This is a genomic window from Sphingomonas melonis (assembly GCF_013409985.1).
Taxonomy (GTDB): domain Bacteria; phylum Pseudomonadota; class Alphaproteobacteria; order Sphingomonadales; family Sphingomonadaceae; genus Sphingomonas; species Sphingomonas melonis_A.
In genome coordinates this window covers 57,672-156,192 of sequence record NZ_JACCBY010000008.1, presented here as the reverse complement: position 1 = coordinate 156,192, position 98,521 = coordinate 57,672, and the positions used below count along the sequence as shown (strand labels likewise).

General features: G+C 66.5%; 88 protein-coding genes and 2 pseudogenes (1 of these 90 running past the window's edge). 37 read left to right on the top strand and 53 right to left on the bottom strand.

The window, feature by feature from the left end:
- Positions 1-84, top strand: a pseudogene (locus tag HD841_RS19015) (IS5-like element IS711 family transposase); the annotation flags it as partial.
- Positions 85-118: 34 nt separating this feature from the next.
- On the opposite strand, the gene rfbA reads toward HD841_RS19015, so the two are convergent.
- The 20 genes from rfbA to HD841_RS18915 all read right to left on the bottom strand — a co-directional run bounded on the left by rfbA (position 119) and on the right by HD841_RS18915 (position 22,335).
- Positions 119-988: a glucose-1-phosphate thymidylyltransferase RfbA gene (gene rfbA / locus HD841_RS19010; RefSeq protein WP_179510473.1), complete on the bottom strand. Its 870-nt coding sequence runs from the start codon at positions 986-988 to the stop codon at positions 119-121.
- Entirely contained in the window at positions 985-1,887 is a 903-nt protein-coding gene (gene rfbD, locus HD841_RS19005) for a dTDP-4-dehydrorhamnose reductase (RefSeq protein ID WP_179510472.1), read from the bottom strand. The genes rfbA and rfbD overlap by 4 nt, the downstream gene beginning before the upstream one ends.
- Before the next feature lie 39 nt (positions 1,888-1,926).
- A complete protein-coding gene (rfbB, locus tag HD841_RS19000; RefSeq protein WP_179510471.1) occupies positions 1,927-2,979 on the bottom strand; it encodes a dTDP-glucose 4,6-dehydratase in 1,053 nt (350 codons plus the stop codon).
- A gap of 11 nt (positions 2,980-2,990) precedes the next feature.
- Positions 2,991-3,554, bottom strand: coding sequence for a dTDP-4-dehydrorhamnose 3,5-epimerase (gene rfbC, locus HD841_RS18995; protein ID WP_179510470.1), 564 nt, complete (start codon positions 3,552-3,554; stop codon positions 2,991-2,993).
- A gap of 697 nt (positions 3,555-4,251) precedes the next feature.
- A complete protein-coding gene (locus HD841_RS18990; protein WP_179510469.1) occupies positions 4,252-5,094 on the bottom strand; it encodes a glycosyltransferase in 843 nt (280 codons plus the stop codon).
- 5 nt (positions 5,095-5,099) lie between these two features.
- Complete coding sequence (locus HD841_RS18985) at positions 5,100-6,026, bottom strand: beta-1,6-N-acetylglucosaminyltransferase (RefSeq protein ID WP_179510468.1); 927 nt, start codon at positions 6,024-6,026, stop codon at positions 5,100-5,102.
- Positions 6,027-6,060: 34 nt separating this feature from the next.
- The gene (locus HD841_RS18980; protein WP_179510467.1) at positions 6,061-7,095 is read right to left on the bottom strand and encodes a glycosyltransferase family 2 protein; all 1,035 of its coding nucleotides are present in this window, start codon (positions 7,093-7,095) and stop codon (positions 6,061-6,063) included.
- 62 nt (positions 7,096-7,157) lie between these two features.
- Positions 7,158-8,504: an O-unit flippase-like protein gene (wzx, locus tag HD841_RS18975; protein WP_179510466.1), complete on the bottom strand. Its 1,347-nt coding sequence runs from the start codon at positions 8,502-8,504 to the stop codon at positions 7,158-7,160.
- A 63-nt stretch (positions 8,505-8,567) separates the two neighbouring features.
- Complete coding sequence (locus tag HD841_RS18970; RefSeq protein WP_179510465.1) at positions 8,568-9,851, bottom strand: protoporphyrinogen/coproporphyrinogen oxidase; 1,284 nt, start codon at positions 9,849-9,851, stop codon at positions 8,568-8,570.
- Positions 9,848-10,726: an SDR family oxidoreductase gene (locus HD841_RS18965; RefSeq protein ID WP_179510464.1), complete on the bottom strand. Its 879-nt coding sequence runs from the start codon at positions 10,724-10,726 to the stop codon at positions 9,848-9,850. The genes HD841_RS18970 and HD841_RS18965 overlap by 4 nt, the downstream gene beginning before the upstream one ends.
- A gap of 8 nt (positions 10,727-10,734) precedes the next feature.
- Complete coding sequence (rfbG, locus tag HD841_RS18960) at positions 10,735-11,823, bottom strand: CDP-glucose 4,6-dehydratase (RefSeq protein ID WP_179510463.1); 1,089 nt, start codon at positions 11,821-11,823, stop codon at positions 10,735-10,737.
- A complete protein-coding gene (rfbF, locus tag HD841_RS18955) occupies positions 11,823-12,593 on the bottom strand; it encodes a glucose-1-phosphate cytidylyltransferase (protein ID WP_179510462.1) in 771 nt (256 codons plus the stop codon). The genes rfbG and rfbF overlap by 1 nt, the downstream gene beginning before the upstream one ends.
- A 42-nt stretch (positions 12,594-12,635) precedes the next feature.
- Positions 12,636-13,574 (bottom strand): GDP-L-fucose synthase, encoded by a 939-nt coding sequence (gene fcl, locus HD841_RS18950; RefSeq protein WP_179510461.1) that lies wholly within the window; start codon positions 13,572-13,574, stop codon positions 12,636-12,638.
- 1 nt (position 13,575) lies between these two features.
- Positions 13,576-14,640, bottom strand: a complete 1,065-nt coding sequence (gmd, locus tag HD841_RS18945; RefSeq protein WP_179510460.1) for a GDP-mannose 4,6-dehydratase — start codon at positions 14,638-14,640, stop codon at positions 13,576-13,578.
- Positions 14,641-14,732: 92 nt separating this feature from the next.
- The gene (locus HD841_RS18940) at positions 14,733-15,914 is read right to left on the bottom strand and encodes a glycosyltransferase (protein WP_179510459.1); all 1,182 of its coding nucleotides are present in this window, start codon (positions 15,912-15,914) and stop codon (positions 14,733-14,735) included.
- Positions 15,911-16,699, bottom strand: a complete 789-nt coding sequence (locus tag HD841_RS18935; protein WP_179510458.1) for a WecB/TagA/CpsF family glycosyltransferase — start codon at positions 16,697-16,699, stop codon at positions 15,911-15,913. The genes HD841_RS18940 and HD841_RS18935 overlap by 4 nt, the downstream gene beginning before the upstream one ends.
- Positions 16,700-16,758: 59 nt before the next feature.
- Complete coding sequence (locus HD841_RS18930; protein ID WP_179510457.1) at positions 16,759-17,985, bottom strand: hypothetical protein; 1,227 nt, start codon at positions 17,983-17,985, stop codon at positions 16,759-16,761.
- Positions 17,986-18,006: 21 nt separating this feature from the next.
- Positions 18,007-20,208, bottom strand: a complete 2,202-nt coding sequence (locus tag HD841_RS18925) for a GumC family protein (protein WP_179510456.1) — start codon at positions 20,206-20,208, stop codon at positions 18,007-18,009.
- A gap of 9 nt (positions 20,209-20,217) precedes the next feature.
- Positions 20,218-20,925, bottom strand: coding sequence for a polysaccharide biosynthesis/export family protein (locus tag HD841_RS18920; RefSeq protein ID WP_179510455.1), 708 nt, complete (start codon positions 20,923-20,925; stop codon positions 20,218-20,220).
- A 36-nt stretch (positions 20,926-20,961) separates the two neighbouring features.
- Positions 20,962-22,335, bottom strand: coding sequence for an O-antigen ligase family protein (locus HD841_RS18915; RefSeq protein ID WP_179510454.1), 1,374 nt, complete (start codon positions 22,333-22,335; stop codon positions 20,962-20,964).
- Positions 22,336-22,698: 363 nt separating this feature from the next.
- Between HD841_RS18915 and HD841_RS18910 the strand changes: the two genes are divergently transcribed.
- Together HD841_RS18910 and HD841_RS20890 are read left to right on the top strand one after the other, a co-directional pair.
- Positions 22,699-23,985 (top strand): O-antigen ligase family protein, encoded by a 1,287-nt coding sequence (locus HD841_RS18910; protein WP_179510453.1) that lies wholly within the window; start codon positions 22,699-22,701, stop codon positions 23,983-23,985.
- Complete coding sequence (locus tag HD841_RS20890) at positions 23,982-25,487, top strand: right-handed parallel beta-helix repeat-containing protein (protein WP_179510452.1); 1,506 nt, start codon at positions 23,982-23,984, stop codon at positions 25,485-25,487. The genes HD841_RS18910 and HD841_RS20890 overlap by 4 nt, the downstream gene beginning before the upstream one ends.
- An 83-nt stretch (positions 25,488-25,570) precedes the next feature.
- Here the strand turns inward: HD841_RS20890 and HD841_RS18900 are convergent, their stop codons facing one another.
- Complete coding sequence (locus HD841_RS18900; RefSeq protein ID WP_179510451.1) at positions 25,571-26,989, bottom strand: sulfatase-like hydrolase/transferase; 1,419 nt, start codon at positions 26,987-26,989, stop codon at positions 25,571-25,573.
- Between the two features lie 1,092 nt (positions 26,990-28,081).
- On the opposite strand from HD841_RS18900, the gene HD841_RS18895 reads away from it, so the two are divergent.
- Positions 28,082-29,104 carry a site-specific integrase gene (locus tag HD841_RS18895; RefSeq protein WP_179510450.1) on the top strand — a complete coding sequence of 341 codons (1,023 nt, stop codon included), beginning with the start codon at positions 28,082-28,084 and terminating at the stop codon, positions 29,102-29,104.
- Positions 29,105-29,276: 172 nt separating this feature from the next.
- Positions 29,277-32,426, top strand: coding sequence for a TonB-dependent receptor domain-containing protein (locus HD841_RS18890; RefSeq protein WP_179510449.1), 3,150 nt, complete (start codon positions 29,277-29,279; stop codon positions 32,424-32,426).
- 69 nt (positions 32,427-32,495) lie between these two features.
- Here the strand turns inward: HD841_RS18890 and HD841_RS18885 are convergent, their stop codons facing one another.
- The 4 genes from HD841_RS18885 to HD841_RS18870 all read right to left on the bottom strand — a co-directional run bounded on the left by HD841_RS18885 (position 32,496) and on the right by HD841_RS18870 (position 36,906).
- Entirely contained in the window at positions 32,496-33,026 is a 531-nt protein-coding gene (locus HD841_RS18885; protein ID WP_257015785.1) for a hypothetical protein, read from the bottom strand.
- Between the two features lie 95 nt (positions 33,027-33,121).
- The gene (locus HD841_RS18880) at positions 33,122-33,487 is read right to left on the bottom strand and encodes a bactofilin family protein (RefSeq protein ID WP_179510448.1); all 366 of its coding nucleotides are present in this window, start codon (positions 33,485-33,487) and stop codon (positions 33,122-33,124) included.
- 4 nt (positions 33,488-33,491) lie between these two features.
- Complete coding sequence (locus HD841_RS18875) at positions 33,492-34,718, bottom strand: M23 family metallopeptidase (protein WP_257015784.1); 1,227 nt, start codon at positions 34,716-34,718, stop codon at positions 33,492-33,494.
- Positions 34,719-35,235: 517 nt separating this feature from the next.
- The gene (locus tag HD841_RS18870) at positions 35,236-36,906 is read right to left on the bottom strand and encodes a methyl-accepting chemotaxis protein (protein ID WP_179510447.1); all 1,671 of its coding nucleotides are present in this window, start codon (positions 36,904-36,906) and stop codon (positions 35,236-35,238) included.
- Between the two features lie 123 nt (positions 36,907-37,029).
- On the opposite strand from HD841_RS18870, the gene HD841_RS18865 reads away from it, so the two are divergent.
- The 6 genes from HD841_RS18865 (at position 37,030) to HD841_RS18840 (ending at position 44,249) form a co-directional block, all read left to right on the top strand.
- Positions 37,030-39,075: an HAD family hydrolase gene (locus HD841_RS18865; RefSeq protein WP_179510446.1), complete on the top strand. Its 2,046-nt coding sequence runs from the start codon at positions 37,030-37,032 to the stop codon at positions 39,073-39,075.
- Entirely contained in the window at positions 39,072-40,211 is a 1,140-nt protein-coding gene (locus tag HD841_RS18860) for a glycosyltransferase (RefSeq protein WP_179510445.1), read from the top strand. The genes HD841_RS18865 and HD841_RS18860 overlap by 4 nt, the downstream gene beginning before the upstream one ends.
- A 183-nt stretch (positions 40,212-40,394) precedes the next feature.
- On the top strand, positions 40,395-41,345 hold the full coding sequence (locus tag HD841_RS18855; RefSeq protein ID WP_179510444.1) for a galactosyltransferase-related protein: 951 nt from the start codon (positions 40,395-40,397) through the stop codon (positions 41,343-41,345).
- 8 nt (positions 41,346-41,353) lie between these two features.
- Entirely contained in the window at positions 41,354-42,415 is a 1,062-nt protein-coding gene (locus HD841_RS18850) for a glycosyltransferase (RefSeq protein ID WP_373563074.1), read from the top strand.
- Positions 42,412-43,329 carry a polysaccharide pyruvyl transferase family protein gene (locus tag HD841_RS18845; RefSeq protein ID WP_179510442.1) on the top strand — a complete coding sequence of 306 codons (918 nt, stop codon included), beginning with the start codon at positions 42,412-42,414 and terminating at the stop codon, positions 43,327-43,329. The genes HD841_RS18850 and HD841_RS18845 overlap by 4 nt, the downstream gene beginning before the upstream one ends.
- Positions 43,326-44,249, top strand: a complete 924-nt coding sequence (locus HD841_RS18840) for a glycosyltransferase family 2 protein (RefSeq protein ID WP_179510441.1) — start codon at positions 43,326-43,328, stop codon at positions 44,247-44,249. The genes HD841_RS18845 and HD841_RS18840 overlap by 4 nt, the downstream gene beginning before the upstream one ends.
- 51 nt (positions 44,250-44,300) lie before the next feature.
- On the opposite strand, the gene HD841_RS18835 is transcribed toward HD841_RS18840, so the two are convergent.
- Together HD841_RS18835 and HD841_RS18830 are read right to left on the bottom strand one after the other, a co-directional pair.
- Complete coding sequence (locus HD841_RS18835) at positions 44,301-44,789, bottom strand: RES family NAD+ phosphorylase (RefSeq protein ID WP_179510440.1); 489 nt, start codon at positions 44,787-44,789, stop codon at positions 44,301-44,303.
- 41 nt (positions 44,790-44,830) lie between these two features.
- On the bottom strand, positions 44,831-45,181 hold the full coding sequence (locus HD841_RS18830) for a hypothetical protein (protein WP_179510439.1): 351 nt from the start codon (positions 45,179-45,181) through the stop codon (positions 44,831-44,833).
- A 104-nt stretch (positions 45,182-45,285) separates the two neighbouring features.
- On the opposite strand from HD841_RS18830, the gene HD841_RS18825 reads away from it, so the two are divergent.
- Complete coding sequence (locus HD841_RS18825) at positions 45,286-45,714, top strand: hypothetical protein (protein WP_179510438.1); 429 nt, start codon at positions 45,286-45,288, stop codon at positions 45,712-45,714.
- Positions 45,715-45,784: 70 nt separating this feature from the next.
- Positions 45,785-46,876: a DUF5694 domain-containing protein gene (locus HD841_RS18820; RefSeq protein ID WP_306455803.1), complete on the top strand. Its 1,092-nt coding sequence runs from the start codon at positions 45,785-45,787 to the stop codon at positions 46,874-46,876.
- A 46-nt stretch (positions 46,877-46,922) separates the two neighbouring features.
- Here the strand turns inward: HD841_RS18820 and HD841_RS18815 are convergent, their stop codons facing one another.
- Both HD841_RS18815 and HD841_RS18810 read right to left on the bottom strand, forming a co-directional pair.
- Entirely contained in the window at positions 46,923-47,186 is a 264-nt protein-coding gene (locus HD841_RS18815; protein ID WP_179510436.1) for a hypothetical protein, read from the bottom strand.
- A gap of 38 nt (positions 47,187-47,224) precedes the next feature.
- The gene (locus HD841_RS18810) at positions 47,225-47,482 is read right to left on the bottom strand and encodes a hypothetical protein (protein WP_179510435.1); all 258 of its coding nucleotides are present in this window, start codon (positions 47,480-47,482) and stop codon (positions 47,225-47,227) included.
- Between HD841_RS18810 and HD841_RS18805 the strand changes: the two genes are divergently transcribed.
- Entirely contained in the window at positions 47,475-47,903 is a 429-nt protein-coding gene (locus HD841_RS18805; RefSeq protein WP_179510434.1) for a hypothetical protein, read from the top strand. The two genes, HD841_RS18810 and HD841_RS18805, sit on opposite strands and share 8 nt — an antisense overlap.
- Positions 47,904-48,094: 191 nt before the next feature.
- Here the strand turns inward: HD841_RS18805 and HD841_RS18800 are convergent, their stop codons facing one another.
- A complete protein-coding gene (locus HD841_RS18800; protein ID WP_257015783.1) occupies positions 48,095-49,294 on the bottom strand; it encodes a PQQ-dependent sugar dehydrogenase in 1,200 nt (399 codons plus the stop codon).
- A 272-nt stretch (positions 49,295-49,566) separates the two neighbouring features.
- Between HD841_RS18800 and HD841_RS18795 the strand changes: the two genes are divergently transcribed.
- Positions 49,567-50,508, top strand: coding sequence for a GGDEF domain-containing protein (locus tag HD841_RS18795; RefSeq protein ID WP_179510433.1), 942 nt, complete (start codon positions 49,567-49,569; stop codon positions 50,506-50,508).
- Positions 50,509-50,647: 139 nt separating this feature from the next.
- The gene (locus tag HD841_RS18790) at positions 50,648-51,427 is read left to right on the top strand and encodes a hypothetical protein (protein WP_179510432.1); all 780 of its coding nucleotides are present in this window, start codon (positions 50,648-50,650) and stop codon (positions 51,425-51,427) included.
- Between the two features lie 22 nt (positions 51,428-51,449).
- On the opposite strand, the gene HD841_RS18785 is transcribed toward HD841_RS18790, so the two are convergent.
- From HD841_RS18785 to HD841_RS18775, 3 genes are all read right to left on the bottom strand, one after another.
- On the bottom strand, positions 51,450-51,821 hold the full coding sequence (locus HD841_RS18785; RefSeq protein WP_179510431.1) for a hypothetical protein: 372 nt from the start codon (positions 51,819-51,821) through the stop codon (positions 51,450-51,452).
- Positions 51,822-52,034: 213 nt separating this feature from the next.
- Positions 52,035-52,811 (bottom strand): type I methionyl aminopeptidase, encoded by a 777-nt coding sequence (gene map / locus HD841_RS18780; protein WP_179510430.1) that lies wholly within the window; start codon positions 52,809-52,811, stop codon positions 52,035-52,037.
- Between the two features lies 1 nt (position 52,812).
- Positions 52,813-53,004: a ParD-like family protein gene (locus HD841_RS18775; RefSeq protein WP_179510429.1), complete on the bottom strand. Its 192-nt coding sequence runs from the start codon at positions 53,002-53,004 to the stop codon at positions 52,813-52,815.
- Positions 53,005-53,120: 116 nt separating this feature from the next.
- Between HD841_RS18775 and HD841_RS18770 the strand changes: the two genes are divergently transcribed.
- Both HD841_RS18770 and HD841_RS18765 read left to right on the top strand, forming a co-directional pair.
- The gene (locus HD841_RS18770; protein WP_179510428.1) at positions 53,121-53,300 is read left to right on the top strand and encodes a hypothetical protein; all 180 of its coding nucleotides are present in this window, start codon (positions 53,121-53,123) and stop codon (positions 53,298-53,300) included.
- Between the two features lie 213 nt (positions 53,301-53,513).
- Positions 53,514-53,669 carry a hypothetical protein gene (locus HD841_RS18765; protein ID WP_179510427.1) on the top strand — a complete coding sequence of 52 codons (156 nt, stop codon included), beginning with the start codon at positions 53,514-53,516 and terminating at the stop codon, positions 53,667-53,669.
- A 93-nt stretch (positions 53,670-53,762) separates the two neighbouring features.
- Here the strand turns inward: HD841_RS18765 and HD841_RS18760 are convergent, their stop codons facing one another.
- From HD841_RS18760 to HD841_RS18750, 3 genes are all read right to left on the bottom strand, one after another.
- Complete coding sequence (locus tag HD841_RS18760) at positions 53,763-54,269, bottom strand: hemerythrin domain-containing protein (protein ID WP_179510426.1); 507 nt, start codon at positions 54,267-54,269, stop codon at positions 53,763-53,765.
- Position 54,270: 1 nt separating this feature from the next.
- Positions 54,271-54,465 carry a hypothetical protein gene (locus tag HD841_RS18755; protein ID WP_179510425.1) on the bottom strand — a complete coding sequence of 65 codons (195 nt, stop codon included), beginning with the start codon at positions 54,463-54,465 and terminating at the stop codon, positions 54,271-54,273.
- A gap of 139 nt (positions 54,466-54,604) precedes the next feature.
- Complete coding sequence (locus HD841_RS18750) at positions 54,605-55,324, bottom strand: Crp/Fnr family transcriptional regulator (RefSeq protein ID WP_179510424.1); 720 nt, start codon at positions 55,322-55,324, stop codon at positions 54,605-54,607.
- Positions 55,325-55,515: 191 nt separating this feature from the next.
- Here HD841_RS18750 and HD841_RS18745 point away from each other — a divergent pair, with 191 nt between their 5' ends.
- On the top strand, positions 55,516-55,791 hold the full coding sequence (locus HD841_RS18745; RefSeq protein ID WP_179510423.1) for a hypothetical protein: 276 nt from the start codon (positions 55,516-55,518) through the stop codon (positions 55,789-55,791).
- 34 nt (positions 55,792-55,825) lie between these two features.
- On the opposite strand, the gene HD841_RS18740 is transcribed toward HD841_RS18745, so the two are convergent.
- From HD841_RS18740 to HD841_RS18730, 3 genes are all read right to left on the bottom strand, one after another.
- Positions 55,826-56,806, bottom strand: coding sequence for a GGDEF domain-containing protein (locus HD841_RS18740; RefSeq protein ID WP_179510422.1), 981 nt, complete (start codon positions 56,804-56,806; stop codon positions 55,826-55,828).
- Positions 56,799-57,032 (bottom strand): hypothetical protein, encoded by a 234-nt coding sequence (locus tag HD841_RS18735; protein WP_179510421.1) that lies wholly within the window; start codon positions 57,030-57,032, stop codon positions 56,799-56,801. Before HD841_RS18735 ends, HD841_RS18740 begins: the two co-directional genes overlap by 8 nt.
- 219 nt (positions 57,033-57,251) lie before the next feature.
- Positions 57,252-58,577 carry a chloride channel protein gene (locus HD841_RS18730; protein ID WP_179510420.1) on the bottom strand — a complete coding sequence of 442 codons (1,326 nt, stop codon included), beginning with the start codon at positions 58,575-58,577 and terminating at the stop codon, positions 57,252-57,254.
- A 494-nt stretch (positions 58,578-59,071) separates the two neighbouring features.
- Between HD841_RS18730 and HD841_RS18725 the strand changes: the two genes are divergently transcribed.
- Together HD841_RS18725 and HD841_RS18720 are read left to right on the top strand one after the other, a co-directional pair.
- Entirely contained in the window at positions 59,072-61,009 is a 1,938-nt protein-coding gene (locus tag HD841_RS18725; RefSeq protein ID WP_445013696.1) for a methyl-accepting chemotaxis protein, read from the top strand.
- 49 nt (positions 61,010-61,058) lie between these two features.
- Entirely contained in the window at positions 61,059-62,756 is a 1,698-nt protein-coding gene (locus tag HD841_RS18720) for a methyl-accepting chemotaxis protein (protein WP_179510418.1), read from the top strand.
- 59 nt (positions 62,757-62,815) lie between these two features.
- Here HD841_RS18720 and HD841_RS18715 read toward each other — a convergent pair whose 3' ends face one another.
- Complete coding sequence (locus HD841_RS18715; RefSeq protein ID WP_179510417.1) at positions 62,816-63,250, bottom strand: pyridoxamine 5'-phosphate oxidase family protein; 435 nt, start codon at positions 63,248-63,250, stop codon at positions 62,816-62,818.
- A gap of 177 nt (positions 63,251-63,427) precedes the next feature.
- Here HD841_RS18715 and HD841_RS18710 point away from each other — a divergent pair, with 177 nt between their 5' ends.
- Positions 63,428-64,075 carry a PAS domain-containing protein gene (locus HD841_RS18710; RefSeq protein WP_179510416.1) on the top strand — a complete coding sequence of 216 codons (648 nt, stop codon included), beginning with the start codon at positions 63,428-63,430 and terminating at the stop codon, positions 64,073-64,075.
- Positions 64,076-64,331: 256 nt separating this feature from the next.
- Positions 64,332-67,403, top strand: a complete 3,072-nt coding sequence (locus HD841_RS18705; RefSeq protein ID WP_373563073.1) for a TonB-dependent receptor domain-containing protein — start codon at positions 64,332-64,334, stop codon at positions 67,401-67,403.
- Between the two features lie 56 nt (positions 67,404-67,459).
- On the opposite strand, the gene HD841_RS18700 is transcribed toward HD841_RS18705, so the two are convergent.
- Positions 67,460-69,634, bottom strand: a complete 2,175-nt coding sequence (locus HD841_RS18700; protein WP_179510415.1) for a TonB-dependent receptor — start codon at positions 69,632-69,634, stop codon at positions 67,460-67,462.
- Between the two features lie 347 nt (positions 69,635-69,981).
- Between HD841_RS18700 and HD841_RS18695 the strand changes: the two genes are divergently transcribed.
- From HD841_RS18695 to HD841_RS18650, 10 genes and pseudogenes are all read left to right on the top strand, one after another.
- Entirely contained in the window at positions 69,982-70,584 is a 603-nt protein-coding gene (locus HD841_RS18695) for an ANTAR domain-containing response regulator (RefSeq protein WP_179510414.1), read from the top strand.
- A complete protein-coding gene (locus HD841_RS18690; RefSeq protein ID WP_179510413.1) occupies positions 70,581-71,780 on the top strand; it encodes a CmpA/NrtA family ABC transporter substrate-binding protein in 1,200 nt (399 codons plus the stop codon). Before HD841_RS18695 ends, HD841_RS18690 begins: the two co-directional genes overlap by 4 nt.
- Positions 71,781-71,911: 131 nt before the next feature.
- Positions 71,912-73,546, top strand: coding sequence for a DUF5597 domain-containing protein (locus tag HD841_RS18685; protein ID WP_179510412.1), 1,635 nt, complete (start codon positions 71,912-71,914; stop codon positions 73,544-73,546).
- Positions 73,547-74,019: 473 nt separating this feature from the next.
- Positions 74,020-74,413, top strand: a pseudogene (locus HD841_RS18680) (IS5 family transposase); the annotation flags it as partial.
- A 453-nt stretch (positions 74,414-74,866) separates the two neighbouring features.
- The gene (locus HD841_RS18675) at positions 74,867-76,111 is read left to right on the top strand and encodes a nitrate/nitrite transporter (RefSeq protein ID WP_179510411.1); all 1,245 of its coding nucleotides are present in this window, start codon (positions 74,867-74,869) and stop codon (positions 76,109-76,111) included.
- Positions 76,112-76,119: 8 nt separating this feature from the next.
- Positions 76,120-78,597 (top strand): nitrite reductase large subunit NirB, encoded by a 2,478-nt coding sequence (gene nirB / locus HD841_RS18670; RefSeq protein ID WP_179510410.1) that lies wholly within the window; start codon positions 76,120-76,122, stop codon positions 78,595-78,597.
- Positions 78,594-78,932, top strand: coding sequence for a nitrite reductase small subunit NirD (gene nirD, locus HD841_RS18665; protein ID WP_179510409.1), 339 nt, complete (start codon positions 78,594-78,596; stop codon positions 78,930-78,932). Before nirB ends, nirD begins: the two co-directional genes overlap by 4 nt.
- 244 nt (positions 78,933-79,176) lie before the next feature.
- A complete protein-coding gene (locus HD841_RS18660; protein ID WP_179510408.1) occupies positions 79,177-81,780 on the top strand; it encodes a nitrate reductase in 2,604 nt (867 codons plus the stop codon).
- On the top strand, positions 81,770-82,591 hold the full coding sequence (cobA, locus tag HD841_RS18655; RefSeq protein ID WP_179510407.1) for a uroporphyrinogen-III C-methyltransferase: 822 nt from the start codon (positions 81,770-81,772) through the stop codon (positions 82,589-82,591). Before HD841_RS18660 ends, cobA begins: the two co-directional genes overlap by 11 nt.
- Before the next feature lie 104 nt (positions 82,592-82,695).
- Positions 82,696-83,928, top strand: a complete 1,233-nt coding sequence (locus tag HD841_RS18650) for a glycosyltransferase (protein WP_179510406.1) — start codon at positions 82,696-82,698, stop codon at positions 83,926-83,928.
- Here HD841_RS18650 and HD841_RS18645 read toward each other — a convergent pair.
- The 8 genes from HD841_RS18645 to HD841_RS18610 form a co-directional block, all read right to left on the bottom strand.
- Positions 83,835-84,815, bottom strand: a complete 981-nt coding sequence (locus tag HD841_RS18645; protein WP_179510405.1) for a phosphatase PAP2 family protein — start codon at positions 84,813-84,815, stop codon at positions 83,835-83,837. The genes HD841_RS18650 and HD841_RS18645 overlap by 94 nt on opposite strands.
- 77 nt (positions 84,816-84,892) lie before the next feature.
- Positions 84,893-85,243: a hypothetical protein gene (locus tag HD841_RS18640; RefSeq protein ID WP_179510404.1), complete on the bottom strand. Its 351-nt coding sequence runs from the start codon at positions 85,241-85,243 to the stop codon at positions 84,893-84,895.
- Positions 85,244-85,263: 20 nt separating this feature from the next.
- Complete coding sequence (locus tag HD841_RS18635) at positions 85,264-85,995, bottom strand: hypothetical protein (RefSeq protein WP_179510403.1); 732 nt, start codon at positions 85,993-85,995, stop codon at positions 85,264-85,266.
- Between the two features lie 4 nt (positions 85,996-85,999).
- On the bottom strand, positions 86,000-86,167 hold the full coding sequence (locus HD841_RS18630) for a hypothetical protein (protein ID WP_179510402.1): 168 nt from the start codon (positions 86,165-86,167) through the stop codon (positions 86,000-86,002).
- An 82-nt stretch (positions 86,168-86,249) separates the two neighbouring features.
- On the bottom strand, positions 86,250-88,328 hold the full coding sequence (locus HD841_RS18625) for a TonB-dependent receptor (RefSeq protein WP_179510401.1): 2,079 nt from the start codon (positions 88,326-88,328) through the stop codon (positions 86,250-86,252).
- 486 nt (positions 88,329-88,814) lie between these two features.
- Positions 88,815-89,177, bottom strand: coding sequence for a Rap1a/Tai family immunity protein (locus HD841_RS18620; protein ID WP_179510400.1), 363 nt, complete (start codon positions 89,175-89,177; stop codon positions 88,815-88,817).
- A gap of 27 nt (positions 89,178-89,204) precedes the next feature.
- Complete coding sequence (locus tag HD841_RS18615; protein WP_373563072.1) at positions 89,205-89,993, bottom strand: hypothetical protein; 789 nt, start codon at positions 89,991-89,993, stop codon at positions 89,205-89,207.
- Positions 89,994-90,032: 39 nt separating this feature from the next.
- Complete coding sequence (locus HD841_RS18610; RefSeq protein WP_179510399.1) at positions 90,033-90,344, bottom strand: hypothetical protein; 312 nt, start codon at positions 90,342-90,344, stop codon at positions 90,033-90,035.
- 334 nt (positions 90,345-90,678) lie between these two features.
- Between HD841_RS18610 and HD841_RS18605 the strand changes: the two genes are divergently transcribed.
- From HD841_RS18605 to HD841_RS18595, 3 genes are all read left to right on the top strand, one after another.
- Positions 90,679-92,763, top strand: a complete 2,085-nt coding sequence (locus HD841_RS18605; RefSeq protein WP_218845657.1) for an ATP-binding protein — start codon at positions 90,679-90,681, stop codon at positions 92,761-92,763.
- A gap of 197 nt (positions 92,764-92,960) precedes the next feature.
- On the top strand, positions 92,961-94,745 hold the full coding sequence (locus tag HD841_RS18600) for a putative bifunctional diguanylate cyclase/phosphodiesterase (protein WP_179510398.1): 1,785 nt from the start codon (positions 92,961-92,963) through the stop codon (positions 94,743-94,745).
- A gap of 307 nt (positions 94,746-95,052) precedes the next feature.
- Entirely contained in the window at positions 95,053-95,427 is a 375-nt protein-coding gene (locus HD841_RS18595; RefSeq protein ID WP_179510397.1) for a response regulator, read from the top strand.
- A 30-nt stretch (positions 95,428-95,457) separates the two neighbouring features.
- On the opposite strand, the gene HD841_RS18590 is transcribed toward HD841_RS18595, so the two are convergent.
- From HD841_RS18590 to HD841_RS18575, 4 genes are all read right to left on the bottom strand, one after another.
- Complete coding sequence (locus tag HD841_RS18590) at positions 95,458-96,207, bottom strand: TorF family putative porin (protein WP_179510396.1); 750 nt, start codon at positions 96,205-96,207, stop codon at positions 95,458-95,460.
- Positions 96,204-96,653, bottom strand: coding sequence for a hypothetical protein (locus tag HD841_RS18585; RefSeq protein WP_179510395.1), 450 nt, complete (start codon positions 96,651-96,653; stop codon positions 96,204-96,206). Before HD841_RS18585 ends, HD841_RS18590 begins: the two co-directional genes overlap by 4 nt.
- A 160-nt stretch (positions 96,654-96,813) precedes the next feature.
- Positions 96,814-97,116: a MafI family immunity protein gene (locus tag HD841_RS18580; protein ID WP_179510394.1), complete on the bottom strand. Its 303-nt coding sequence runs from the start codon at positions 97,114-97,116 to the stop codon at positions 96,814-96,816.
- A gap of 40 nt (positions 97,117-97,156) precedes the next feature.
- Positions 97,157-97,336 (bottom strand): hypothetical protein, encoded by a 180-nt coding sequence (locus tag HD841_RS18575; RefSeq protein ID WP_179510393.1) that lies wholly within the window; start codon positions 97,334-97,336, stop codon positions 97,157-97,159.
- 918 nt (positions 97,337-98,254) lie between these two features.
- Here HD841_RS18575 and HD841_RS18570 point away from each other — a divergent pair.
- Positions 98,255-98,521, top strand: partial view of a hypothetical protein gene (locus tag HD841_RS18570; protein ID WP_179510392.1) — the 5' end (the start) only. Its footprint extends 543 nt past the window's final position; only the first 267 of its 810 coding nucleotides appear in the window; it begins with the start codon at positions 98,255-98,257; its stop codon lies off the right edge, out of view.

Sequence of the window (98,521 nt, the reverse complement as noted above, 5' to 3'; positions counted from 1 at the left end):
CGTATCGCCCTGCGATGCGAGAAGACCATTTCCGCCTTCATGGGCTTCGTCCATCTCGCATGTGCCATGATCTGGCTAGCATGAATGCAGACAGCGCCTAAGGCGTCCTTTACCGGGATCAGGCGCGATCCACCGCTTTCAAGATCGCCCGCCCATAAGCCGTTTTCTTGAACATCTCGCCACGCGCATGCGCTTCCTCTGCCGAGATAAAGCCCTGTTCATATGCAATTTCCTCAAGACAGGCGATCTGTATACCCTGGCGTTGCTGGAGGGTGCGCACGAACTCGCCCGCTTCGAGCAGGCTGTCGTGCGTGCCGGTGTCGAGCCAGGCATAGCCACGCCCCATCTGCTCGACATAGAGGTCGCCCGCTTCCATGTAGAGGCGGTTGATGTCGGTGATCTCAAGTTCGCCACGCTCGCTCGGCTTGAGGTCGCGGGCATATTGGACGACGCGATTGTCGTAGAAATACAGGCCGGTCACCGCATGGTTCGACTTGGGCTGCGCGGGCTTTTCCTCGATGCTGATCACACGGCCGCCCTCGCCGAACTCGATCACGCCGTAGCGCATGGGATCCTCGACGTGATAGGAGAAGATCGTCGCGCCGACAGGACGGGCGGCTGCGCGGGCGAGAAGCGCCGTGAAATGCGCACCGAAGAAGATATTGTCGCCCAGCACCAGCGCGACGGGATCGCCGCCGATGAAGTCCGCGCCGATCGTGAACGCCTGCGCCAGCCCCTCGGGCCGCAGCTGCTCGGCATAGTCAATGCGCAGTCCGAACGGCGAGCCGTCGCCGAACAGGCGGCGATAATTGTCGATATATTCCGGACTCGAGATGATCAGCACGTCGCGGATGCCGGCGAGCATCAGCACCGACAGCGGGTAATAGATCATCGGCTTGTCGTAGACCGGCAGCAGCTGCTTGTTGACCGCCAGCGTCGCCGGGTGGAGGCGGGTGCCCGAACCCCCTGCGAGGATGATGCCCTTCATTGCGGTGCTCCGATCAGTTCGTCGAGGATGTCGGCAAGGGCGGCGTCCCAGGAACGCGGCACGATGCCGTAGGCGGTATGGATGGCGTCGTGGCTGAGCAGCGAATTGGCCGGGCGCCGCGCCGGGGTGGGATAATCGCTGGTCGCGATCCCCTCGACCGCAGCCGAGGGGCCGCCGCGCTGCCCGCTCTGCCGGAAGATCTCGCGCGCGAAATCGGCCCAGGTCGTCTCGCCGGCGTTGCTGAAATGGAAGGTGCCGGTCGGCGCGGCGGGATCGTCGGCGAGCCGCACCGCAATCGTCGCCAGCGCCGCGGCAAGGTCGGCCGCGCTCGTCGGGCTGCCGTGCTGGTCGGCGACGACGCGCAGCTGGTCGCGGTCGGCCGCAAGGCGCAGCATCGTCTTGACGAAATTCGCGCCCTGCGCCGAAACGACCCAGGCGGTGCGGACGATTGCCGCGCGCGCGCCCGAGGTGCGGACGGCGAGCTCGCCGCCCAGCTTCGACGCGCCATAGACGCCGAGCGGACCGACGGGATCGTCGACCTGCCACGCGCCCTGCCTGTCGCCGGCGAAGACATAGTCGGTCGAGACTTGGACGAGCGGGATGGCCGCCACGGCGCAGGCCGCGCCGAGCGCGGCGGGCGCCAGCGCGTTGACCGTCCAGGCGGCAACGACGTCGCTCTCCGCCTTGTCGACCGCGGTATAGGCCGCGGCGTTGATCACCGCCGCCCATGGCTGCCCGTCATAGCCACCGGCGATCGTCGCGGCGATGGCGGCGGGATCGCCGAGGTCGAGCCTGTCGCGACCGAGCGCGACGGCGCGCCAGCCCTGCGGCCAGGCGGTACGGGCGAGTTCGCGGCCGAGCTGGCCGTTACCGCCGGTGACGAGCACATCGCGGGTCATCGACACGTCCACGTGTCTACAGGTCGAGCGATCGACATATCAGGCGGCGATGCCGCGGCGTTCGGCCGCCTTGGCGGCGACCAGCGGCCGCCACCAGGCTTCGTTGTCGAGATACCAGCGGATCGTCTTTTCGATGCCGGTCTCGAACGTCTCCTGCGGCCGCCAGCCGAGCTCGTCGTTGATCCGGCTTGCGTCGATCGCATAGCGTTTGTCGTGGCCGGGCCGGTCGGCGACCGAGGTGATCTGCTCGGCGTAGGAGCGGCCGTCGTCGCGCCGGCGGAGCCGGTCGAGGATCGCGCAGAGCGTGTGCACCACCTCGATGTTCTGCTTCTCGTTATGACCGCCGACATTGTAGGTGCGGCCGACTGCGCCGCGCTCGAACACCGCCTGCAGTGCACGGACGTGGTCCTCGACATAGAGCCAGTCGCGGACCTGGTCGCCCTTGCCGTAGACCGGCAACGGCTCGCCGGCGAGCGCCTTGGCGATCATCAGCGGGATCAGCTTCTCGGGGAAGTGATAGGGGCCGTAGTTGTTCGAGCAATTGGTGATCAGCACCGGCAGGCCATAGGTATGGCCCCAGGCCTGGACGAGATGATCGGACCCCGCCTTGGACGCGGAATAGGGCGAGCGCGGATCATAGGGCGTGTCTTCGGTGAACAGGCCGGTATCGCCGAGGCTGCCGTAGACCTCGTCGGTCGAGATATGGTGGAAGCGGAATGCCGCGCGGGCCTCGTCGTCGAGCGCCGCCCAATAGGCGCGCGCCTCGGCGAGCATCGTATAGGTGCCCACAACATTGGTCTGGACGAAGGCGCCGGGGCCGTCGATCGAACGGTCGACATGGCTTTCCGCGGCGAGATGGGTAACGATCTCGGGATTGAACTCGGCGATCGCGGCGCGGACGGCGTCAGCATCGCAGATGTCGCCCTGGACGAAGCGGTAGCGGTTCGAGTTCGCGATCCGCTCGACCGTCGACAGCGTGCCGGCATAGGTCAGCTTGTCGAAATTGAGCACCTCGTGCGTGGTGTTCTCGATCAGGTGGCGGACGAGTGCCGAGCCGATGAAGCCGGCCCCACCGGTGACGAAGATGCGCATGGGGGCGTCCTTTAGGCGAGGGGGGCGAGCGGCCGGCCATCATAAGAGAAGGGGCTGTCGAACTCGGCGAGCGTCGGCTGGACCTTGTCCTTGTCACTTAATTCCGGCGTGACGCCGGTGGGCAGCGGCCAGTCGATACCGACGCTGTCCCAGCGGATACCGCCCTCCGCTTGCGGTGCATAGGTGTCGGAGCATTTGTAGATGACTTCGCAGTTTGGTTCGAGCGTGATGAAGCCGTGTGCGAAGCCGATCGGAATGAAAAGCTGATGGCCGTTTTCAGCGGAAAGTTCGGTGCCGATCCACTGCCCGTAAGTTGGTGAGCCACGGCGCACGTCTACGACGACATCGAAGATCCGCCCGCGGATGCAACTCACCAGCTTGTCCTGCCCCCGTGGCGGCGTCTGGAAGTGGAGGCCGCGCAGCGTGTAGGCGGGGACTGACAGCGAGTGGTTATCCTGCACGAACGTGCAGGCGATCCCGAGTGCCGCGAGGGTGGGTCTCGAATAGACCTCGGTGAGCCAACCGCGAGTGTCACCGAAACGTCGTGGTCGAATTAGTTTAACTAGGCTTCTCATAAAGAGAAATTGTATAGGGGTCTCCTATTGAAAGCAACGAGTGCTAAGGTTAACCTACCATACCGGATTTATTAATCTCTACCCGCAGCCGCGAGCTATGTGCAACCTTCGAGGTAGGGTGTTCAATTCCGGCATATAGTGGATAGGGCTGGTGATGAAACTGCGTGGCTCTGACGTCCAAGATCGGCGATATACTCGTAGGGTATGAGTCCGCTCTGCGTTTTAGCCGGCGGGCGAAGCTTGCGATTGCTGTATTGCTGCTTGGACAGCGGGCGCGGTCGTGGTGCTCCCATGACGAGCCTATACCATGCGGCTTCCTTCCATCCGAACGACACTATCGAACTGTGGGATCAAAGACCTAAAGACATTTTACAGCATTCTCGCGATCAACGTGCGTTGCCGCAGGCAAGATGTTTACCGTGGTGGCATAGACGGAGGTTTCCGGGTCATTGGCAACGACCTGGAACAGGGGGTGATCCGTCGTTCTGGTTGAGGCCTCAATGCAGGATTTGACGGCGTCGCTCGATCGCGAGGTCCACATACCGTCAACAGCACCCTTTACCAGCGAAGTCGGTAGCTTGGCGTCCTGCGCCGCACAGCCGCCGAGGACGGACAGGAACAGCAGGGGCAGATATGTACGTTGAGGTCGCGGCATTGTGTGCACCTTGTTTGTGATCATATGATCCGATGACGTCGATTAACGTGAAGGCGCGGCCATGCGCCCGATTTTGCTGATTAGCGACAAACGGTCGGTACCGCCGAAAAGCGTCAGGAGACGAAAAATTCTGCGGATGTGAAGAGCGGTGCCGCGTAGCGATGGCGCGCCAAAAAACCGATAGCACCGCATGACTTCGGCATGCTTACGTAGTTGGGTCTGCCGGCGATCTGAGGTAATGCTTCCGCTAGACCGGACGCGATACTTTAGAACCGTGTGGTCGGTGTTGCCGATCCTACCGCGCTCCGCCAAGCGGCACCACAGGTCATAATCCTCCGCCGGGAATGTGGCTGCGTCATATCCTCCAACTGCCTCAACGTCCGCCTTGCGATACATTACCGCGGGATGGACGAAAGGCGGATAGAAATTGAGAGCAAAGCGACAGTCCTGATCGGAGCAGGGCATGGCCAATGTGCCGAACGGGGTGCCATGATCATCAATCTTCTGGGCCTGTCCCCCCAGTAGGACCAGATCGGCATCGGCAAAGAATGCCACCTGATGGCTCAAGCGGTCCGGTAGCATGACGTCGTCCGCGTCGTGGCGGGCGATTAAGGTGCCGGTAGCTGCGGCGACGCCGCGATTAAGTGACGCGGCGAGCCCGAGATTACAATCGTTACGCAGGATTCTGTAAGGAAAATCTGCATGGGCTTTTATGATCTCGGCGGACCCGTCCGTCGATGCATCGTCGATAAATATGACGTCAAAATTTCGAAACGTCTGCTCATTCAGGGATTTAATGGCATCCAAAATCACCGCCGCTTCGTTGAAGAACGCGCAGACGACCGATATGTTTGGTGGTGGCGGAGTGACAGCTGGCAACGTCATAAGGCTTACAGACTATCGAGATGGGCATCGACGCGATCAAGCAGCGGCTTAGAGTGGACGCTGTCGACCTTGCGCATGAACAAAGGTTCAGCCGCAATTACTTCTTCATAATTTTCCACGCCGAGGTGGCGGGGTAAGGTCGGGTTCGGGTTGCGCCAGTCGGCATAATGCGGACCATTGACGCCTTGTTCGTAATCAAGCTCGCCGATGCCCTTAAGCTGATTGTACTTGATGAAGGGCGCGCGCTCCGAATGCATCAGAAGCGTATGCAGCATCATTTCATCCGGTAGCTGGGCATAGCGGAACCACTCTGTACGAGCGGTGCCCCACAGCGGCAAGACATGATCAATTGCCGCGCGAGTGAGCGACCACCACGATGCGCCATGGTACAACTGTAGAGGATAGGCCGCGCGGACCGGCCCGTATTTGTTGATGGCCAGACCAATTTTTTTCAAAATCCAAGGTGCGGTGCGGACGTTGAACGCTTGCCGATCACCAAGATAATAACGTCGCGCGAGATTGTTATGGAAGCCCGCACCGGACCGGTCGAGCATTCGGGACACTGTCATAATCTCCTGATCCTTGCGGATTTCGGAAAGGATCACGGGGAGCGGCTTGATTGGGTAGTCGGCGCCGGACATTAAAACAAAACGTTGAGTATTAGGGGAGACGCGAAGCGCGTGGCGGATTGCGGCAAATACGCCTTCTGTGAAGCTAAAGCCGGCCCAGTTGACGGCAATGCGGTCGGCGTCGGGTACGAAGTGAACATTAGGCAGGTCCGCGAAGGCGGCTAGAAATGGGGTTATGTCGGACCTGATATTGATGTGAACAACATAGGTGGACGCTGGATCGTACATCCTGCGGATCAGCCGTTCCAGCATAGCAGGATCAGCATGCGCCATAATCAGAAAAGAGATGGGTACGTCGCCCATAAGCGGTGTCCTTCTGTAGATGAAATACTTGCGGTTAGAAGCCGCCGAGGAGCGTGAGGACAGCGTTATAGAGACGCTTGTTGGCACGAGGTAACTTGGCGCCGATCGACTTTTCGATATCGCCGCGGTTGATGTTCACGCCCCAGAAACGGTTCCAACCCTCGATCTCGCACGCGGTGGCAAGCGGAATGAGATAGCGCCACCATGCGGGTACCACCGACCCGACATATTCTTCTTGAAGGCGGTGCGTGCTCAGGATCAGTCGACGAATGACCGGCTCGCTCAGTGTCTCGTTGACGGAGATCCGGTAACTCGCTTCGACCCGCCGGTGCTGGATTAGGCGAAACAGTCGGGAGAAACGAGCATAGAAAAAGTGATCGCCGGACGGGTAGTCATCTTCGTTATAGCCACCGGCCGTAATGGCATCGACCTTCCGGCAGACGAAGCCGATCGGGTTGCCAAGCGGGTTCGCCCAAAATAGGTTTCGCGGCGTTATCGATCGGTAATCGGCAAGGCCAAATCTGCGAAGATCAATCAGCCTCTGTCGCCAGCGTGCTAGCGGAGAATGGGTTGACCGCGGCGAGGGCGTTGTAGCTGAAGGCGGATTGAGCCGCTGGTCTAAATTGCGTTTCCGGCAGGCGATAGCGTCGATGGCAGAATGTGCTTCGAGTACATCGAGCATGGTATCAACGAAAGTTGGATCAAGCAGATCGTCATCATGGAGCATGGTGTGCCAATGGCCCCGCCCAAGTTCGATACAACGATTCCAATTACCGAACATGCCGATATTGTCACTATTGCGGTAATAGCGAAAACAGGAGTCCTTAATCTGTGGAACTTCGAGAAGAAGGCGGTCGCAAGTGGTTGATTCTGGGTCATTATCGACGACCACAACCTCAATGACGCGAGAGGATTGCTGGGCCAACGCGCTCTCGACTGCTTCGCGCAGCATGGCAAAGCGGCGGAAGGTCGGGATGGTGATCGAGATCGCCGGGTTCCGGTCATCGCTACCTTGCGCCATCAGGACCGAAGGCGCTGCCTGTCCAGTCAGCGGCTGAGTGGTTGACATGACTAATTAAATCTCCGGCAGGGCGACGACCCCGGATAAAACCGGTACCAAGGGATGCGGCCTTACGCGGCCACAATGTGGGTGTCTTGTAGGACCATGAGCGGCCAGCGCCAATTGTTATAGCTGAGTTGTACCAGCCCCTGCACGGCGATGATGCCTTCGATACCCCAGCCGCACCAGCCGGCAAACAGGGTACCTGCGACCACCGCGACCGCTGATAAAACCGCCGCACGGGTGAATGGAACCTTGTTTCCGGTCATCAAGACGAAGGCGTTGACGCTGTGCAAACCCTCTAACAGCATCACCATGCCGAGGAAGAAGAGTAAGGGCGCGGGAAGCAATATGACATTGCGGCCGATCATCTTAAACAGGGGCGGGGCAACGAAGGTAAGCGCTAGCACGCCAAGCAGGAATAGTGCGACAAATATAGCCGAGAGCTGAATTGCCTCGCGGCGAACCGCGCGTTTGGCGCCTTGAGACTGGAAGCTGACCAAACGTGGCATGGCAAATTGTGTGGGGAGCTGAGACACTTGAAGAATTGCGCTGATAAGCTGCAGGGAGATCGCATAGGCGCCGCCCTCCGTGAGGCCGACAAAGCTGGTCACTGCAAAGACGCTGGAGCGGGTGATCAAGAAGCCGGATAACGACGCCAGTCCAAACCGGCTCGCGTTCGGCGCAATCGTCCTAAGCAGCCGGATGCTACGGGCGTTGTCCCGGGTCGACGGCGGGATTTGCCGGCGGATCGGCCGCATGAATAGGGCTGCTATGATCCGCGCGCTGCCAAAAGCGGCTAGTTGGGCGATCGCAAGTGCTAATAAGCCGCCACCAGCAAGAAGGACGCCAATACCGAGCAGGGCTGCACCGCCTTTGCCAATAATTTGGCTGATCAAATCGTGCTCGACCCGGTTGGCGCCAATCAGCACGGGATTGACCCAAGAGAAGTACATAGACTGGGCGGTCGCGAGCGCCATGATAGTCCAAGTCACAACGATCTCGCGCGGATCGAGGTGCGAGGTAGCGGTGACGCTCATCACGTAAGCCAGCCCGCCTGTAATCATCACAAAAAACACGATCGTCGCCAACATTGCATACCATAGCCGAGCCGCGTGGATCAGGTCGCCGATCAGACGATAATTGGCGTTACCGGCGGTCCGGCCGTTGAAACCTTCCGTCTGAATGGTGTCCGCCCCGGCGAGCGCGGTGGCGATGCCGCGCGCGAATGCACCACCGAAGCCAAAATCAGCGATGGCAGCCAGCCCTTGTATCGTGATCAGCAAATACCAGACGCTGATCTCAGCTGTCGTCAGCGTCTTTACTAGAAATGGTAGCAGCAGAAGCGACGCGCCATATTGCATTACTTGCGCAAGGAAGCCGACGAAGAAGCGTCGCTGCGCGAGCAGCGACGCCATTCGCGTGGACCGATCGTGCCGTGCGACCGGAGAAATTCGCGTCATGGGAGTGAATGGCTGCCGTCAGACGGTAGCCGCGCGACCGGCTGCCAGGCCGCTCATCAAGGATTGGTTGCTCCATAGATAGCCCCATTCCCCAAACCGGCCAGCGGACAGGATGCCGACGTCGCGAATATACGCGAGTACTTCGTCGCGCCGCTCCTCCATGCCGACGTCGTAGACGACGTTGCCGTAATCGAGCTTGCGATGATCTAGGACGATAATGTCGTCACGTGTCGCCAGTCCCATCTTTTCAAGCCCGGCAAGGGTATTTTCCTTCATCTCCTCAGCGGTGTGCTGCTGTGGATGACGAGGCGACGAGTAAATTTCAAATTGCAGCGAGCTGCACCCTTGGGGAACGTTGTTGGGCGACTTGAGGCTCGGCGCGTACGCGCGGGCGGCCCAGATGTCGCGGTCGTAGATGTAGAACCACAGCGCTGGCGGCACGGCGGGTTTATTGAAGCCAACCGATATAAGATCGACTGCCGTCGCAAAGAGGCTGCGAGCCTTGTCGCGGATCGGCGCAGGCGCAGAAGGCAGCATCTCGACAACTTCGGGGATCGGAAGTGTGGAGATGAGTTTCGAATAATGAACTTGGCCGCCATCCTCGAACGTCACGATCTGGGCGACGGGGTCGATCGCAACGGCGTGTTTGTTACAACGGATGTCAGCATCGACCATCAACGGTTCGATAAACGCCCGGTAACCACCTTGTTCGGGATAGCGCATCTCCTTTGCGTAGAAGTGATTGGGCTTCTCGGTTGTGAACGCGCCCTGTAGAACCTCCCGAATGTCCGCGCGACGGACGCGCTGACCGATCCAATCGGTGCCGAGTTCGTTGGCCGGCACCGTCCAATATTTTTCCGTATAGGGCATCGGCCAGCGTTCGGCGATCGGTCGGCCATATTGCTGGACGAGCCAATCCTCGTAGTTGTTGAGTTCGCCCTGCGGCGCCTCAGTTAGACCGGCGATCAACGCGATCTTCTCTTCAGCGGGCAACGGATGCATGTTGTTCTGGGTGGGGTGGCGCAGCCAGTTGCCGGCATCCCAACACAACGCCTCCGGCGCATGCGTAATGTAGGGCGTCCGATCAAAGATCTCGCGTACCTCAGGCTCGGTTGCGAACGAGAGATGTACTGCGCGATCGAAGCGGAAACCATCGATGACGAAATTGTCTAGCAGACCGCCGGCTGTCGCTCTTTTTTCGAATATGGTCGGGTTTTTACCCTGCTGGCGCAATTCGTGGCCAGCACCAAGGCCTGTAATGCCGGCCCCGAGGATTACGTAATCGATATGTTCCACCGTCACGTGGCGTTTCCTTCCAAATTTGCGAGCAGTCCGTCGGAGCGGAGTTTCGCTACATAATTGTCGATCGCGGTAGCCCAATGCGGCATGATGTCGAGCCCAAGCTCTTGGAGGCGCGCGTTTATTGCTGTTTCGTTGTGGCTCACAGGAGCTGCGCGAACGAAGGCGGGGGCGGGCTTCACCTCGCAGGGCATCTGCGCGGCCTCTATGATGCGCCTGACATACTCATATCGGCTGGCCGAGCCCTGGGTAACGATGTTGATCGTGCCCCGTACGCCGGCGTCAATCGCGACGAAGAGCTGCCGCGCCACGTCAGCGACGTTCGAGGGGCAGCCGTGCTGCTCGTCATCCGACGAAAGCTGGGACGAGGTGCTTGCCTCCACTAGCCGCCGCCAGACGAAGTTCCTCGGATTGCTTGCATCGCCACCGTAGAGCCACCCGACCCTGGCGATGAGGTGATCGGACGCGGCCGCCGCTACCGCACGCTCCCCGATCAATTTGGTTCGATGATGAGCGGTAGTCGGTTGGGCGGGATCGTCCTCGGTGAAGGGCGTGTCCTTCCATGCGCCATAGCAGCCGGTGCTTGACACCTGGACCATCAGAGCGCCGGCGGCCTGACAAGCCTCTGCGACGAAGCCGGGCAATACGCCATTCGCTGCCATTGCCTTGCTGATGTCGCGTTCGGCGCCATCCGCATCTACGTCTGCCGCACAATTGATCACCAGAGAGGGAGCAACGCGCGCAACCAGCGCAATGATGGCTTGCGCGTCATTGCCCTCGAGCTCGGCCCGACCGGCCGTTACCACGGGTGACGGGCATGCGGCAGCTACGGCACGGCCTAGCATGCCGCCGGCACCAAGGATCAGTGTGGTAGGCACCACGTGCATCATGCCGCTTGGCGCGCCGTCGCTGGCGAGAGCAGCGCGGCATAATCGGCAATCTCCCGGAGAGAAACCGCCTGCATGTCGTCACCTGCGAGGAAGGATTTCTGCCATCGCACGATCCGGCTCAGCACGTCCTCCAGATGCCAGCGGGGTTGCCACCCGAGCATTTGCCGTGCCTTGGAGATGTCGAGCTTCAAATAACGAGCTTCGTGGGGGTGGAAGGCCTCGTCGCGTTCCCAGCGCGCGGTACCCTGCCACAGGGCCATCATCCGATCGACGATCCATTCGACCGGCTGGGCATCTTCATCTCGCGGACCAAAGTTCCACCCCTGCGCCACGTCCTGACCATCATGCCACAAAGCCTCGGCGAGGCGCAGATAGCCGGACAACGGTTCGAGAACATGTTGCCATGGCCGTGTCGACAGCGGATTACGGATGCGTACGGGCTCATCAGACTCAAACGCGTGCATGATGTCTGGTATCAGTCGGTCAGGCGACCAGTCGCCTCCGCCGATAACATTGCCTGCGCGTCCCGATGCCAGCGCCGCGCCGCCAGGGGCGGCGAAAAAGGATCGACGGTAGGCGGAACATACCAGTTCGGCGCAGCCTTTACTGCTGCTGTATGGATCATACCCTCCCATAGGCTCGTCTTCACGATAGCCCCAGGGCCATTCCTTATTCTCGTAACACTTGTCGGTCGTGACTACCACAATCGCCCGTACCGACGCTGTCTTGCGTGCGGCTTCTAGGCAGTTGACCGAGCCCATGACATTGGTGGCGTAAGTTCCGACTGGGTCGTCATACGACAGACGCACCAACGGCTGCGCTGCCATATGAATGAGTATCTCGGGCGCGAAATCGGCAACCGACTGGTGCAGCAACGCCGCATCTCGGATATCGCCGATCTCCGACACCATATTGTCGCCGACCCGCGCTACTTCAAAAAAGCTTGGTTTGGTACTCGGCTCCAGAGCGAAGCCTTTCACGTGCGCGCCCATGGCTTGGAGCCACAGCGACAGCCAACCGCCTTTGAACCCCGTATGGCCGGTGAGATAGACACGCTTGCCCGACCAGAAGGTTGGATCCACCATTACCAAATCCTCCACGGGGCGTGACCGCTTTCCCACAGTTGTTCGAGGTGCGTCTTGTCCCGCAACGTATCCATCGGCTGCCAGAAGCCGGTATGCCGGAACGCCATGAGCTGACCGGTTTCAGCGAGGCCGCGCAGCGGCTCTTGTTCCCATACCGTTGCATCACCGGCAATCGTGTCGAGCACGGCGGGTGACAGGACGAAGAAGCCGGCGTTAATGACCCCGCCATCGCCCTCGGGCTTTTCGAGGAAATGCATGACCTGATCGCCGTCCATCTCGACGGCGCCAAACCGGCCCGGGGGCGCGGCGACCGTAAGAGTCGCATCCTTGCCGTGCTGCTTATGGAAGGCGATCGCGCTGCTAATGTCGACGTCGCCAACGCCGTCGCCATAGGTCATGCAAAAGGCTTCTTCGTGACGAAGATGTTCTGCAACGCGCTTCAGCCGACCCCCGGTCATGCTAGTCTCACCCGTATCAACGAGGGTCACGTTCCACGGTTCTGCCCGGCGGTGGTGCACTTCCATCTGATTTTCCGCCATGCGGAACGTCACGTCGGACATATGCAGGAAGTAGTTAGCAAAATACTCCTTGATTACATACCCCTTGTATCCGCAACAAATAACAAAGTCATTAACGCCGTGTGCGGCATAGATTTTCATAATGTGCCACAGGATCGGGCGTCCGCCGATCTCGATCATCGGCTTGGGCCGCGATGACGTTTCCTCGCTAAAGCGAGTGCCCAAGCCACCAGCAAGAATAACAGCTTTCATAGCTTAACCTCTATATAGCTAATTGGTGCAACCGTGTAGCAGCTAGTGCTTACGATAATCACCGTCTTTGAACGCTTTATAACTCAGCGATATGCCGTCTGCCAACTTGGTAGCCGGCCGCCAGCCGAGAGCCGCGATCTTGCTGCTGTCCATCAACTTGCGCGGCGTGCCATCTGGTTTGGAAGTATCATGGGTGACCGGGCCATCATAACCGACCACCTGCATGATCATCTTTATCAAATGGTTAATAGATATGTCTTCACCGTATCCGATGTTAATATGGTCATTACCGGAATAAGTCTTGATCAAATGTACACAGGCATCCGCACAATCATCGACATACAGGAATTCGCGCAAGGCCGTGCCGGTGCCCCAGACGACGATATCGCTGCCGTCCGCTTTCGCTTGGTCAACCTTGCGGATCAAGGCTGGCATCACGTGGCTAGATGCAAGATCAAAATTGTCGCCGGGACCGTAAAGATTGGTAGGCATGGCGGAGATGAAGTCGCAGCCGTGTTGGCGACGGAACGCCTGAACTAATTTGATGCCGGCGATCTTGGCGATCGCATACCATTCGTTGGTTGGTTCCAAAGGCCCGGTTAGGAGAGCCTCCTCGGTGATGGGTTGCGACGCAAATTTGGGATAGATGCAGCTCGATCCGAGGAACAGGAGCTTTTCGACGCCGTATCGCTGGGCTGCGCTGATGACCGCAGTTTCGATCAGCAGGTTGTCCAAGAGAAAGTCGGCCGGATAGGTGTCATTGGCAACAATGCCGCCGACCTTTGCCGCTGCCAAGAATACCGCGTGCGGGCGGTTGACTTCCATCCAGGCGGCAACGCCGGCCTGATCACGCAAATCGAGCTCGTCACGATCGACCGTCAGCACCTGGCACTTTTCAGTTGCCAGACGGCGGATGATCGCTGATCCGACCATGCCGCGATGACCGCACACCCAGACCTTCTTGCCTTCAAGCGCGTACATATCAGGCCCCTTTGCCAATCGGCGCGGTCTGCATGACCTGAAGATCCGCCTGTACCATCTCGCGGGCGAGGTCGCGAGGCGAGGTGTCATGCTGCCAGCCCAGCTTGTCACGCGCCTTGGTGGGATCGCCGATCAACAGCTCGACTTCCGTCGGGCGGAAGTAGCGGGGATCGACCGCGACCAGGAGGCGTCCGGTCTCGGCGCAATACCCCTTTTCGTCGGCATCCTTGCCGTCCCAGCGCAAGGTAATCCCGGCGTCCTCGAACGCCCATTCGACAAAGGTGCGCACCGTCGTGGTCTTGCCGGTCGCGAGAACATAATCGTCCGGTTCATCGGCTTGCAGCATCAGCCACATGCCTCGCACGTACTCGCGGGCATGGCCCCAGTCCCGCTGCGCGTTAAGATTGCCGAGGTAGAGCATTTCTTGTCGCCCAAGAGCGATCGCGGCGGCCGCGCGGGTGATCTTGCGCGTCACGAATGTCTCGCCTCGAAGAGGGCTTTCGTGATTGAACAGGATACCGTTAGAAGCATGCATGCCATAGGCTTCGCGATAATTGACGACGATCCAATAGGCATAGAGCTTGGCCGCGGCATACGGCGAACGGGGATAGAAGGGCGTCGTCTCCCTTTGCGGTACCTCCTGGACGAGGCCGTACAGTTCAGAGGTTGAAGCCTGGTAGAACCGACACGTTTTTTCCAACCCTAGAATCCGAATGGCCTCAAGCAGGCGAAGGGTGCCGATGCCGTCAGCATTCGCGGTATATTCGGGCGTCTCAAAGCTGACCTGGACATGGCTCTGCGCTGCGAGATTGTAGATCTCGTCCGGCCGGGTCTCTTGAACTAGGCGGATCAGGTTGGTGGAGTCGGTCATGTCTCCGTAATGTAGCGACAGGCGGGGATCGGCGACGTGCGGATCTTCATAGATGCCCTCGATCCGACCGGTATTGAAGGAGGACGACCGCCGCTTCAGCCCGTGGACGCGATACCCTTTGTCCAACAGCAACTGGGCCAGATAGGCGCCATCCTGGCCGGTAATACCGGTAATGAGGGCTGTTTTTTCACGCATAATGGCTGGTCCTGTACCGGTCGTCGTATCGATAAGGCAAAGCTAATAGAGGCGTAATAGCGCGAGAAAAGGCCAATACCGCGATTTCCCGGTCAGATTTGGCGCTGCTCTGCCGTCATTTCGCGATAAATGTCGCTCAATATCGCGAGGTTGCGTTTTGGTGACAGTTGCGCGAGATAACGCGCGCGCGCGCGCTGCCCCATCGCGGGTAGCGACCCAGAGTTGGCCATCAGTTCACCGACGACCCGGCGTAGGTCGGTAGCGTCGCCTGCTTGGAAGTGGCGTCCCTCCACACCGTCGCTGAGCAGCTCGCGCAACCCGCCAATCGCGGCAGCGACGATCGGAGTGCCGAGCGCCATCGCTTCGACGACGGTCATTGGAAAACCTTCATACCATATCGACGGCACGATCAAGAACGAGGCGGCGGCCATTTCGCGACGTACGATCTCCGGATCAACCTGTCCTAGGAAACTGACGCGGTCCGTCGCTCGGGTAGTGAGTTGGTCTCGCTGCGGTCCATCGCCGACGATCCGTAACGGCATATTGATGCCCTGCCAGGCCTCGAGCAGCACATCGACCCCCTTCTCGTGGCTTAATCGCCCGACAAATAGCGCATAGGGGGGGGCATTACCGCGCGCTACGGCGGGCGGGCCGGGATCGGCCACGAAGTTGGGTTTGATCCGCATCCGCTCAGCGGGCAGCCCGGCTGCGACCATGCGATCGCGGGCGAACTCAGTAAGCGCGATGTAGCGCGAAACCTTGTGCTGCCAAGTTCCAGTTTGACGATGATATTCGATCATCGCGGCCACCGCAGCCGAGCCAATGCGCGAATGACGATAGCAGCCATGGCGTACCGCATACGCCGCAGACCCGGCGATGCATAGTTCGCACGGCTTGTTATCGCGAAACAGCATTCCGTTGGCGCACGTGAGGCGATAATTATGCAGCGTCATGACAACTGGAACCGCCTCGTCGCGACAGGCATCAAAGATGCTGGGGCTGAGGCGGGGAAAGAAGTTGTGGACGTGAACGATGTCTGGGCGATCGACGCGCAGGCGCTGGCGCATCAGGCGGCGCGAAATCGGATTATAGGGGGCAAATAGAGCCGCCTGCATCTGCATGGCGGCATTGTTTATCGCGTGGTTGGTGACGAACAGCGTGTCCACCGGATAGCCGGCATCGGCCAACAGGCGATGCTCTGCGGCGACGACCGTGTCCTCGCCACCCTGCTGCTGATACCGATTATGGACGATCAGGATTCGCGGCAGGCTCATCGGGTCTCTGACGATTTCTCGCGCAGCACGTGCCAAACGAATTTTGGGGCCATGATCAGGTATCGTCGCCAGAGCCGGCGCGGCTCGCTGCCCAGCCGGTGCAACCATTCCAGCGACAGCCGACGCATAATCACCGGCGCCCGCTTGATGATCCCGGCATGGAAATCGAACGCGGCGCCCACGCCGAGCAACGTCACGCCTGGCAGCTGGCTGACATGGTCCCGCATCCAATATTCCTGCTTAGGAGTACTGATCCCCACCCAAACGATGTCCGCGCCCGACGCACGGATCATAGCGGTCGCGGCTTTGTCTTCGGCTGTCGTTAGTGACCGAAACGGCGGACAGTAATGGCCGGCGACCTGAAGACCAGGATACCGCGCCCTCAGGCGTTCGATTAGCAGTTCCGCAACGCCTTCTTTGCCGCCATAAAAGAAATGCTTAAAGCCCGGAGCCTGTGATGCAGCGCAGACTGCTTCCATCAGGTCCGCTCCACAGACCCGCTCGATATCATTATAGCCACGGCGGCGAGCAACGATGACCAATGGCATGCCATCAGGTGTTACAATCGCGGCGCGGCGCTGGATCTCCATCATCTCAGGATGCTCAACGGCATGCATTATGCCATGGACGTCCCGGACGCAGACATATTGCGACTTACCCGACCGAATAGCCGAAAATATCGCGGCCACCGCAGCAGGGATTGTCGTTCGGCTGACTGGAACCCCAAGAATATCGACCGTTGGAAATACAGGGTAGTCGATTACGCTACCGTCGGCGGAGGTCATGGAAACGCTAACCTTGATTGCGGAGCTGAGAGGAGAGGAAGACAGCCACTTTCCAGCATTCATCGTGCGCCTGCGGGCACGATCTGGATGTTGTCGATCCACGGCATCGCTCCTGCCCCCGCCCCATCAAGCGAGGCATGCATGACAATCTGGATGAGCTGGCTCGTGCATCCCGCCGGGACGGTCGCGCTACCGGCTAAGGGCGCACCACGTTCGCCGCTGGTCGAAAAAGCTTGGTCAAGCAACACGCTTTTCTGGGGGGACAAGCAGGATATTACTATGCGCGGCCGATCGGTTCGCTCCTGCGGCACGTTGCCGGTCGTTGCCATCAGGCGATAGGTCGCCGCGGGCAGCAGCAGCACCTGCCGCGCCACCTCGCCTTGTCCCCCGCCTTCCGCCGATAGGAACAAGGCCGATCCCGATCCTATCCCGCCTGGTTGAATCACTCCGCTGACGTTAGCGCCATCCGTTAAACTCCAGTCGAACGGTGGCAGATCACCGACCTTTTCGAAGTCGCCTGCGCGAAGCAGCGAAAACGTCGTGAATCCGGGGTGGGCGGCGCGATACAGCGAAAACGCTGCCCGCGCCGCACCCGCATCTGCCAGCCGCTTCATTGCAGATATCAAATAGGCTCGTTCTTCCGGGACGTTAGGGCGTAGGCGCAGCGCGGCGACGGCGGGGGGTAGGACGTGGACCGGGTCCGGGCTCGCGATAAACTGTTCAATGGCGGCAGGCCACCACAACGGCCGTTGGGACAATAGTCGCGCCAGCGGGCGTGCAACAGTCGGTGAGGCGGCGGCTGTCGCTAGGACCGGAAGAAGTAGTGCCCGAGTGTTGACCGAGACGCTCATCGCCCGATCATAATGGGCGAGGGCCGGCTCGATCTTGCCCTGTTGCACGGCATTTTCGATCAGCCAGAGTTGCGTCGGTATATTCCGTCGCGACAACTGCTCGGCATAGGCGAACATACGTTCCGCGCCGAACGTATTATTGTTCAGTGCCGTGATGGTGCCAAGCGCGGCCACGGCATCGACATTGATCGCCTCGCGGCGCAGGGCGGCGCGGGCATGCGCCGCGACGGCCGCGCCATTGGCCTGCGGATCAGCCGCCAGTCCGGCCAAGGCTACGGCAGCTTCGGCCGCTGCCGTATGATAGCCAAGCGCGAAGGACTCCGCAGGTGCCTTGCGGGCCAGCACTATGCCTAGCGTACTGGCACAGCTTAGCCAGATAAACAGAGCCGCCAGCACACCCCATACAAAAAGGGGCACTTTCCGGGTGTCAGTCATCTCGGCGCGCCGACGCATCGATCATTTCGGACTTTCGCCTGCTTTGTCGCCATACCCGTAGCCATAGGCATAGTTGTAGTCGTAGCCATAATGGGCGCGCTTGGCATCGAATTTCGTCAGGACGACACCGACCAGCGCGGTCTTGGTTGCGCGTAGACGGCTCAGCGCGACCCGGACCATGCCCTTTTGCGTGCTATGGGATTCGACGACATAGATCATCCCCTCAACCTTGGTGCCGATCAGTGGCGCGTCGGCGAGACCCATGACGGGGGGTGCGTCGATGACGATATTATCGTAGTGATCGAGCAATCCTCCCAGCAATTCCTCGAGCCGCCGCCCCGTCAGGAGGTCTGGTGCGCTCGGCGGGATTGGGCCCGAGGTCATAACGCTGAGATCGGTAAACGGCGTCTCGTGAACCAACGACCGCCAATCGCCGCCGCCAGCCAGGAAATTGCTCAACCCCTCCCGATTCTGGATGTCGAGAAGATGATGAACTGAGGGCGATCGCATATCACCATCGATCAGCAGCACGCGGCGGGACAGCCGTGCCATCGATAGCGCCAGCGCGAAAGCGGTCGTCGACTTGCCTTCGGCCGGTCGCGAGCTGGTGATGGCCAGCGTCTTGGGCAGCCCGTGCTCGGTTGTGAACGACAAGTTGGTCTGAATGGATACGTAAGCCTCACTGATCATCGACTTGCGATCTTCAAGCAACGACAGCGGATCTCCACTCAAAATCTTGGGGATGGTGCCAAGCAGCGGCAGCTGAAGCTCGCCCGGGACCTCGTCAGGATCGGCGATACCCTGGTCGATCTGCTCGAGGATCCAAGCTGCGCCGGCCCCGATCGCCAATCCCGCGACAAGCGCGATCAGCAGGTTCAGGAACAGCTTCGGGCTGGAAGGTGCACCCGGGACCTCTGGCGCATCAACTACCGATATGTTGTTGGTTCCGACACCGCCCGCGATGCCAATTTCCTTGTACCGCTGAAGCAAGGCGTCATAAAGTTGGCGATTAGTATCGGCATCGCGCTGATAGATATTGTACTGGATGCTGCGCCTGCGTAGATCGAGCACATTTGATTTCATCTGGCCAACGCGATCGGTTAGCGCCTTCTCACGCTCTACGCTGGCGTTATACGCTTCGCGCAGCGAGCCACCGACCCGGCCTTCTTCACGCCTGATTGCCTGATCAAGTTGCGAAATTTGATTCTGTAAAGCCTTTGCCGGGGGGTAATCTGGCGAAAACTGAGCCATCATCTTTGCATAATTGCCGGCTAAATCGGCACGTTGCTGCCGCAAGGCTCCGAGTGCGGAATTCTGTAACGCCTCCGGCGTCTGGCCGGCTGCCACGCCAAGGCGACTTTCGGCCTGAATCCGATCGGCGCGCGCGCGCGCGAGCTCTTGATTGAGGGTGGCGAGATCGTCGCTCGCAAGCGACCGTTCGGGAATACTACCTGTTGTCGCGTCGGCCGGTGCGCTGGGCAGATTGATGATACCTTCCCGCGCGGCATAGCCGACTAGGCGCCGTTCCGACGCGTCGATACGTCGGCGCAACTCGTTAAGCCGGGTTTCTAGGAACTGCCGCGCATAAGCGGTGGTGCCGAAGCGGCGTTCAAGCGTCATCTGAATGAAGCTGGCGGCCCAGGAGTCGATTACCCGTTTTGACAGCACGGCGCTCGGGCTGGTGAAGCCTATCTTGACTAGACGCGACTGGCGCTCGTGATCCACCGTGAAGCGGTTGAGCAGGATCTGACCGGCGATGCGCACCCGATCGGCTCGACTTGGCGCACCGGGTTGAACCCGGCCGTTGTCGAACCAGTCCTTGCCCGCACCGAATGCTGCGAAGAACGCGGCATCGTCCTGAAGGCGCAGGTTGGTTGCCACGCGTTCCGCCAGGCTCTTGGCCTTGAGCAAACCATATTGCGTCTCGTAGAATTCCTGATCGATTGCGGCCGAGCGCGCATCTTCGCGGACGTTGACAAGTCCCCCGTTCTCACGCTGAATCTCCAACGTGCTTTCGGCATGATACATTGGCGTCATCAGGAGCGTGACAATCACGCCGATGACGAGGGCAGCTGCCACAATCGAGAGCAGGACCCATTTTCGGCGTCGGGCGATCGACATCAGCTGCGTGAACAGCGGTCGGATCATCGGTTCAGCAGCCGAGCTTTCGACATATTGGGCTGGGTGCGCCGTGACACCGGTGATAGCGTTGTTGATGTTCACCTGATGGCCTTACCGATTGATCACGGCTACGAGGGGCGCGGTCAGCAGCGCTGCCGTCTGGAACGCGAGCTGGAATACGCGACGGGCTCTGGACTCGCCGACTGATACTGTGTCGTTTGCGTAGATTTCAGGGTCCGGATAGATGCCCTGACGGATAGCCCGTAGATCATATAGGGCAGCCATGTCCTGCTGGCCGATACGACGGAATACGACGACATAGTTCGTATTCGCGGCTTCGGTGAGACCTTGCGCGCGGGCAACGGCGCCCAGCAACGTCATGCGCGTGGTGACCGGAAAGCTGCCAGGCAGGCGCACTTCGCCTTCAACGACGACGCTTTGATTGATGGTATCAGGATTGACCTCGACCTGAGGGTCGCGAACGTAACGCCGTAGCCGGCTCGCCACGAGGGCGGACAACTCGGCGGGCGTCTTGCCGGCAGCCTCGATGGTACCGACAAGCGGAAGGGAAATTTGACCGTTCGGATCGGTGACGACAGTCCGACTAAGCTCGCTTGCTCCGAACACGACAACGCTGATTTTGTCACTTGGCGCAATGACATACGGACGGATGCCATAATTGGCGCTGCTTTGGGTGGGGGCCGGAAACTCTGTGCCAGGGACGACTTGCAGGTCAGGCCGGCCAACCAGCCGATCGCTGCTCGCACAGCCTGGCAGGGCAAGGGCCATAAGCGGCCCAAACCGTAACAAGATTTTCATGTCCGCATAAACCTTACGCTGCGTTTAAAAAGCGCACTAGGCCGAGAGGTGGGCGTTGGCAACGTTGCCCTTGCTGCTATCTTCTTGGTCAGGGCTTCGGCTGAGCCAGCCGACTGCCAAAGCAAGCAGTGCCGATAGCAATGGAGTGCGTAACGGATAATCCGTTAAACTAGCGGCACCAAGTACCAGCACGATAAGGCCACCGGCTCGTCCTAGGATTGTCATCGGCGAGGATCTTTGCCGAAAGCGCATGATCGTGTTGCGTATCACCCAGACACAAAACACGGCTAGCACGACAAGCGCCGGTATTCCGCCCGTGATAGCCAGTTCAAGCCAGTCATTATGCGCGTGATTGAAGAAGGTTGCGTGGAGAAGGCTATCCGGTTCCATGATTCTGAACACAGGATCAAACGATCCGAAGCCGGTGCCGGTAAGGGTGAACTGTTCGAGCATTTTAAGGAGCGTGGGTAGCGCCTTCAGCCTTTGTTCGGACGCCGCATCGAAACCGGCAAGTCTATCGAAGGACGTGGCCCGACCAAGCAACACCATGCCAATAAGCAGAGCGATACCGCCAAGCGCGGCCGCTGCTGTTACGACGCGGCGATGCTTCGGGTTGGGGAAGACATAGCTGATGCTGGTGAAGAGCGTGTAGATCAGCAGCACTGCGGCGATGAGGGATCCCGTCCGCGATCCGGTGGCGACAACCGCGATCACCGCCATCAGGGCAAAGCCCAAATATCCCCAGGCAAGCGGCAGCGCATGGCGGCCGCTAAGGCGGGGGTGGGCGGTGACCGCGAGTAGCGGTAGCACGCAGGCTAGGAACGCGGCCTGATGGTTACGGTTGGCGAACAGACCGCTGGGGGTGCCGACATTGCTGACCGCATAAAGGTAGAAGGGGCTGTCCGGGCCGCCCGCGACCTGCGCGACCTCGACGAAGATGCTGGCCGCCGCCGCGGCGATGACGATGACCGTTAGCCAGATCTGCTGGCGCGCTGACAGGCTGGAACTCCCGATCAGCAGCGCGGCAGGGACAACCAGCGCGATCAGGCTGTTGAGCGTAAGGTCCGGCGTCAGCGAAACGGGGCGCCAGCCCGCTTCCACGCCGATGGCCTGCAGGCCGTGCAAGATCGTGGCGCGGAACGGCAGCGCGGACCAGACGGCGGGCGGCAGCGGGATCAACTGGACGGCCATCCATCCCGCCAGCACCGTCAGAAGCGTGAGCGGCACGCGTACCGACCGGAGGTCGGCGCGACGGGACAGGAACAGGAGGACAACGAGCGCGGCGACCGCCATAGGCCTCAGATAAAGCAGCGACAGGCTGTCGATGCGTGACGATCCTCCACCAAGCGCACACACCACAAACAGCGCCGCCACAATCGGAAATGGGCCGAACCGCAAATCGACGCGCAACGCGGGCTTGGCGCGACGTGTGCGGGAGTGTCTCCTGGATCCGGAGGGTGTAGCATGTCCACTGGGCATAAAATGACGCTAGTCAATTAGGCCGACGTGGTCCATGCGCTATCGCATCGTCTTGGTGCCAAAGCGGCCTTGGCTGCGCGGCGCAAACCGAAACAGAAAGACTAGGGTCAGCGACCAGAACAGGCCGGCTTGCAGATAATCAATCACCGCAAGGTCCTTAATATACGATACGTCACGATAGGCCTGCCGTGCCGACGAAGCAAGACCATCCCGGCGATGGGTGAGCACCGCGGCTGGTATTCTGTGCCGACCGTCGACCTATGAATGCAACCTGCCCGTGCGTGGAATGGACGAATGATGCGCTTTCAAGATAATCTTCCGGGCCGCTGGAGCAAGCAGGGCGGCGTCATTGCCGCGAATACCGAGGTTCGGCGCCGGGAAGAAGTCAATCAGGCGCTGTGGCTTCTGCTGCCATTCATTTATATATGCTTGTTCGGCTATGTCCGTAACTTAGGTACCGGGCCGCTGCTGATCGCCCTTGGAATGTTGACTGCATACGGTATCAGCTATGGTCGTCGCTATATTCAGACACCATTGATACTCCTGTCATGCCTAGCCGTGGTGTACATTGGCCTTTCCTATATGGGCGTGCTCGACCGCGGTATCACGCTAATGTATTCTCGCGAGGCAATTCCCCAGCAGTCGGCTTATGCCGTCATGCTGCCATTCGTCATTGCGGGGTTCGCCGCATATCATGAGCGAGTTGACGCCGGCAATGCCACGTTTACGCGGCTTGAAACTGCCATTTTTTTGATTGCTTGTGCTGCAAAACTATATGATTTTGCCTACCCGTCTTCCTATTTTGGTGCCGAGGCGGAGCGGCAATTCGCTGGTATAGCTCAGCTCGTCAATAATATGATGATCATGGCGTTCATTTTCGTTCGCCGAATTCTACACGCGGATCACGTGCCTTGGATGACCAAGTTGATCGCGGCTTTTATTCTTCTCATCACGTCGTCATCTGCGCAAGCTGGTATTGTGCTAATGATGCTGTTGGTGTTGATGGTCTTACCCAGAGAACGGCTGAAATTGACGTTGATGTTCCTCTGTCTGTTCGTCGTGGTACCGTTCGTTGCAGCTGCCTTCGCACAAACGATATGGAAGCTTGACCCCAACACAGGTATCCGCTTGTTCTTCTGGCGTGACGCGCTCGACCGGGTGTGGGAGAGTGGCGGCACCGGCGTCGGCTTCGGAACCGAGACGATCCGTCCGGTCTACGGGCTTAATGCCGCCGACGTGACAATCCTCACCGAGGACGATCCGGGCTTCATCTATGTAGGATCCCACAACGCCTTCGTCGACGCGCTCTATCGAATGGGGGTGCTTGGCTTCCTGCTGCTGGGCGGCTTCGTGCTGCGCTTGTTCATCCGGGTCGTGCGCGGATTTCCTGGCAACTCGATCTTTGACTGCTGGGTGACCTGTGCGCTCGTTACCAATCTGATGGTGAACGTCGGATTGGCAAGCATCAACCTGTTCTTCGGGTCGGCTTTTTTAATTGGCTGGCTAGTGTACCGCATTACGACGGCAGATGCATCCGCGCCGGGCGTGGCGGGGCTAACGGCCAACGGACTGGCGGCGTGAGCCGGCGCCAGCTGCATGACCTGACGCGGCGCAACGTCGTGGCTGGAGCGATTGCCGCCTTCGGCCTGTCGAGTAGCTGCCAGGCGCGGGCGCCGATGACGATCGGTTTGTTTCCACGCGGAGCGGCGATTGATATCCCGGCGCATGTCGATCAGATTACCACGACTGGTTTCGCCGAGGCGGGGGTGGGATCCGCTACCTATCGTTATGATCCGGCGATCGGCGGGGCGGAGCATTCGGAACGTCCGTTAAGCACCTTTCGGACAAAGGACGGTCGCATCTTTCGTCTGGAGCCGCAGGAGGCGCTCGATCTCACGACGGTGGGGATGCGGGTGGGATTGGCCGACGGCCGCGCCGCGAGCAACGCCGCGGCGTTGCGTGAGGCGCTCGCGCTGTCGCAGACCGTGGTTTTGCCGGCCGGGACGATCGATCTCCGCTTGCCGGGTGGTTTCGCTCTGCCGGAGCGAGACGGTCTCACGATCAGAGGACAAGACTGGACGACCCAAGTCGTCGGTGGTGGCGCGATCTTCAGCCTCCCGTCCGTGGCCAATTTCCACTTGGCAGATCTTTGGCTGCTGCAAACCACGAACGATGGCCCCGCCATTCAGTCATACCATTGCAACTTGCGCAATATCTGCTTCACTCGGGTCAAGATCAGCGTGCGGGACAAGGCCGTTTCGCAGCACAACTGCATCTCGATCGTGGTGGACAAAAGTCCTGTCGCGGCTGACGGCATCGCCGGTCTGGCCGGCTTAGCGATCAAGGATTGCTGGTTCGAGCCCGGGCGGATGGGCGTCGAAATTCAGAACCACGGAGATGGAGCGCGCGTCTACCGGTATCGCAATATTGTCGTCGAGGGGACGACGGTCACGAAGACGGCGCCGGTCAACGGCATGGGCATTTCGCTATCTGGGTGGGGCGACACTTGCCGGATCCGCAACAACAGATTTGTGGATTGTACCGGGCCGGGCGTCGAGATCGTTGGTGCCGACGATGCGACAATCGAGGGCAACCAGTTCGTCGGCAGCCTCGGCACGCCGATCGCCATCTCTAATACTAGGGTAGTGAAGGGGTGCAGGATCGTCGACAACAAAGTGACGGGCGCACCGCTCGTTGGGCTCTTCATTGAGGCTGCCGACGGCGTGACGATCATCGGGAATGATCTGTCGACCTCAGGCGCGTTTGTGATCAAAGCCAGGCATGTCGATATCGTCAGAAATCGTCTGACCGCAATGGGAACGGCGCAGTTGTTTCAGATCGATCATGCCCGGGATGTGAAAATAGAGCACAATGTGATGCGCTCAGAAGGGGGCAAGGACGGACTTCCAATGATCGTGATATTCAATGGCAGCCGCGATTGTATTGTTAAAGAGAATCGGATGGAGCGTCGCGGCTATGATGTTGCAAACGATTCACTCTGGGTCCGGCAAAGTTCGGATGCCGCCGGGATCATCGTGCAGAACAATCAGCGGATCGGCGGCCCCACAGGGCGCGCATTGTAGATCGAATCCTCGGCGAACGGGGCGGCGCACTCTTTGATGTCACCTAAGCTCCACGATTAAACAGTAATGCACGCGCGTGGGCACTAGCGTCCGCGACCTTCATCCTTCCGGTTAAGCATTACGAACGGCACTCGCTTTCCGTCAAAGAACTGCCTTGTCGATGCGGAAAAGAAAGGCGGCGCATGGTCGCCATAAATGAATATCAAATCGGGCTTTTCCTTGGAGCGGAGGATCACATTCGATAAATCGTGAAGCGACCGCATGATTGCCTTGCTGTACCCGCACAGACTCTCGTTGTCCCCGAAGCTCCGTGTACACTCGGACGGGGTGGTTGGATAAACAGGAAGATGGGTGTCGAGTGTCATGATATGCACGAACCGTCGAGAGCCGTTGAATAGGCTCAGGGCGCGTACATACATGTCATGATCGCAAACCCCCCGAAAGGGAGTCTTTTCGCAAGGGTGAATGTTTTGTAACGATGCCATGTCATTATAAAAGACGGCATGCCGGAATCCAATGAGAGGGTAGACATTCTTCCTATTGTATATTTCTCCGCCGTTTCCGTGGAATGCCCAAGTCGAATATCCTTTGCTCGACAAGAATCTCGGCAGGCAATCCGAAAAGTATCTTGCGATTTTAGGATTAGATGGGTTTCCGTTGACGTTCAAGGAGCATAGTTCGCGCATTTCACCTTGCAATGTTGATCCATAAAAGTTGTTGTTATCAACAGTTATGCTGTATGATTTGGTTAGTTCTTCAAGCGGTTGCTGGACGAGTTCAGCTAAGCCAGTCTTCGAAATCGGGAGTCCCAGCGACTCAAGCGAAACCGATAGTATTTGTGGCGGTGCCGTTACCCTGACGATGTGATCCATGGTTGGCTCGGTCAGGCTCCTTACGGAATGACCTGCGACAACCGCTCTCATGTAATTTGAAAAGGCGAATTTTGTCGGAGACGTGAGGACATTTTTCTCGCTATCTAGGTCTTTGCGCGTCGACCGTTCAATATAGATGTCGCACATCCCAATCACAATACAGATCAGGGTCGCGGATAGGACATCGGCCTTTTCAAAACGCATACCTAAAAGTGGTACGCAAAATAGAGAAAAAACCGCAACGCCCATAAACAATAAAGGAGCAATTACGAACCACGGAAGGTCGTTCAAACCCATCAAGTAGCTATCGTAAAAATCTGGCCCCCACCGGTACAGGCGTCCAAAAAAACCAACCGCATCAAAGGACACGGCAATGAGAAAAAGAGTGATAGATACAGCAGTCGTGTACCGTCTATCAGTGCCCCTTCTAACCATAAAATAAGGAATTACTAGAATGAGAGCATAATCTATATTAAATAGGGTCGGATCCCCAGAAATATGCATTAGAATAGCGCGGAGTACGTTGACAGGCACAAAGAACAGTAATGGACTTCTTACTGCTAGGGGAAATTTCGATGCCCAGCTTATAATGCGCACCTTGCTGGCATAGAACGAAGAATTGCTCATCATCGATGCCTGGTTTCCTCGAAGAACTGGCGGCTACTCGTCTGTCGCCGCTCTGATGCAGGTTCCCCGGTGTAATGCTTGAGGACTGCGGGGATGGCAACGGGGTGTGGCGTACCCCGGACACGGTAGTCGCCGTTGCGGACGGAGTGGCGCTAGGTGGAGCGTGTGGTCCGGTGCCGTCGGTCGGCTGCGCGTTTTGCTCGGACTACCCGGGAATGATCAACTGCAATTGTGTCGTGTTCCTCTTAGGCATCAGGATAAGATGCCGTGGCGGTGTCTCATTTGAAAGTCAGACGGCTGATCAGTCCGGCTGTCCGAGGAGGTGTTTTAACCGCAAGACCGAGTTTCCCTCATGTGAGATGACAAAAGGGCAATTAGAAAGGGCAGTGACAGGAAATCAGCGGGTTGATCCGGTGAAGTGCGCCAAGCGGGCAGCCTTTAATGTCGCTGACCACCGAACTATGTACACATGTAGGCATAGCTCATGTGTCCGGCCGCTTGTACAACGGCGAGCATAACGTCGACGTTACCAAAGTTCCCCCGAATACAGGTGAAGAGGCGGAGGAGCAACGTGAAGTCGCCGAGGCGTAGCGCTCACAGCACCACGTTGAGTGCCTAGTCGGCCACCCCCGCCGCTTTAGCCATTATTAGATTCAGTTCAGGGAGAGATGTTGGTGAAGGTCTCTTTGTAACCGTAACCTATCGAACTGTAATCCTGTTCGGTAATTATATCCGGCAGGATCAAAATATAATACGCGCAGACGTATTGGATAGATTCGCTAAACCGAATATACATCCACTGATGGTCATATATTGACAAACACCAGGCCGATCGCGACGTATTTATATCTGATTAATATGGAAATCCCCACGCCTATTTATATGAACGAAGTCGAGATGAGGCATCTGGCGTAGTTTTTGGTGGGCGGATGGTTTTGCACATCGTCGATAGCCTAGCAAACTGCGGTGCTGGCATGCACACAGGGGATGCCGTTGTTCCAGCAGGCCGTTGACGGAACAGATCTCTGTGTCCGATAACCATGATTCTCGGACATAGCCCTAGCGCACCGCCATCCGCCATGGCACAGCCCCACCATGGCTGCTCCCCGACGCCCCGCCGCCCCCTCGGTCGATCCAGCCGCGTCGGTGCCCGTTGCGCTCGCGGCCGAGCAGCCGGCGCTTCCCGCTATCCTCAACGAAAAGATCGAGCAGGCGGCCGCTTATGCGCGCGCCGCGCGCGCCGGGGCGACGCGGCGGGCGTATGAATCGGACTGGGCGATCTTCACCGCCTGGTGCGCGGCGCATGCGCTCGTCGCGCTGCCGGCGACGCCGGAGGTCGTGGCGGTGTTCGCCAGCGATCAGGCGGTCGGCGGGCTCAATCCGGCGACGATCGGCCGGCGGATCGCGGCGATCGGCCATTATCATCGCGCCGGCGGCCATCCCGCACCGACCGCCCTGCCCACCGCCGGGCGGCTCGCCGAGGTGCTCGCCGGAATCCGCGCCGAACATGGCGGGGCCAAGCGCCGCAAACAGCCCGCCGATGCCGCCGCACTGCGCAATATGCTCGCCACGATCGAAGGCGACGGGCTGCGCGCGCTGCGCGATCGCGCGATCCTTGCGGTCGGCATGGCCGCGGCGCTGCGCCGGTCGGAGATCGTCGCGCTCACCGTCGATCATGTCGCGCTGGTGCCGGAAGGGCTGCGGCTGACGATCGCGCGCTCGAAGACCGATCGCGCCGGCGCCGGCGCGGTGATCGCCATTCCGGAGGGCTCGCGCATCCGGCCCAAGGCGCTGCTGCTCGCCTGGATGGCCGCGGCGGGGCATGACTCCGGGCCGCTGTTCCGCCGGCTGTCGCGCAGCGACGCGCTGACCGCGGACGCCATGTCGGATCGGGCGATCGCCCGGCTCGTCCAGCATCATGCCGCCGCGGCGGGCTACGACCCGACGCAATTCGCCGGCCATTCGCTGCGCGCCGGCTTCCTGACCGAGGGCGCGGCGCAGGGCGCGACGATCTTCAAGCTGCAAGAGGTCAGCCGCCACAAATCGGTGCAGGTGCTGTCCGATTACGTCCGCAACGCCGAGCTGTTCCGCGACCATGCCGGCCAGCGCTTCCTGTAGCGCCGCGGCACGCCAACAGGCTTAGGGCAGCATTGTTGCTATTTCGTCACAGGCCGGGCAAAATCCCATCGCCGCGGGCGGTGACAGTTTCGTAAAGCAGTCCAAGGGGTTACCGGCGACGCACTTGGCAGCACCGCTGCCCCATGTGCCCCATTCCCTACAGGACCACAGAATGATCCGGACCTATCGTCGGCAGTTGCTTTCCTCGTCGTTGATCCTTCTCTCCGCCCTCGCGGTTCCCGCCTACGCCCAGACGACCAACGCCGCGGGCACGGCGAGCGACAACACGCCGACCGGTGCGGCCGCCAGCGCGGCGGTCGATCAGGCGACGCCGGGCGCCTCGCCGGCGGATGCGAACGTCGCCCCCGCCGAACAGGGCACGGGCGCCGATGGCGGCGACATCGTCGTCACCGGATCGCGTATTGCGCGCCCGACGCTGGACTCGCCGGCGCCGGTGACCACGCTCGGCGTCGCCGATCTGACCCGCACCGGCGCGATCGCGGTGGGCGACGTCCTCAACGACCTGCCGTCGCTGCGTTCGACCTACAGCCAGGCGAGCTCGACCCAGTTCATCGGCACGTCGGGCCTCAACCTCCTCGATCTGCGCGGCCTCGGCGTCACGCGCACGCTGGTGCTGGTCAACGGGCGCCGCCACATCACCTCGTCCGAGGGTGATTTCCTGGTCGATACCAACACGATCCCGACCGATCTGCTCGACCGCGTCGACATCGTCACCGGCGGCCAGTCCGCCGTCTACGGGTCGGACGCGATGGCGGGCGTCGTCAATTTCGTGCTGAAGCGCGACTTCGACGGTCTGACGCTCAATGGTCAGTCGGGGATCAGCAGCAAGGGCGACCGCGGCACCTATCGCCTCGCCGGCACCTACGGCAAGAATTTCGCCGACGGCCGCGGCAACATCGCCGCCAGCCTCGAGTACAACAAGTCGGACCTGGTCACCTATGCCGACCGGCCCAATCTGACCGGCGCGACCACCGGCCGCCGGCAGTTCCAGCTGGTCGATCGCCCCGCGCTCGACAATACGATCCCGAACCGTACCTATCTCGATCGGGTGCGGAGCTTCGGCTACGACAATGGCGGCAATTTCATCGCCTACAACGGCAGCAGCCTCTCCGCCTGCGGTACCGGCGCAGCTGGGGCCTGCCTGCCCAACGGCGCGCCGCGCGTGTTCGGCTTCCGGCCGGACGGTGCGCTGTACGAATATAATTACGGCACCGACTTCCGCCCGGCGGGCTCCAACAACAACAATGGCGGCGACGGCGCCATCCTGAACGACCGCGGCACGCTCCAGCCCTCGCTGAAGCGCTACGTGGCCAACGTGCTCGGCCATTACGACGTGTCCGACGCGTTCAAGCCGTTCTTCGAGGCCAAGTTCGTCCGCGTCGAGAGCTTCAACCAGGGCACCCCGACCTTCGCCCAGGGCGGCGAGCAGGGGACCATTGCGCTCGATGCCGGCGGTCGGCGCGCGGCCGTCGGCGGCTTCCAGAGCCAGACGATCGGCATCCCGATCTCGCTCGACAATCCGTATCTGCAGCCCGGCGCAGCCGCGACGATCCGTTCGCTGCTGCCGGCCGGTGCGGAGTTCTTCCGCCTCAACCGCAACAACAACGATTTCGGCACGCGCGACGAATATGACCGTCGCGACACCTACCGGATCGTCGGCGGTGTCGAAGGCACGTTCAACGACGACTGGAAGTACGACGTCTCGGTCAATTACGGCGAGTTCCGGACGCGCTCGACCTTCTACAACAACCGCATCAACCAGAATTTCTACAATGCGGTCGATGCGACGCGCAACGCGGGCGGCCAGATCGTCTGCCGGATCAACCAGACCACGGTCACCGATCCGAACTGCGTGCCGATCAACGTGCTCGGCGATGGCGCGCCGAGCCAGGCGGCGCTGAACTATATCAACACCAACTCGCAGCGGCGCGGCAAGGCGACCGAGTTCGACGTCACCGCAAACGTGGTCGGCGACAGCTCACAGCTGTTCGAGCTGCCGGGCGGCCCCGTCCAGTTCGCGCTGGGCGGCGAATACCGGCGCGAGACCGCGTCCTATGGCTATGACGATCTGGTCAAGTCGGGTGCGACGTTCCTCAACGCCATCCCCGACTTCAACCCGCCCTCGTTCGCGGTCAAGGAAGCCTATGGCGAGTTGAACCTGCCGCTGCTCAAGAACGCCCGCTTTGCAGAAGAGCTGACGGTGAACGGCGCGGTGCGGGTCGCCGATTACAAGGGCTCGGCCGGGACCGTGTGGACCTGGAACGCCGGCGCGATCTATGCGCCGATCCGCGACATCAAGGCACGGGTCAGCTACGCCAAGGCGGTTCGCGCGCCGACGCTCAGCGACCTCTACGCGTCGCAGTCGCAGAATTTCGATTTGCTCGACGATCCCTGCGATGCCAACTTCATCAACACCGGCCGCGCCGGGCGCGTGGCCAATTGCGCGGCGGCCGGCGTGCCCGCGAACTTCATCAACAACACCGCGCGGGCCGGCAGCACCCAGTTCCTGTCGGGCGGCAACCCCAACCTGTCGCCGGAAAAGTCGCGCAGCTGGACCTATGGCGTCATCGTGCAGCCGTCGTTCCTGCCCGGTCTCGCGATCACGGCGGACTATTACGACATCAAGATCAGCAACGTGATCCAGCAGGTCGACGCGCAGCAGATCCTCGATGGCTGCTATGACGGTGCCTCGCTCGACAACCAGTTCTGCCGCCTGATCAACCCGCGTCAGGCCAACAGCGAGTTCGCCCAGACCGCGCTCCTGCAGAGCACGCTGAACTTCGCCGCGCTGAGCGCCAAGGGCATCGATCTCGACGTCTCCTACAGCCATGCGCTGCTGGGCGACGACAAGCTGGCGCTGCGCTTCATCGGCAACTGGGTCCGCGATCGCACCGATTTCCCCTACCTCGACAATCCGGCGCAGCCGCAGCGGATCAAGGGGGAGCTGGGCGATCCGATCTACAGCTTCAACGCATCGGCGGACTACAGCCGCGGCGCGTTCACGCTCGGCTATCAGATGCGGTTCATCGGCCGTCAGTCGATCACCGACTGGGAAGCCCAGCATGACACCAACGGCGTCGCGGCGCTCGATCCCTATTATGCCGATCGGGTCTATTATCCGCACGTCTTCTACCATGCGCTGCGCGGTTCGATGGACGTCAGCCGGCAGTTCCGCCTCTACGCCGGCGTCGACAACCTGACCGACAAGAAGCCGCCATACGGCCAGCTCGGCGTGGGTGACGGCGCGATCTACGACAATATCGGCCGCTTCATGTACGTCGGATTCTCCGTCAAAATGTAAGAGCCGACGCAGGAGGTCGCCGCTGCGATCTCCTGCGCCCCCCTCCCGCATCGGGCACCGCCACGCGCCTCAGCCCCCCTGCCGCACCCCGTCCCTGCGTCGACGCCTCGACGTGTCGACACCGCGGCGCGGCGGCTGGTCGCGCATCAGCCGCCGGCGGGTGAGCGGCGGGTCCTCGAACAGGTCGCGGATGGCGCGCCGGCGAAAGGCGTTCCACCAGCGTTGCCAGCGATGTTCGGCGGCATCGTGGAGCATGTGGCAGCGCTGGCACAGCGCGGCGAGATTGGCGGCGGCATTGTTGCCGGGATCATGGTCGAGGTGCGCGCAGGCGAGCACGACATAGGTGGTGCGCACCCCGGCGAGCAGCGCCACGCCGCGCAGCGCGACGCGCCTGCCGTCGCCGTCGCGCCAGCCGCGCGCCTCGCCGTCCCACCAGCGCCCGTCGCCGAGATGCGCGACATGGCGGCGATGCGGCCGGCGGCAGCGCTCGCAGCGCGCGCCGGCGCGCACGAAGCGGATCGCCCGCGACACCTGCGGCCAGTCGATCGGATAGAGCCAGCGGTTCTCGGCACGGATCGGCATCGCGATTCTATGAATCATCGCCGATTCGCCGCCAAGCCCCAAATGCCGGGGGCCGGTATGACGGCGGCAGGAAGCGGTGTCAGGGGGGGGGCGGCGCTACCGCCCCGCCCGCCTCATTCGCCTTCGAGCATCAGCGGCCCGGTCTCGACCGGCGCCTCGGCATTGGCCTTGGCGAACTTGCCTTCGACGCGGGCGCCCTGTTCGATCGTCAACGCCTCGTAATTGACGTCGCCGATGATATGCGCGCTGCGCTGGATGACGAGGTCGCTGACCGTGATGCTGCCGCGCACCGTGCCCGCCATATGCGCCGACTGGGCGACGATCGCGCCGATCATCGCGCTCGAGGCGCCCTGCACCAGCGAGGTGCAGGTGATGTCGCCCTGGATGCGGCCATCGATATGCAGGTCCGCCGTGGCGGAGACGTCGCCGTTGATGACGACATCGGCGCCGATCATCGAGAAGGTGGAGGTGTTGCTCATGGCGTCAGTGGCTACCCGTGTCTGAACCGGTGGGTGGACGGCTGGTTTTCTGTGGAACATGGCTGCGCGCCTCCAGGAATGGGCGAGGATTGACGGGACGGTCGCTGATCCGCACCTCGAAATGCAGATGGGGCCCGGTCGACCGCCCGGTGGAACCGATGGCGCCGATCGTCTGCCCCGCGGCGACCTGCTGGCCGACATGGGTGTGGAATGCGGACATATGGGCGTAGCGGGTGACGAGGCCGGGGCCGTGCGTCACCTCGACGCAATTGCCATAGCCGGAGCGCTGGCCGACGAAGCTGACCACGCCGCGCGCGGCCGCGTAGATCGGTGCACCCAGCGGGCCGCGGAAGTCGAGACCGGGGTGGAACGAGCCATGGTGGGTGAACGGGTCGGAGCGATAGCCGAAGCCGCTCGACATCGAATCCATGCTGGCGGGCAGCACCTGCGGCATGCGCGCCAGCGCCTGGTCCAGCGCGCTCATCCGCGACAGGCTGGCGCCGAGCCGGGCGAAGCGCGGGTCGATCGAGCCATCGGCGTCGGTCGACAGGGGGAGCAACGGCCCGCCCATCGCCTCGCCCGTATCGCGCGGGGCCAGCATCTGCGGGCTGACCCCCAGTTTGCGCATCATCGCGGCATTGGCCGCGGCGCGCCGGTCGGCATAGCGCGTCAGATTCTCGACGAAGGCGAGCTGGCGCGCCTCGGTCCGGGCGAGGGTGGCGGCCTCGGGCATGACGGCACTCACCTTGCGGATCGTCCTCGCCGCCTCGCTGCTGCTGTTGGTGACGGTTTCGCCGCCCTTGGCGTCGCGCGGCAATGGGCCGAGGTGGGTCTGCGTGACCTTCTCGATGAAGTCCTGTCGCCGTTGCAGGTCGGAGGCGACGCCGTCGAGGTTTTTGCGAAAGGCGGCGACGCGGCTCTCGGCCTTTTCGACGCGCGCCTGGCGGGTCAGCAGGGCATCGATGTCGTAGGAGTCCCGCCAGCGGATCACGGCCAGCGTGGTGATCGAGCCGACATAGGCCAGCGTCAGCGCCGCCACGCCGAGCGCCGCCCGCTTCTGCGTGCGCGCGGTGATGCGGAGGAAGCGCACCTGCCCCTGCGAGCGCATGATGAATTCGCGATCGGGGAACCATCCCTCGATCCGCACGCGGGCATCGGCCAGTCTTCGGCGTATGCGCATGCGGATGCGAGCGAGGCGCTGCCCCGCCTGCTGCGGTTTCGGCTTGTTCAAAGCGATCCCGCTTCCTCTACCCTGGGCCCTATCGAGCTTTATAGCCGGCGCGCCCGGCCGCCGGCCGCGCCGGGGTCGCGACCGGCGACGCCCCGCGGCGAGACGGTCCCCCTGCGCGACGAATGGCAGCCAAAACGGCGCGACACGCCCATCGCGACAGGTGCCGCGGACGCGGAGGGACATCATGCAAAGTCGCGCAGCCCGGTCATCCCGACGGGTAAGGGGCCGACCGCACGGGAAGTCCCCTCCGCGCCCTCTGCGCCTCTGCGCGAACCATCCTGCTTCTTCTGACGTGCGACGCCGATCGGCCCGCGATCGAAGGGCGATCCCCGCTTGCCGGATCGACATTCAGCTTTGGAGAAAGTTCCTCCCCGCCAGAAGGAGGTGGCATGCCGAAGGCATGACGGAGGGGGAGGACGCGCAACCGAAGACGTCGCTTCCCTCCCCCTCCGTCACGCCCTCCGGGCGCGCCACCTCCCCCTGGCGGGGGAGGAAGCGGACTGACGGTCGATCCCGCCTAGGCCGCCGGCGCGGGCAGTGCGGTCTGGTGGACGGGGGCACGCGGGCGGTAGAGCGGGCGCAGCGTGATGCTGCGGTCGGCGTCCCCCGCGCCGCATTCGGCGCCGGGCTCCGTGCCAATGCGGAAATGGTCGACCTGCCGCGCCAGCTCTCCCGCCGCGCCGGCGAGCGATTGCGCGGCCGCGATCGCCTGTTCGATCATCGCGGCATTCTGCTGGGTGACGCCGTCCATGTCGGCGATCGTGGTGGTGATCTGGCGCAGGCTCTGCGCCTGCTGCTCGGTGGTGCCCGAGACCGAGGCGACGAGCGTCGCGACGTCGCCGATCCCGGCGACCAGCCGCTGCAACGCCGTGCCGGTCTCGCGCACCAGCCGGACGCCGGCCTCGACCTCGCGCGTCGAGGCGGTGATGATCGCGCCGACGTCCTGCGCCGCCTCCGCCGAGCGCTGCGCCAGCGCGCGCACCTCGGAGGCGACGACGGCGAAGCCGCGCCCCGCCTCGCCGGCACGCGCTGCCTCGACCCCGGCGTTGAGCGCGAGCAGGTTGGTCTGGAAGGCGATGCCGTCGATCAGGCTGATGATCTCGGCGATGCGCAGCGACGATTGCTCGATCCGGCCCATCGCCTCCACCGCGCGGCCGACGACCGCGCCGCCCTGCTCGACATCGCCGCGCATGCCGGCGATCGCGCCATGCGCGCGGCCCGCGGCCGCCGCGGTGGTGCCGATGGTGGCGGTGATCTGCGTCATCGCCGCGGCGGTTTGGCGCAGGCTGGCGGCCTGGCGCTGGGTGCGCAAGGCGAGGGCGTCTGAGGCGAGACGGACGTGGCCGGCGCCGTGGGTGATGCCCTGGGTCGCCGCGGCGACCTTGGCGAGCGCCGCGTCGAGCGCGCGCAGCGCCTCGTTGAAGTCGCGCCGCAGCCCTTCGTAGCGGTCGGGGAAGCCGTCGCGCAGCCGGTGGGTGAGGTTGCCGTCGGACAGCGCCTCGAGCCCCGCGCCGAGCGCGGCGAGCACCGTCGTCTGGTCGGCGGTGACCGCGGCGCGGATCGCCGCGGCGCCCTGTTCGGCCGCCTCGGCCGCCGCATGGCTGCGCGCCTGGCCAATGATCGTCCGTTCGAGCCGGACGGCGAGCGGGATCAGCATCGCCGCCTCGACCACGACGATGCCCGTGTGGAGCAGCGCGCGCGGCAGGTCGGCGCCAGCGGGGGAGATCCAGGCGGGCCGCAGCAGGCCGGCGCCGAGGTGATGGACCGCGATCACCAGCGTCGCGGCGACGAGCGCGCGCCAGTCGCCGAGCACCGCGAGCGTCGCCAGCACCGCGAAGACCAGCATGTGGAGGTCGCCCTGCCACGGCGCGCCCGCCCATTGCGCGAGCAGCAGCGCGGGATAGAGCGGCAGCGTCACCGCGAGCATCAGCCGGGTCGCGGCGTCGCTGCGGCCGGCGGCCGCGCGCAGCGTCGGCAGGATGGCGAGCAGCGCGGCGGGGGCCAGCATCCCCCATTGCCGCTGCACGAGGCAGCCGAGCGCGATGACCGCGGCGAGGCCCCACAGCAGCGCCGTCAGCGCACGCGTCCCTGCCGTGCGCAACCGGTCGAGGTCGGCGCGCATCATGCCGGCGCCGCGGTGCGTGCGCTGGATCGCCGGCATCTGCGGCGCCCGCCGCCCACGCGCCATGGTCTCGGCCCCGGTCCCATCCGACCATTATAGCCGCGCGGCCGGCCCGATCGGGCGCCGGGAACGCCGCGAAACCAATTTGCATCAAGAAACGTTGCGCTCGGAAGAAAACACGGGGGTCGTTTGTTCATTCTGCATCTGGCCCTCGGCGGCTGCCTGAAACCGCCGCCCGTCGCTTATGGGGTCACTGCGGATACCGGCGGTCATATCGCCTATGTGATCGAGGCGGCGCGGGCACAGGCACGCCGCGAGGATGTCGCGCAGGTCTCGATTGTCACCCGGCTGTTCGCCGATGCGCGGCTCGATCCCTGCCATGCCCGGGTGCGCGAGACGATCGAGGCCAAGGTGACGATCGACCGGATCGCCACCGCCGAGCCCGCCTATCTGGAGAAGGAGGCGCTCGATGCCGAGCTGCCCGCCTTCATCGCAGCGTTCTGCGCGCATCTGGCGGCGCTGCCGCGATTGCCCGACGTGATCCACGCGCATTTCGCCGATGCCGCGGCGGTCGCGCGTGCGGCACAGGCGCAATTCGGCATCCCCTTCGCCTATACGCCGCATGCGCTCGGTATCGACAAGCGCGCGACGGGGCTTGGCGGCACCGGACGCGGCGATGACGGGCTCGACGCGCGGATCGATGCCGAGCGGGCGGCGATCGCCGCAGCCGCGGCGATCCTGGTGTCGACCCGCGACGAGGCGGAGCGGCAGATCGGCGCCTATGGCGTGCCGGTGGCGGGACGCATCCACTGCCTGCCGCCCGGCGTGCCGCATCGCGAGGCGGCCGGCGCCAACGACGGCGATACGATCGCCGACCGGCTCGGCGCCTGGCTCGACCGGCCCGAACGACCGATCCTGTTCGCGGTCGCGCGGCCGGTCGCCAAGAAGAACCTCGCCGCGCTGGTCCGCGCCTATGCCGGCGATGCGGCGCTGCGCGCGCAGGCCAATCTCGTCATCCTCGCCGGGCGTCACGATCATGCCAATGGCGAGGAGGCGGCGGTGCTCGCCGAATTGCACCGGCTCGCCGCGGACCCGGCGCTCGCCGGGCGGATCGCGCTGCCGCCCCACCATGACGCGGCCGATGTCACCGCGCTCTATGCGCGCGCCGCACAGGGGGGCGTGTTCGTCAATCCGGCGCTGCACGAGCCGTTCGGACTGACGCTGATCGAGGCCGCCGCGGCCGGCGTGCCGGTGGTGGCGACGCGCAACGGCGGCCCCGCCGAGATCGTCGCGCGGCTGCGTCACGGCATGCTGGTCGATCCGCGCGACGATGCCGGCATCGCCCGCGCCTGTCGCGCGATCCTGGGCGACCGCGCCCGCCACGCCGCGCTGGCCAGCGCCGGCCGGATGCGGGTCGGCGCCTATTGCTGGACCGATTATGCCGCCGCCTCGGTCGCGATCTATCGCGACATCGCCGCGCCGCGGCTGCTCGCCTGCGACATCGACAATACGCTGACCGGCTGCCGCACCGGCGCCGCGGCCTTTGCGGCGTGGCGCGCGGCGTCGCCGCTCGGCTTCGTCGTCGCGACCGGGCGCGGGTTCGAGGCGGCGCGGGCGATCCTCGCGCGCTGGCAGCTGCCCGAGCCCGACGCCTATATCGTCGACGTCGGCACGCGGCTGCTGCTCGCCGACGGGAACGGCGGCTGGCGCGCCTGCGCCGATTATGCGCATGCGCTCGATGCCGGCTGGGATCGCGTCGCGGTGGTGCGCGCGCTCGCGCCGCTCGGCATCGCGCCGCAGCCGGTCGAAACCGAAGGACCGCACAAATTGAGCTTCTTCGGCACCGCCGACGATGCCGCCGCGATCCGGGTGGCGCTGGCGCGGGCGGGGCTGGCGGCGCGGGTGATCTTCTCGCACGGCCGGCTGATCGACGTGCTCGCGCCCGCCGGCGGCAAGGCCGCGGCGATCGCCTTCTACGCTGCGCGTCACGGCTGGTCGCTCGGCCAGTGTATCGCGGCGGGCGACAGCGGCAACGATGCCGACATGCTCACCGCCTGCGGCCAGGCGATCGTCGTCGGCAATGCCGGTGCCGAGCTTGCCGGGCTGCGCCCGCGCGCCGGGCTGCATCGCGCGCGGGCGCATCATGCCGCGGGGATCATCGAGGGGCTCGACCGGCTCGGCCTCGCCACGCCGGGCGTCGCATCCGCCGCCACGCCGCTGGCGCAGGCGGCATGAGGCCGTTCGGCTATTTCGTCCATCATCAGGGACGCGGCCATGCCGAACGCTGTGCGGCGATCGCCCATGCGCTGCCGCGCGAACGGCCGCTGACGCTGTTCTGCGCGCGCGACGACATCTTCCCCGCGCTGCCCGATCATGTCGCGATCGTCCGCCTGCCCTCGTTGTTCGAGCCGGGCGGCGACGAGGCGGGGACGATGGACTGGGTGGCGACGCCCGACACGCTGCATTGCGCGCCGCTGGGCTGGCCGGGCATCCGCCAGGCGATGGCGACGCTCAGCGGCTGGTTCGCCGCGGTGGACCCGGCGCTGATGATCTGCGACGTCTCCGCCGAGATCGCGCAACTCGCGCGCATCTGTTCGGTGCCGCACGTCAAGGTGCTCCAGCACGGCGACCGCGGCGATCCCGGCCATCGCGCCGCCTATGACGGCGCGGCGGGGCTGCTCGCGCCATTCCATGCCGATCTCGCCCAGCCCGAATGGGATGCGGCGATGCGCGCCAAGACGTGGTTTGCCGGCGGGCTCGGCGTCGACACGCGCGTGGCCGAGCGCGAGGTGGCGCGGCAGCGGATCGGCGTCGCAGCCGACGAGGAGATGATCCTGGTCGTCGCGGGCGGTGGAGGCGGCGGTTTCGCGGCCGCGCCGCTCGGCGTCGGCGCGCGCGCGACGCCCGCCGCACGCTGGATCACGATCGGCCCGGTGCAGCGCGACTGGCATGCGACCGAACCCGCCAATATCGCGCATCGCGGCTGGGTCGACGATGCCGCCGACCATATCGCCGCGGCGGACCTCGTCATCGCCTCGACCGGCAACACCACCTGCCAGCAGATCCTCGCCGCGGGACGGCCGTGGCTGGCGGTGCCCGAATGGCGCTATTTCGACGAACAGCACCGCAAGGCCGAGGCGCTCGCCGCGGCGGGCGTCGCCTGCGTGCGGCCGCATCTGCCCTCGTCGGCGGGCGGCTGGACTGCGGCGCTCGCCGAGACGCGCGCCGGCCATCGCCCGGAGCGTCAGCGCGCGATGATCGCCGATACCCCCGCCGAGGACGCCGCGCGCTGGCTGGAGGCGCTGAGCGACCGGTTGTGGACGCCGCGCGTCGTCAGCCCGGCGCCGGCGGCCGAGGGCCAGTCCGTATGACCCACCCGCCCGTCACCCCGGACGTGGTTCGGGGTCTACTCCGCGGCGGGGAGAACGGCCGGGGGCGCAAGCCGTACGCCTGCGGCCCCGTGGACCCCGGAACGGGTCCGGGGTGACGGATATCCTGTGGCGACCCCGCCAACCTCACGAAACCCGGCCCTTCTCTCTCGCATGGAACCCGCTATGACCGTCTCCGTCGTCACGCTCGCCAAGGGGCGGCCCGACCATCTCGTCAATCTGGTCCATGGCCTGACGCGGCAGAGCCAGCTGCCGGTCGAGCTGATCGTCGCGGTGATGCAGGCGGAGGCCTATGACCTGCCCGCCGCGCCCTTCCCGATCCGCCAGATGCACGTCGTCGCCGACGCGCTGCCGCTCGCTGCGGCGCGCAACGCCGCGGCGCGCGCGGCGCAGGGCGAGGGGATCGTCTTCCTCGACATGGACTGTATCCCGACGCCCGAGCTGGTCGCCGATTACGCCGGCTTCCTCGCGACGCATGACGCGCTGCTGATGGGCGAAGTGCTGTACCTGCCGGGCGGGGCGACCGAGGCCGACCTGTCGATGGACCGGTTCGCCGGGATCGCCGTGCGCCATTCCGACCGCCGCGGCCCCCCGCCCCAGGGCGTCGAGCGCTGCAACGACTATCGCTGCTTCTGGTCGCTCAACTTCGCGATGCGGCGCGCGACCTTCCTTGCCGTCGGCGGGTTCGACGAACGCTATGTCGGCTATGGCGGCGAGGACACCGATTTCGGCAAGACGCTCGACCAGGCCGGCGTGCCGATCGCCTGGATCAAGGGCGGCCGCGCCTATCACCAATATCACCCGCACCATATGCCGCCGGTCCATCACCTCGACAGCGTCGTGCGCAACGCCGAACTGTTCGAGGCGAAATGGGGCTATCGCACCATGGGCCATTGGCTGCACGCCTTCCGCCTGATGGGGCTGGTCGACGACACCGCCGGCCGCCCGGTGCGCATCCTGCGCCGCCCCGGCCCCGAGGATCTCGCGCTGACCGGCCAGCAGAGCCACCAGCCCTATGCCAATACCGCCAGCGTCATCCGCCTGCTCGAGGCGCGCGCCGCAGAGGCGGACGCGGCCGGGACAACCCGCGCCACGCTCGGCCTCGCCGCGGCATGAGGATCGCGGTGCTGGCGCACGTCCGCCAGCGGATCGCGCAGCCGTTCGCGGGTGGCATGGAGGCGCATGGCTGGCAGCTCGCCGCGGGGTTGCAGGCGCGCGGCCATGACGTGACGCTGTTCGCCTCGGGCGACAGCGATCCGCGCTTCGCCATCGATCCGGTGGTCGCACGCCATTACGAGTGCGTCTTTCCCTGGGCCGAGCATCGCGGGTCGGCGCCGCTGATCGCGCATCTCGACGCCGGCTATGCCGCCGCCTGCGACCGGATCGCGACCGGCGGCTATGACGTCGTCCACAACAACAGCCTGCACCGGTTCGCGATCGAGCCGCGGCGGACGGCGGTGACGCCGACCGTCACCTCGCTGCACGTGCCGCCTTACGACGCCTTGCACTGGTTCGTCCGGGCGAGCGCGACGCCGGGGCATCGGCTCACCGTCACCTCGGCGACGCAGCTTGCCGCCTGGTGGCCCGAGGGCGCGCCGGTGCAGGCCTCGGTGCTGCACAATGGCATCGATCTCGCCGCCTGGCCGTTCGCGGCACGGGGCGACGGCAGCGCGGTCTGGTGCGGGCGGATGACCCCCAACAAGGGGCCGCATTTCGCCGCGCAGGCGGCCCTGCGTGCCGGCGTGCCGCTGACGCTGTTCGGCCCGATCGAGGACCCCGACTATTGGGCGGCGGAGGTCGCGCCGCTGCTCGGGCCGGCGGTGCGCTACGGCGGCCACCTCGCCGGCGACGCGCTCGCGGCGGAACTGGGCCGCGCCTCGCTGTTCCTGTTCACGCCGTGCTGGGACGAGCCGTTCGGCCTCGTCGCCGCGGAGGCGATGGCGTGCGGCCTGCCCGTCGCCGCCTTCGACCAGGGCGCCGCGCGCGAGGTGATCGGCGAGGCCGGCGCCTTCGCCCCCGCCGGCGATGTCGCGGCGCTCGCCGAAGCGATCGGGACCGCCCTCGCCGTGCCGCGCACGATCCCGCGCGCGCGGGTCGAGCGGATGTTCACCCGCGATCTGTGGCTCGACCGCTGCGAGGCGCTCTACCGCGCGGCCGGCGCCGATCGCGCCGCGCGTGCCGCATGAACGCCGCCACATCGCTGGCGGTGCTCGACGCCTGCTATCGGGCGCATGTCGGCCCCGGCTCTGCCTATGCGCTGGTCGATTTCCCCGACCATGCCAATGTCGGCGACAGCGCGATCTGGCTCGGCGAGCTCGCCATGCTGCGCCGCATCACCGGCTGTGGACCTGTCTACGTGTCGACATGGCATGATTTCGACGCCGAGGCCTTCCGGCGGGCGTGCCCGACCGGCATTCTGTTCCTGCATGGCGGCGGCAATCTCGGCGATATCTGGCCACATCATCAGCACTTCCGCGAGCATCTGCTGGCGAGCGTGCGCGATCGGCCGGTGGTGCAATTGCCGCAGTCGATCCACTTCCGCGATCCCGCCAGGGCGGGGCGGTTCGCCGCGCTGGCCGCCGAACATCCCGACTTCACGCTCTACGTGCGCGATCGCCGCAGCCATGGCTTCGCCACCGCGCGGATCGCCTGTCCGGTCGATCTCGTCCCCGATTCCGCGATCGCATTGGGGCCGCAGCCGCCCGGCGCGCCGGCAGTGCCGCTGCTGATGCTGTTGCGCAGCGACGACGAACGTCGCGACCATGGCGGACCGCCCGCCGCATCGGCGCGCGTCGTCGACTGGCTCGACGACGACCCCGATCTGCCCGCCGGCACCGACATCGCGGCGCGCGAGGCGCAGGCGACCGTCCGCGTCGCGCGTGGGCTGCGGCTGCTCGCGCAGGGCGAGGTGATCGTCACCGACCGGCTGCACGGCCATATCCTCGCCGACCTGCTCGGCATCGCGCACGTCGTGCTCGACAACGACTATGGCAAGATCGCCGCTTATGCCGCGGCCTGGCCTGCCTCGGCGCCGGTCGCGACCGCGGCGACGATGGCGCAGGCGCAGGCGCTCGCCGACCGGTTGCGCGCCGCGCGGTGAGCGAGCGCCCCGACGTCAGCCTGCTGATCTGCACGCGCGACCGCAGCGCGTCGCTGGCGGCGACGCTCGCCTCGATCGTGCGCGCGGCCGCCGCGGCGCCGGCGCTCGCGGTCGAGGTGATCGTGGTCGACAATGGCTCGCGCGACGATACGCCGCGCCGGCTCGCCGCCTGGCAGCCGCCCTTCCCTGTCCACCGCCTGCGCGAGGCCCGGCCCGGCCTCGCCCGCGCGCGCAACCGCGGCCTCGCTGCGGCGCGCGGGCGGATCGTCGCGATGACCGACGACGACTGCGTCCTCCACACCGATTATTTCGTCGCGCTGGCCGGCGTGTTCGCCGGGCTGGCGGCGCCGGTCATCGTCGGCGGCCGCATCCTGCTCGGCGATCCCGCCGACCTGCCGGTGACGGTGAAGCTGGAGGATCATCCGATGACCTGCCCGCCCGGTCATTTCCCCGGCGGCTTCGTGATGGGCGCCAACCTCGCCTTCACCGCCGACGTGCCGCGGCGGGTCGGCGGCTTCGACGATCGCTTCGGCGCCGGCGCGCCCTTCGTCGCGGCGGAAGACACCGATTTCCTGTTCCGCGCGATGCGCTGCGGTATCGCGCTGCACTACGACCATCGGTTCGTCGTCGACCATCATCACGGCCGCCGCCATCGCGACGAGGAGACGCGGCTGCTCGCCGGTTACGGCTTCGGCGACGGTGCGCTCTACGCCAAGCACTGGCGCGATCCCCGCATCCGCCGCGCGCTGCTGCGCGACCTCGCCGATCTGCGCCGCGACCTCACCGATCCCGTCACCACCCACGCCGGCATCCGCGCCTTCTACGCCTTCCGCCTGCGCCATAAGCTGCGCGGCGCGGTCGGCTATTGGCGGCACCGCCGGGTCGGGGCGGATCGCGTTTCGGCACCCGTGGAATCGTAGGGAAGACGCACGCTCGTGGTCACGCCGGTCGCCCCGGTGCCGGGCGTCGCTCTAGCGCCCGGTGAGCACCGCCTCGGGGTCGAGCAGCGTCAGCGCCGCCCCTGCGCCGGCGACGCGCGCGTCATGCCAGCGCCACAGCACCAGATTGGTGCCGCCGCGGTGCTGGACCGACGGCACCAGCGCCCCCTCCGCCCCGGCGTCGTGCAGCGTCTGCGCCAGCGTCCAGCTCGGCGGGATGCCGCCTTCCAGCTTGAAGATGCGACGCCACTCGCAGCCGAGGATCGCCGGATCGGCGTCGCGCAGGTCGGCGATCGCCCCCGCCGCCAGATCATAGGCGACGAGCGTCCCCGGCCGCACCAGATCCTGATGCATCTCGCGGATCGCGGTATTGTAATCGGCGGACAGATAGAGCGCCGCCATGCCAGGCGGGTTCCAGCGCCCGCCGGTCAGATGCGCGCCGCTGTCGAAGGGCTGGCCCTGCCAGCGGACGCCGAGCATCCGCCAGAAGCGCGCGGTGAGCGGGTGCAGTGCATGGGCCATGGGCGCGCCGTACTTACCTCAGGCGCGCGGCGTTGCCGCCGTCACGCATAGACGCCCTGTTCCATCGTCTCGAGCGTCCACAGCACCGCGGCGGCCTCGCCCGCCTCGACCAGTTCCTCCGCGGTCTTGCCGAAGCCGGCGATCGGCTGGTGCCGGAACCAGATGATCGCCTTGCCCTCGTCGCCCGACAATTCCGCCGCGCGCGCGATGATCCGCGCGATCTCGCCCAATTTGGCCTGGACCGCGGGGCTTTCCGGCTTGGCGGTCATCGTGTTGCGGTTGACGTGCGCCAGCCGCGCCAGCCGTGCCAGCGGCAGCCGCAACCGGTCCGCCATGCGGCGCGGGGCGATCATGTCGTGATCGCGGATGTCGTCTAGAAAGGCGGCAAGCATGGGTGCACTCCTTGCCCGATATATGCACCCAAAGTCGTTGAGGCGCAATGAAGCCGCGGTTCAGCCTGCGACGTTTATCCTCCGGCCCGACCAAAGGAGAATCCATGACCCGCATGACGATCGCCGCAGCGCTGCTGGCGCTGCTCACCGCGACGGGCGCCGCGGCCAGCGTCGACACCTCGCCCAAGCCGGGCGGGGTCTATCGGCTCAAGCCGGGCATCTATGTCGCCAGGGGGGCGAGCTGCCGTTCACCGGCCAATGCCGACATCCGCCAATATGACGGGCGCGGCCTCAGCACCGCGCATAGCCGCGCCTGCCGCGCCCGCGTGCTTTCGCGCAAGGGCAACCGCTATACCGTCAGCCAGTCGTGCATCGACGCCGGCGCCGGCCCCGCCCCGCGCTTCATCGAGCGCCAGACCGTGACGGTGCCGGATGCGCTCACCTTCAGCCTCGCGACGCGCGGCGCGGCGACGACCTATCGTTATTGTCCGATCGACCAGCTCCCCGCCGGGCTGCGCAGCGCGGTGCGCTGATCGTATACCGCTGTATTGCTCATCCAATACAGTGGTGATAGCCTCGCGTCTCCGCTATTGGGAGATGGCTATGATCCGCAGGTTCGTCAGCGGCGCGATTGCCGCGCTGCTGGCCGGGGGCGCGGCGGTCGCGCAGGATTATCGCCCCGCCTTCCATCCGGAGACGCTGAAAGGGCCGCCCGCCGGCAAGCCCAACGAGGTGCTCGTGCTCGGCACGACGCATCTGTCGGGCCTGCCGAAGGATTTCGACCCGGCGACGCTCGCGCCGCTGCTCGACCGGCTCGCGGGCTGGCGGCCGACGGGGATCGCGACCGAGGATCTGTCCGGCCTGCAATGCGATGCGCTGCGCCGCTATCCGTCGCGCTATGCCGAGACGGTCGAGGCCTATTGCTCCGATCCCGCCCCCGCCGGCCGTGCGACCGGGCTCGACGTCCCCGCCGCCAATGCCGAGGCGGAGCGGCTGCTCGCCGGCTGGCCCGCCGCGCCCGCGCCCGCGCAGCGGCGCCGGCTGGCGGCGGTGTTCCTCGCCGCGGGCGAGCCCAATTCGGCGCTGGTGCAATGGCTGCGCCTGCCCGCGGCGGAGCGCCATGCCGGCGACGGGCTCGACGCCGCGCTGGTCGCCGCGCTCGATGCACGCCGGGACTGGCGCAACGAAAGCAGCCGGATCGCCGCGGTGCTCGCCGCGCGGCTCGGGCTCGAGCGGCTGTGGAGCGTCGACGACCATAGCGCCGACACGCCCGACGCTGCCGATCCGGCGGAGCGCAAGGCGTATCAGGCGGCGATGGACCGGGCATGGGACAATCCCGCCAATCGCGCCCGCGCAGCGGCGGAGGCGCCGCTGCGGCGCGGTCTGTCGCAGCCCGGCGGCCTGCTCGCTTATTATCGCTTCCTCAACGCGCCCGGGATGCCGCTGCAAAACTATCGCGCCGATTTCGGCGCGGCGCTGACCGAGCCGTCGCCGCAGCAATCCGGCCGCACCTATGTCGGCTATTGGGAGACACGCAATCTGCGCATGGTGTCGAACATCCGCGACGTGCTCGGCCGCTATCCGGGCATGCGGATGCTCGCGATCGTCGGCGCCTCGCACAAGGGTTATTACGAGGCGTATCTCGACCAGATGCACGACGTGCGGCTGGCCGATCCGCTGACCGTGCTGCGTTAGCCGCGCAAGGGGCCGGCGACCCGACGGTCGCCGGCCTCCGCTCGCGTCAGCGGCAGACGCGGACGCGACGGTTGTGGCGGATCACGGTGCGGCAGCGGTCGTGGCGGTCGCGCTCGAAGCGGGGACCGCGGTCGTGCCGGCCGAACCGCGGCCCGCGATGGTCGCGATGATCGCGATAGTCACGGTGGTCGCGCTGCTCGTAGCGACCGCGATCACGGTCATGGTCGCGGCGTTGCGCATCCGCGGTGCCGGCCGCGCCGACGGTGGCCGCGATCATGCCGATGGCGCCCAGGATCGTGTTGATGTTCATGGCGTGTCTCCGTGCCCGGAAATGGGCGCGTGACCGGCTTACGGCATTGAAACGGCATCGTTCCTGAACGGGCTTTGCCGCAGCCGGAACAGCCGATCCGCTGCGGCAGCTGCCGTATCGATACCGATCCTCATCATCTTAAAATCGAGGTGCCTCTCCGGCTGGTCTATCGGGAAGCCCGCGGGGGATATGGCAAGGGCGATCCGGATTGCCGCGTTGCTGTCGTCGGCCTGCGCGGGCTCGTGCCGCACGCCGGACAGCGTGCGCTCCGCTATAATGAGGATCGGCATGACCATCGGGGGGCTCATGGATTCTCTGGACATACAGGCACAGGCAGACGAATTCGTCGCCTATCATCAGGACGTTGCCGACGTCGCGCTGGACTATTCGGCAGCCAGCATCGCGCATGTCGACGCGCTTCTCGCCACGCTTCACCAGCAGAGGACCGATCCGGCCGACGTGGGCGATCTGGTGGTCGGCGTCGCAAGCTATGTCGGCGAAGTCATCCGGCGGACGCTTGGCGGGGTGTGGATCGATAATGGCGATGCCGCCGCGAGCGGATCGATCTTCAATCCCGGGATGCGCGTGGGGTCGGCATCGATCCGGCCGGTCGATCAGGTCTGCAAGTGCATCAGGAACGGTGCCGAAGACTCGCTGTCCGCCTGGTACGCCGCCCTGGCACAAGGCGCGGGCGAGCGGGCAGAACCATCGGCCTAGGCCGGATCGACATTCAAGCTTCGAGGAAAAGTCCTCTCCCGCCAGAGGGAGACGGCATGACGGAGGGGCGCAAACGCTACCTAAGACGTCGCTTACCTCCCCCTCCGTCACGGCTTCGCCGCGCCACCTCCCCCTGGCGGGGGAGGAATTGGCTGACTGTCGATCCCGCTTAGGCCGATCCGCCGCGGGTCCTATCGCGGCGTCAGCTGGACCAGCGCCGCGCCCGCGCCGTCGCGCAGCACCCAGAGCGTACCGTTCGGCCCCTCCTCGATCTCGCGGATGCGGTTGCCCAGGCCGATGCGCGCGACCTCGCTGGCGGTGCTGCCCGACACGCGAACGCGGACGATCCCCTGTTGGGTCAGGCCGGCGAGCAGGAAGTCGCCGGTCCAGCCGGCAAAGGCGGTGCCGCGATACTGGATCATCCCGCCCGGCGCGATCACCGGCGTCCAGCTGACCAGCGGCGCGGCATAGGCCGGGTTGGTCGCATGCCGCGGGATCGGCGTGCCGTCGTAATTGTCGCCCTCCGACACCCGCGGCCAGCCGTAATTCCTGCCCGGCTCGATCAGGTTGAACTCGTCGCCGCCCGCCGGCCCCATCTCGGATTCGAACAGGCGGCCGTCGCTGGCGAACACCAGGCCATAGGGGTTGCGGTGGCCGAGCGACCAGATCTCGGCACGCGCGCCGGCGGTCGCGGCGAAGGGATTGCCCGTCGCGGCGCTGCCGTCGAGCGTGATCCGCACGATCTTGCCGAGCGTCCCCGACATATCCTGCGCCGGCGTGCCCTGCTGCCGCTCGCCGCTGGTGACGAACAGCGTTTGCCCGTCCGGCGCGAAGGCGAGCCGCGCGCCCAACTGGCCGCCGGTGGTCGCCGGCGTCGCGCGCCAGATCACCGCGAGGTCGGTGAGCCGCGGCGTCGCCGCCAGGTCGAGCGTCGCGCGCGCCACCGCGAGCTGCTGGCCGCCGCTGGCGGGCTCGGCATAGCTGATCCAGATGCGCGCATTGGTCGCGAACCCGGGATCGAGCACGACGTCCTGGAGGCCGAGTTGGCCCGAGAAGGTGACGCGCGGTACGCCGGCGACCGGCGTCTTGGCTCCGGCCTGCGTGACGAGCTGGAGCTGCCCCGATTTCTCGGTGACCAGCATCCGCCCGTCGGGCAGGAATACCATCGCCCAGGGATTGTCGAAGCTGGCGACGACGCGCTGGTCGACCGCCGTGACGGCGGGGGTCGGGGTCGGCGTCGCGGCGGGCGTGGGTGTCGCGGTCGGAGCGGGGGTCGGCGCCGGCGCGGGCGCACCGATCGGGCCGGCGTCGCCATTCCCACCGTCGTCATCGCCACAGGCGGCCAGCGCCAGCGCCAGCGCGATCGGAAAACACAGGCCTGGCCGCATCATGTCACGCTCCCCGTATCCGCCCTCGCAGGCGCGGTGCCCGATGCGTCCTGCGGCATGGGGTCTTGGCTAAACGACTGACTATCAAGGAGGATGCTGTGAAAAGAGGGTAAACGCCCGCTACACTATCATCGGTGGAAGCGTGCTCACCGATCGCCGTGCCACCAATATTGATACTTTAAATCAATATGTTGCTTGGTTCACCGGTTCGCGATATCGCCATGTCAGAACGACTGTCCTATCTCCAAGATGGGCCCTACCGAAAGCAAAGTCCGATGCCGGCATTCGACCTTGCCCGTGAGGCCCTGGCGTTCCTCGAACAGCACCGGCTGGAGCCGAGCCCGGCCTATCACGACCTCGCCGCCCGCTATATCGCCGATCCGCAGTCGGCGCTGGCGCGCGATATCGACGATCACACCGATGGCGGGCTGCGGCTGACCGCCGATGCGGCGACGATGTTGATCGACCGCTATTGCCGTGACGTGCCGCGCGATGTCGCATGGCGCGAACGGCAGGTGGCGCGGCAGGCGGACGAACTGGGCTCGCTCGCCGCGGATGCGCACGACCTCACCCGCGCGCTGGGCGAGGATATCGGCACCGCGGGCAGCAGCGCGCCGGTCGACCAGGATGCGATCGTCACGCGGCTGGCGCAGGCGGAGCGCGAACTCGCCGACCTGCGCAGCGAGCTCGCCCGGTTGCGCGACGCGATCACCGGCGGGGAATCCCGCGATGCCGGGCCCGGGCGCGACGGGCTGACCGCGGCGCTCGACCAGGCCGGCGGGGAGCGCGTCTTCCGCGAATTCGCGCTGTCGGGCCGCCCCTATGTGATGGTGCTGTTCGCGATCGACGGGCTGGTCGCAGTCAATGCGCGCTATGGCCGCTCGGTCGGCAACAACGTGCTCAGCGCCTTTGCCGCGACGCTGCGCGAGAGCTTCCCGGACGAGGAGCTGATCCGGTGGAGCGGCAACGAGTTCATCGTCGTGCTGCGCGATATCGCGCTGACCATGGCGCGGGCGCTGGCGGAGGAGGCGCTCGACGCCTTCCACGCGCGGCGGCTCAAGCTGCGCGGCAGCGGCGACCTGATCGGCCCGGTCACCGCGTCGGCCGGGATCGTCGTCGGCAAGGGCGACGAGACCACCGCCTCGCTCGAACAGGCGCGCGCCAATCTCGCCGCGGGCCTGGCCGCCGGCGGCCGCGACGTCTACGGGACGGCCTGATTGCCGGCCGCACGGCGTGCCGATGCCCCCTCGATCCCGCTATAATGGAGGCATGATGGCGGGATGACGCACCATGAAGCTAGGCAGTTCCACACTGACGGCGATTGCTCTTCACCATGATCGGACCGCGCCCGTCGCGGTGATCGAAGCTCCTGCTCCAGTGACAAAAATCGGTGCCGCGTCGCACCGAGAAAGCTACGCCGACGCTGCGCAGCCCACTGACCAGGCAGCGGCCAAGGCGCATGCCGCGAGCGAGGCGCTGGCGACGTTGGAAGCGGTGCGTCATAGCGGCAAGGATGGCGGAAAGGCGCGGGCGGCCGCCAAGATCGTCGAGCTGCAGACGCGCCTGCACCTGCTCAAGCTGCTCTACGCCACCGATTCGGAGAAACTCGCCCAGGCCGCGGTGCAGATCGCGCGTGAACTGGCCGCGGCGGTGCAGGAGTATGTCGGTTCCGGCGGGACCGCTTATGCCGTGCAGGGTGTCGATATCACCACCATCGTCGGCGGAGCCAATCTGACGCCCGCCCCGGCACCGGCCGAAGATATGCCACCGCAGGACCCCGTCACCACCGGCACGACCGCTGAGGCCGATGCCAAGGCAATCGCAATCGCAGCCGATACGGACGCACGGAAGAGCCAGAGCGAGCCCGCCCATCACGATGATGCGGATCATCTTGCGGAGAGCGCCAGCGACGTCAGCTTCGCTAACGAGGTGCGCGCGCTAGCCAACGAACTGCGCGCGATCCTCACTCACGCGGAGCACGCGCATCGCGCGCGCGACCATGAGGCCGCGAAGGGCGAACTCAACGACATCGATCGCGCGACCGCGGCGATGACGCGGATGCCGGCGGCTTACGACGCCACGGTCGCGCGCGCCGTGCCGGCATCGGGCGCCGCGACGATCTTCGTCCGCGGCTGACCCGTCCGCCGTCCGCCGCGGATCACCCCCGGCACAGGCGGGTGGCGACCGCGTCGAGCGTGCGTTCGTAGGCGGCGCGCTGCTTGGCGCCGAGCGGGCTTTGTTTCTGCGCCGGGCCGGCGACGGCCAGCCGCACGCGGTCGACGCGCTGCCGCAGCGTATCGGCCTGCGCCTGGGTCAGGTGCCGTGCCTTGCGGGCGTTGCCGATATCGGCCTGCAGGATGTTGACGCGCTGCGAGATATGCGCCCGGCCGCCGTCCTCGGCCGCACCCGGCGTCGCGCCGAGCGCATGCTGCGCGCGCAGGTCGCAGCTCGGATAGTCGCGCGCCGGCGCCGGCGCGCCCGCATTGGTCGCGGCGAGGGCCAAGGCGGCGCTGATCAGCAAGGTCATCATTCGCTCCCTTATGATCGAGACATGGTGCGTGGCGGATCTGCCATGCCCGCCGCATGTAGACGGGCCGCGCGCGCGGACAACCGGACGCGGGCGTCCGCGGTCGACGAACGCCACCCCCGTTGCGTCGAACCGCGGGCAAGCGATGACACGACACCCCCCGCGCCTCCGTGTGGACAGCCTGTCCCCGCAGGGTCGCGCGAGCGGAGGGCGCCCCTAGGCGGCGACCCCGCCGCGGGCTTCGTCGCGGCGCAGGGTGAGCACCTCGACGCCGTCGTGGGTGACCGCGACGGTATGTTCGAACTGGGCGGAGAGCTTGCCGTCGTCGGTCACCACCGTCCAGCCGTCGTCGCGGGTCGAAACCTTGCGGCTGCCCTGGTTGACCATCGGTTCGATCGTGAAGGTCATCCCCTCGCGCAGCCGCACGCCCGAGCCGCGCCGGCCGAAATTGAGCACCTGCGGCTCCTCGTGCATCTCGCGGCCGATGCCGTGGCCGCAGAATTCGCGCACCACCGAATAGCCGTTCTGGCGGGCGTGGCGCTCGATCGCGAAGCCGATGTCGCCGATATGCGCGCCCGGCCGCACCTGGCGGATCCCCTCCCACATCGCCTCCTGCGCGACGCGGACCAGCCGCCGTGCGGCCGCGGGCGCCTCGCCGACCAGATAGGTCTTGCTGGAATCGGCGATGAAGCCGTTCTTCTCCAGCGTGATGTCGAGGTTGATGATGTCGCCGGCGCGGACGATCTCGTCGGCGTCGGGGACGCCGTGGCAGACGACCTGGTTGATCGAGCAGTTGAGCACGAAGCGAAAGCCGTACTGGCCTTTGCTCGCCGGTCGCGCGGCGAGGTCGACGGTGATGAAGCGTTCGACCATGTCGTTGATCTGCAAGGTCGACATGCCGGCGAAATCCTGCTCGTCGAGCATCTCGAAGACCGAGGCGAGCAGCCGGCCGGCGATGCGCATCAGCGCCAGTTCGTCGGGGGTCTTGACCATGTCAGGCGGCCGCTGCCGCGGGCGCGGCAAGATGCGTGCGGACGATGTCGTTGAACGACAGCGTCGGATTGGCCTCGGCGAGCATGCCGATCTTCATCCAGAATTCGGCCTGCGCATTGATCGAGCGGCACATCATCGCGCTGGCGCGGCGTGCCTGCTCGTGCAGGTCGTCGTCGATCTTGACGATCCCCATGTCTTCGTCCCCCGTGATATACGGTTCGTATATGAACCGTATCGGCAATGGTCAATGATGCTGGACATCGGCGGGCGGGCGCCTAGCCTCCTGCGGGCCAGTCAGGAGGATCATCGATGCCGCTGTGGGTTCATGCCGTCGTCGCCTTCGCCATCGCGCCGGTGGCATTCGGGGTCGCGCACATCATGCCCGGTGCCGGGATGATGGCGGTCGTGCTCGGCACGACGCTGTGGACCGTCTGGTCGGTGGGCCGTGCGCGCCGTCGCGCCGGCGGGGCGTCCGCCAGACCTGATTGAGTTGAGGCATAGATCATGACCTGTCACCGTCCGGTGATCCGGATCCGGACAAGCATTGGTCAAGACTATATACTTACCGTACTGTTAAGCATGATGAAACGATCATCGAAATGTCACGTAATCACTTACAATCATTAGATTAGTCCGTTGGCGCACGGTGCTGATGTTGCCTAGAGGCCGGATCAGCCCACCCTGGGCCAATGGAAATAAACGATGACCGACGGTTTTGAAGCTTTGTCCCTGATGGAACGGGCCCTGATGATCATGGACCGCATGGGGCTGGCCCTGCCGGCGGCTCATCTGAGCATGTCGATCGCCGCGCTCGAGGAAAGCGTCGGCTTCGCCGACGAAGGCATCGCCGTCCATTGACCTGCGGGCGGCGCCGGCCGGTCCGGGCGAACACTACGGGGGCAGTGTTCGCCCGGAACCGGCCGGTCATGCCGCCGGACGTGCGGCGCCGTGCTACCGCCCGGCGGCCGGGTCCGGGGGCGGGCGCAGGCGGATCAGGCCTTCGCGCAGCGCCATCGCGTAGAGCAGGCTGGTCTCCTTCATGACGCGCAGGCGCAGCCGTTCGAGCATGCCGCCGGTGTCGCGGCGGAAGCTCGCCCAGTCCGCCGGCCGGTCGGGGCGCGCCCAGATGCCCAGGAAGTCGGTCCAGTCCTTCTTGAGGATCTCGAATTCGATGATCAGCCCGGTCGCGTCGGCGGGATCGGTCGACCGCGCCAGATCGGGGTAGATGAAGCTGTCTTCCTTCGCCAGATGCGCCACGATCGTCGCGGAGAGCTGCGCGAGCAGCCGGTCGGCCTCGGCGAAGCCGTCGTGATCGCTGTCGATCAGCTGGTCGAGCTGGTGGGTGAGCTGGTCGATCCGGTCGTGATCGTCGATCAGTTCCTGGTAATCGAGCGTCGGTGCCGCCCGGTTGCGGCTCCCGTCCCTGCCCGCGGCCCCCCCTTGATCGTGCGGCGGCACCTTAGCGCCGCGGTCCGGTCGATCCGGTCGGCCCGAGTGCGGCGAGCCGCACGGCGACGTACGCCTGGCTGTCGGCGATCATCGCGCTGATCAGATGCTCCTCGCCCGCGTCGGCGATCCGCAGCATGTCGGTCAGTACCGAATCGATGATCAACAGGCGTCGTCGCGCCACGTCGCTGCCGTGCTTCTCACCCATGGTGACTCCTTGGCCGCTTGCCGCATCGACTGGCGGCGGACGAGGGATCGTCGCGCCGTCGACCGTCACGCTAGCGTCGCCGGAGTCGTGGTTCGGCAACATGGGTTCATATATTGCCGGTAATTTGAATGGCTTGCCGTCAGGCGACGCGGATGCGGCGATGCAGATAGCCGTCGTCGAAGCCGGCGATGCGGACCAATTTGGCGGGATCGCTGACCTCAAGGCTGCCGCGGTGCAGCGTCATCGCGCCGGCGACGCGCAATTCCTTGAGCACGCGGTTGATGTGGACGCTGGTCATGCCGAGCGCATCGGCGAGCAGCACCTGCGACAGCGGCAGCGTCAGCGACGCATCGCCGGCGATCGCGATGTCGCGCGCACGCAGATAGAGTTCGCACATCAGATGCGCGACCCGCTCGATGCTGGTGCGGCGACCCATGCTGGTGATCCAGGCGCGCATCGTGCCCTCGTCGACGAGCTGCGCGATATACATGGCGCGCGCCACCGCCGGCCGCCGCGTCATCAGCTGGTCCATGTCGACCCGGTCGATCATCACGACGCGCGACGGCGTGATCGTCTGGATGCTGTGATCCATCTCGGCGAGCAGGCCGATGTGGAGATCGCAGGCATCGCCCGGCATCAGGAATGCCAGCACCTGCCGGGTTCCGCTCGGCAGCACCTTGTAGCGGCATGCCCAGCCTTCCATCATCACGAACACCGGGCCCGGCCGGTCGCCTTCGCGGATCAGGTCGTGGCGGGTCTTGATCGTGCGCGGCCGGGCGGTGAGCGCGCGCAGCCCGGCGATGTCCTCTTCATCGAGCGGTGAGTAACCGCGGAGCTTTTCGATGAAGAGATTGGTCATCCACCTTCATCCCACATGCACCCGGCACGCGATATTGCTCAAAGTTATAGGCGAAAGTTATACACGATTGTTGACATAGGCATGGGTCGGCAGGGACGATCCCTGCTATGCCGATGTCATCGTCGGCCCGATCCCAGGCTCCGGCGGCTGCGAGACGTCACGCTCGCGCCTGACCGGAACGGATATGCACGATGACCCACGACCAGGGCGGACCCTATCCGATCGTCCCGACGCCTGCCGCCGACGCGCATGGCGAGGCGGCGATACTGCTGGTCGAAAGCCTGATCCACGGCCTCGTCGCGCGCGCCGTGCTCAGCCGCGACGAGGCGGTCGAGCTGGTCGCGGTCGCGATCGATGCGCGGATCGAGATCGCGGCCGACCGCGGCGAGGGCGAGGACCCGCACGATCCTGCGCTGGCGCTGCTCTCCGCGATCCGCGCCAGCCTGGCGATCGGCACCGGCGGCTGAGGCGACGCCGGCACGTGTCGATGCGTCGACCTGTCTACACCGCCAGCCGTACGCAATTGCGGCCGCCCGCCTTGGCCGCGTAGAGCATCGCATCGGCGCGTTCGAGCCAGGCGGCAAAGGACGCGATGTCCGGCGCCAGTCCGGCGACGCCGAAGCTGGCGCTGACCGGCAGCACCTGTCCGTCGGCAAGCGGGATCGGATGATCGGCGATCGCACGGCGCAGCCGCTCGGCGACGACCACCGCCTCGTCGCCGCTGGTCTCGGGCAGCAGCAGCGCGAATTCCTCGCCACCCAGCCGCCCGAACACGTCGCTGGGGCGCAGCGTCACGCTGGCGATCCGCGCCACCTGTTGCAGCACCTGGTCGCCGACCGCATGGCCGTGGGTGTCGTTGACCGATTTGAAGTGATCGAGGTCGAGCATCACCAGCGCGCCCGGCCGGTCGTAGCGGCGCGAGCGTGCGATCTCGCGCTCCGCCTGTTCGACGAAGCCGCGGCGGGTCAGCGCGCCGGTGAGATGGTCGACCTGCGCGATCATCCGCAGCTCCAGCTCGTCGCAGACGATATTGGCGAAATTGACCAGGATCGCGATCTCGGCCGCGGTGAACGTCCGCGGGACGATGTCCATCGCGCACAAGGCGCCGACGTTATAGCCTTCGGGCGTGCGCAGCGGGATGCCGGCATAGCTGCGGATATGCGGCGGCCCGACGACCAGCGGACTGTCGGCGAAGCGCGGATCGGCCAATGCGTCGCCGACGACCAGCGGTTCGCGCTGCTGGATCGTATGCGTGCAGAAGGAGATCGCGCGCGGCGTCTCCTGCCGGCCGATGCCGCGCTCGGCCTTGAACCATTGCCGGTCGCGGTCGACCAGCGTCACCGTCGCGATCTGCACCGCCAGCACGGTGCGCACCAGCGTCACGATCTTCTCGAACGGCGCCTCCGCCGCGGTGTCGAGCACGTCGAGCCGGCGCAGCGCGGCGACGCGCGCATCGTCGTCGTGGAGCCGTGCGTCAGCCATGGTGCTGCGCCTTGAGCATCTCGCGCAGCGCGTCGGTCAGTTCGTCGGCATAGCTGTCGACCAGCGTGCGCACGCTCGCCGCGACGGTGTCCTCGTCGATCCCCGCGGCGCGCAGGCTGGCGATCAGCGCGGTGAGATGCGCCTGATGGCGGGCGACGCTCGCCGCCAGTTCGGGCGGGATCGTCAGCGGCCCCGCGCCGGGCGTCATCGGGCCAGGCTCTTCCATAGCGCTCTCCTTCGCGGCCTTGGTCGGGCCGGGCTAGGCGGCAAAGGTTAACGCACAGAAAAAACACCGGAATTGTTCGATTGGCGGCGGCCAAAAGGCCGGCTGCCCCGCGCGGGGCAGCCGGAGGAGTCCATCAAAGGATCGCCAGGCACAGGGTACTGAGGCACTGGCGGGCCGATTGTAGCAACACGACCCGGCGTGTGTCGCTAACATAATACACTAATGCACCGAATGCGGTGAAAAGGTCGCCGACAGGCCGTGATACAGTTTCTCGCGGCACACCGCCTGGCTCGCCCAGTCGGCCAGGAAGGCCGCGGCGAACATCGGCAGCATCAGCCCGCGGCTTGCCGTCGTCTCCGACAGGATGATCACCGCGGTCAGCGGCGCGCGCACCACGCCGGTGAAATAGGCGACCATGCCCAGGATCACCACCGCCCCGGTCGGGTCGGCGGGGAACAGCGCGTGGAGCAGGTTGCCGACCCCGGCACCGACCGCGAGGCTCGGCGCGAAGATGCCGCCGGGCAGCCCGGCGACCGCGGTGGCGAGCGTCGCGGCGAACTTGGCCGGGCCGAACCACAGGGGCGCATCGACCCCGCCGATCATGCCGCGCGCCGCACCATAGCCGGTGCCCCAGGTCATGCCGGTGGCGACGCCGAGCGTGGCGACGACCAGCCCGCACAGGCCGGCGAAGACCAGCGGATGCGCCTTGCTCCACCGCGTCAGGCGGCTGCCGCCGCGCGCCAGTGCCAGCATCGCGCGCGCGAACAGCCCGCCCGCCAGCCCGCCCGCCAGCCCTGCGACCGGCACCACCACCAGCGCCGCGCCCAGCGACATATGCGCGCCGATCACGCCGAAATACACGTAATTGCCGGTCAGGCTCTGCGCGACCATGCCGGCGATGACGATCGACGACAGCACCATCAGCGTCATCCGCTGCTCATAGGCGGCGGCCAGTTCCTCGATCGCGAACAGCACGCCGGCGAGCGGCGTGTTGAACGCCGCGGCGACGCCGGCCGCGCCGCCCGCGATCACCACCGTGCCCTTCAGCGTCACCCGCATCAGCCGGTGGCTGACCCCCATCACCGCCGCGGCGATCTGCACCGTCGGCCCCTCGCGCCCGACGCTGCCACCGCACAGGATCGCGCCGGTGGTCAGCAGCACCTTGCCCGCCACCGTCCTCACCGCGATCAGGTTCCCGGTCGCCGCGGCCGGGTCGGCGCGCGCCGCCATCACCTGCGGGATGCCCGATCCGCGCGCCAGCGGCACGTAACGGCGCGTGAGCCAGACCAGCGCCATGAATCCCAGCGGCGTGGTCAGCAGCGGCAGCCAGGGTCGATGCTGCACGAACCGCTCGAACAGCGCGGCGGTCGCGTCGGATAATTGGGCGAACAGCACCGCGATGATGCCGATCGCGACCGCGCCGGTGATCACCGCGACGCGCTGGCGGAAGCGGACCGAAGTCGGCCCGCGCGAGCGCAGCAGCGCGCGGAACCGGGCGGGCGTCCAGCGGCGGCCGCGGCGGGCGATCATCGGTGCGTCGGGCATGTCCGCGTCTTAATCCTCCCGCGCGGCGATCGTCACCCCGCCTTGTCGCCCCTGCGCCGATTTGCAGCGGCGGCCGCACGGGCCCGACTGAGACAAAATTGCCACATTGGGGGTATCCCATATTGGCGAGGGGCGGCATTAAGAATATTTTAAATCCGCATCGGACATATGCGTGAAACAGGATCTATTCGTACCTTTATTTCGTATATCGCGTCCCGGACTTGGCCACAGTTATAACGTAACGCATTCTCAAGAGAGGCTGCCCGCCGCGCGGCGGCACCGCCTCATGTGCCCGTATCCGGCAGGATTTGCCGGCCCAGCGTATCGCCACCCCGGCAGTATTTCGTCGTTCGTCCGTCAGCCGCTGCCGCCTTGCGGGAGTGGCCGGCGGCAGTCCGTCGGCCGTCCCCGGCACGCGCCGATGGCGGCGACGATCTGTCTGCTGACGTTCCACTCCGTATCAAAGGCATCCGGTCATGCGACCTTATCTATCGTTGAAGGATTCGGCTCATATCCAGACCGCGACCGCGGAAGTGCGACGCCTGCGCGGCGCCTTCGCCGAAGGCCGCCTGACCGAACGCAGCAATCCGCTGGCGGGCAGCGGCGCGGTGCGCGAACTGCTCAACGAGATCGACGCGCTGCTCGACGCGGCGACCACGCCGGTCGGCGCGCTGCGCGACGCTGTCGCCACCATGTCCGCCGAACATGAGCGCGGCGACATCGACGTCGTGCTGCCCGCCACGCAATTCGCCGGCGACCTGCGCACCGTCGCGCAGGACGTCAATTACATGGTCGCCAGCCATATCGGCGCCAAGAAGAAGGCGATGGCCTGTGTCGCGGCGTTTGCCGACGGCGACTTCGAGGCGCCGCTCGACGCCTTTCCGGGCAAGAAGGCGTTCATCAACGACACGGTCGAGCGCCTGCGCGGCAATCTCAAGGGGCTGATCGCCGAGATGAACCGGATGTCGTCCCAGCACGACGCGGGCGATATCGACGTGTTCGTGCCGGTCGAGGCCTTCCGCGGCGATTTCGCGGTGATGGCCAAGGGCATCAACGACATGGTCGCCGGCCATATCGCCGTGAAGAAGCAGGCGATGGCGTGTATCGCGCAATTCGGCGAGGGCCATTTCGACGCGCCGCTCGCCCCCTTCCCCGGCAAGAAGGCGTTCATCAACGACACGATCGAATTGCTGCGCGGCAATCTGCGCGAGATCATCGCCGAGATCCAGCGGCTGATCGTCGCCTCGACCGCAGGCCAGCTGCGCGAGCGCGGCGAGGCCGGACGCTTCAGGGGCGATTTCGCCGGGCTGATCCACGGCGTCAACGGCATGCTCGACGCGATCCTGCTGCCGATCGGCGAGGGCAATCGCGTGCTCGACCTGGTCAGCACCGGCTCGCTGCTCGAGCGCGTCGAGATCGAATGCGACGGCGATCACCAGCGGATGAAGGATGCGATCAACACGCTGATCGATTCGCTCGCCAGCTTCGCCGGCAACGTCGCCGGTGCCGCCGACCAGGTCGCCGGCGGCAGCCAGCAGCTGTCGGCGAGCGCCGAGCAGATGAGCCAGGGCGCGACCGAACAGGCCGCCGCGGCCGAACAGGCGTCGGCGTCGATGGAGGAGATGGCGGCCAACATCAAACAGACCGCCGACAATGCCGCGCAGACCGAAAAGATCGCGCGCCAGTCGTCGACCGAGGCCGAGCGCAGCGGCGTCGCGGTCCAGAAGGCGGTCGGCGCGATGCGCACGATCGCCGAGAAGATCAGCATCGTGCAGGAGATCGCGCGCCAGACCGACCTGCTCGCGCTCAATGCGGCGGTCGAGGCGGCACGCGCCGGCGACCACGGCAAGGGCTTTGCGGTGGTGGCGGCCGAGGTGCGCAAGCTCGCCGAGCGCAGCCAGGCCGCCGCGACCGAGATCAGCGCGGTCTCGTCGGACACGGTGGTCGCCGCAACCGACGCGGGCGAGATGCTGACCCGGCTGGTGCCGGAGATCCGCCGCACCGCCGAACTCGTCGCCGAGATCAGCGCGGCGTGCCGCGAGCAGGATATCGGCGCCTCGCAGATCAACCAGGCGATCCAGCAGCTCGACCAGGTGACGCAGCAGAATGCCTCGGCGTCCGAGCAGATCTCGTCGACCTCGGGCGCGCTCGCCGAGCAGGCGGAGGAGTTGCAGCACAGCATCGCCTTCTTCCGCCTCGCCGAAGCGCCGGCGATGGCGACGCGTCCGGCCGCGCGCCGGCCGGGCCCCGCCCCCGCTCCCTCCTCCACGCCGGCGAAGCGCCCGGCGATCAAGGGCACCAAGACCGCACGGCTGCTGACGCCGCGCGCCGGCACCGTCCTCGACCAGTCCTCGCGCGTTCGCGGCTTCACCCTCGACCTCACCACCGGCGGTCCCGATGCCGAAGATGCGGAGTTCAGCCGCGCCGGATGAGCGTTCCCCGGCCTACAATGACCTACATTGGTTACGGCTGGGGAATGACATGCGGGCGACGATCAAACTGAAGATGGCGGCGACGTTCGCCATCCTCCTGGTGCTGATGATAAGCGTCGTGTGGATCGGCATCAGCCGGATGGGGGCGCTCGACAGCGCGATCAGCGATCTCATCCGCGGGCCGGTCAAGCGGCTGGAAGTCGCGCAATCCTTTGTCAACAAGGCCAATGTCGTCGTCCGCCAGGAGAAGAATCTGGCGCTGACCGACGACGTCACGCAGATGCGCCAACTGGATTCCGAGCTGATGAGCGCGCGCAGCGAGGCGCAGAAACTGCTCGCGAGCGGCCTTGCCGGGGCGACCGACAAGGAGCGGCCGCTGTGGCAGCAGGCGCAGGCGAAATGGGTCGATTACGTCCCGGTCAACGATCAGGTCCGCGCCCTCGCGCTCGTCAACAAGAACGTCGAGGCGGGTACGCTGTCGATGACCCAGTCACGCCGGCTGGTCAACGCGCTCGCCGCGATCGGCGACCAGATCGTTGAGCAGTCCCGCGCCGAGATGGTCGAGGCCAGCACCTCGACCCAGCAGCTCTACGATGCGGCGCGGCAGACGTTGCTCGCCACCGCCACGCTGGCGCTGCTGATCGCGGTCGCCGGCGGCTTCTGGCTGTCGCGCATCGTCGCGCACGGCCTGCGGACCGCCGGGCAGGCGATCGAAGCGGTATCCGCCGGCGATCTGCAGACCGAGATCCGTATCGCCGGTCGTGACGAGATCGGCGACCTCGTCGACACCGTCAATTCCATGTCCGGCCGCCTGCGCACCGTGGTGAGCAGCATCGGCGAGGCGGCGCAGAAGGTCGCGGCGGGCAGCATGCAATTGTCCTCCTCGGCCGAGCAGGTGTCGCAGGGCGCCACCGAACAGGCCGCGGCCGCCGAACAGGCCTCGGCGTCGATGGAGCAGATGGCGGCGAACATTAAACAGAATGCCGATAACGCCACGCAGACCGAAAAGATCGCGCGCCAGTCGGCCAAGGATGCCGAGGACAGCGGCGTGGCGGTCGATCGGGCGGTGCAGGCGATGCGCACGATCGCCGAGAAGATCGGCATCGTCCAGGAGATCGCCCGCCAGACCGACCTGCTCGCGCTCAACGCGGCGGTCGAGGCGGCGCGTGCCGGCGACCACGGCAAGGGCTTCGCGGTGGTGGCGGCCGAGGTGCGCAAGCTCGCCGAGCGCAGCCAGGACGCCGCGGCGGACATCTGTTCGGTGTCCTCGGAGACGGTGGCCGCCGCGACCCAGGCGGGCGACATGCTGACCCGCCTCGTCCCCGATATCCGGCGCACCGCCGAACTCGTCGCCGAGATCAGCGCGGCGTGCCGCGAACAGGATATCGGCTCGCATCAGGTCAATCAGGCGATCCAGCAGCTCGATGAGGTGACGCAGCAGAATGCCGCCGCGTCCGAGCAGATCTCGGCCACGGCGGAAACGCTCGCCGATCAGGCGGAGGAGCTGCAGCAGACCATCGCCTTCTTCCGGTTCGACGACCTCGGCCCGATCCGGACCGCGGTCACGCACAAGGCGACAATCGCCAAGCCGCGCCGCAGAGCCGCCAAGGGCACCATGCTGGCGACGCTGAGCAAACCCAGGCCGGGCACGGTGCTCGACCAGCAGGCGCGCGTGCGCGGCTTCGCGCTCGACCTCAGCACCGGCGGTCCCGATCCCGAGGACGCCGAATTCAGCCAGGTGGCGTGATCGGCCCCGGCCGGGGAAGGCGGCGGATCATGCCCCTTCCCCGGCCGGGCGCGTCGTCGTTACGGCGTGATCTCGCCCTCGTCGCTGCCGTCCCAATAGCGGATGCGTTCGGCGTCGACGCGGATCATCACGATGCCCGGCGTGTCGATGCCCTCGGGGAAATAGCGGTCGAGATCCTTGGTCCAATGATCGGCGAACGCCTGCCGGTCCTCGATCAGCGCGGCGCGCCCCTCGACGGCGACGAACAGCGGCGGGCCGCCGAGCATCCCGGCCGCGCCGGTATAGCTCAGCGTCGTGCGCGGATCGGCGCGCAGGTCGGCGACCTTGCGGGAATCCTGATAGGCGAAGAAATAGCTGTCGCCGTGATAGGCGACGTCGCCGTTGTTGCTCATCGGCCGCGCGGTGAGGGTGCCGTCCGCCGAACGGGTCGCCATCATCGTGAAATCGAGCTTGGCCATCTTCTTCGACAGATCGTGGAGGGTGAGGTCCGTCATGGGGCGTTTCCTTCGCTGCGGGGCACGGGGCGGTGGCAACGAACGCCGCGCGCTGTCGGACGCGCGGGACCCGAAAAATCGCTACGCGCGCGGCGCATCGGGTCCATTTTGTAAGTGATTGCTTTACCGGGACAGTTTACCGTCCGTGCGATCACCCGAACCAGCATAGGATCCGGAATGCCCGTTGCGCATTGTGTTTCGAGCACGGCAGGAACGATACTCGTGGCGGACAGCAATTTCTGTCGCCTGCTGCAACGGCCGCAGTCCGAGCTGATCGGTGCCTCCTATCGCTCGATCACCGTCGCCGAGGATATTGAGAAGAGCGCCGAGATGATCGCCGGCCTGCTCGACAAGGCGGGGCCGACGCGGCTGCGCAAACGCTATTGGCGGCCCGACGGCACCAACGTCGAGGTCGACCTGCTCGTCTCGCGCTTCGACGCGGCGGGGCATCTGGTCTCGACGCTGTCGTGGCGCGATGAGGATGCCCCGCGCGACACGCCGCTGCGCATGTGGAAGGCGGCGCTGCGCCTCAAGCACCTGTACAGCCTCAAGATGGAGGAGTTCGGCCGCGAGCTGTTCGGCGACTTCCCCGGCCTGATCCTGCTCGACCTCTATCTCGCCGAAGCGGAGGGGCGGCTGGCCTCGCTCGAGGAGGTCGCGGGATCGGCGGGCCTGTCGGTCGAATCGGTGCAGCGCTGGCTGCGCGTGCTGGCCCAGCGCCGCCTCGTCCATCCGCTCGACGGCTCGGCGACCCTCCAGCTCGGCCATGACGGCCTCAGCAAGATCGAACGGCTGCTGACCGCGGCGCTCCAGCCCCTCGAATAGGCACGCAAAGCGGCCCGCAGGCCGCCGTGTCGCTATTGGTATCACCACCGCTGCGCAGTCCGCAGCGGCGCTCGCTGCTGTCGGTACCAGCCGCGACAGCAGCGCCCTCATGCCCCTGCCCTGGACAAGTGCCCCGAAATCAAGGTGTATTTACTTTAGGAACGGATTGGTATTATCCAGGTCTGGTAAGGGCCTGATTTGGTTCCGGCCGCCAGGAAATTTCCGGTAGCGCTACCAGGGCATAAGAGGGAGAGGCGTGTTGATTCACTCGGTTTCGCGTATCGCATTGATCGGTGCGATGGGGCTCTGGACGCTGCCGGCGACGGCGCAGCAGACACCGGCCTCGCCCGATGCGACCGCTCCTGCCCCGGCAGCCCAGGCCGATCCGCAGCCCGGCGCCGAAGCCGATGCCGCCTCCGATACCCGCGCCGCGGCGATCGCCGGCCAGTCGGGCGACGCGCCCACTTCGGGCGGCGAGATCGTCGTCACCGGTACGCGCATCAACCGCCCCAACGTCACCTCGGCCGCGCCGATCACCTCGGTCACCCAGCAGGACATCCGCGCCCAGGCGCCGGTCAACGTCGAGGACGTGCTCAACCGCCTGCCGCAGGTCGCGCCGGACAGCCAGCAGACCTACAATGACTCCGACGGTCGCCAGCGCATCAAGCTGCGCAGCCTCGGCTTCGAGCGGACGCTGGTGCTGATCGACGGCAAGCGGATCGGTACGCAGAACGGCCAGGACACCGGCATCATCCCGACCTCGCTGCTCGAGCGCGTCGACGTGCTCACCGGCGGTGCCTCGTCGGTCTATGGTTCGGACGCGGTCGCCGGCGTCGTCAACTTCGTCCTGCGCAAGGATTTCGAGGGCGTCCAGCTCGACGCCAACTACAATTTCTACAATCACAACAACAAGGACACGATCGTCTCGCAGCTGGCGCGTGATGCCGGCTTCGGCAGCCCGCGTGGCCTGACCAACGACGGCGGCCGTGCCGACCTGACGCTGACCGCCGGCACCAAGCTGTTCGACGGCGCGCTGCACCTCAGCGGCTTCGTCAACTATCGCAAGACCGACGAGATCCCCCTCACCTCGCGCTCGAACGCGGGCTGCTACCTCACCCAATTGCAGCTCAACGGCCCGCTGTCGTGCGGCCTCACCCCGAGCAGCTCGACCAACGGCCTGATCACCCCGCAGCAGGGCGCCAACAAGGGCGTGCAGCTGGTCAACAATCCCGACGGCTCGCGCAATTTCGTGCCGTTCGGCGCCGGCCCCGGCAACGCCTCCAATTATTTCAGCGGCTATGCCTATCAGCGGCCGTCGGAGCGGGTGAATGCGGGCGGCTTCGCGACGCTCGACATTGCCCCCGAAGCCGAGCTCTATGCCTCGGGCATCTGGTTCCGCGACAAGTCGTATAACAACTATCCGACGATCGCGAGCGGCACCAATATCAACGTCAATTGCAGCAACCCGTTTCTGTCGGGGACGCAGGCGACCGCGATCGGCTGCGGCGCGGGCGTGACGAGCGTGCCCGTCAATATCGCCTATCGTCTCGGCGAGAACAGCGATCGCCCCGACACCTATGTCAACACCGGCGTCCGCCTGACCGGCGGTGTCCGTGGCAAGGTGGGCGATGCCTGGACCTATGACGTGGGCGGCGTCTATGCGCGCAACCATCAGGATTACACCCCGAGCTTCGGCATCGCGGGCAATCTGCAGAATGCGGTCAACGTCGGCGGCACCGCGGCCGCCCCGACCTGCGCGAGCGGCGCGGCGGGCTGCGTGCCGTTCGACATCTTCAGCGGCGGCAACACCAATCCCGCCCTGATCAACTATCTGTTCGGCACCGGCACCTCGGTGACCACCGGCACGCTGTACGACGTCCAGGCGAACATGACCGGCGACCTCGGCAAATACGGCATCACCTCGCCGTTCGCCGAACAGGGCCTGGCGATCGCGCTCGGCACCGAATATCGCAAGGACACGCTCAAGTCGTCCGCGGACAGCGCCTATCGCGCCCGGCTCGGCGGCAACGACACCTATCTGAGCCAGGACGTCTGGGAAGCCAATATCGAGGTCCAGGCGCCGCTGATCGAGCACAAGCCGTTCGCCGAGCTGGTCCAGCTCAACGGCGGCTATCGCGTCTCCAAGTACAGCAGCAATCCGAGCACGTTCAACACCTGGAAGATCGAGGGCGTCTACGCGCCGGTCCGCGACCTGACCTTCCGCGCCTCGTTCAACAAGGCACAGCGCGCGCCGACCGTCGTCGAGATCCGTCAGGCGACCAACATCGAATTCGCGGGCGGCGGTTCGGGCACGTTCAACGACTTCTGCGCCCCGACCGTGGTGAACGGCGTTTCCGGCGCCCCGATCGCCTCGCGCGAGGTGTGCCGTGCGACCGGCCTGTCGGATGCGCTCTACGGCAGCCAGACGTTGTTGTGCAGCAACAACCCTGCGCCGAACGGGACGAGCAACGCCTGTTCGGTGCGCTCGGGCGGCTTCACCGCCGATCCGGAGACCGCCTACACCCAGACCTATGGCCTGGTGGTCAAGCCGCGTTTCATCAAGGGGCTGGTCTTCTCGGTCGACCGTTACCGGATCAAGATCGACAATTCGCTCGGCTACAACGACTACAGCTATTACACCGACGGCTGTCTGCGTTCGGGCGGCGACCAGTATTTCTGCCAGGGCATCGTCCGCAATCCGGGCACCGGCACGCTCTTCGCGAGCGGACCCGATGCGACCACCGGCTTCATCCGCCAGGGCACGACCAACTATTACACCTCGATCGCGCGCGGCTGGGACTTCCAGGCGCAATATGCGCTCGACCTCGACACGATCGGTCGCCTCGACTTCGGCTTCAACGGCTCGCTGACCAGCTTCGCCGGCGGCCAGGATTCGCCGGTGCAGCCCGAGCGCAATTGCGCGGGCTATTACGGCAACGGTTGCGGCCAGCTCATCCCGAAGTGGAGCCATGGCCTGCGCACCACCTATACGACGATGGACAAGAAGTTCAGCGCCTCGTTCAACTGGCGCTATGTCGGCTCGCTGACCAACGCCAACAATTCGGGCGACGAGGCGATCGGTGGCACCCCGGCGCGGGCGCTGACCAATTACTATCGCGTCGCGCCGCAGAATTATTTCGACCTGGCGCTCAACTTCGCGATCGCCAAGCAGTTCTCGCTGCGCCTGATCGCCAACAACCTGCTCGACAAGAGCGCGCCGATCGTGCCGGATTCGTACAATATCAGCCTGGCGCGCAGCAACACCATCCCCCAGCGCTACGACTCGCTGGGCCGCAACATCGCGATCGGCACGACGATCAACTTCTAAGCGGACGACCAATCTGCAAAAAGGGCCTGCCGGACGTTCCGGCAGGCCCTTTTTGTTTACCCGAACGCCTTGCTGACGCCGATGAAGACGCCGCGGCGCGGGCCGTATTGCGGCGCGCCGACGCCGACCCCGCCGCCATCGCGGATCTCGTAGCGGTGGTCGGCGACGTTGATGACGTCGACGCGCACGTCGAGATCAGGCGCGGCGAAATGGTGGCTCGCGGTCAGGTTGACCTGCGCATAGGGCGACAATTTGGCGCCGTTCGGCACTGCGCCGTCGGTACGCAGGCCCGAGCCGTAGAGCAGGCTGCCGCCGATCTTGGTCCCCGCCAGCATTCCCGAGCGCACCGCATAGGACAGGCCGCCCGAGCCGGTGTAGCTCTGGTCGTGATCCAGGTAGATATAATGGTTGGCGATAGAGGCGAGATCGTCGGCGCTGAAGCTGAACTGGCTCGAGACGATGTCGCGCCCCTTTGCCTTGGCCGCGGCGAAATTGGCGTACACGCTCCATGGCCCCGCGGTGTAGCTCGCGTTCGCCTCGATCCCGCCGATCCGCCCCTGCGCATAGTTGAACGGCGTCAGGATGATCGGCGCGCCGAACTGGCCCTCGTCGATCAGGTTCTTCGAGATGCGGTAATAGGCGTCGATGCCCCAGGAGAAATGCGCGCTCGGCTTCATCTGGAAGCCGGCGTCGAAATAATGCTGGCGCTCGGCGAACGGCGTCGTGTCGGTGGGGACTTCGGGATAGGCGCTGGTGCCGACGAGCGAGGCGACGCTGGTCACCGCGACATTCTCGAAGGGCGGCGGCACGAAATAGCGCGCATAGCCGATATGGCCGGTAAAGCGGCCATCGGGCTGCCACACCAGATTAGCGCGCGGGCTGAGCTGGTTTTCCGTGCGATAGCCGGCATAATGGTCGTAGCGCGCGCCGTAGTTGAGCGTCAGCGTCGGCGTGAACGCCCATTCGTCCTGCAGATAGCCGCTCAGCGTCACCGCGGTCTTGGCGGAGCGATCGGCGATGACGATCGGCTCGCCCGCCTGGGCGCCGCTGTCGTCGTCGACCGGGAAGACGTGGGTCTGCGTCGCGCTGGTGCTGCGGTCGCGGCTGAGCAGCAGGCCGCCGCGCAACGTGTGGGCGCTGCCGATATGATAGACCGCATCCGCCTGCGCGCCGAGCGTGAAATCCTGCTTGAGCGCGGCCTGCGCCTGACCGTTGAACAGCAATTCGCCGAGCACGTCGGGGCGGTAGCGCAATGACGAATAGCGGCCGAACACCGAGGCCTGCACGGTCAGCGGCTCGTCGTCGTGGAGGACGCTCAATTGGCCGAAGCCGGTGCGTTCGAGCTGGCGCTCGTCGAGCGCCTCGCTCGGAAAGGCGGTGCGGCCGCCGACCGACCAGGTCCCGTCGGGCTGCGCGCCGACCGGATTGGGGATCTGGAACCACTGGTTCGAATAGCCGCCGACGAACGAGACGCGGTTGTTGTCGTTCAGGATGTGATCGACATAGGCGAAGCCCTGATATTGGTCGGTATCGTCGTGCACCGGGTTCGCGCGGCCGTCGACGCTCTCGATGCCGAGCGCATCGTGGCGATAATCGCCCGAGACGAAGTAATTGGTCCGCCCGGTCGAGCCGCCATAGGTGAAGCTCGGTTGGATCGTGTCGTGGCTGCCGCCGTACAGCGACACGGTGCCGCCGTTCTGGAACAGGCCGCTCTTGGTGGTGATGTCGATGATACCGGCGCTGCGCAGGCCATATTGCGCGGGCAGCGCACCGGTCAGCAGGTCGAGCTTGGCGACGAGCCGCGGCGACAGCGTCTGGCCGAACACCGCCAGCCCTTCGGGCAGGATGGTGCCGTTGATGCGATATTGCAGGCCATTGTGGTCGTCGCGGACGTGGAACTGGCCGAAGCCGTCCTGCACCACACCGGGCAATTGCAGCAGGATCTGGTTGAACTGCTGGTTCTCGCCGCCCGGCAGCGCCTGGATCGTCGCGCTGGTCATCTCGTAGCTGGTCGCGCCGAGGCTCGGCTGGATATGCGCGCGCGCCGCGTCGAGCCGCTGGCCGGTGACGATGATGTCGCTGTTCGCCGTGGCCGGCGCGGGGGGCGACGGGTCGGCGGAGGCGGACGACGGTGTCGGCGTCGGTGTCGGCGCGGGCGCCGCCTGCGCCTGGGCGACGGCGGGGGCGAGGAACGGCAGCAGGCTGAGGGTCAGGAACAGGGCAGGTCGCATCGGCGTCCCCTATGTTATAGTGTAACACGTCTCCCGGGCCGTAGCCCCTGCACCCGGCCCCCGCTCCTCGGCAAGCCGAACCCTTGAGGATGACGCATTATTCATCAGCGCGTTAGGCGAACGATGGGGCTGCGGCCGGCGTCGCCCTGCCCGAGCATCACCATCGTCATCCCGGCGGAAGCCGGGATACATGGCCATGACGCCGGCAGCGTCGGCGCGCACCATCTGCTTCCTGCGCCAGTCGTGTCCGACGGTCGCCGGGATGACGATTTGGCGGGCGGAGCGGACGCAGCATTGACCTCCCGCGCCGCCCCGGCCAGCGTCGCGTCGGCACAGCGGGGGCAGCATTGCGAATCGTGATCGTCGACGACAGCGGGCTGCGCGCGACCGTCCTGGAGGACGGGCTGCGCGAGGCCGGCTATGACGACATCCATCTCGTGCCGCCCGAACGCGGCTTCGTCGCGCGGCTCGAACGGATGGCGCCGGACGTCGTGCTGATGGACCTCGGCTCGCCGAGCCGCGACACGCTCGAGGAGATGCTCGCGGTGTCGCGCGCGCTCGCCCGGCCGATCGCGATGTTCGTCGACCAGTCCGACGAGGCGATGATCGGCGCCGCGATCGATGCCGGCATCTCCGCCTATGTCGTCGACGGCCTGCGCAAGGAGCGGGTCAAGTCGGTGCTCGACCTCGCCATCCGCCGCTTCAACGCCTTCGCGCGGATGCAGGCCGAACTCGATGTCGCCAAGTCGGAGCGCGACCAGGCCAAGGTCGCGCTGCAGGAGCGCAGGACGATCGACCGCGCCAAGGCGATCCTGATGACCGGGCGCAACCTGCCCGAGACCGAGGCCTATGCGCTGCTGCGCTCGACCGCGATGAACCAGGGCAAGCGCATCGTCGAGGTCGCCGAGGCGCTGATCACCGCCAGCGAGATGCTGAGGAGCCCGTTATGACGCCGCTGTCGCTCGCTTTCCTGCCGCTGACCGACAGCGCGCCGCTGATCGTCGCGGCCGCCAGGGGCTTTGCGGCAGAGGCGGGGATCGAGCTCGATCTGGTGCGCACCACCTCCTGGGCGACGCTGCGCGACCGGCTGGTCTATGGCCAGGTGCAGGGCGCGCATATGCTCGCCCCGCTCGCGATCGCGGTGACGCTCGGGCTGAGCCAGGCGCCGGCCGCCCTGTCCGCGCCGTTCCGGCTCAACGTCAACGGCAATGCGCTGGCGATGGCGCCCGATTTCGCCGCGGCGCTCGAACCCGATCCGGCGCAGCGCATCGCCGATCCGCTCGCCGCGGCGCATGATTTCGCCGCGGCGATCGGGCTGCACCGCCGCAAGCCGGTGGTCGGCATCGTCCACCGATTCTCCAGCCAGGCGCTGCTGCTGCGCTACTGGCTGGCGGCGGCCGGCACCGATCCCGACCGCGACCTGACGCTGCGCGTGCTGCCGCCGTCGCTGATGGTCGAGGCGCTGCGCGTCGGCGAGATCGACGGCTTCATCGCCGGCGAACCGTGGAGCAGCGTCGCGGTCGCCGAAGGGCTGGCCGAGATCGTCGTCCCCGGCGCGCGCATCTGGCGGCGCGGCGTCGAAAAGGTGCTGGCGTTCCGGACCGACTGGATGGAGGCGAACCCGGCGACGGTCGATGCGCTGCTGATCGCGGTGTCGCGCGCCGCGGCCTGGTGCGACGATCCCGCCAATCGCGACGAGTTGCTCGCCTTGCTCGAACGGCCCGAGCATGTCGGCCGGCCCTCGGCCGAGCTGCGCCCGGCGCTCGCCGGGCGGCTGACGCTGCGCCATGGCGAGCCGTCGGTCGCGGTGCCGGACTTCCTGCTGTTCCACCGCGAGGCGGCGGGCTTTCCGTGGCGCAGCCAGGCGCTGTGGATCTATTCGCAATTCGTCCGCTGGGGCTTCGTCGCCGCCAGCGTCGAGGCGGAGCGCGCCGCGGCCGCGGTGTTCCGCTCCGACGTCTACCGCCGTGCGCTCGCCGGCACCGGCCTGCCGATGCCGGGCGCGAGCATGAAGGTCGAGGGCGCGATCGGCGCGCCGCTCGGGGTGGGCGCGCACGAGGGCGCGCTGACGCTGGGCGCGGACGGCTTCTTCGATGGCGGCGTGTTCGACCCGAGCGACGTCGCCGGCTATCTCGCCGGGCGGTAAGCGCGCGGTCCCCACGGTCTGGAGCGGTTCGACCCGCGGACGCGGCTGCGGTGGCGCGTCTCCGGCCTTCCCCCTATACGATCGGTCGATGTGACGGAAATCGCTTGGATTTACCGTCAAAGGGGGATGGCATGGCGATCGGCGGGCGGGAAATCTTCGGGCGCGTGTCGCTGGCCTTGCTCGCGGCGATGGTGGCGAGCGGCGCCGCCCGGGCGGACGATCTGCCGCATTTCGTCGAGAAGAACGGCCGGCATGCGCTGATGGTCGATGGCGCGCCCTTCCTCATGCTCGGGCTGCAGGCGAACAATTCGGGCAATTACCCCTCGCAGCTGCCGGCGGTCTGGCCCGCGGTGAAGGCCGCGCATGCCAATACGCTGGAGATGCCGGTCGCATGGGAGCAGATCGAGCCGACCGAAGGCAGGTTCGATTTCTCCTTCGTCGACGAGCTGCTGAAACAGGCGCGCGCGAACGACGTCAAGCTGGTCCTGCTCTGGTTCGGCACGTGGAAGAACAACAATCCCGATTATGCGCCGGAATGGGTGAAGCTCGACAACGCCCGCTTCCCGCGGGTCGTCAATGCCAAGGGCGAGGTGAAGAACTCGCTGTCACCCCATTCGCGCACGACGCTGGAGGCGGACAAGCGGGCGTTCGTCGCGCTCATGCAGCACCTCAAGGCGGTCGATCCGACCCATGACGTCATCATGGTCCAGGTCGAGAACGAGACCGGCACCTATAATGCCGTGCGCGATTTCTCGCCCGTGGCGCAGCGGCTGTTCGACAAGCCCGTGCCGGCCGAACTGATCCGGGCGATGCACGCCAAGCCCGGCACGTGGCGGCAGGCGTTCGGCAAGGATGCCGACGAATATTTCCACGCCTGGCATATCGCCCGATACGTCGACGAGGTCGCGGCGGCCGGCAAGCGCGCGCTGGCGCTGCCGATGTACGTCAACGCGGCATTGCGCGATCCCTTCAACTACCAGGACCCGTTCACCTATTCCTCCGGCGGCCCGACGTGGAACGTCCTCGATGTCTGGAAGGCCGGGGCGCCCGCGATCGACGCCATCGCACCCGACATCTACGACCGCGAAAGCGCCAGGGTCCGCAAGACGCTCGATCAATATGGCCGCGCGGACAATCCTGTGTTCGTGCCCGAGATCGGCAGCGACAAGGTCTACGCACGGTACATCTACGACGTGCTTGGCCGGCATGGCATCGGCTTCTCGCCGTTCGGCCTGGATTATTCCGGCTTCTCCAACTACCCGCTGGGGGCGAAGGCGGTGACCGCCGAGACGGTGGAGAGCTTCGCCGTCCATTATCGCCGGCTGGCGCCGATGGCGCGCGACTGGGCGAGGATCGCGTTCGAGAACAAGGTGTGGGGCGCCGGCGAGGCCGGCGACCGCAAGCCCGAGACGCTGGCGCTCGGCGACCGCTGGACCGCGACCTTGTCGTACGGCGAGTGGCAGATGGGCACGTTCGGCGAAGGCTGGATGGCCAAGTCCGATCCGGTTCCCGGCCGCGAGGTTCCCGATGGTGGTGCGGTGATCGCGCAACTGTCGCCCGACGAATTCCTGCTCGTCGGCAACCGCGTCCGCGTCCGCTTCGGCTCGGCGAAGAACGAACGGTTCATGCTCGCCCGGGTCGAGGAGGGGCATTTCCAGAACGGCCAATGGGTGTTCGACCGCCTGTGGAACGGCGACCAGACCGGCAGCGGCCTCAATCTCACCACGTTGCCGCAGATCCTGAAGGTCAAGCTGGCGATCTATTAGTCTGGTCGACAAACTCGGCGAAAAGATCGTCGCCGCGGCTTTCGCGGCCAGCATCGGCACCATTGATATGAGCAGCAGTCGGGAAAAAACGGTCCACCGGGCACGAACCACGCGCTGAGCGGACGCTCCGCGACTTGAGTCTTTCCAGGCTACGCCGGGCACCCCGTGAAAAAGCTAAAAAGCGAGGTGATGAGGTGAGGGAGAGTACCTAATTTTGCACACCCTACACGGCGAGCCGTGGTGTTAAGTGCCTGAGAAAGAGGAGGAATATACCAAAACTTTATTCCTTAAGGTTTCTTAAGGCGGTTAAAAATTAGAATTATGATGCTGTAAAACCAGAAAAACAGGACCTTCAGGAACCTTAAGGTGAGGGGTGGCGAACAGACGATTTGTCTAGGGTCCAAACCCAATCAGGATCTTGAGGGGTGATGATTTCCCTGATTCAGTGGCGGGTGGATCAGGAGGAGTGAGGCATGGCGCTGTTCTGGTTGTCGGATGAAGCGTGGGCGGCGATCCAGCCGCATCTGCCGAAGAACCAGCCCGGTGCCCGGCGGGTAGCGACCGGCGGGTGATCTCCGGGATCGTGCATGTACTGAAGGTTGGTTGCCGCTGGTGCGACTGCCCGGCCGATTACGGACCATCCACGACGATCTACAACCGGTTCAACCGTTGGTCGCGCCGAGGGTTTTGGCTCAAGCTGCTCGACGCGCTGGTGGATGCCGGCGTGGTTGCGAAGAGTACCGCGATCGACAGCGCCTACATCAAGGCGCGACGCGCGGTATTCGGTGGAAAAGGGGGCGCCAGACCCAGGTGATCGGCCGTTCGCGCGACGGATGGACGACCAAGGTCCATGCGCTCACCGACGTTAGCCGCGCAATGGCGCGCAGCCGGCTTCGCCGCCGCTATGCCTCCATGGGTGATCATCGGGAGCAAGAACATCGGCCTTGGCGTGGTGTCATTTGTCGCCACCTTCCTGATCGTACGATGGGCGGTTACTCGTGTCGTCGCGGCCCCCGATCGCTCGACGCTCCAAGCGTCGCTAAGCAGCAACGACTGACACCGGAGCGAGCCTCGGCAAGGCCTCGCCGCACACCGCGAACAAATCGGCCATTCGCCGCCACGCATTTTTGCACTTGCGAAGGCGCCGGGTTCGTTAGATAGTTGCCGACGTCGCGCAACGATGCGTGCCCAGCGGATGCCACCCCAATGACGGGGCGGGCGTCCACCATTCGACCAGCAAAGCCGCTGCCCAGCCCCCGCCTCTCGCGGACGTCTGGTCGCGGCTTTTTTCGTGTCTCCATCGCATCGCAGGGGTTCGCCATGGCTACCGCCTATTGGGAAGACGACACTCGCACGGCCGCAGGCAGCGGCTTCTGGCAGGCCGGGCATCGCCCGACGCTGATCGCCGCCTTCCTCTATTTCGATCTCGCCTTCATGGTCTGGGTGCTGCTCGGGCCGCTCGCGCCGGAAATCGCCGCGACGCTGCACCTGTCCGCCGCCCAGAAGGGGCTGATGGTGGCGACGCCGACGCTCGCCGGCGCGGTGCTGCGGCTGGTCAACGGGCTGCTCGTCGACCGGATCGGCCCCAAGCGCACCGGCGCGATCAGCCAGTTGATCGTCATCGGCGGCCTCGCCTCGGCCTGGTGGCTCGGCGTCGACAGCTTCGTCGGCACGCTGGTGCTCGGCGTGATCCTCGGCTTTGCCGGCGCGAGCTTCGCGATCGCGCTGCCGCTCGCCAGCCGCTGGTACCCGCCCGAACATCAGGGCAAGGCGATGGGGCTCGCCGGCATGGGCAATTCGGGGACCGTCTTCGCCGCCTTGTTCGCGCCGACGCTGGCGAAGATGTTCGGCTGGAATGCGGTGCTCGGCCTCGCCTGCCTGCCGCTCGGCCTCGTCTTCGTCGCCTATTGCGTGATGGCCAAGGATGCGCCCGATGCGCCGGCGCCCAAGCGTCTCGCCGCCTATCTGACGCCGCTGAAGACCGCCGACGCCTGGCTGCTGATGCTCTTCTATGCGGTGACCTTCGGCGGCTTCGTCGGCCTCGCCGCTTCGCTGCCCATCTATTTCACCGACCGGTTCGCGCTGACCCCGGTCACCGCCGGCTATTGCACCGCCGCCTGCGTCTTCGCCGGCTCGCTGGTGCGGCCGCTGGGCGGGGCGCTGTCCGACCGGATCGGGGGCGTGAAGACGCTGTCGGTCGTCTATGCGGCCGCCGCGGTCGCGCTCGCCGGGGTGAGCATCGCGGCGAGCGTCGCGGCCGCGCTGCTGCTGTTCGTCACCGCGATGCTCGCGCTCGGGGCGGGCAACGGCGCGGTGTTCCAGCTCGTGCCGCAGCGCTTCCAGGCGGAGATCGGCGTGATGACCGGGCTGGTCGGCATGGCCGGCGGCATCGGCGGCTTCTATCTCGCCTCGTCGCTGGGCTTCGCCAAGCAGAGCACCGGCAGCTTCGCCCCCGGCTTCCTGATCTTCGCCGCGCTCGCGCTCGTCGCGCTGGCGACGCTCACCGCGGTCAAGCGCCGCTGGCGCACGACCTGGGACGCGGCAGCCGCCGGCGTCCGGATCTGAAAGGCCCCATGATGTTCCATCCCGCCCTTCGCCCAGACCCCCGCCCCCACCTCGTCGTCGTCGGCAATGGCATGGCCGGCTGCCGCGCCGTCGAGGAACTGCTGGCGCGCGATCCGCAGCGCTATCGCGTAACGATCTTCGGCGCCGAACCGCATGTGAACTACAACCGGATCATGCTGTCGCCGCTGCTCGCCGGCGAGAAGACCTTCGACGAGATCGTCATCAACGACCGCGCCTGGTACGACGACCATGGCATCGACCTCGTCGCCGGCGATCCGGTCGTCGCGATCGACCGCGACGCGCATGACGTGACCGCGCGGTCGGGCCGCACGATCGGCTATGACAAGCTGCTGATCGCGACCGGCTCCGATCCGTTCATCATTCCGGTGCCCGGCAACGACCTGCCCGGCGTGGTCGGCTTCCGCGACATGCGCGACGTCGATGCGATGCTCGCCGCGGCCGAGCGGGGCGGCGATGCGGTGGTGATCGGGGGCGGGCTGCTCGGGCTCGAGGCGGCGCACGGCCTCGCGCTGCGCGGCATGCGCGTCACCGTCATCCATCTGATGCCGACGCTGATGGAGCGCCAGCTCGACGAGGCGGCGGGCTGGCTGCTCAAATCGGCGCTCGAGGCGCGCGGCCAGACCATCCTCACCGGCGCGCATACCGAGGCGATCCTCGGCGACACCCGTGTCGAGGGGGTCGCGCTCAAGGACGGCCGCGTCATCCCGGCGAGCCTCGTCGTCATGGCGGCGGGCATCCGCCCCGCGGTCGGGCTGGCGCGCGCGGCGGGGCTCGCGGTCGGCCGCGGCATCCAAGTCGACGACCATATGGTGACCAGCGATCCCGACGTGCTCGCGGTCGGCGAATGCGTCGAGCATGACGGCAATGTCTACGGCCTCGTCGCGCCCTTGTGGGAGATGTGCCGCGCGCTCGCCGACGGCCTGACCGAACGGCACAGCGGCTATCGCGGCTCGGTCACCTCGACCAAGCTCAAGGTGTCGGGGATCGACGTCTTCTCGGCGGGCGACTTTTCGGGCGGTGACGGCGCCGAGGACATCGTGCTGCGCGACGCCAGCCGCGGCATCTACAAGCGCGTCGTGGTGAAGGACGACCGCGTCGTCGGCGCGGTGCTCTACGGCGACACCGCCGACGGCGGCTGGTATTTCGACCTCCTGCGCCAGCAGGCCGACGTGTCGGCGATGCGCGACATGCTGATCTTCGGCCAGGCCTTCGCCTCGGGAGGGGGGCAGGCGGACCCTAAGGCAGCCGTTGCGGCGCTCTCCGACACGGCGGAGATCTGCGGCTGCAACGGCGTCACCAAGGGGCAGGTCGTCGCCTGTATCGCGCGCGGCGCGCATGGCCTCGACGCGGTGCGCGCCGGCTGCAAGGCGTCGGCGAGCTGCGGCTCGTGCACCGGGCTGGTCGAGACGATCCTCGCGCTCACCCTCGGCGACGAGGTCGAGGCGGGGCCGAAGACGATGTGCAAATGCACCAGCTTCGGCCACGACGACGTCCGCCGCGAGATCGTCGCGCAGGGGATGCGATCGATCCCCGAGGTGATGCAGAAGCTGCACTGGACGACGCCCGACGGCTGTTCGTCGTGCCGGCCGGCGCTCAATTATTACCTGCTCTGCGCGCTGCCCGGCGACTATCAGGACGACCAGCAGAGCCGCTACGTCAACGAACGGCTGCACGCCAACATCCAGAAGGACGGCACCTATTCGGTGGTGCCGCGGATGTGGGGCGGGCTGACCAGCCCGAAGGAGCTGCGCGCGATCGCCGACGTGGTCGAGAAGTTCAACGCGCCGATGGTCAAGGTGACCGGCGGCCAGCGGCTCGACATCTTCGGGATCAGGAAGGAGGACCTGCCCGCGGTCTGGGCCGATCTCAACGCGGCGGGGATGGTCAGCGGCCATGCGTACGGCAAGTCGCTGCGCACGGTGAAGACCTGCGTCGGCTCCGAATGGTGCCGCTTCGGCACGCAGGATTCGACCGGGCTCGGCGTCAAGGTCGAGCGGATGACCTGGGGCAGCTGGATGCCGCACAAGTTCAAGATCGCGGTCAGCGGCTGCCCGCGCAATTGCGCCGAGGCGACGATCAAGGACTTCGGTATCGTCTGCGTCGACAGCGGCTACGAACTGCACGTCGGCGGCAATGGCGGCATCAAGGTGCGCGCGACCGACTTCCTGTGCCGCGTCACCACCGAGGCGGAGGCGATGCATCATTGCGCCGCCTTCATCCAATTGTACCGCGAGGAGGCGCGCTATCTCGAACGCACCGCGCCGTGGATCGAGCGCGTCGGCGTCGCCTATATCCGCGAACGGATCGCCGACGATGCCGCGGGGCGCGATGCGCTGGCGGCGCGGTTCCTGCATTCGCAAAGCTTCTCGCAGGACGATCCCTGGGCGGCGCGCGTCGAGGGCGAGGCGCGTGAACAGCATGCGCCGATGGCGGTCTTCACCCCGCGACAGGAGGTGCTCGCATGACCGGCGAATGGCTCGATATCGGCTGGGTCGACGAGATTCCGGTGCGCGGCAGCCGCACGGTGCAGGTGACGGGGGGCGACGACATCGCGGTGTTCCGCACCGGCGACGGCAAGGTGTTCGCGCTGCTCGACCGTTGTCCGCACAAGCACGGGCGGCTGTCGCAGGGCATCGTCCATGGCGGCGCGGTCGCCTGCCCGCTGCACAATTGGCGCATCTCGCTGACCAGCGGCGAGGCCTTGGGCGAGGACAAGGGCTGTACGCCGGTCGTGCCGGTCAAGGTGACCGGCGGCCGCGTGCTGATCTGCCGCGCCGGTGCGCTGAGCGCTGCGGCGTGACCTTCCCCGGCACGGAAGAAGCGATCGTGCATGGCCCATGGCTTCAGCCGATCCGCCCCACCGTCACCCCGGACTCGTTCCGGGGTCCACCGGTCCGCAGGCGCGCGCTCGCGCCTCATGCCGCTCTCCTCGCCGCGGAGTGGACCCCGGAACGAGTCCGGGGTGACGGGGTGTCGGGGGCGGTGGCCCGAACCGCATGGACGCGTGCACGCTGCGCGGCGTCGTCGCTTGCCGCGGGCCCTCGATGAGTATCCGCACCACCTGCGCCTATTGCGGGGTCGGCTGCGGCATTGTCGCCACCCTGACCGGTGGGCGCAGCGCCACCATCGCCGGCGATCCCGATCACCCCGCCAATCGCGGCCGGCTCTGCTCGAAGGGCACGCATCTCGGCGAGACGATCGGGCTCGACGGCCGGCTGCTCCACCCGATGATCGGCAAGCGCCGCGCGTCGTGGGACAAGGCGCTCGACCTCGTCGCCAAACGCTTTCGCGACACGATCGCGCGCCACGGTCCGAACAGCGTCGCCTTCTACGTCTCGGGCCAGTTGCTCACCGAGGATTATTACGTCGCCAACAAGCTGATGAAGGGCTTCATCGGCTCGGCGAACATCGACACCAATTCGCGCCTGTGCATGTCGAGCGCGGTCGCCGGCCACATGCGCGCGTTCGGCGAGGATATCGTGCCGGCGAGCTACGACGATCTCGATGCCGCCGACCTGATCGTGCTGGTCGGCAGCAACACCGCCTGGTGCCACCCCATCGTCTACCAGCGCATCCGCGCGCGCTGCGCCGCGGGGGCGAAGCTCGTCGTCGTCGATCCGCGCCGCACCGAGACCGCCGAGGAGGCCGACCTCCACCTTGCGATCCGGCCGGGCAGCGACGTCGCGCTGATGCACGGCCTGCTCGCCTGGTGCCGCGCCGCGGGCGTGGTGGACGATGCCTATCTCGCCGCGCATGTCGCGGTGCCCGATGCCTTCTGGGACGCGTTCGGAGAGGGAAGCGACCTGTGGTCGACGGCGCGCGCCTGCGACGTGGCGGTGGACGACCTCAGGCGCTTCTTCGACTGGTTCGCCGCGACGCCGCGCACCGTCACGCTGTTCAGCCAGGGGATCAACCAGTCGCTCGCCGGCACCGATCAGGTCAATGCGATCCTCAACGTCCACCTCGCCACCGGCCGGATCGGCAAGCCCGGCGCCGCCCCCTTCTCGATCACCGGCCAGCCCAATGCGATGGGCGGGCGCGAGGTCGGCGGCCTCGCCTCGACGCTCGCCGCGCATATGGATTTCGGGCCGGCGAACCGCGCCCGCGTCCAGCGCTTCTGGGGATCGCCGGCGGTTCCCGACAGGCCGGGGCTGAAGGCGGTCGACCTGTTCCGCGAGCTCGGCCACGGCCGGATCAAGGCGCTGTGGGTGATGGCGACCAACCCCGCGGTGTCGATGCCCGATGCCGGCCGGGTGCGCGAGGCGCTCGCCGCCTGCCCGTTCGTCGTGGTCAGCGACGTGGTCGCCGAGACCGACACCAGCGTCCACGCGCACGTCCGCCTGCCGGCCGCCGCCTGGGGCGAGAAGGACGGCACCGTCACCAATTCCGACCGGACGATCAGCCGCCAGCGCGCCTTCCTGCCGCTGCCCGGCGACGCCAGGCCCGATTGGTGGATCGTCAAGGAGGTCGGTCGGCGCATGGGCTGGAGCACCGCCTTCGCTTATGACCGCCCCGCCGACATCTGGCGCGAACATGCCCGGCTGTCGCTCTACGAGAATGACGGCAGCCGGCTGTTCGCGCTGCCCGGCCAGACCGCGATCGGCAACGCCGCCTATGACGCGATGACGCCGTTCCGCTGGGGCGGCACGACGTTCGCCGATGGCCGCTTTTCGACGCCGGACGGTCGCGCGCGGCTGGTGCCGGTGATGCAGAAGCCGTCCGCCGCGCCGCTCGCCGACTGGCCGATGACGCTCAACACCGGCCGCTATCGCGACCATTGGCATAGTATGACGCGCACCGGCCTGTCGCCCAAACTCGCCCGCCATCGCGAGGAACCGCTGGTCGAGGTCCATCCCGACGATGCCGCGGCGCTGGCGCTGACCGACGGCGGCCTCGCCCGCGTCGTGACGCCGCAGGGCGACAGCCTGTTCCGGGTGCGGCTGACCGACACGCAGCGGCGCGGCGAATTGTTCACCCCGATCCACTGGACCGATCGCACCGCCAGCGGCGGCCGGACCGGGCTGCTGCCGCGGCCGCTCGCCGACCCGATCTCGGGCCAGCCCGGCTTCAAGGCGACGCCGGCACGGATCGCCGCGGTGGCGAGCGACTGGCGCGGTTTCGTCCTCCTCGCCGGCGAGGCCCCTGCCCGCCCCGCCTGCCTGTGGGCGACGCGGGTCGCGGTGCCCTGCGGCACGGCCTGGGATCTCGCCGGCGACGGCGACCCCGCCGCGCTCGACGCGCTGCTCCCGGCGGGTGAGCGGATCGAGGCGATCGATGCGGCGCGCGGCAGCCGCCGCATCGCGATCCTGCGCGACAGTCGCCTCGTCGCCGCGCTGTTCGTCACCCGCGACGGCGCGCTGCCGCCGCGCGACTGGCTGGTCGCGCAGCTCGCCGAGCCGCAGGCCGCCCCCACCCTGCTCGCCGGTCGCGCGCCGGGCGTGCAGGTCGATCGCGGTCCGATCGTCTGCGCCTGTTTCGATGTCGGGCTGATCACGATCCTCGCCGCCATCGCCGACCAGCGCCTCGCCGATGTCGCCGCGATCGGCAGCGCGCTCAAAGCCGGCACCAATTGCGGCTCATGCCGCCCGGCGCTCGCCAAATTGCTGCAGGCCAAATCCGCCCGAAAAGGTGCCTCCCATGCCGCATGATCTCATCGCCCCCGGCACCGTCTGGCTGGTCGGCGCCGGCCCCGGCGACCCCGACCTGCTCACCCGCAAGGCGGAACGGCTGATCGCCGCGGCCGATATGGTCTTCTACGACGCGTTGGTCGGGCCGGGGGTGCTCGATCTGATCCCCGCCGGCACCGAACGGATCAGCGTCGGCAAGCGCTCGGGCCGCCATTCGAAGGATCAGGCCACGATCGACGAGCTGATCGTCGCCGCGGCTTTGGCCGGCCGACGCGTGGTGCGGCTGAAGGGCGGCGATCCGTCGGTGTTCGGCCGCTCGACCGAGGAGATCGCCGCCTGCGCCGCGCATGGCATCGCCGTCCACGTCTGCCCCGGCATCACCGCCGCCAGTGCGGCCGCCGCATCGGGCACGCTGTCGCTGACGCTGCGCGGCCTCGCCCGCTCGCTGACGCTGGTGACCGCACATGCCCGCGGCGACGAGCCGCTCGACCTCGACTGGCCGATGCTGGCGCGCGCGGAGACGACACTCGCGGTCTATATGGGCCGCGCCGCGGCCGCCGAGGTGGCGCGCAAGCTGATCGACGCCGGCCTTGCCCCCGACACGCCGGTGATGGTCGCGGTCAACGTCTCGCTGCCCGGCGAGCGGCTGATCCATGGCCGGCTCGACGCGCTCGCCTTCCTCGTCCGCACGATCGGTGAGCGCGATCCGGCGCTGCTGCTGATCGGCGAGGCGATGCGCGCGCGCGCCGTCGTGGCCCGCAGGCTGGCGACCGCGCAGCCGGTCGGCACCGCGCCGCGCCATTGCCCTGCGGGGGCGCCTGATCGACACTAATGCAAAACGCCGCGCAGGCGTTATGGAGCCTGACAGGCGGCACGATCGGGACGCTGCCGTCGGGGGCGAGATACGCCATTGCTTTGCGTCGAGATTTTTCGTCCATGACGGCGACCGGGCGCCATTTCGCCGTGATCGCCCCACCCACCCCGGGCCATATCAATCCGCTGCAGATCCTCGGCGCCGCGCTGATCGATCTGGGGCATCGCGTCACCGTCGTCCATCAGGCGGATGCCGCGCCGCTGGTCACCTCGTCGCGCATCGGCTTCGCGTCGCTCGCGCCCGCGGACGCGCCATTGTCGCTGGACGCCTATAATGCCCGGCTGGCGGCGCCCGATGGCCTGATCGGGCTGACCCGGATGATCCGCGCGACCGCGCTGCTGAGCCGGCGCCTGCTCGCCCAGGCGCCCGCGACGATCGCGGCGATCGGCGCCGATGCGGTGATCGCGGATTCCGCCGAGCCTGCCGGTGCGTTGCTCGCCGGCACGCTCGGCCTGCCCTGCGTGGTCAGCGTGACCGGCCTGCCGCTGCTCGGCGAGACGGCGGTGCCCCCGCCCTTCCTGGGGTGGCGCTATCGGGACGATGCGCTCGGCCGGTTCCGCAACCGCGGCGGTTACCAGGTGTCCGACGTGCTGATGCGGCCGATCACCGGCGTCCTCCAGGACTATCGGCGCGCCCATCCCGCCGGGCGCAGCCGGGCGGACATGCGCCGCTATGTCGCGCAATGTCCCGCCGGCCTGGATTATCCGCGCCGGCAGCTGCCGCCGCACTTCGTCTATGGCGGGCCGTGGCGCACGCCGCAGCCCGATATCGCCGACCTGCCCCGCGACGCGCGGCCGCTGGTGTTCTGCTCGCTGGGCACGCTGCAGGGCGCGCGCCGACAGCTGTTCGCGACCATGGCGGAGGCATGCGCGCTGGTCGGCGCGCGCGCGGTGATCGGCCACGGCGGGGGCCTCAGCGCGGCGGACGCGGCGGCATTGCCCGGCGATCCGCTGGTGCGCGCCTTCTGGCCGCAGCAGGCGGTGCTGCGCCGGTGCAGCGCGGCGGTGCTGCATGGCGGGTTCAACACGGTCCTCGACGCGCTGGCGGCGGGGGTGCCGATCGTCACGCTGCCGATCGCGTTCGAACAGCCCGGCACGGCCGCCCGCGTCGCATGGATCGGCGCCGGCGAGACGATCGCGCCCCGGCGCCTGACCGCGCCCCGCCTCGCCGCGACGCTGCGCAACGTGCTGCACCGGCCCTCCTACCGGCTGGCCGCGTCGCGGCTGGCGGCGGAGATCGCGACCGCGGGCGGGGCGCCTGCGGCGGCCGCGTCGATCCATGCCGCCTTCGCCTGATCGCGGCGCGGCGCGACCAGCCACGGCGTGATCGCCAGTCCCAGCACCGCCAGCACGGCGCCGGCCAGCACGTCGATGGCATAATGGCCGCCGAACAGCGGCGTCGCGACGATCGTCACCGCCGCCCATGCCGGCGCGATCGCCCGCCACCAGCGCCTGTCGCGCAAGGCCCAGGCGAGGATGATCGGCAGCGTCGCGTGATAGCTGGGGAAGGTGACGATCCCCATCAGCCGGGTGAGGTCGATCGTCCGCCAGCTGCCGTCGCGCAGGCCGGCGAGCATCGCCTGTTCGGTCCAGGCGACCGATGGCCAGAGATGCCGGTAGCCCGCCGGATCGAAGACGTTCCCCATTGCGGGGGTGACGCCGGAGATCAGGATCGTGACGAAGCCGCTCAGGATCGCGGCCACGACGGTGCGACGCAGCCGCTCGGCGCAGCCGGCGGCACTGAGCACGACGATGCAGACGACCATCTGCAGCGTCAGGCTGTGATAGGCGAGGCCACCGACCCACAGCAGCCGCGGCGATCCGTCCGCCGCCCGCACGATCGCCGGCCAGTCGAACCCCATCGCCCGATCGACCGCGGCGAAGCGTCCGTCCCACAACGGGCCCGCGCGCGCCGCCAGCGCATAGGACAGCAGGACGCCGATCAGGGTGAAGACGGTCATCTGCAGAAAGGCGGTCGCCCCCATCGCCAGCCGCGGCTGGTCGCGCAGCCGCCCGACGAGGCTGCCGGCGCACAGGAGCGCCACGCCGCCTGCCGGGATGATCGCGGTTGCGGCATCGAGGCGGAACGCAAGACCCGCGGCGGTCAGCAGGCAGACGGTCGCCATGATCGCGATGAGCCCCCAGGCGGCATGATCCGGACGGCGCGCATGTTCTACCCACATCGACGGTGCAACGCCGGATCGCGGCGCGGGTGCCCGCGACGGCCGTGGATCAAGCGTTTGATCTTACGGGGATCGCGTCACGGCCGGTCGCCATGAGCCTTGCGCTGGGCGATGGTGGCGCGGTCCCACCAGGCGCGGGCGAGCAGGCGGGCGATGCGCGCGCCGGCGTCGGCGCCGGTGCCGTAGCGGACGAGGATCGCCGGCCAGCCGCGATAATGATCCGTCTCCCAGAAGGTCGCGGGATCGGTGTCGATTAGCACCGGCTTGTCCGCTTCGTCGACATGGAGGACGAAGCTGGCCGAGTCGGGCGCGGTGGTGGCGGCGAGCATCCGGCCGCGGAACAGCAGCGCCGGCCTGCCGTAGCGGCTGCCCTGCGCAACCCCCGGCAGCGCCAGCCCCGCCGCGACCACCGCCGCCCAATCCCGCATGCCGCCTCTCCCCCGCTGCGTCAGTCGATCAGCCCGCCGACGTCGATGATGTCGAAGGCGACATTGGCGATCTCGGGTTTCAGGATCTGCATGAGCGGCATCGATCGCGTGTCGGTGTCGAGCCGGCGCATGTTGCGCTCCGCGATCTCCACCAGGAAGCGATCGACCCCGGCGAGCGTGATCATCGTCACCGCCTGATCCTCGTCAAGGGTGAGCTGCTGCACGACCCCCTCATAGGCCGCGAACAGCCCCTCATGCCCCGTCTTGGTCAGTACGAAGGCGGTGACCACCTTGTTGGGGTCGGCCGCGCCCTGCGCGATCGCGCGGACCCAGCCCTGGGTATCGGGGCGCGCGAGGTTGGCCAACGCGCTCGATCTGCCGACCCGCTCGAAGGCGATGCCGGTCAGGATGCCGAGGGCGATGAAGAAGACGAGCGCCAGGGCGATGCCGATGCTCGATCCGGCCAGCGCCTGGTCGTGCCGCAGGATCGCCTTGTAGACGTCGGGGTCGATGCCGGTCGCGAAACAGGGACCGATGCGGCAATACAGCTCCTGCGCGGCGAACGCGATGGCGCCCGCCGCATGCGCGACCAGCGCGCCGAACAGCACGACGAAGAGCGTATGGGTGGAATTGGGCTTGTCGGGGACCGGGCTGAGATAGTCGGTCCGGCTGCCGTTGCGCAGGCCGAGCCAGGCGCAGAAGCCGGGGAACAGCAACAGGAGGGCGCCGAGGAGCGAGAAGCCCCACGTCACGCGATCAGCCCAGGGCGCTCTGGCCGGCGGTGGTTGCGCGGTCGCGGGTCTGGCCGTTGGCCGACGGGCGCTGGGTGCGCGCCTGCGCCGCCTCGCGGACCGCCTGCCAGCTGCCGAAGCGCTGGTGGGCGGTCAGGGCCTTCTTGATCGATTGATCCGAATTGACGCGCATGGTCGATGTCCTTCTCACCCGAATATAACGTTCGGGCGGAGAAAAGGAACAGTCGCCCGTCCGGCGGCCTGCCGCCCCCGCCTCACAGCCGCGCGGTGAGAGAGACCAGCAGCGAGCGCGGCGCGCCGGGGTAGATCCACAGCGCGCTGTAGCTGCTCTGCGCGTAGGTCTGGTCGAGGATGTTGTCGACCTCGATGCGCGCGGTCAGCCGCTCGGTCAGCGGATAGGCGACGCTCGCCTTGGCCTTGAGATAGCCGTCGAGGCGCAGATTGCCGCCGTCGAGCGCCGCGGCGCGCGGCCCGACATAGGTGCCGCCGGCGCTCATATCGAGGTCGCGGCCGGCTAGCGGCAGGCTGGCGAACAGCTGCAGCGTGCCGGCATGGCGCGGCACGTTGAGCACGTCGCCGCTGGCAAAGGCGGGGTCGCGCGCCGCGGCGTCGGTATAGGCGTAATTGCCGATCAGCCGGACGCGCGGGGCAAGGTCGATCTCGCCGTCGACCTCGACGCCGCGCGAGCGGATCCGGCCGACCGGCGCGAGGAAATTGGCGTCGAGCGGGTCGGTGGCGAGGATGTTGCGTTTGGCGACGCTGAACCAGCTCGCCGCGGCGCGGAACGCGGGCAGCACCAGCTTGGCGCCGACCTCATAGCCGCGACCGGTCTCCGGCGCGAACGCCTGGCCGAGGCGGCCGACGCTCGAATTGGGGCGAAAATTCTCGCCCCAATTGGCGTGGAAGGCGAAGCGCGGATCGGGCCGGTAGCGCAGGCCGGCGCGGAACTCGAGCGGGTCGCGGCGCAGCCGGCTCGTCAGGCCGGTGATGCGGTTGTCGGTGCGCTGGTCGAGATGCTCGTAGCGCAGGCCGCCGACCGCGCTCAGCGTGTCGGTCAGCTCCCACATGTCCTGCGCATAGGCCGCGACCGCCTTGCGCCGCTCGTCGGTCACCGTGAACGGCGTCAGCGGCCCGGCGGTGCCGCCATAGACGGGAGCGAAGACGTTGATCGGATAGGGCTGCGCCGCGCTCGGCCGGAAGCGCTCCTGATAGGTGTCGAAGTCGAGATCGTAGAGCGTCACGCCGATGCTCGGCCGGTGGGTGCCGAGCGCCGACACCGTGCCGCGCAGTTCGGCGCGGCCCGACCAGTCGGACAGGTTCCAGTCGCGATAGCGGCGCTGGCGGCGGACGGTGCCGTCGGCGAGCAACGTCGACGCCTCGCTGGAGAAGCCGCGGATGCGCCCGTCGCGATAGGCGGCGCCGGCGACGAGCGACCAATCGTCGCCGAGCCGCTGGTCGAGGGTGAGTTCGTGCCGCCAGTTGCGCGAGGTGACGCGGCCGTCGCCGGGCTCGCCGAGGAAGCGGTCGCGCGGCACCGCCTCGGTATCGCCGGCGATCGCCGGGATGCCGCGGTCGAACGGCGAGCGATATTGGATATATTCGCCCTGGTAGGTCAGCGTCGTGCCGCCCGCCGGCCGCCAGCTCAGCGACGGCGCGAACAATCGCCGGCGCAGGTCGACATGGTCGCGGAAGCCGTCGCTGTTCTCGATCGCGCCGACCAGCCGGATCGCCAGCGTCGGCGTGAGCATTTGCTCGACGTCGCCCTCCAGCCGGTGGGTCGCGAACGAGCCGGTGCTCGCCGTCAACGTGCCGGCGCTGCGGAAGCGCGGCGTCTTGGTGACGACGTTGACGATGCCCGCCGGATCGATCGCACCGAATACCGCGCCGACCGGCCCCTTGAGCACCTCGATCCGCTCGACATTGGCGGGGTCGCGCGGCGGCCCGAAGCCACGGTTGGCGAGGAAGCCGTCGACGAAATATTCCGCGCCGGTGTCGGGCGTGCCGAGGAAGCCGCGGATCGCATAATTGTCGCGCAAGCCGCCGAGATTGTTCTGCTGCGAGATGCCGCTGACCAGTTCGAGCGCGTCGGCGAGGCGGCGGACGCCGTAATCGTCGAGGATGCTGCGGTCGAGCGCGATGCTCGCCTGCGACATCCGTTCGGTGACGATGTCGGAGCCGTGCGCGCGATCGAACCGCCCCTGCCCCAGGACGACGATATCGTCGACGCTCGCCGCGCTCTGCCCAGCCCCACCCTGCTCAGCCACCCCCGGCGCCGCTGCGACGGTCTGCGCCGCGGCCGGCACCGGTGCGGCGAGGCATAGCGCCACGGCCATGGCCCGGCTTCGACATGGGCGCTGCCCCCTGCTGCACGCAACGTTCGACACTGATCTGCACACCCCGGTCTGATGGAAAGACGCGGAACGGCTGGACCCCCTACGTCGCGATACATTGTATCATAACTTGAACGTGTTGCGGTGCAAGATGAAAATAGCATGACGTGGAGGTTGCACTGTGCGGCGCCGCGGGGGCGTCAGCGTTACGCTTCGGCGAAAACGCCTCCCCGGCAGGGCAGGGCTATCGCATAGGGAGGTTCGCTTGGGTCCGCCGCCTTCCCACCCCGTCACCCCGGACGTGGTCCGGGGTCTACCCTGCGGCGAAGAGAAAGGCATGATGGGCCACCATTCCCTCGTGGCCGGTGGACCCCGGAACGAGTCCGGGGTGACGGATGCGAGGAGGACGCCGACACGAACCTCATCACCCGATCCATAGGCGATAGTCCTCCCCCTAGAGGGAGGAATCGGCCTGAATGTCGATCCGGCCTAGTGTCGCGAACGCTCCCGCCTGGGCGGTGCGGAGGGCTTTTTGGCGGTGCTGCACGGGAAGGCGTCGCGCAGCGCGTCGCGCACGACGAAGGCCGGGGCGGCATTCTCCTTCTTGTGCTTGCGCAGGTATTTGCGCGCGGCGGCCAGCACCTCGATATTGGAGGCGCGGGCCGGCGACGGGCAGATCTGGCGGGCCAGCGACAGCGTGTCGAAGACGCCTAGGATATAGCCCGTGCAGAAATTGGAGGTCGGATCGTTATCCTTACCGCGGCATTGCTCGACGAGCTGGCCGGTGGTCAGCGCACTCACCACCACCGGTCGGTCCGCCGCGGCGAGCAGGGCAAGCGTGAGCATCAGCATGAACGGTCCTTCGCATCCGCGCCCGACTTAGGCGGTCGCACCGAGATAGGGCAGCAGGCGCAGCCGGGGGAAGACGTCGTCGACCGGGCGGGTGTCGGGCAGGATGTAGACGATGCCGCCCTTCTTCTGGAACAGCGGCCGCAGCGACTTGGTATAGAAGCTCGTGCCGACGTTGATGCAGCCGAAGCTGATCCGGTTGTCGTCGGGGGATGGTGACAGCAGGCGGGCGACGCGGTGCTCGCTCTTGTGGGTGGTGATCACCGCATGCAGCGCGACCGAATTGGCGTAATCGACCCACAGCACGCGCTGGTTGCCGAAGGCGCGGCCGAACTTGGCGACGAACCGCCCCGCCGGCGTCGTCCGCTCGGCCGGGCCGATCTCCTCGAGCCGCTTGGCGCCGACCCCGGGCGAGGAATCGTCGCCGACGCCGATGCCGAGCAGCACCGGCGCCTCGCCGACCAGCTCGCCCTTGCCGCTGAACAGGAAGAGCGTGGCGGTCGGCTTGTCGATCACCGCATAGGGCAGGCCCTTGTTGTCCTGCTCCGCGGCGACCCAGGCGATCACCCGGTTCGCGGCCTCCGAGCGCGGCAGCACCGGCGCGGGGACCGGTGCGACGATATTGGCGGCCTTGGGCGGCTTGACCGCCTTGGCGGTTTTGCCGGTCTTGGTCGCCTTCCCGGTCTTAGGGCCGGCCTTGGCGGGCGCGACCTTGCGCGCGACCGATTGCGGCGCATTCGCCGCAACCGGTGCGCTCGGCGCGAACGCCAGCAGCGCGGCCAGCGCCGCGCGGCCGAGGCGGGACAGCCCTGTCGACACGATATCCTTGTTCAGCAGAGCTGTCCGGCGATGGTGCGATTAACCGCGAGGACGGCGCGCGCGCTGCTGCGCCTGCTGCTGCACCTGCTGGTCGAGGCCATCGACGCGGCCATTGAGCTGGTCGATGCGCTGGCCGTTCTGCTGCGCCTGGCCGGCTGCGGCCTGCGCCTGGGCGAGCGCCTGGCCCGACGTGCCCTCGACGGTGCGCAGGCGGCCATCCATGCCGTCGATGCGCGTGTTCACGGTGGCGATCTGCTCCCGGACGAAACCCTTGGTGGCGCAACCGCCCAGCGCGGTGGCCCCGACCAGGACCAGGACGACCGCAGAAGATTTGGGGAAATTCAGACGCATGTACTCACCTTTCCAACGTGGATCGCAGCAGACAGCTCAGGCTGGGCGCCCATTGACAATCGATATCAGGCAAGACGTGCGTGTTCTGCGGCGGATGTCGAGGCCCATCCGGGCCGCGTCACCCGGAAAAGCCTCGTCCGCAAGTCACAGCACAGCATCTTTTATCCTGCTGTTACAACGGCCTTAACGTTCGGCCGGCAGGATCGTTGCACACGTCCGATCGGTTGATCGCGATCAAGTCATTCGTGCCGCCCGGCGCTGTTTGTCGCATCGCCTCCGCCGACGGGAAATGATAATGGTTGTTCGGGATTAGCTCCCCGCAAAGGAACCGATAGTGCCCGAGGGGCGAGAGGTCAGTGCCCTGCTTCGGAAGGCGAGCGAAAGTCTCGGCGCCGCGCGGTCGATCACCGCGGTCGTCGAGGCGCTGCGGCTGACCGCGCGCGACGCGCTCAACGCCGAGGGGATCGCGGTCGTCCTCAAGGACGGCGACCAATGCTATTACGTCGCCGAGGATGCGATCGGGCCGCTGTGGCGCGGCAAACGCTATCCCGCCGACAGCTGCATCTCGGGCTGGGTGATGCGCCATCACGAGACGATCGTGATCGCCGACGTGCCCGGCGATCCGCGTGTGCCGCAGGACGCCTATCGCAGCACCTTCGTGCGCAGCCTGATCATGGCGCCGATCGGATCGCCCGAGCCGGTCGCCGCGCTCGGCGCCTATTGGTCCGAGCCCGGCGACCATGGCCCCGAGGTGATCGACCGGCTGCAGATGCTCGCGCAGCTCGCCGGCACCGCGATCGAGAATGCGCGGCTGATCCATGCGATGGAGGAAAGCGAGCGGCTGCGCACGCTGACGCTCGACGCCGGCCGGATGGGCACCTGGGCGTTCGACGCGGTCACCCATCGGCTCGATACGTCGGAGATGTGCCGGGCGAATTTCGGCCGCGATCCCGCCGCGCCCTTCACCTATGCCGAATTCCAGGCCACGATCAGCCCGGAGGATCGCGACCGGGTGCGCCGCGCGATCGAGCGCAGCATCGCCGAGCGGCGCGACTATCAGATCGAATATCGCATCACCACGCCCGCCGGCGACGAACGCTGGATCGAGGCGCGCGGCCGTCCCGCGCTGCTGCTGGGCGGCGGGGTCGAGGGCATGGTCGGCGTGACGCTCGACATCACCGAGCGCAAGACAATGGAAGAGACGCTGCGCCGCGCCGCAAGCTCGCTCGAGCAGCGCGTGGAGGAGCGCACCCGCGAGCTGGTCGAGACGCAGGAGGCGCTCAAACAGTCGCAGAAGCTGGAAGCGATGGGCTCGCTGACCGGCGGGGTCGCGCATGATTTCAACAATCTGCTGACCCCGATCATCGGCAGCCTCGACATGCTGCACCGCCGCCAGATCGGCGGGGAGCGCGAACAGCGGCTGATCGCGGGCGCGTTGCAGTCGGCGGACCGCGCGCGCACGCTCGTCCAGCGCCTGCTCGCCTTCGCGCGCCGCCAGCCGCTGCGGCCCGAACCGGTCGCGCCGTCGGCGCTGATCCTCGGCATGTCGGAGCTGATCGGCACCACGCTGGGGCCGCAGATCCGCCTGCACCTCGATATCGCGCCCGACCTGCCGCATGCGATCGCCGATCCGCAGCAGATCGAGATGGCGCTGCTCAACCTCGCGGTGAACGCGCGCGACGCGATGCCGGGCGGCGGCCAGCTCACCGTCTCCGCACGCGCGGCGGAGGCGCCTGCCGCAGCGGGGATGGCGCCCGGCCGCTACGTCGTCATCCGCGTCACCGACACCGGCACCGGCATGGACGCCGACACGCGCCGGCGCGCGGTCGAACCCTTCTTCTCGACCAAGGGCGTCGGCCGCGGCACCGGCCTCGGCCTGTCGATGGCGCACGGGCTGGCGTTGCAGCTCGGCGGCAGCCTGACGATCGACAGCACGGTCGGCGAGGGCACGTCGGTGGCGCTGTGGCTGCCGGCCAGCGCCGCGGTCGAGGCGGTGCGCGCCGTGCCGAGCGTCGCCGCGGCCGCGGTCGCCGGCACCGTGCTGCTCGTCGACGACGAGGATCTGGTCCGCGCCTCCACCGCCGACATGCTCGTCGACCTCGGCTTCGAGGTGGTCGAGGCGCGCTCGGGCACGGAGGCGCTCGCCCGCCTCGCCACCGCGGGAGCGTTCGACCTGCTCGTCACCGACCATCTGATGCCCGGCATGACCGGCGTCGAACTGGCGCGCGCGGCGGTCGGCCGCCAGCCTGGGCTGCCGGTGCTCGTCGTCTCGGGCTATTCGGATGCGGTCGGCCTCGCGGCTGATCTGCCGCGGCTCGAAAAGCCGTTCCGCCAGGCCGATCTGCTCGCCGCACTGACCGGCGTGCTGGCGAATGCGGGACTGGACACCGCCGCGGCGCGGCAGTTGGCCCACTCATAATGGGTGCATTTACCGATCGTTAAGGAATATGCGTCAGGAACACTGACGCTCGGTGCCCCCCAAGGCTGAGTGAATGCCTCGCCCGACGCCTTCCAGGCGCGGCGAGGCGTTGTTCGGGATCGGTCCGGCCATGCCCCGCGACAGGTGCGATAGGTCCGCCACACACATCTTTAACATATTGAGTTTATGGTATTCGCATGAGATTCCTCGTGCGAGATTTCCAGGAAGAGGCGCGGCTCGACGCGCTGACGCAACTCAAATTGCTCGACAGCCCGCCGAGCGAGAGCTTCGACCGCATCACCCGCATGGCCAGCCAGATCTTCGGCCTGCCGGTGGCGGCGGTGTCGCTGACCGACCGCGACCGGCAATGGTTCAAGTCGCGCGTCGGCATCGATCATTGCAGCATCCCGCGCGACAAGGCGCCGTGCGCGCAGGTCGCCGAATCCAACGTGCCGCTGGTCGTCGAGGATCTGCTGGCCGACCCCTTCTACGCCGACAGCGTCCTGGCGCATGCCGGCACGCGCTTTTACGCCGGCGCGCCGCTGATCACCAGCGACGGCTATGGCCTCGGCGCGCTGTGCGTGCTCGGCACGTCGCCGCGCACGGTCGCCCCCGCCGAGCTGGCGTCGCTGGTCGATCTTGCCGCGATGGTGATGGCGCAGATCGAATTGCAGCATGCGTTCGGGCGGATCGATCCGATCAGCGGCCTGCCGACCCGCCATCAGTTCCGCGACGACCTGATCGACCTCGGCCGCGACCATGACGGCGAGCCGCGGCTCGCGGTGGTGGTCGACCTTGCCCGCGACGACCAGATCAGCCGGATTACGCACGTCATGGGCAGCGCCCGCGTCGACGAGCTGATCCGCGAGGCCGCGCAGTCGCTCACCAAGGTGCTGGAGGGGCGCACCGCCTATCACGTCGGGCCGGCGCAATTCGCCTTCCTGGCGCCCCCCTTCGTCGAGCTCGACGCCTATTGCGACGAATTGCGCGCCGGTTTCGAGACGATCCGCCGCTCGTCCTCGGCGCGTTTCATCACCAATGTCGCGATCGGCGTCCGCCCCTTCGTCTTCGGCGACGTGTTGCCCGACGACATCCTCCGCGGCGCCGCCAGCGCGGCGCAGGACGCGCGCGGCACCGATGGCGCGGTGGCGCTCTATTCGGCGGCCAACGACACCGCGCACCAGCGCCAATATCGCCTGCTGCGCGACTTCGGTGCGGCGCTGGAGGCCGGCGACCAGCTGCGGCTGGTCTATCAGCCGCGCGTCGCCCTCGCGACCGGCCAGTGTATCGGTGCCGAGGCGCTGCTGCGCTGGCGGCATCCGCGGCTCGGCGAGATCTCGCCCGCCGAATTCATCCCGATCATCGAACAGACCGCGATGGCGCGGGCGACCACCCAATGGGTGCTCGATGCGGCGATGGACCAGCTCGCCGGCTGGGGCCGCACCGGCCTGGTGCAGGCGCTGTCGGTTAATATCTCCGCCGCCAACCTCGCCGAGGTCGATTTCGTCGAGCGCGTCCAGCTCGGCCTGCTCAAGCGGGGCCTGCGCACCGACCAGCTCGAGATCGAGCTGACCGAAAGCGCGATCATGGCGCAGCCCGACCAGGCGCTCGCCATGCTGCGCGAGCTCGCCGCGGCGGGCATCTGCCTCGCGATCGACGATTTCGGGACCGGGCACAGCAGCCTTGCCTATCTCCAGCGATTGCCGGCGCGCGTGCTCAAGATCGATCAGGCCTTCGTCCGCAACCTGACCCGCGCCGAGGGGCCCGATTTCGTCCTGGTCGAGACGATGATCGGCCTTGCCAAGAAGCTCGGCTATCGCGTCGTCGCCGAGGGCATCGAGACCCCCGAGGCCGCGGCGGTGCTGGACCAGCTCGGCTGCGACGAGGCGCAGGGCTTCTGGTTCGCGCGGCCGATGGAGGCCGTGAGCTTCGCCGCCTGGCTGGTCGATCGCGGCGACCGGCGCGCCATCGTCGGCGGCTAGGCGGATCGACATCCGAGCGTCGGAAGGAAACGCCCCCGCCAGCGCAGGGCTATCCCATATGGACGGCCGTCTGGGTCCGCCGCCTTCTCATCCCGTCACCCCGGACGTGTTCCGGGGTCCACCCTGCGGCGGGGAGAAAGGCTCGATGGGACACCGTCCCCTTGCGGCCCGGTGGACCCCGGAACGAGTCCGGGGTGACGAATAAGAGGAGGATGCCGATCGATTTCGGGCGCCGCGCGGCAACCATCCGACATCGGAACGGTTTGTCTTTGACGTGTAATCTCAAGTAGATAGCGGGAATACCGATATGCCGCACGTCTTGATCATCGAGGATTCCTATCTGTTCGGCCAGTTCGTGTGCGATGCCGCGATCCTCGCCGGCGCGCGCACCGTCGAGGTGGCGGAAACCCAGGCCGAGGCGGAGCGCGCGGCGACGCGGTGCGCGCCGACGCTGATCGTCGCCGATGTCGAACTGCGCCAAGGCACCGGTGTCGCCGCGGTCGGGGCGATCACCGGTGCGGGCGGCGATATCCCCGTGCTCTACGTCACCGGCCATCCCGAAGGGTGCAGCGATTGCCCGGCCGGCAGCGCGGTGATCCAGAAGCCGGTGTCGCACGACCGGCTGCGCGATTCGATCCGGCAGCTCATCGCCATCGCGCCGGCGCCGTCGCTCGCCCATTGATCATGGCCGGCGGGCGCCCGCCCGCCCGTCTCAGAAGGACAGTTGCACGCGGCCGACGAACCGGTCGCCGGCATGGCGCGCATCGGCGAACGGCCCGAACGCCTCCGCCCGCGTCACATCGGTGCCGAGATAGTCGAGGCCGACGGTCAGCCGGTCGCGGCGATGCTCCACGCCGAGCCGCCAGTCGCTATAGCTGCCGCCCGGGCGCAGCCGCTCGGCGCGCAGCGGGTCGCTGACGCTGCCGGACGAATGGCCGAGCCCCGCGAGCACGGTGAACGGCGTACCGGGGATGCCGGCATTGGCGTCGGCGCGCAGATGGACGTTGCTGCCGCCGATCGCGTCCTGCGACGGGGCGAGCATGACGCCGAGCGTCGCGTAGATCGGGCCATAGCCATAGCCTGCGGTCGCGCCGAGCTCGACATAGTCCATCCGCCCGCGCGCGCCGGCGAACAGATGCCCGGTCGCGCTGGCGTTGAGCCGCACTGCGCCGACGTCCCAGCCGGTACCCGCGGTCAGGTCGACGACCGCCTCGGCGCCGGCGTGCCGCGGGCTGTCGCGCAGCGTCACTGCGCGCGCCGTGCCGTCGATCGCGCCAAGCGACCCGCGCACCTCGCCGGCGAGCGCGGCACGGCCGCCGCTCCAGCTCAGCCCGCGGCGCACCTCGTCGCTGCTCACCTCCGCGGTCGCGGTCACGCCGGCCGCGGGCACGTCCTGCGCCGCGGCGGGCGTGGCGCACCCCGCCGCGACGAGGCCGAGCATCACGCCATAGCGCTGGATCATCCGGTGCGTTCCGGGCCGTGCAGCCGGTCGAGCTCGGCGCGCAACGCGGCGTGATCCTCCTGCGCCAGCGTCACCAGATGGCGCTTCATGTCGCCGGCGCGGCTGGCGACCTCCTCGCGGATCGCGTCGCGGTTGGTGCTGCACCAGCCCGGCCGGGTGCCGGCGATCGCGGGTGTGCTGTCGAGGCGGCGGGTCATGCTGGTGCCGCTGGTGCCGACCGCGTGGCGCGCGACCGTCATCGTCGCCGCCCAGTCGCAGCGCAGCGTCGAGGCGCGGCCGCCGCCTACTGCGGCGCCGACCTGCTTGTGGTGGATCGCAACGTCGCCGCGATAGCTGACCGCGACGCGGCCGCTATGGTGTTCGAGCTGCGTCTGGTGATCCACCGTCATGCCGAGCGCGGCACCGGCGGCACCGAGCGCCAGCCCGGCGATCAGAACAGAAGCCATCGTGTCTCTCCTTGCGGCATCCCGGCCCGTCCCGGCCGGTGATGCGGATCATGCGGGACCATGGCCCTTATAATCGCGATGCGCGCCGTGGGTTGCGGCACGGGCGGGCGCGCAACAAAATGTAAGACGGGCGCAGCGTCCGCCGATCCGGGACGCGGATCTATGCGGACGACGTGCCGCAGACGCCTGCCGGCACGCGCCGGCATCGGGTCAGTTCGATGAGCGTGTTCACCACGGTGGAGTTGAGATAGGATTGGCTGCTTGAGCAGACGCTGAAAATCTCGTGCAGTTCATGGTAGGACATCGTGACGTTCTGCTCGCAGATATGGTTGCACAGGCAGGTCAGCGCATGGGCGATCTCGTCGCGCTGCACGTGCTTCAACGCGGACTCGACGCGCCAATCGTCCATCCGGCCCTTGAACGTGGTGCCAAGCGCATGGATCCGTTGGGGAATGGTGCTCACCGCGGGCATCTTTCAGAGCATGGTTGGGCTGCGTTGCAACTCAGGCGACCGGTTGTTCGGCGCGCGCCCGGTCGGCGCGTTGCCGCTCGCCGAGCGTCGCGAAGATCGCGGCCTGGTCGAGGTGCGCGCGTCGGCGGTCGCGGCTCGGCGCGCGGGCGGCCAGGTCGAGCTCGGCCTGAGCCAGATGGTCGTAATCGATCGGCGTGGACGGGTCAGACACGGGAGATTCCTTCGCAGTCGCAGCATGCGGATGGTAAGCTACGAACAAACAAGCAGAATGATGCAGTGACACGGCTCAGCCGAGGCGAAACGAAACGGATGCCGGCCCAAAGGACCGGCATCCGCCGTGTGTCTGCCATGGCGTCCGCCCGGTCCCGGGGTTTTCCCCAGGACCGGGCATTCGATCAGAACCGCAGCCGCACGCCCGTCGAGATGCTCTCGCGGTGGTCTGCGCCGTCATCGACGGGCTGCTGGCCGTACCGATAACAGGAAAGCCGGTTTTTAAAGGTAGTTCGGCCGAAAACTGGCATCGCGGTACGGTTGACCGCCGGGGTGCGGGCCCGGCCCCATTGCCGGCGTTGCAGCGACCTAGACGCACGCGCCGGATCGCCCCGTTTCGAGACGTGAGGCATCCGCAATGCGTGGCGGAATTCCGTGCGTTTCGATAAGCATGGCCCAAGCAAGGTGAGGCGTTTGCGTGCTGAGATTTCTCTGCCGGCACGGCATCCACCGCTGGCGGCACAAGCCCGCCACGGCGAGGGTCGGGACGACGATTTCGAGATGTGGTCGCTGCAATGCGGTGCGCGTCACCCATGCCAAAACAACAAAAGATTCACGTACCCCTTGAACCCCTTTCCCAAATTGGTACGTTAACCTTTCATAGCGAAAACGCTGGGAGAGGTTCTGATGCGTATTTTCAATTATCCCGAAGCCGAACGTCACCCGTTCGGCGCTCATGGCATCCTGATCGCGCTGCCGATCGCGGCCGCGCTCTGGGCCGGGATCATCGCCACCGTATTCTGAGTGTCGTTCGCGGTGCGGCCTTGCCGGCTGTGCCGCGGCGTCGCGAGGTGCGACAGGCGCGGCTTTATTTCCGCCGGCGTTTCCGCGGATCGGCCGGGCGTCCTATGATGGACGTATGAAAATAGGCAGCGCCTCCTCGGCGGTTTTCGCCGATCCGCAGCAACTCGGCATCATGCCGGTTGCGCCGGTCTCACCCGTGCCGGCGAGCGACGACGCGCCCGACCTCGGGATTGCCGACCCCAACACCATCGATCCGCAGCAGCCGCATCCGCCCAGCCCGCACAAGGTGTCGGATGCGGCCGAGACGCTCGAGACGCTGCGCGCGGCGAAGCGCGATGCCGACGCCGCCCGCGCGCATGCCGCCCAGAAGCTGCAGGATCTC

Coding starts and splice junctions, on each gene's coding strand:
- nirB (WP_179510410.1), top strand. CDS start 76,120: ATGATGTTCCATCCCGCCCTTCGCCCAGACCCCCGCCCCCACCTCGTC.
- HD841_RS18710 (WP_179510416.1), top strand. CDS start 63,428: ATGCCCGTTGCGCATTGTGTTTCGAGCACGGCAGGAACGATACTCGTG.
- HD841_RS18640 (WP_179510404.1), bottom strand. CDS start 85,243: ATGCGGGATTGGGCGGCGGTGGTCGCGGCGGGGCTGGCGCTGCCGGGG.
- HD841_RS18740 (WP_179510422.1), bottom strand. CDS start 56,806: ATGGCTGACGCACGGCTCCACGACGACGATGCGCGCGTCGCCGCGCTG.
- HD841_RS18980 (WP_179510467.1), bottom strand. CDS start 7,095: ATGTCAACCACTCAGCCGCTGACTGGACAGGCAGCGCCTTCGGTCCTG.
- HD841_RS18650 (WP_179510406.1), top strand. CDS start 82,696: ATGACGGCGACCGGGCGCCATTTCGCCGTGATCGCCCCACCCACCCCG.
- map (WP_179510430.1), bottom strand. CDS start 52,811: ATGGTCAAGACCCCCGACGAACTGGCGCTGATGCGCATCGCCGGCCGG.
- rfbC (WP_179510470.1), bottom strand. CDS start 3,554: ATGAGAAGCCTAGTTAAACTAATTCGACCACGACGTTTCGGTGACACT.
- rfbD (WP_179510472.1), bottom strand. CDS start 1,887: ATGACCCGCGATGTGCTCGTCACCGGCGGTAACGGCCAGCTCGGCCGC.
- HD841_RS18720 (WP_179510418.1), top strand. CDS start 61,059: ATGCGGGCGACGATCAAACTGAAGATGGCGGCGACGTTCGCCATCCTC.
- HD841_RS18910 (WP_179510453.1), top strand. CDS start 22,699: ATGATGCGCTTTCAAGATAATCTTCCGGGCCGCTGGAGCAAGCAGGGC.
- HD841_RS18990 (WP_179510469.1), bottom strand. CDS start 5,094: ATGACGTTGCCAGCTGTCACTCCGCCACCACCAAACATATCGGTCGTC.
- HD841_RS18700 (WP_179510415.1), bottom strand. CDS start 69,634: ATGCGACCTGCCCTGTTCCTGACCCTCAGCCTGCTGCCGTTCCTCGCC.
- HD841_RS18610 (WP_179510399.1), bottom strand. CDS start 90,344: ATGCGTCTGAATTTCCCCAAATCTTCTGCGGTCGTCCTGGTCCTGGTC.
- HD841_RS18755 (WP_179510425.1), bottom strand. CDS start 54,465: ATGGGTGAGAAGCACGGCAGCGACGTGGCGCGACGACGCCTGTTGATC.
- HD841_RS18620 (WP_179510400.1), bottom strand. CDS start 89,177: ATGCTGATGCTCACGCTTGCCCTGCTCGCCGCGGCGGACCGACCGGTG.
- HD841_RS18870 (WP_179510447.1), bottom strand. CDS start 36,906: ATGGCGCGTGGGCGGCGGGCGCCGCAGATGCCGGCGATCCAGCGCACG.
- HD841_RS18675 (WP_179510411.1), top strand. CDS start 74,867: ATGGCTACCGCCTATTGGGAAGACGACACTCGCACGGCCGCAGGCAGC.
- HD841_RS18785 (WP_179510431.1), bottom strand. CDS start 51,821: ATGATGACCTTGCTGATCAGCGCCGCCTTGGCCCTCGCCGCGACCAAT.
- HD841_RS18815 (WP_179510436.1), bottom strand. CDS start 47,186: ATGAACATCAACACGATCCTGGGCGCCATCGGCATGATCGCGGCCACC.
- HD841_RS18825 (WP_179510438.1), top strand. CDS start 45,286: ATGACCCGCATGACGATCGCCGCAGCGCTGCTGGCGCTGCTCACCGCG.
- HD841_RS18820 (WP_306455803.1), top strand. CDS start 45,785: ATGATCCGCAGGTTCGTCAGCGGCGCGATTGCCGCGCTGCTGGCCGGG.
- HD841_RS18885 (WP_257015785.1), bottom strand. CDS start 33,026: ATGATTCATAGAATCGCGATGCCGATCCGTGCCGAGAACCGCTGGCTC.
- HD841_RS18920 (WP_179510455.1), bottom strand. CDS start 20,925: ATGAAAATCTTGTTACGGTTTGGGCCGCTTATGGCCCTTGCCCTGCCA.
- HD841_RS18805 (WP_179510434.1), top strand. CDS start 47,475: ATGACCATCGGGGGGCTCATGGATTCTCTGGACATACAGGCACAGGCA.
- HD841_RS18890 (WP_179510449.1), top strand. CDS start 29,277: ATGATCCGGACCTATCGTCGGCAGTTGCTTTCCTCGTCGTTGATCCTT.
- HD841_RS18660 (WP_179510408.1), top strand. CDS start 79,177: ATGAGTATCCGCACCACCTGCGCCTATTGCGGGGTCGGCTGCGGCATT.
- HD841_RS18860 (WP_179510445.1), top strand. CDS start 39,072: ATGAGGCCGTTCGGCTATTTCGTCCATCATCAGGGACGCGGCCATGCC.
- HD841_RS18800 (WP_257015783.1), bottom strand. CDS start 49,294: ATGATGCGGCCAGGCCTGTGTTTTCCGATCGCGCTGGCGCTGGCGCTG.
- HD841_RS18855 (WP_179510444.1), top strand. CDS start 40,395: ATGACCGTCTCCGTCGTCACGCTCGCCAAGGGGCGGCCCGACCATCTC.
- HD841_RS18745 (WP_179510423.1), top strand. CDS start 55,516: ATGACCCACGACCAGGGCGGACCCTATCCGATCGTCCCGACGCCTGCC.
- HD841_RS18900 (WP_179510451.1), bottom strand. CDS start 26,989: ATGATGAGCAATTCTTCGTTCTATGCCAGCAAGGTGCGCATTATAAGC.
- HD841_RS18940 (WP_179510459.1), bottom strand. CDS start 15,914: ATGAGCCTGCCGCGAATCCTGATCGTCCATAATCGGTATCAGCAGCAG.
- gmd (WP_179510460.1), bottom strand. CDS start 14,640: ATGCGTGAAAAAACAGCCCTCATTACCGGTATTACCGGCCAGGATGGC.
- HD841_RS18735 (WP_179510421.1), bottom strand. CDS start 57,032: ATGGAAGAGCCTGGCCCGATGACGCCCGGCGCGGGGCCGCTGACGATC.
- HD841_RS18690 (WP_179510413.1), top strand. CDS start 70,581: ATGACGCCGCTGTCGCTCGCTTTCCTGCCGCTGACCGACAGCGCGCCG.
- HD841_RS18845 (WP_179510442.1), top strand. CDS start 42,412: ATGAACGCCGCCACATCGCTGGCGGTGCTCGACGCCTGCTATCGGGCG.
- HD841_RS18625 (WP_179510401.1), bottom strand. CDS start 88,328: ATGGCCGTGGCGCTATGCCTCGCCGCACCGGTGCCGGCCGCGGCGCAG.
- rfbG (WP_179510463.1), bottom strand. CDS start 11,823: ATGGTGGATCCAACCTTCTGGTCGGGCAAGCGTGTCTATCTCACCGGC.
- rfbA (WP_179510473.1), bottom strand. CDS start 988: ATGAAGGGCATCATCCTCGCAGGGGGTTCGGGCACCCGCCTCCACCCG.
- HD841_RS18585 (WP_179510395.1), bottom strand. CDS start 96,653: ATGGCTTCTGTTCTGATCGCCGGGCTGGCGCTCGGTGCCGCCGGTGCC.
- HD841_RS18935 (WP_179510458.1), bottom strand. CDS start 16,699: ATGACCTCCGCCGACGGTAGCGTAATCGACTACCCTGTATTTCCAACG.
- HD841_RS18835 (WP_179510440.1), bottom strand. CDS start 44,789: ATGGCCCATGCACTGCACCCGCTCACCGCGCGCTTCTGGCGGATGCTC.
- HD841_RS18595 (WP_179510397.1), top strand. CDS start 95,053: ATGCCGCACGTCTTGATCATCGAGGATTCCTATCTGTTCGGCCAGTTC.
- HD841_RS18715 (WP_179510417.1), bottom strand. CDS start 63,250: ATGACGGACCTCACCCTCCACGATCTGTCGAAGAAGATGGCCAAGCTC.
- HD841_RS18810 (WP_179510435.1), bottom strand. CDS start 47,482: ATGGTCATGCCGATCCTCATTATAGCGGAGCGCACGCTGTCCGGCGTG.
- HD841_RS18600 (WP_179510398.1), top strand. CDS start 92,961: ATGAGATTCCTCGTGCGAGATTTCCAGGAAGAGGCGCGGCTCGACGCG.
- HD841_RS18590 (WP_179510396.1), bottom strand. CDS start 96,207: ATGATCCAGCGCTATGGCGTGATGCTCGGCCTCGTCGCGGCGGGGTGC.
- HD841_RS18880 (WP_179510448.1), bottom strand. CDS start 33,487: ATGAGCAACACCTCCACCTTCTCGATGATCGGCGCCGATGTCGTCATC.
- rfbB (WP_179510471.1), bottom strand. CDS start 2,979: ATGCGCATCTTCGTCACCGGTGGGGCCGGCTTCATCGGCTCGGCACTC.
- HD841_RS18750 (WP_179510424.1), bottom strand. CDS start 55,324: ATGACCAATCTCTTCATCGAAAAGCTCCGCGGTTACTCACCGCTCGAT.
- HD841_RS18830 (WP_179510439.1), bottom strand. CDS start 45,181: ATGCTTGCCGCCTTTCTAGACGACATCCGCGATCACGACATGATCGCC.
- wzx (WP_179510466.1), bottom strand. CDS start 8,504: ATGGCGTCGCTGCTCGCGCAGCGACGCTTCTTCGTCGGCTTCCTTGCG.
- HD841_RS18730 (WP_179510420.1), bottom strand. CDS start 58,577: ATGCCCGACGCACCGATGATCGCCCGCCGCGGCCGCCGCTGGACGCCC.
- HD841_RS18795 (WP_179510433.1), top strand. CDS start 49,567: ATGCCGGCATTCGACCTTGCCCGTGAGGCCCTGGCGTTCCTCGAACAG.
- HD841_RS18645 (WP_179510405.1), bottom strand. CDS start 84,815: ATGTGGGTAGAACATGCGCGCCGTCCGGATCATGCCGCCTGGGGGCTC.
- HD841_RS18985 (WP_179510468.1), bottom strand. CDS start 6,026: ATGGGCGACGTACCCATCTCTTTTCTGATTATGGCGCATGCTGATCCT.
- HD841_RS18770 (WP_179510428.1), top strand. CDS start 53,121: ATGCCGCTGTGGGTTCATGCCGTCGTCGCCTTCGCCATCGCGCCGGTG.
- HD841_RS18685 (WP_179510412.1), top strand. CDS start 71,912: ATGGCGATCGGCGGGCGGGAAATCTTCGGGCGCGTGTCGCTGGCCTTG.
- nirD (WP_179510409.1), top strand. CDS start 78,594: ATGACCGGCGAATGGCTCGATATCGGCTGGGTCGACGAGATTCCGGTG.
- HD841_RS18775 (WP_179510429.1), bottom strand. CDS start 53,004: ATGGGGATCGTCAAGATCGACGACGACCTGCACGAGCAGGCACGCCGC.
- fcl (WP_179510461.1), bottom strand. CDS start 13,574: ATGTACGCGCTTGAAGGCAAGAAGGTCTGGGTGTGCGGTCATCGCGGC.
- cobA (WP_179510407.1), top strand. CDS start 81,770: ATGCCGCATGATCTCATCGCCCCCGGCACCGTCTGGCTGGTCGGCGCC.
- HD841_RS18895 (WP_179510450.1), top strand. CDS start 28,082: ATGGCTGCTCCCCGACGCCCCGCCGCCCCCTCGGTCGATCCAGCCGCG.
- rfbF (WP_179510462.1), bottom strand. CDS start 12,593: ATGAAAGCTGTTATTCTTGCTGGTGGCTTGGGCACTCGCTTTAGCGAG.
- HD841_RS18765 (WP_179510427.1), top strand. CDS start 53,514: ATGACCGACGGTTTTGAAGCTTTGTCCCTGATGGAACGGGCCCTGATG.
- HD841_RS18630 (WP_179510402.1), bottom strand. CDS start 86,167: ATGCGCGTCAATTCGGATCAATCGATCAAGAAGGCCCTGACCGCCCAC.
- HD841_RS18930 (WP_179510457.1), bottom strand. CDS start 17,985: ATGACTGACACCCGGAAAGTGCCCCTTTTTGTATGGGGTGTGCTGGCG.